This window comes from Novosphingobium sediminis (assembly GCF_007991615.1).
Taxonomy (GTDB): Bacteria; Pseudomonadota; Alphaproteobacteria; order Sphingomonadales; family Sphingomonadaceae; genus Novosphingobium; species Novosphingobium sediminis.
On record NZ_BJYR01000020.1, the window covers coordinates 55,177 to 144,409 of the forward strand.

At 64.7% G+C, this 89,233-nt stretch carries 82 protein-coding genes and 1 tRNA gene (1 of these 83 cut by a window edge); 36 read left to right on the forward strand and 47 right to left on the reverse strand.

The features are described from left to right. Window positions 1–152 carry the 3' portion of a hypothetical protein gene (locus tag NSE01_RS15435; RefSeq protein ID WP_147160545.1) on the forward strand. Its footprint begins 115 nt before the window's first position, so the window shows 152 of its 267 coding nt (coding positions 116–267); its start codon lies off the left edge, out of view; the stop codon is at window positions 150–152. Between the two features lie 64 nt (window positions 153–216). Beyond that, window positions 217–996 (forward strand): enoyl-CoA hydratase, encoded by a 780-nt coding sequence (locus NSE01_RS15440; RefSeq protein ID WP_147160546.1) that lies wholly within the window; start codon window positions 217–219, stop codon window positions 994–996. On the opposite strand, the gene NSE01_RS15445 is transcribed toward NSE01_RS15440, so the two are convergent. From NSE01_RS15445 to NSE01_RS15460, 4 genes are all read right to left on the reverse strand, one after another. Continuing rightward, window positions 997–1,629, reverse strand: a complete 633-nt coding sequence (locus NSE01_RS15445; protein WP_147160547.1) for a hypothetical protein — start codon at window positions 1,627–1,629, stop codon at window positions 997–999. Between the two features lie 260 nt (window positions 1,630–1,889). After that, window positions 1,890–3,920 carry an NADPH-dependent 2,4-dienoyl-CoA reductase gene (locus NSE01_RS15450; protein ID WP_147160548.1) on the reverse strand — a complete coding sequence of 677 codons (2,031 nt, stop codon included), beginning with the start codon at window positions 3,918–3,920 and terminating at the stop codon, window positions 1,890–1,892. Between the two features lie 38 nt (window positions 3,921–3,958). Further along, window positions 3,959–4,756: an enoyl-CoA hydratase/isomerase family protein gene (locus tag NSE01_RS15455; protein WP_147160549.1), complete on the reverse strand. Its 798-nt coding sequence runs from the start codon at window positions 4,754–4,756 to the stop codon at window positions 3,959–3,961. A 76-nt stretch (window positions 4,757–4,832) separates the two neighbouring features. Further along, window positions 4,833–5,444 carry a TetR/AcrR family transcriptional regulator gene (locus NSE01_RS15460; protein ID WP_147160550.1) on the reverse strand — a complete coding sequence of 204 codons (612 nt, stop codon included), beginning with the start codon at window positions 5,442–5,444 and terminating at the stop codon, window positions 4,833–4,835. Window positions 5,445–5,505: 61 nt separating this feature from the next. Between NSE01_RS15460 and NSE01_RS15465 the strand changes: the two genes are divergently transcribed. The 4 genes from NSE01_RS15465 (at window position 5,506) to NSE01_RS15480 (ending at window position 11,029) form a co-directional block, all read left to right on the forward strand. Further along, on the forward strand, window positions 5,506–7,809 hold the full coding sequence (locus tag NSE01_RS15465) for a CoA transferase (protein ID WP_147160551.1): 2,304 nt from the start codon (window positions 5,506–5,508) through the stop codon (window positions 7,807–7,809). Beyond that, a complete protein-coding gene (locus NSE01_RS15470; protein ID WP_147160552.1) occupies window positions 7,806–8,621 on the forward strand; it encodes a crotonase/enoyl-CoA hydratase family protein in 816 nt (271 codons plus the stop codon). Before NSE01_RS15465 ends, NSE01_RS15470 begins: the two co-directional genes overlap by 4 nt. A 14-nt stretch (window positions 8,622–8,635) precedes the next feature. After that, window positions 8,636–10,150, forward strand: a complete 1,515-nt coding sequence (locus NSE01_RS15475; protein WP_307725991.1) for an acetyl-CoA acetyltransferase — start codon at window positions 8,636–8,638, stop codon at window positions 10,148–10,150. A 96-nt stretch (window positions 10,151–10,246) separates the two neighbouring features. After that, window positions 10,247–11,029: an SDR family NAD(P)-dependent oxidoreductase gene (locus tag NSE01_RS15480; RefSeq protein WP_147160553.1), complete on the forward strand. Its 783-nt coding sequence runs from the start codon at window positions 10,247–10,249 to the stop codon at window positions 11,027–11,029. A 122-nt stretch (window positions 11,030–11,151) separates the two neighbouring features. On the opposite strand, the gene NSE01_RS15485 is transcribed toward NSE01_RS15480, so the two are convergent. From NSE01_RS15485 to NSE01_RS15525, 9 genes are all read right to left on the reverse strand, one after another. Next, the gene (locus NSE01_RS15485) at window positions 11,152–11,922 is read right to left on the reverse strand and encodes a helix-turn-helix transcriptional regulator (protein WP_147160554.1); all 771 of its coding nucleotides are present in this window, start codon (window positions 11,920–11,922) and stop codon (window positions 11,152–11,154) included. A 272-nt stretch (window positions 11,923–12,194) separates the two neighbouring features. Beyond that, entirely contained in the window at window positions 12,195–13,403 is a 1,209-nt protein-coding gene (locus NSE01_RS15490) for an acyl-CoA dehydrogenase family protein (RefSeq protein WP_147160555.1), read from the reverse strand. 26 nt (window positions 13,404–13,429) lie between these two features. Beyond that, complete coding sequence (locus tag NSE01_RS15495; RefSeq protein ID WP_174812058.1) at window positions 13,430–14,170, reverse strand: ThuA domain-containing protein; 741 nt, start codon at window positions 14,168–14,170, stop codon at window positions 13,430–13,432. Between the two features lie 27 nt (window positions 14,171–14,197). Beyond that, window positions 14,198–15,229: an acyl-CoA dehydrogenase family protein gene (locus tag NSE01_RS15500; protein ID WP_147160556.1), complete on the reverse strand. Its 1,032-nt coding sequence runs from the start codon at window positions 15,227–15,229 to the stop codon at window positions 14,198–14,200. Continuing rightward, on the reverse strand, window positions 15,226–16,461 hold the full coding sequence (locus NSE01_RS15505) for a cytochrome P450 (protein WP_147160557.1): 1,236 nt from the start codon (window positions 16,459–16,461) through the stop codon (window positions 15,226–15,228). Before NSE01_RS15505 ends, NSE01_RS15500 begins: the two co-directional genes overlap by 4 nt. A 110-nt stretch (window positions 16,462–16,571) precedes the next feature. Beyond that, window positions 16,572–17,312, reverse strand: a complete 741-nt coding sequence (locus NSE01_RS15510; RefSeq protein WP_147160558.1) for an SDR family NAD(P)-dependent oxidoreductase — start codon at window positions 17,310–17,312, stop codon at window positions 16,572–16,574. Continuing rightward, window positions 17,313–17,678, reverse strand: a complete 366-nt coding sequence (locus tag NSE01_RS15515; protein WP_170233864.1) for a limonene-1,2-epoxide hydrolase family protein — start codon at window positions 17,676–17,678, stop codon at window positions 17,313–17,315. Window positions 17,679–17,688: 10 nt separating this feature from the next. Then, window positions 17,689–18,474 (reverse strand): ThuA domain-containing protein, encoded by a 786-nt coding sequence (locus NSE01_RS15520; protein ID WP_147160560.1) that lies wholly within the window; start codon window positions 18,472–18,474, stop codon window positions 17,689–17,691. Window positions 18,475–18,477: 3 nt separating this feature from the next. Beyond that, window positions 18,478–19,497: an NADP-dependent oxidoreductase gene (locus tag NSE01_RS15525; protein WP_147160561.1), complete on the reverse strand. Its 1,020-nt coding sequence runs from the start codon at window positions 19,495–19,497 to the stop codon at window positions 18,478–18,480. Between the two features lie 213 nt (window positions 19,498–19,710). Here NSE01_RS15525 and NSE01_RS15530 point away from each other — a divergent pair, with 213 nt between their 5' ends. Both NSE01_RS15530 and NSE01_RS15535 read left to right on the forward strand, forming a co-directional pair. After that, window positions 19,711–21,159 (forward strand): carotenoid oxygenase family protein, encoded by a 1,449-nt coding sequence (locus NSE01_RS15530; RefSeq protein WP_147160562.1) that lies wholly within the window; start codon window positions 19,711–19,713, stop codon window positions 21,157–21,159. Window positions 21,160–21,183: 24 nt separating this feature from the next. Then, window positions 21,184–22,797, forward strand: coding sequence for an AMP-binding protein (locus tag NSE01_RS15535; RefSeq protein WP_147160563.1), 1,614 nt, complete (start codon window positions 21,184–21,186; stop codon window positions 22,795–22,797). Between the two features lie 156 nt (window positions 22,798–22,953). Here NSE01_RS15535 and NSE01_RS15540 read toward each other — a convergent pair whose 3' ends face one another. From NSE01_RS15540 to NSE01_RS15550, 3 genes are read right to left on the reverse strand one after another with little or no spacing between them, the layout of a single operon-like run. Beyond that, entirely contained in the window at window positions 22,954–23,760 is an 807-nt protein-coding gene (locus NSE01_RS15540) for an SDR family NAD(P)-dependent oxidoreductase (RefSeq protein ID WP_147160564.1), read from the reverse strand. 19 nt (window positions 23,761–23,779) lie between these two features. Next, window positions 23,780–24,130, reverse strand: a complete 351-nt coding sequence (locus tag NSE01_RS15545; RefSeq protein WP_147160565.1) for a putative quinol monooxygenase — start codon at window positions 24,128–24,130, stop codon at window positions 23,780–23,782. Continuing rightward, window positions 24,130–24,534 carry a nuclear transport factor 2 family protein gene (locus tag NSE01_RS15550; protein ID WP_147160566.1) on the reverse strand — a complete coding sequence of 135 codons (405 nt, stop codon included), beginning with the start codon at window positions 24,532–24,534 and terminating at the stop codon, window positions 24,130–24,132. The genes NSE01_RS15545 and NSE01_RS15550 overlap by 1 nt, the downstream gene beginning before the upstream one ends. Before the next feature lie 145 nt (window positions 24,535–24,679). Between NSE01_RS15550 and NSE01_RS15555 the strand changes: the two genes are divergently transcribed. The 8 genes from NSE01_RS15555 to NSE01_RS15590 all read left to right on the forward strand — a co-directional run bounded on the left by NSE01_RS15555 (window position 24,680) and on the right by NSE01_RS15590 (window position 32,172). Continuing rightward, window positions 24,680–25,441, forward strand: coding sequence for an SDR family NAD(P)-dependent oxidoreductase (locus NSE01_RS15555; protein ID WP_147160567.1), 762 nt, complete (start codon window positions 24,680–24,682; stop codon window positions 25,439–25,441). 4 nt (window positions 25,442–25,445) lie between these two features. Next, complete coding sequence (locus NSE01_RS15560; RefSeq protein WP_054122912.1) at window positions 25,446–25,871, forward strand: nuclear transport factor 2 family protein; 426 nt, start codon at window positions 25,446–25,448, stop codon at window positions 25,869–25,871. A 139-nt stretch (window positions 25,872–26,010) separates the two neighbouring features. Then, the gene (locus NSE01_RS15565; protein ID WP_147160568.1) at window positions 26,011–26,802 is read left to right on the forward strand and encodes an SDR family oxidoreductase; all 792 of its coding nucleotides are present in this window, start codon (window positions 26,011–26,013) and stop codon (window positions 26,800–26,802) included. A 140-nt stretch (window positions 26,803–26,942) separates the two neighbouring features. After that, window positions 26,943–27,917 (forward strand): thiamine pyrophosphate-dependent dehydrogenase E1 component subunit alpha, encoded by a 975-nt coding sequence (locus tag NSE01_RS15570; RefSeq protein ID WP_147160569.1) that lies wholly within the window; start codon window positions 26,943–26,945, stop codon window positions 27,915–27,917. Window positions 27,918–27,937: 20 nt separating this feature from the next. Further along, window positions 27,938–28,951 carry an alpha-ketoacid dehydrogenase subunit beta gene (locus NSE01_RS15575; protein WP_147160570.1) on the forward strand — a complete coding sequence of 338 codons (1,014 nt, stop codon included), beginning with the start codon at window positions 27,938–27,940 and terminating at the stop codon, window positions 28,949–28,951. A gap of 10 nt (window positions 28,952–28,961) precedes the next feature. Continuing rightward, on the forward strand, window positions 28,962–30,407 hold the full coding sequence (locus NSE01_RS15580; RefSeq protein ID WP_147160571.1) for a dihydrolipoamide acetyltransferase family protein: 1,446 nt from the start codon (window positions 28,962–28,964) through the stop codon (window positions 30,405–30,407). Further along, window positions 30,407–30,940 (forward strand): VOC family protein, encoded by a 534-nt coding sequence (locus NSE01_RS15585; RefSeq protein WP_147160572.1) that lies wholly within the window; start codon window positions 30,407–30,409, stop codon window positions 30,938–30,940. The genes NSE01_RS15580 and NSE01_RS15585 overlap by 1 nt, the downstream gene beginning before the upstream one ends. 221 nt (window positions 30,941–31,161) lie before the next feature. After that, window positions 31,162–32,172, forward strand: a complete 1,011-nt coding sequence (locus NSE01_RS15590; RefSeq protein WP_147160573.1) for an NADP-dependent oxidoreductase — start codon at window positions 31,162–31,164, stop codon at window positions 32,170–32,172. A 51-nt stretch (window positions 32,173–32,223) separates the two neighbouring features. Here NSE01_RS15590 and NSE01_RS15595 read toward each other — a convergent pair whose 3' ends face one another. The 7 genes from NSE01_RS15595 to NSE01_RS15625 form a co-directional block, all read right to left on the reverse strand. Further along, window positions 32,224–33,567: an aromatic ring-hydroxylating oxygenase subunit alpha gene (locus tag NSE01_RS15595; RefSeq protein WP_147160574.1), complete on the reverse strand. Its 1,344-nt coding sequence runs from the start codon at window positions 33,565–33,567 to the stop codon at window positions 32,224–32,226. A 15-nt stretch (window positions 33,568–33,582) separates the two neighbouring features. Beyond that, a complete protein-coding gene (locus NSE01_RS15600; protein WP_147160575.1) occupies window positions 33,583–34,107 on the reverse strand; it encodes a nuclear transport factor 2 family protein in 525 nt (174 codons plus the stop codon). Window positions 34,108–34,111: 4 nt separating this feature from the next. Next, window positions 34,112–34,621, reverse strand: a complete 510-nt coding sequence (locus NSE01_RS15605; protein WP_147160576.1) for a nuclear transport factor 2 family protein — start codon at window positions 34,619–34,621, stop codon at window positions 34,112–34,114. Next, window positions 34,618–35,136: a nuclear transport factor 2 family protein gene (locus NSE01_RS15610; RefSeq protein WP_147160577.1), complete on the reverse strand. Its 519-nt coding sequence runs from the start codon at window positions 35,134–35,136 to the stop codon at window positions 34,618–34,620. Before NSE01_RS15610 ends, NSE01_RS15605 begins: the two co-directional genes overlap by 4 nt. 2 nt (window positions 35,137–35,138) lie before the next feature. After that, the gene (locus NSE01_RS15615) at window positions 35,139–36,530 is read right to left on the reverse strand and encodes an aromatic ring-hydroxylating oxygenase subunit alpha (protein WP_147160578.1); all 1,392 of its coding nucleotides are present in this window, start codon (window positions 36,528–36,530) and stop codon (window positions 35,139–35,141) included. 35 nt (window positions 36,531–36,565) lie between these two features. Next, the gene (locus NSE01_RS15620) at window positions 36,566–39,070 is read right to left on the reverse strand and encodes a TonB-dependent receptor (protein WP_147160579.1); all 2,505 of its coding nucleotides are present in this window, start codon (window positions 39,068–39,070) and stop codon (window positions 36,566–36,568) included. Window positions 39,071–39,315: 245 nt separating this feature from the next. Continuing rightward, on the reverse strand, window positions 39,316–39,996 hold the full coding sequence (locus NSE01_RS15625; protein WP_147160580.1) for an SDR family NAD(P)-dependent oxidoreductase: 681 nt from the start codon (window positions 39,994–39,996) through the stop codon (window positions 39,316–39,318). A 131-nt stretch (window positions 39,997–40,127) separates the two neighbouring features. Here NSE01_RS15625 and NSE01_RS21890 point away from each other — a divergent pair, with 131 nt between their 5' ends. Continuing rightward, window positions 40,128–41,273: a M23 family metallopeptidase gene (locus NSE01_RS21890; RefSeq protein ID WP_147160581.1), complete on the forward strand. Its 1,146-nt coding sequence runs from the start codon at window positions 40,128–40,130 to the stop codon at window positions 41,271–41,273. Between the two features lie 24 nt (window positions 41,274–41,297). Here NSE01_RS21890 and NSE01_RS15635 read toward each other — a convergent pair whose 3' ends face one another. The 6 genes from NSE01_RS15635 to NSE01_RS15660 form a co-directional block, all read right to left on the reverse strand. Then, window positions 41,298–42,296 carry an NADP-dependent oxidoreductase gene (locus tag NSE01_RS15635; RefSeq protein WP_147160582.1) on the reverse strand — a complete coding sequence of 333 codons (999 nt, stop codon included), beginning with the start codon at window positions 42,294–42,296 and terminating at the stop codon, window positions 41,298–41,300. A gap of 153 nt (window positions 42,297–42,449) precedes the next feature. Continuing rightward, window positions 42,450–43,400: an SDR family oxidoreductase gene (locus NSE01_RS15640; RefSeq protein ID WP_147160583.1), complete on the reverse strand. Its 951-nt coding sequence runs from the start codon at window positions 43,398–43,400 to the stop codon at window positions 42,450–42,452. A 12-nt stretch (window positions 43,401–43,412) separates the two neighbouring features. Next, a complete protein-coding gene (locus tag NSE01_RS15645; RefSeq protein ID WP_218033284.1) occupies window positions 43,413–45,029 on the reverse strand; it encodes an FAD-dependent oxidoreductase in 1,617 nt (538 codons plus the stop codon). A 1-nt stretch (window position 45,030) separates the two neighbouring features. After that, window positions 45,031–45,804 carry an SDR family NAD(P)-dependent oxidoreductase gene (locus NSE01_RS15650; protein ID WP_147160584.1) on the reverse strand — a complete coding sequence of 258 codons (774 nt, stop codon included), beginning with the start codon at window positions 45,802–45,804 and terminating at the stop codon, window positions 45,031–45,033. After that, entirely contained in the window at window positions 45,801–47,111 is a 1,311-nt protein-coding gene (locus NSE01_RS15655) for an aromatic ring-hydroxylating oxygenase subunit alpha (RefSeq protein ID WP_246135238.1), read from the reverse strand. Before NSE01_RS15655 ends, NSE01_RS15650 begins: the two co-directional genes overlap by 4 nt. Before the next feature lie 30 nt (window positions 47,112–47,141). Further along, entirely contained in the window at window positions 47,142–47,912 is a 771-nt protein-coding gene (locus NSE01_RS15660) for an SDR family oxidoreductase (protein ID WP_147160585.1), read from the reverse strand. Window positions 47,913–48,001: 89 nt separating this feature from the next. On the opposite strand from NSE01_RS15660, the gene NSE01_RS15665 reads away from it, so the two are divergent. The 3 genes from NSE01_RS15665 (at window position 48,002) to NSE01_RS15675 (ending at window position 50,128) form a co-directional block, all read left to right on the forward strand. Next, complete coding sequence (locus NSE01_RS15665) at window positions 48,002–48,466, forward strand: nuclear transport factor 2 family protein (protein WP_147160586.1); 465 nt, start codon at window positions 48,002–48,004, stop codon at window positions 48,464–48,466. Between the two features lie 130 nt (window positions 48,467–48,596). Next, window positions 48,597–49,337: a glucose 1-dehydrogenase gene (locus NSE01_RS15670; protein WP_147160587.1), complete on the forward strand. Its 741-nt coding sequence runs from the start codon at window positions 48,597–48,599 to the stop codon at window positions 49,335–49,337. Then, window positions 49,337–50,128: a sugar phosphate isomerase/epimerase family protein gene (locus tag NSE01_RS15675; RefSeq protein WP_147160588.1), complete on the forward strand. Its 792-nt coding sequence runs from the start codon at window positions 49,337–49,339 to the stop codon at window positions 50,126–50,128. The genes NSE01_RS15670 and NSE01_RS15675 overlap by 1 nt, the downstream gene beginning before the upstream one ends. A 127-nt stretch (window positions 50,129–50,255) precedes the next feature. Here NSE01_RS15675 and NSE01_RS15680 read toward each other — a convergent pair whose 3' ends face one another. From NSE01_RS15680 to NSE01_RS15700, 5 genes are all read right to left on the reverse strand, one after another. Further along, complete coding sequence (locus NSE01_RS15680; RefSeq protein ID WP_147160589.1) at window positions 50,256–51,848, reverse strand: S10 family peptidase; 1,593 nt, start codon at window positions 51,846–51,848, stop codon at window positions 50,256–50,258. Between the two features lie 274 nt (window positions 51,849–52,122). Continuing rightward, window positions 52,123–53,055 (reverse strand): SDR family oxidoreductase, encoded by a 933-nt coding sequence (locus NSE01_RS15685; RefSeq protein ID WP_147160590.1) that lies wholly within the window; start codon window positions 53,053–53,055, stop codon window positions 52,123–52,125. Window positions 53,056–53,118: 63 nt separating this feature from the next. Then, window positions 53,119–53,889, reverse strand: coding sequence for an SDR family NAD(P)-dependent oxidoreductase (locus tag NSE01_RS15690; protein ID WP_147160591.1), 771 nt, complete (start codon window positions 53,887–53,889; stop codon window positions 53,119–53,121). Between the two features lie 3 nt (window positions 53,890–53,892). Continuing rightward, window positions 53,893–55,041 (reverse strand): thiolase family protein, encoded by a 1,149-nt coding sequence (locus NSE01_RS15695; protein WP_147160592.1) that lies wholly within the window; start codon window positions 55,039–55,041, stop codon window positions 53,893–53,895. Then, the gene (locus NSE01_RS15700) at window positions 55,038–55,430 is read right to left on the reverse strand and encodes a Zn-ribbon domain-containing OB-fold protein (protein ID WP_147160593.1); all 393 of its coding nucleotides are present in this window, start codon (window positions 55,428–55,430) and stop codon (window positions 55,038–55,040) included. The genes NSE01_RS15695 and NSE01_RS15700 overlap by 4 nt, the downstream gene beginning before the upstream one ends. A 185-nt stretch (window positions 55,431–55,615) precedes the next feature. Between NSE01_RS15700 and NSE01_RS15705 the strand changes: the two genes are divergently transcribed. The 3 genes from NSE01_RS15705 (at window position 55,616) to NSE01_RS15715 (ending at window position 61,332) form a co-directional block, all read left to right on the forward strand. After that, window positions 55,616–56,905 (forward strand): spinster family MFS transporter, encoded by a 1,290-nt coding sequence (locus NSE01_RS15705; RefSeq protein WP_147160594.1) that lies wholly within the window; start codon window positions 55,616–55,618, stop codon window positions 56,903–56,905. A 31-nt stretch (window positions 56,906–56,936) separates the two neighbouring features. After that, window positions 56,937–58,511, forward strand: coding sequence for an aromatic ring-hydroxylating oxygenase subunit alpha (locus NSE01_RS15710; RefSeq protein ID WP_147160595.1), 1,575 nt, complete (start codon window positions 56,937–56,939; stop codon window positions 58,509–58,511). Window positions 58,512–58,794: 283 nt separating this feature from the next. Next, complete coding sequence (locus NSE01_RS15715; RefSeq protein ID WP_170233866.1) at window positions 58,795–61,332, forward strand: TonB-dependent receptor; 2,538 nt, start codon at window positions 58,795–58,797, stop codon at window positions 61,330–61,332. Between the two features lie 194 nt (window positions 61,333–61,526). Here the strand turns inward: NSE01_RS15715 and NSE01_RS15720 are convergent, their stop codons facing one another. Next, complete coding sequence (locus NSE01_RS15720) at window positions 61,527–63,680, reverse strand: molybdopterin-containing oxidoreductase family protein (RefSeq protein ID WP_246135239.1); 2,154 nt, start codon at window positions 63,678–63,680, stop codon at window positions 61,527–61,529. Window positions 63,681–63,836: 156 nt separating this feature from the next. On the opposite strand from NSE01_RS15720, the gene NSE01_RS15725 reads away from it, so the two are divergent. Continuing rightward, complete coding sequence (locus tag NSE01_RS15725) at window positions 63,837–64,859, forward strand: NADP-dependent oxidoreductase (protein WP_246135240.1); 1,023 nt, start codon at window positions 63,837–63,839, stop codon at window positions 64,857–64,859. Between the two features lie 3 nt (window positions 64,860–64,862). Here NSE01_RS15725 and NSE01_RS15730 read toward each other — a convergent pair whose 3' ends face one another. The 4 genes from NSE01_RS15730 to NSE01_RS15745 all read right to left on the reverse strand — a co-directional run bounded on the left by NSE01_RS15730 (window position 64,863) and on the right by NSE01_RS15745 (window position 69,449). Beyond that, on the reverse strand, window positions 64,863–65,666 hold the full coding sequence (locus NSE01_RS15730) for an SDR family NAD(P)-dependent oxidoreductase (protein WP_147160597.1): 804 nt from the start codon (window positions 65,664–65,666) through the stop codon (window positions 64,863–64,865). Next, the gene (locus NSE01_RS15735; RefSeq protein WP_147160598.1) at window positions 65,666–67,093 is read right to left on the reverse strand and encodes an aromatic ring-hydroxylating oxygenase subunit alpha; all 1,428 of its coding nucleotides are present in this window, start codon (window positions 67,091–67,093) and stop codon (window positions 65,666–65,668) included. The genes NSE01_RS15730 and NSE01_RS15735 overlap by 1 nt, the downstream gene beginning before the upstream one ends. Before the next feature lie 139 nt (window positions 67,094–67,232). After that, window positions 67,233–67,661, reverse strand: a complete 429-nt coding sequence (locus NSE01_RS15740; RefSeq protein ID WP_147160599.1) for a GFA family protein — start codon at window positions 67,659–67,661, stop codon at window positions 67,233–67,235. 57 nt (window positions 67,662–67,718) lie between these two features. Continuing rightward, window positions 67,719–69,449 carry a class I adenylate-forming enzyme family protein gene (locus NSE01_RS15745; protein ID WP_147160600.1) on the reverse strand — a complete coding sequence of 577 codons (1,731 nt, stop codon included), beginning with the start codon at window positions 69,447–69,449 and terminating at the stop codon, window positions 67,719–67,721. Window positions 69,450–69,693: 244 nt separating this feature from the next. Between NSE01_RS15745 and NSE01_RS15750 the strand changes: the two genes are divergently transcribed. The 7 genes from NSE01_RS15750 to NSE01_RS15780 all read left to right on the forward strand — a co-directional run bounded on the left by NSE01_RS15750 (window position 69,694) and on the right by NSE01_RS15780 (window position 76,940). Beyond that, a complete protein-coding gene (locus NSE01_RS15750) occupies window positions 69,694–70,527 on the forward strand; it encodes an acyl-CoA thioesterase (protein WP_246135241.1) in 834 nt (277 codons plus the stop codon). Beyond that, window positions 70,527–71,750: a serine hydrolase domain-containing protein gene (locus NSE01_RS15755; RefSeq protein WP_147160629.1), complete on the forward strand. Its 1,224-nt coding sequence runs from the start codon at window positions 70,527–70,529 to the stop codon at window positions 71,748–71,750. Before NSE01_RS15750 ends, NSE01_RS15755 begins: the two co-directional genes overlap by 1 nt. A gap of 22 nt (window positions 71,751–71,772) precedes the next feature. Beyond that, entirely contained in the window at window positions 71,773–73,029 is a 1,257-nt protein-coding gene (locus tag NSE01_RS15760; RefSeq protein WP_147160601.1) for a 3-hydroxyacyl-CoA dehydrogenase, read from the forward strand. Between the two features lie 14 nt (window positions 73,030–73,043). Beyond that, window positions 73,044–74,636 (forward strand): class I adenylate-forming enzyme family protein, encoded by a 1,593-nt coding sequence (locus NSE01_RS15765; protein ID WP_147160602.1) that lies wholly within the window; start codon window positions 73,044–73,046, stop codon window positions 74,634–74,636. After that, complete coding sequence (locus tag NSE01_RS15770) at window positions 74,629–75,804, forward strand: acetyl-CoA C-acyltransferase (RefSeq protein WP_147160603.1); 1,176 nt, start codon at window positions 74,629–74,631, stop codon at window positions 75,802–75,804. The genes NSE01_RS15765 and NSE01_RS15770 overlap by 8 nt, the downstream gene beginning before the upstream one ends. A gap of 164 nt (window positions 75,805–75,968) precedes the next feature. Next, window positions 75,969–76,703 carry a hypothetical protein gene (locus NSE01_RS15775; RefSeq protein ID WP_147160604.1) on the forward strand — a complete coding sequence of 245 codons (735 nt, stop codon included), beginning with the start codon at window positions 75,969–75,971 and terminating at the stop codon, window positions 76,701–76,703. A gap of 18 nt (window positions 76,704–76,721) precedes the next feature. After that, complete coding sequence (locus NSE01_RS15780; protein WP_147160605.1) at window positions 76,722–76,940, forward strand: hypothetical protein; 219 nt, start codon at window positions 76,722–76,724, stop codon at window positions 76,938–76,940. A 174-nt stretch (window positions 76,941–77,114) separates the two neighbouring features. Here NSE01_RS15780 and NSE01_RS15785 read toward each other — a convergent pair whose 3' ends face one another. Next, window positions 77,115–77,540, reverse strand: coding sequence for a DUF983 domain-containing protein (locus tag NSE01_RS15785; RefSeq protein WP_147160606.1), 426 nt, complete (start codon window positions 77,538–77,540; stop codon window positions 77,115–77,117). 7 nt (window positions 77,541–77,547) lie between these two features. Beyond that, window positions 77,548–78,942, reverse strand: coding sequence for a ribosome biogenesis GTPase Der (gene der, locus NSE01_RS15790; protein WP_147160607.1), 1,395 nt, complete (start codon window positions 78,940–78,942; stop codon window positions 77,548–77,550). A gap of 134 nt (window positions 78,943–79,076) precedes the next feature. Between der and NSE01_RS15795 the strand changes: the two genes are divergently transcribed. Continuing rightward, window positions 79,077–79,859: a CHAP domain-containing protein gene (locus NSE01_RS15795; protein ID WP_147160608.1), complete on the forward strand. Its 783-nt coding sequence runs from the start codon at window positions 79,077–79,079 to the stop codon at window positions 79,857–79,859. A gap of 97 nt (window positions 79,860–79,956) precedes the next feature. Here the strand turns inward: NSE01_RS15795 and mmsB are convergent, their stop codons facing one another. The 4 genes from mmsB to NSE01_RS15815 all read right to left on the reverse strand — a co-directional run bounded on the left by mmsB (window position 79,957) and on the right by NSE01_RS15815 (window position 83,948). Next, a complete protein-coding gene (mmsB, locus tag NSE01_RS15800; protein ID WP_147160609.1) occupies window positions 79,957–80,826 on the reverse strand; it encodes a 3-hydroxyisobutyrate dehydrogenase in 870 nt (289 codons plus the stop codon). Window positions 80,827–80,939: 113 nt separating this feature from the next. Next, on the reverse strand, window positions 80,940–81,722 hold the full coding sequence (locus NSE01_RS15805; protein WP_147160610.1) for an enoyl-CoA hydratase-related protein: 783 nt from the start codon (window positions 81,720–81,722) through the stop codon (window positions 80,940–80,942). Then, window positions 81,719–82,765 carry an enoyl-CoA hydratase/isomerase family protein gene (locus NSE01_RS15810; protein ID WP_147160611.1) on the reverse strand — a complete coding sequence of 349 codons (1,047 nt, stop codon included), beginning with the start codon at window positions 82,763–82,765 and terminating at the stop codon, window positions 81,719–81,721. Before NSE01_RS15810 ends, NSE01_RS15805 begins: the two co-directional genes overlap by 4 nt. A gap of 37 nt (window positions 82,766–82,802) precedes the next feature. Beyond that, entirely contained in the window at window positions 82,803–83,948 is a 1,146-nt protein-coding gene (locus NSE01_RS15815) for an acyl-CoA dehydrogenase family protein (RefSeq protein ID WP_147160612.1), read from the reverse strand. Window positions 83,949–84,016: 68 nt separating this feature from the next. On the opposite strand from NSE01_RS15815, the gene NSE01_RS15820 reads away from it, so the two are divergent. Together NSE01_RS15820 and NSE01_RS15825 are read left to right on the forward strand one after the other, a co-directional pair. Beyond that, a complete protein-coding gene (locus NSE01_RS15820; protein WP_246135244.1) occupies window positions 84,017–85,102 on the forward strand; it encodes an AraC family transcriptional regulator in 1,086 nt (361 codons plus the stop codon). Window positions 85,103–85,195: 93 nt separating this feature from the next. Then, window positions 85,196–86,017, forward strand: a complete 822-nt coding sequence (locus tag NSE01_RS15825) for a sterol desaturase family protein (protein ID WP_170233868.1) — start codon at window positions 85,196–85,198, stop codon at window positions 86,015–86,017. Between the two features lie 9 nt (window positions 86,018–86,026). On the opposite strand, the gene NSE01_RS15830 is transcribed toward NSE01_RS15825, so the two are convergent. Beyond that, window positions 86,027–87,523, reverse strand: a complete 1,497-nt coding sequence (locus tag NSE01_RS15830; protein ID WP_147160615.1) for a CoA-acylating methylmalonate-semialdehyde dehydrogenase — start codon at window positions 87,521–87,523, stop codon at window positions 86,027–86,029. 92 nt (window positions 87,524–87,615) lie between these two features. Here NSE01_RS15830 and NSE01_RS15835 point away from each other — a divergent pair, with 92 nt between their 5' ends. Beyond that, window positions 87,616–88,506, forward strand: a complete 891-nt coding sequence (locus NSE01_RS15835; RefSeq protein WP_147160630.1) for a LysR family transcriptional regulator — start codon at window positions 87,616–87,618, stop codon at window positions 88,504–88,506. Window positions 88,507–88,574: 68 nt separating this feature from the next. On the opposite strand, the gene NSE01_RS15840 is transcribed toward NSE01_RS15835, so the two are convergent. Next, entirely contained in the window at window positions 88,575–88,892 is a 318-nt protein-coding gene (locus NSE01_RS15840; RefSeq protein WP_147160616.1) for a DUF3297 family protein, read from the reverse strand. Window positions 88,893–88,995: 103 nt separating this feature from the next. Between NSE01_RS15840 and NSE01_RS15845 the strand changes: the two genes are divergently transcribed. Then, window positions 88,996–89,070 (forward strand) — tRNA-Val (locus tag NSE01_RS15845). Window positions 89,071–89,233: the final 163 nt, after the last annotated feature.

Sequence of the window (89,233 nt, forward strand, 5' to 3'; positions counted from 1 at the left end):
CCGATCCGTCCCGCCGCTTTGCGCTCTGGGCGCTCATGCACATTCTGGGCAGCGCGCCCGATCTCGATGTCGCCTTCAAGGATCCTGCCGAGCGCGATGCCGCACGCAATTTCATGGATCTGTGCGCCGGGGTTTCAGGCCCCCCGCAATAAGCAGAGGTGCATGGCCCGGCACGCCGTGGTCAAACCGCGTCAAACTCCCTTGAGGACCAGCCCCATGACCGATCTCATTCTCGTCGATATTGCCGAAGGCGTCGCCACCGTCACGCTCAACCGGCCCGACGCGATGAACGCCCTCTCCAAGGCTCTGCGCGCGCGTCTCGCCGAAGTCATGACCGCGCTCGATGCAGATGACGCCGTACGTGCCGTCGTGCTGACCGGTGCGGGCACGCGCGCCTTCACGGCCGGGCTCGATCTCAAGGAACTCGGCTCGACCGAAGGCGCACTAGGTGCGGCCAATGCCGAAGGCGCTTCGGAAAACCCGGTCAAGGCGATCGAGATTTGCCGCAAGCCGGTGGTCGGCGCGATCAACGGTGTCGCCATCACCGGCGGCTTCGAAGTCGCGCTTGCCTGCGATGTCCTCATCGCCTCCACCAACGCGCGCTTTGCAGATACCCATGCGCGCGTCGGCGTCTATCCCGGCTGGGGCCTTTCACAGAAGCTTCCCCGCCTGATCGGCATCAGCCGCGCCAAGGAACTGTCGTTCACCGGCAACTTCCTCGATGCCGCGACAGCCGAACGCTGGGGCCTTGTAAACCGGGTTGTCTCGATCGAGGAATTGCTCCCCACTGCGCAGCAACTGGCGCGCGACATGGCCTCGATCGATCCCACCTTCCTGCGCAATTACAAGGCGCTGATCGACGATGGCTACGCGCTCCCGTTCGGCGAAGGCATGGCACTCGAAGCCCAGCGCTCGTCCGCTGCAAACTCCGCTGTCCGGCCCGAGGAAGTCGAAGCGCGCCGCCTCGCTGTGCAGGAACGCGGTCGCAATCAATAGCTAGCCGCGCAGCGCCTCTGCTGCGGCACAGGCTACAGTTGCGGCATCGGGGGCGAATGCCTGCGCGCCGCCAAGAAGAAATGCCCGGTGGCGCGCAACGGCGGCTTGCTCGGCCGCACCGGGCTGGCCGCCGATCCAGCCTTGCACCAGAACGATCAGCGCCAGAGCCTGCAGATAGAGCGGCAGCGCAAGCGGTGTGCCGCGCGTGGGCCACAGACCTTCCCCACCCCCGTCGGGAAGCAGGCTATCTGCAAAGCTGAGCAGCGCGGCAAGAAATTCGGCCTGCTGCACGCTGGACATTGCCGGCAGGTCCCTCGCCGCAGTCTGGCGATTGCGCCTGAGCACGCCGAGCAGCCCTGCCTTGCCATCGAGACCGAACAGTCGGTCCATGCGCTGCTTGTCCGCATCCTCGGCAACGGTCAGAGGTTTGCGCGCCAGATCCTGCCACAGCGGAGCAACCGCCGCATCGAGCGCCGCGCAGCATGTCTCCAGCCGAAGCAGCCCCTCGATCAGCATAGCCGCATTGCCGCCCGCCCCGATGCCATAGGCGAAGAAGGCCGAATACGGCTCGATCAGCGCTACAAGGTCGACAGCCTTGCCTACCTTGCCGGACGGATCGCCTACATTGGCCAAACGATAGTTTGCATCCCACACGGGCACATCAAAATCCCGGCGAGGCAGGGTATGCCATACCATACAATATGTTCCTGACGGTCCAACACGATCCGACTAACGGAATCCTGCTATGGAAACCAGTGCAGAAAACTATCTTTGGTTATGTTTTTGCCATATAGAGAGTCAGGAGTGACCTGGCTCGCTCGCGCCTGATTGCTTGCGCCCCACAGCACGATGTCACCCCGGAACATCTCCAGGGTGACATCGGAGGGGTACAACTAAACCGCAACCGCCAGTTCGGTTGCCTGCTTGATAGCCCGCTTTGCATCGAGTTCGGACGCCTCATAGGCCCCGCCGACCAACTGCGGGTTGAGCCCGCGCGCCACGAGTTCGTCGAAAAGCCCGCGTGCCGGTTCCTGCCCCGCGCAGACGATCACGGTATCGACATCGAGCAGACGCAGCTCGCCTTCCACGCGGATGTGGAGGCCGGCATCGTCGATGCGGTCATACTCCACCCCTCCCAGCATCTGCACGCCGCGGCGCTGAAGGGTAATGCGATGTGTCCATCCGGTTGTGCGGCCGAGGCCCTTGCCGACTGCGCTCGCCTTGCGCTGGAGCAGCCACACCTCGCGTCCGCTGGTGGCGACTTCGGGCACCACGCCGGTCACGCCGCCGCGCGGGTGGTTCTTGAAATCGATACCCCATTCCTTCGCGAAAACCTCGACATCGAGAGAGCCCGGAGTTCCGGCATGGGTAATCAGTTCGGCCACGTCGAAGCCGATGCCGCCCGCGCCCATGATCGCAACCTTCTTGCCAACCTCGGCCTTGCCGGTGATCACGTCGACATAGCGCACGGCCTTGGGGTGATCGATGCCGTCAATATCCGGCTTGCGCGGGGTGATCCCCGTGGCGATCACGATCTCGTCAAAACCGCCCGCCGCCAGCATGTCTGCATTAACCCGCGTAGCGAGCTTCAGTTCGATGCCGTTCACTTCGATCATGCGGCCGAAGTAGCGGATCGTCTCGTCGAACTCCTCCTTGCCGGGGATTTTGCGCGCCAGATTGAACTGCCCGCCGATTTCATCCGCCGCATCGAACAGCGTGACCTTGTGCCCGCGCCCGGAAGCGATGGTTGCGTAGGCAAGGCCAGCGGGCCCGGCGCCAACCACAGCGATGCGCCGTGCGGTCGCCGCAGGTTGCACCTTGATCTCCGTCTCGCGGCAGGCGCGCGCGTTGACGAGGCAGCTTGTCAACTGGCCGGTAAAGGTGTGATCGAGGCAGGCCTGGTTGCAGGCAATACAGGTGTTGATCTCGTCCTCGCGGCCTTCCCACGCCTTCTTCACGATCTCGGCGTCCGCCAGCATCGGCCGCGCCATCGAGATGAGATCGGCATCCCCGCGCGCGAGGACTTCCTCGGCCACATGCGGCATGTTGATGCGGTTGCTGGTGATGAGCGGGATCGAGACGACATCGCGCAGCTTGCCCGTCACTTGCGCAAAGGCGGCGCGCGGCACCATCGTGGCGATTGTCGGCACCTGGCTTTCGTGCCAGCAGAAGTGGGTGCTGATGACATCTGCACCGGCGGCTTCCAGCGCCTTGGCAAGGCTCGCCACTTCCTCCCAGGCGAGGCCGCCCTCCAGCATGTCCATCGCGGAAATGCGGAAGATCAGCATCTTGTCGTCACCCAGCGCGATACGCGCGCGCTTCACCACTTCGACCGCAAAGCGCATGCGGTTTTCCCACGTGCCGCCCCAGCGATCAGTGCGCTGGTTGGTCCGCTCGACGAGGAAAGTGGAAATCAGATAGCCTGCCGAGCCGATGATCTCGACCCCGTCATACCCCGCCTCGACCGCCAGCGCGGCGCAATTGGCGAAGGCCGCGATCTGCTCCTCGATGCCGGCTTCATCCAGCTCTACCGGCGCCACGCGCGCCAGCCTTGAGCGTACCGGCGAAGGACCGACCGGCTCGCGCACATTGGCGATCGAACCCGAATGCAGGATCTGCATGCAGATCTTCACGTCCGGATCGGCGGCATGAACCGCATCGGTCACCGCGCGGTGCATCGGCACCTCGCTCGGCTCGCTCAGCTTCGCGCCGCGCCCGCCGCTTTCGTGCGGCGTGATCCCGCCGGTGATGATCATGCCGACGCCGCCCTTCACGCGTTCGACGAAATAGGCAGAGAGCCGTTCTGCCGCATCGGGCAGGTCTTCGAGCCCCGAATGCATCGAGCCCATGATGATGCGGTTCTTGAGCCGGTTCCCCCGGATCGTGAGCGGGGAGAACACCAGCGGATATTTGGAATGCGTCATCGGTTCGTTCCGTTCAATCTGGCCGTTCAATTGGCCGTTCAGTCTGGAATATAGTTGGGCGCGCGTTTCTCGAGGAAAGCGCGCATACCTTCCGCAAAATTCGGGCTGGCGGCTGTCATCAGCTGGTTGCGGTTCTCGATCGCCATCGCCGCTTCGAGGCTGGGCGCATCCACCGCGAGGCTGAGGCCTTCCTTGGTCATGCGCAGCCCGCGCGGCGAGGCGGCGAGCATTTCCGCAGCATAGCCCTCGCCTACCACTTCAAGCTGGTCATCGGGCACCACTTCGCTGACAAGCCCCGTCGCCAGCGCACGCAGGGCATGGATGAAGCGCCCGGTCAGCATCAGCTCCGATGCAATCGAGGTGCCAACCAGCCGCGGCAGGAAATAGCTCACTCCCATATCGCACGAGGACAGGCCGAGCTTGATGAAAGCCGCATTCATCTTCGCGCTCTCACCCGCGATGCGGATGTCCGCCGCCAGCGCAAAGGCAAAGCCGCCGCCGCAGGCCGCCCCGTGCACCAGCGCGACGATCGGCTGCGGGCAGCGCCGCATCTTCACATAGACCTCAGCCAGATGACCCTGAAAACCGAAGCCGCCGCCGAAGGGATCGGGACGGTCACTTTCCTGCCGATCCTTGATATCAAGCCCGGCGCAGAAGGCGCGGCCCGCGCCGCGCATCACCACCACGCGCGTTTCCCGGTCGTGGTAGAGCTTGCCGAAGTAGTCGCTCAGTTCGTCAACCATCTCCAGCGAGATCGCATTGAGCGCATGTGGGCGGTTCAGCGTCAGCCAGTCTGCCGCGCCGCGCTTCTCAATCGTGATCGTGCGATAGCTCATGCTCCGCTCTCCCCTCCAGTTCCCAATTCTTCCACGAGCAGGCCCGCCGCAAACCTGCCCATATTGACAGCGCCGCTCATGTCCCGATCCCGCCGATCAGCAAATCGGCCACCCGCGCCGCATATGCGGCGATGGCCTCCTCGCTCATCGTTTCGCCCGGACCGATGCGGCCGGCGTGGGTCTCCATCGCGGAAAGCAGCATATCGGAGGCAAGCGCCGTGCTGACACCCTCGCGCAGTTCGCCCCGCGTGCGGCCCCTGCGCAGGATCGCGATGGCCTGCTCCGTCAGCGCGCCAAGCACCGGGCCAATTCGAGCGGCGAGTTCCGGATGGCCCGCCAGATCGCGCCGCATATGCCGCGCGACGCCGCCGCCGGTTTCCAGATAGCGGGTCAGCACGAGCGCCCCGAATGCCGTGAGATCGCCGCGCAGGCTCCCGGTGTCGATCTTCGCCACCCCTTGCCAGCGCTCCTCGACCATCGCGCACAGCAGGTCCTCCCCGCTTGTCCAGCGAGCATAGAGCGTCGATTTTCCAATCCCCGCCGCGCGCGCCACGGCATCGAGGCTGAAGCCAGCCCAGCCGCCCGCGCCATAGACTTGCGCCGCCGCAGCAAGGATGCGCGCCTCGACATCCGGATTGCGCGGACGCCCCCGGGGACGCGGTTCAGCTTCGGCGGATGCGCGTTGCATGGTGCCATTCTATCCTTTATGGACACCTTCCGTCCAATAATATTGCAAGGGGGCTCCGCGAGTGCAGCAAGAGGCCATCGACCGCCCGCTTTCCGGCATCGTGGTGATCGATCTCGTCGCCAGCCCGCTTGCCGGAATCGCACGAACCTTGCGCGAACTGGGTGCCGAGGTGATCCGCCTCGAACCAGCCGGCAGAGGTGCCTGCCCGGTCGGCGATCCCCGCGCCGAACTGGCATACTGGACCGCCAATCTCGGCAAGCGAATCGAGACGATCGCGGCAACCGAACTCCCCGCGCGCCTCACCGGCGCAGATCTTGTCATCGAGGACCTGCCCGAGGGCAGCTTGGACTGGGATGCCCTGCGCGCCGCCAATCCCGCGCTGGTGCACATGACCGCGACCGGCTTCGGCCGCGGCAACGCATACGCGCACTGGCAGTGGACCGACGGCGTGCTCCACGCGCTGACCACCGAACTGTCGCGCTCGGGCATCAAGGGCCGCGCGCCGCTGTTGCCGCCCGGCGAAATCGCACTGCAATGCGCCATCGCGCAGGGAACCTACGTTGCGATGGCCGCGCTCACGCAGGCGCTGGTCAGCGGCATCGGCGGTCCTGTCGATTACGCTGCCCTCGATGGCGCGATGCAAGCGCTCGATCCCGCGTTCGGCATTTCCGGCAGCGCCACGAATGGCCGCCCCGCTGCCTCGCTGCCCCCGGGCCGCCCGCCCAAGGGAGTGCAGTATCCGATCATCCCGGTGGCGGATGGCTACGTCCGCCTCTGCGTCCTCGCCCCGCGCCAGTGGCAGGGCATGCACCGGATGATGGGCTCGCCGACCGAATTCGCCGGTCCGGAATTCAACGACATCATGGTCCGCTTCAAAAGCAGGGAACTGCTTGCCGCGATGCAGGCCTTCCTCGCGGACAAGACCCGCGCGGAGATCGAGGCGCTGGGCCAGCAGCACGGCGTTCCCCTGGCGGGCCTCAACACGCTGCCCGATTGCCTTGCTGCAGATCACATCAAGGCACGCGGCACGTTTACCGAGGCCGAGCTTCCCGGCGGCCGCCGCGTCCCGGTGCCGAACGGCATGATCGTGCTCGACGGCGAGCGGATGGGGCCAATCCACTCAAGCGCCCCCGCGCCGCGTCCCGCACCTGCCCCCGCCCCCGTCACCGTCACCGTCACCACCGAACCCGGTCGTCCGCTCCGCAGGCCGCTTGAGGGCCTCAAGGTTCTCGATCTCGGCGTGATCGTCGTCGGTGCCGAGACCGGGCGTCTTCTCGCCGATCTTGGCGCGGATGTCGTGAAGATCGAATCAGCCGCCTTCCCCGATGGCTCACGGCAGACGTGGCTCAAGATCGGCCTGTCGAGCAGCTTCGGCGCCGGGCACCGCAACAAGCGCAGCCTCGGGCTCAACCTGAAGTCCGACGAAGGCAAGGCCCTGCTGCGCCGCATGGTGGCCGACGCAGATGTGATGCTCTCCAACTTCAAGCCCGGCACGCTGGAATCGCTCGGCCTGGGCTACGAAGACCTCGTCCAGATAAACCCGCGTCTGATCGCCGTCGAATCGAGCGCCTTCGGCCGCACCGGGCCGTGGTCGAAGCGCATGGGCTATGGCCCTCTAGTGCGCGCAGCCGCCGGTCTCACCGCGATGTGGCGCTATCCGGATGATCCAGAGAGCCTTTCGGACTCGGTGACGATCTACCCCGATCACGTCTGCGCGCGGATCGGTGCAAGTGCGGTCATGGCGCTGCTGGCTCGCCGCAGGCGCACCGGGCGCGGCGGCCATGTCGATGTAAGCCAGGCCGAGGTCATGCTCGCCCATCTCGCCACCGAAATCGCAGCAACCGCGCTCGGCCTCGACGCCGCAGATGGCCCGGCGCAGGTCCATGCCGCCAAGGGCGAGGATGAATGGTGCGTCGTTTCCTTGCGCGATGAGACGGATCGCCAGCGCCTTGCCGGTGTGATCGGCACCCAGCCGCTCGCCGACTGGCTGGCCGAACGGGACCCGCGCGAAGCGGCCGAGGTGCTGCAGGCTGCCGGCGTGCCCGCCGCGCCGATGCTGCGTGCGGCCGAACTTGAAGATCACCCCTACTACGCCGCGCGAGGCCTGTTCCGCAGCGATCCGCACGATCTGCTGCCCGAGCCGATGACCGCCGAACGCCGCCCCGCAATCTGGCCCGCAGTCCCCGATGCCGATGCCTGCCCGGCCCCGCTCATGTGTCAGGATACCTACGCGGTGATGCAGGACTGGCTCGGCCTGAGCGAAGCCGAATGCGCTTCCCTCGAAGCCGCAGGGGTGCTCGAAACAACGCCTGCGAAGATCCGCGAGATGGTCGCCACCAAGTCCTACCTGGAGACTGCCCGATGAACGCTGCTCCCCAACCTGCCAGCGCACCCGCCGTGCTCACCGAACGCCGCGGCAATGTCCTCCTCATCACGATCAATCGCCCCGAAGCGCGCAATGCGGTCAACGCGGCCGTCCACATCGGCATCGGTGAGGCGCTGGAACTGGCCGAACATGATCCGGAGATCCGCGTCGTCGTGCTGACCGGCGCGGGCGAGAAGGCGTTCTGCGCCGGCGCCGATCTCGTCGCCCTCTCGCGCGGTGAACGCATTGCGCCCGAAGACAAGGCCAAGGCCGCGTGGGGCTTTGCCGGGTTCGTGCAGCACCCGATTTCCAAGCCGGTGATCGCGGCGGTCAACGGCTTTGCCCTGGGCGGCGGCACCGAGCTTGCGCTTGCCAGCGATATGGTGATCGCGGCGGAACATGCGCAGTTCGGCCTTCCCGAAGTGAAGCGTGGGCTGATCGCCGCCGCGGGCGGCGCCTTCCGCCTCGTCCAGCAACTGCCGCCCAAGGTCGCGATGGAATACATGATGACCGGCGAGCCCTTCACCGCCGCCCGAGCCGCCGAACTTGGCCTCGTCAACAAGGTGGTGCCGGCGGACAAACTGCTCGACGAAGCCTTCGCGCTTGCCGAACGCATCGCGGTCAACGCACCGCTTTCAGTGCAGGCCTCGAAGCGCATCGCACTGCAGATCATCGATCATCACCGTGCGGCGGAAGACGGCTTCTGGGCGCAGAACGCCGCCGAGACCAAGGTTATCATGCGCAGCGAAGATGCCCGCGAGGGCCCGCGCGCTTTCGCGGAAAAGCGCGCACCCGTGTGGAAGGCCCAGTAGGAAAGGAACCGGCAATGATGAACGATCCCGAACGCATCCCCGTCATCATTGGCGTCGGCCAGATCAACGACCGACCGGAAAGCCCCGAGCTTGGCCTTGATCCGCCGGGGCTGATGGCGGCTGCGCTGCGACTGGCGGAGGCGGATGCCCGCACCGACAAGAGCGGCAATCTGCTCGCCGATCTCGACAGCCTCGCCATCGTCGACCAGATCAGCTTCCGCCATCTCGGCAACCTGTGCGACAGCGTGGCGCGCAAGATCGGGGCCAATCCGCCGATCAATTACCAATCCGAAGCCCCGCACGGCGATACCCCGATCCGCCTGCTCAACGAAGCTGCCAACCGCATCGGCGAAGGCAAGGTGAGCATGGCTGCGGTGGTCGGCGCCGAGGCGCTGCGCACGGCTGCGGGCCTCGCCGCGCTGGCGGCGAAGGGTGAGGACAAGAGCTACAACGCCGTCCGCAATGTCTCCACCCGCCGCGATCCGACTTACGCGCAGGCGCATGGCCTGACCGCGCCCGTCGACGTCTACCCGATCTACGAGAACGCGGGCCGCGCGGCCTATGGCCAGACGTTCGCCGAAGCGCAGGCCGAAAGCGGCGCGATCTGGGCGGGCATGAGCCGGGTCGCTGCCGCCAACGACGGCGCATGGATCCGGAAGGCGGTGACAGCGGAAGAGATCCTGACACCCGGCCCTTCGAACCGCCCGCTGGCGTTTCCCTATACCAAGCTCACCGTGGCCAATTCCTCGGTCAACCAAGGCGCGGGCTTCCTCATCGCCAGCCTTGCCGAAGCGCGGCGGCGCGGGATTCCCGAGGAGCGGCTGATCTATGTCGGCATGGGCGCGGCGGCCAAGGAAGACCCCAGCATCCTGCGCCGCGACCGCTATGATCGCTCCTCCAGCATGGACACCGCGATCCGCCGCACGCTGGAACTGAACCACATGACCGGCGCGGATTTCGATCATGTCGAGCTCTACAGCTGCTTCCCCTGCGTGCCCAAGATGGCCCGGCGGGTGCTCGGCTGGCCGCTGGAAAAGCCCGCCACGGTGTTTGGCGGACTGACCTTCGGCGGCGGCCCCATCGCGAATTACATGAGTCACGCGGTTGTCTCGATGGTGGAGCGCCTGCGCGGCGGCGATGGGAAGACCGGGTTCCTGTTTGCCAATGGCGGCTATGCGACCGACAACCACTGCATCGTCGTCTCGCGCCAGCCCATCGCCGCTGCGCAGTTCCCGCAAGACTTCGACTATCAGGCCGAGGCGGACGCGGCGCGTGGACCGATCCCCGAGTTGGAGAAGGACTACGCCGGGCCGGCGACGGTCGAGAGCTATACCGTGTTCCACAACCGTGAAGGCGTGCCTTCCGCCGGCGTGGTGATCGCGCGGACACCCGAGGGCAAGCGCACGCTGTGCCATATCGATGTGGCGGACGCGGGGGTGCTGGCCTTCTTCATGGACGGCGCGGTGGAGCCTGTGGGCACCAGCGGGGCGGTTGCCGTGGACGGCGAACGGCGGATCTGGCGGCGCTGACCTGCCCGCGCAATGGGGTGTGAGTTAGATCAAAATGCCAGTAGGTCCTCGTCCAAGCGAGCTCTAGGATCGCCCCCTGACTTCAGGGAGAGAGCAATGAGCGGACGGTTTCACGGCAAGGTGGCGCTGATCACCGGGGGCACCTCGGGCATTGGTGCGGGCACCGTGCGGCGGCTGGCCAGCGAGGGCGCGAAGGTGGTGTTCACCGGCTCCAAGGCCGAAGCTGCTGCTGCGCTCTGTGCTGAAACCGGCGCACAGTTCGTCGCCCACCGCGTGGAGGATGCCGCCGCGTGGGACAGCCTGATGGCGCAGATCAAGGCCGAGCACGGCCGGCTCGACATTGCCTTCGCCAACGCCGGGATCGAGACGGGGGACAGCAGCGTCGAGGACATCACCATGGAGGCGTGGCAGCGTGTCATGGGGGTCAACCTCACCGGCGTGATGCTGACGATCCAGCATGCGATCCGCGCCATGCGCGCCAATCCGGATGGGCCGGCGGGTTCGATCATCGTCAACTCGTCGATGAGCGCTTACCGCCCTCTCGCCAACTACGTCGCCTATTCGGCGAGCAAGGGCGCCCTCATCGCGCTGATGAAATCCTCGGCCCTTCACTGCGCCAATCTCAAGACGCAGATCCGCGTGAACTCGATCCACCCCGGCGTGGTCGAGACCGAATTGATCCGCGGCGTGATCGACCGCAGCCCCGACAGCGCCGCAGCCCGCGCGCAGTTCAACGCCATGTCCGCCATCGGCCGCATGGGCCGGGTGGAGGAAATTGCCGCGCTCGTCGCGTTCCTTGCCTCGGACGAGGCGGGCTTCATCAGCGGGTCGGAATACGGGATCGACGGCGCCAGCACCGCGGGGATGGTGGGGGTTTAGAGCCGCCACCACCGCTTCAACCTATCTCTTCATTGCGAGCGTAGCGAAGCAATCCAGAGCGTCACGCATTACGCTCTGGATTGCTTCGCTACGCTCGCAATGACGATGGAATGGGGGGCGGCTTACGCAGCCGCGCCGAGATACCCCAGCTGCCCCGCCTTGAAGACCGCCTGGCTGCGGTTCACCGCGTTCAGCTTTTCGCCCGCGCGCTGGATATGATAGCGCACGGTGGCGTGGCTGAGCGCGAGGATCAGGCTGATTTCCTTGTCCGTCTTGCCGATCGCGGCCCAGCGCAGGCATTCGACTTCGCGCTTGGAGAGGCGGCAGTCGCTCGGGATCCACTGCTGCGTGCGCATCGTGCTGACGTAGCTGGCCACGAAACGGCGAGTGAGCGCGCCGAGAAAATCGCCGTGCTCTGCAAAGACGTTCGATAGGTCATCGAGCGTCTTGTCGACCGGCACGAAGCTCGTCGCGGCGATCTGGCCGAACGAAAGGTGCGAGGGGATGACGATCATCGCCCGCGCCTTGCTGAACTTGTGGAACTCCGAGAAGTTCAGATCTTCAAGGTAGTTGTTGCGGCTGACGGTGAAGGCGCCGTGGGCGTTGCACCAGAAGGGCTCGCTTTCGTAGCGCGTCGCGCGCGGAAACGGCGAGGACAGCGCCAGCGTGCCGTTTTCCCACCAGCGCTCACCATCGGCGGTCCAGCCGAAAATGTCGGCGTTGATGATCTTCCCGTCCGCATCGAGCATCTGTTCCTTCGACGAAATGTCGGGGCAGACGGCAATGCGCAGGTCAAGCTTCAAGGCAACATCGCGTATCGCAATTGCGGCGGGCCGCACGTCTTCAACGGCCCGAATCGTCACCTGCTCGAAGGTGGTGTTCGCCCAGTCCATGCTGCATCCTCTCGACGGTGCCAGTTCCTCCGGCATCCGGTTCGATTCGCATGCTAACCTACTGCGTGCCGTAGCGGAAGCCCCATCCGGAATGGTTCGAATGTGGGGCTTCCGGGTAACAGTCCCCTGCTGTTTCGGCCCAATCGAAACAAGGTGGGCCGAAACAGAGCGGCGCCAGCCCGCTCCCCCGCCCGGCCACCCATTCAGGATACTTGCGTGGGTGGCCGGGCGGGGGAGCGGGCTGGCGCCGCAATCCGCGTGAGCGGATCAGATCACAACCCAAGCACTTGCTTCGCGATGATCGTCTTCTGCACTTCGTCCGAACCGCCGAAGATCGTGTAGGCACGGCCATTGAGATAGGCCGGCATCGAGAGTTGTGCCGCGCGGCTGCCCACGAATTCAGGCGCCTCGTTGCCATAGAGCGGGCGGGTGACAGGGAGCTGCAAGCCGTCATAGCCAAACAGGTCCACCGCCAGCTCGTCGATCTGCTGGCGCAGGTTCGAGCTCGTCAGCTTGACCAGCGAAGTCTGCGGGCCAGCCGGGCGGCCCTTGGCGAGTTCGGCAAGGATGCGCAGCTCGGTCACCTCGAAGGCCTGCGCTTCCAGCCGCAGGCGGGCGAGGCGCTGCGAGATGTTGGGATCATGGATCATCGCGCCGTTGGTGCCCGAGGCTTCCTCGCGCGCCCAGCGTTCGATGCGGTCGAGCTTGGCCAAGAGCGCGGGGGCCGCGCACGAACCGCCGCGCTCGTTCTCGAGCAGGAACTTGGCAATGGTCCAGCCCTGCCCTTCTTCGCCGATCAGATTGTCGGCAGGGGTTTCGGCATTGTCGAAGAACGTGGCGTTGACTTCGTGGTCGTTCGCCATCGTGACGATGGGCGAGACGCTGACGCCCGGCTGTTCCATCGGGATGAGCAGGAAGCTGATCCCGCGCTGCTTCTGCACGGTGGGATCGGTGCGCACGAGCGCAAAGATCCAGTTGGCGTGGTGCGCGTGGGTGGTCCAGATCTTGGAGCCATTGACCACATACTTGTCACCGACGCGTTCGGCCCGGGTTTTCACCGCAGCAAGGTCTGAGCCCGCGCCCGGTTCCGAATAACCCTGGCACCAGTAGTCTTCGCCCGAGATGATGCGCGGCAGGAAGCGCGCCTTCTGCTCGGGCGTGCCGAAGTGGCAGATCACCGGGCCGACAAGGCGCAGGCCAAGGATCGGCAGCGACGGTGCGCCGGCAATCGCGCATTCCTTCTCGAAGATGTACTTCTGCGTCGGCGTCCAGCCCGGACCGCCATCCTCGACCGGCCAGGAAGTGGCGAGCCAGCCCTTTTCGGCAAGGATCGCCTGCCATTCGCGGGTGATGTCCGGCTCGGTGAACACGCTTGGCGTGTTGGCCGCGCCTTCGCGCAGGCGGGCATTGAGCTTGTCGTCGAGGAACGCGCGCACTTCCTTCTGGAAGGCAAGGTCCTCAGGGGAGAAATCCATATCCATAGCCGGTATCCTAGCCTTTTTGGCCTTCAGGCGATCTCACTCATGGCCCAGCGGATGCCGCGGCGCAGGGTTTCGTAATAAACGGGATAGTTCCAGCTGCAGCGTTCGGGATGTGTCCAAAAGGGCAGCAATTCAATAACATCGAAGTGGCTGCGGCAATGGCCGAGCGTGTTGTAGAGTACACCGCCCTTGCCATGATCGCGCAGGTACAGGATCGGGACGACGACGTTCTCGTAATTCGCCTCGATGAAGCCGGTCGCCTCGCCGTCGAAACGCGTCTGCATCAGGATCTTGATCGGCGCCTTTTCCTTCATGATGTAAAGCTCGTCGATCACGTCGAAGTCTTCGAGGCCCTGCGTCAACGGGTGCGTCTTGTCGGTCACTTCGACACGGAACGGGCCGATCGGCGGGTGCGCCTTGAACTGGGTGCCGAGCACTTCCATCACGTCGTCGCGCTCTTCCGGGCAATCAACCCCGCCTTCGACGAACTTCAGGATCGAGTTGGTGCCGTGGAGCGCCAGCCAGCGCCCGCCGCGATCGAGGAATTCCTTGATCTTCACCGTCTCTTCCGGAGTCGGCAGCACGGTGCAGGTATAGGTCACGAGGAACTGGCACTGCTCCAGACGCTCGGTGTTGGAGAAATCCATCGCCACCGTGGTGCGGATCTCGGGGTGCTCGCCCAGCAGCTTGAGCACTTCGAGCCGAGCGAAGTCGATATCGTGGTATTTGCCGGCGGCCACGAAGTGGGCATCGATCCGCTTGGTCATTACAGGCACTCCAAAGTCCCGGCGCCCTCAGGCTGCGCGGGCATAATCCAGAATATCGCTGGCGGGATCGCCAAACAGCTTCGAAAGCAGCACGATCCGCTTGAGACCATGACCGATGCCGAGTTCGTCGCTCATGCCCATGCCGCCGTGAAGCTGCACGGCCTGATGGCCAACCCAGATCGCGTTTTCGGCCACATGCGCCTTGATCGCGGCCATCGGCGCGCCCGGCTTGAGCAGCGCGCGCAGGATCGCGGACTGCACGCTTTCGACCCGCGCATAAGCATCGACCATGCGGTGCTGCAACACCTGAAACCGGCCAATGGGCTGGCCGAACTGTTCGCGCGTCTTGATGTATTCCAGCGTGTCGGCAAACAGGCGCTGGGCAATGCCGACCATCTCGGCCGCCGCCATCAGCCGCGCCTCGTCGATCACCGCACCGAGATCGACGGTCAGCGGGCCTTCCGCCACCGCATCGTGGAAGGTGACAATTGCCGCGACGCCGCCGTCAGCCACCGGATAGGGCCGCACTTCGACTTCCGGCGCCTTGGCATCGACGACATAGAGCGCAGTCTTGCCGTCTTCCTCTGCCGTTACGACGAAGATGTCCGCCGCGCCGCCAGCCAGCACGAACTGCTTGGTGCCGGAGAGCTTGCCGCCCCGCGCTTTCACTCCGCTCGCTTCGAGCACAAAGCGCCGACCCGGTTCGGCAAAGGCGAACGCTGCGATGGTCTCGCCCGCAATCACGCCTTCGAGATGGGCGGAACCGGCCAGCAGCCGCGCGGGGATGAACCCGCATTCGAGCCACGGCTCCACCGCCTGCGCATGACCAAGCGCCTGAGCCACGACCGCGAGGTCGCCGTGCGAGCCGCCCATGCCGCCATCATCTTCACCGGCAGCAAGACCGATCAGGCCGAGCTCCGCCAGTTCCTTCCAGCGCGCCCGGTCGATACCGCCCGGCAGCGCACGTGCCGCGCGCCGCGCTGCCACGTCCTGCCCCTGGCAGAAGCGCTCGACCGCTGCCTTGAACAGTTCCTGGTTCTCGTCGAGATCGAAGTTCACGCGCCAGCTTTCTTGAAGGTGATGGGGACAGAGACGAACCCGCGCAGCAGCAGGTTGGGCGAGACGCGCAGTTCTGCATCATCCTTGATGCGGATATCATCGAGCCGGCGCAGCAGTTCGGTGAACGCCACCGTCATTTCCTTGCGGCTCAGCATGTTGCCCACGCACATGTGGATGCCCTTGCCGAAGGCGAGGTGCGTGCGCGCATTGGTGCGCTCGACGTCGAACTTGTCGGGATCGGGATACTTCGCCGGATCGCGGTTCGCCGCGGCATAGCGCAGCATGACCATCTCGCCCTTCTTGTAGGGACGGCCACCGAGCTCGGTATCCTTGGTTACCAGCCGCCACATGCCGGCGGTCGGCGTATCGAGCCGCAGCACTTCCTCGATCATGTTGCCGACGAGCGCGGGATTGGCGCGGACCTTTGCCTGCTGATCGGGGTTCTGCGCAAGATGTACGATGCCGCCAGCGAGCGCGTGCGTCGTCGTTTCGTTGCCAGCCACCATCAGTTGCTGCGCGATCGAGAGGATCTCGGCATCATTGAGCGGCGTTTCGCCATCGAGGCGGGCATTGACGACGTCTGAAAGCAGGTCGTCGGTCGGCTTCTCGCGGCGGGCGTCGATCTTGACCTTGAGCTTGCGCTGGAAGTCCACGATCTCGTGCGCGCACTCGATCTCACGCTCGCGCGGGATCATGTGGCCGAGCCGGTCGGCAAAAGCATCGGACCAGCGCTTCACATCGGCGCGTTCGCTTTCGGAAAATCCCAGCTGCTCGCAGATCACCTGCACCGGCAGGCCGACGCTGAACGCCTCGACGAAATCGCACTCGCCGTCTTCGATGAAGCCGTCGATCAGCTTGGTCACCTTGTCACGGATGCCGGCTTCCAGCGCGTTCACGCGCGGCATCGAGAAGGCGAGATTGACGAGCTTGCGAAAGCGGGTGTGAACTGGCGGATCGGCCGTCAGCAGCGTGTTCATCTGCGGCCAGCCTTCGGCAAGAATGCCGCTGACTTCCGGATCTTCGGCCAATGCGCCCGAAAGGACTGCGCTGAAGTCGTTCGAGAAGTCTTCCGGACGGCCCGCGGCTTCCGAGCACATCTCGTAATTCATGACGATCTTCATGCCCGTTTCGGGCAGCTCGATCACAGGCGCATTCGCGTGGGCCCACTGATACAGCGGGAACGGGTTCTGCATTACCTCGGGATCAAGCAGGCTCTTGGTCATCTCATTCATGGCGATCCCTACACCTCTGTCCCAAATTCGTTTCACATGGGTTTGGCACCGTCAAATACCCCGTGCCACGCGCGAAAATGCTAGGTCAGATTGCCCGCTTGGGCACGCGTTCATGAGTGGACCATGACCCCGCCATCGACCATGATGCCCTGGCCGGTGATGAAGCGCGCATCATCGGTGGCGAGAAACACCATGACGTCGGCAACGTCCTCCGGCTGACCAACGCGGCCAAGCGCGGAACGGCCAGCGAAATAGTCCTTCGCCCCCGGCGTATCCTCGAACAGGCTGCGGGTCATGCCGGTGGCAATGGCGCCGGGCTGGACGCAATTCACGGTGATGCCCTGCGGCCCGAGCTCCATCGCCAGCGCACGAGTAAGGCCGAGCACCGCGTGTTTGGACGTGGTGTAGGCCACGAGCCCCGCATCGCCAAACCGCGACATGATCGAGCCGACGTTAACGACGCGGCCGCGCCCGGAGGCGCCGAGCAGCGGCATGAGCGCGCGGGTGAGCTTCATCACCGCGGTGACGTTGATGCCGAGCGCGGAATGCCACTGCTCCTCGGTCATTTCGGCAAACGGACCATTCGGGCACACGCCCGCGTTGTTGATGAGGATGTCGCAGCCGCCGAGCAGGCATTCTGCCGCCCCGGCGATGGCGGCGATGGAATCGGCATCGCCGACGTCTGCCACCAGCGTGTGCGTGCCGACGATCCCTTCGCCAACCCGGTCGACGCCGAGCACGGCCACGCCTTCTGCCATAAGCCGCGTCGCCGCTGCCGCACCCATGCCGGACGCCGCGCCCGTGACGACCGCGCGCCTGCCGGTGAGGTCTTTGCCGCGTGCGATGTTCATTCAGGCAAACTCCCGCTGGAATTCCGCCATGTCGAAATAGTCGCGCCACCTCGCGACCTTGCCCTCTTCATTGATCTCGAACGTGCCCGAGACGCGGATCGCGCGCCAGCGCCCGCCGACGAGGAACTTGTCCGTCCGTTCGGTCAGCACGACATTGCCGCTGGCGGCGATGTGGTGCGTGATCCATTCCGTGCCCTCGATAGGCGGAAACTGCCCCATCAGCGCCTGCACGCCCGCAAGGCCCACGGCAGGCTCCATCGGAATGTTATGCCAGACGATATCGTCCGCCATCATGGCGAAGGCGGCTGGCGCATCGCCCCGGTTCCATGCGGCGATGAACGCTTCGACCACTTCCTGCGGGGTCATGCTGCTCTCCCTAGCTGTGCGCTGTCCATTGCAGCGCATTGGCGATGATCTGGCGGACGACGGGGTTGGCATATGTGTGCGGCCCGTCGCCGAATTGGCAGTAGACGATCTGCGCCGCACCGACCGGCTTGGTCCAGGCCACCAGATTGCTGCCCGGAGGGTGCGGCCAATCCGAATTGTCGAACATGCGGCCCGCGACAGCGTGGGCGGCGGAGTAGAAGTTCTCGGCGACATAGTCATGCCGCGCGCGGATCAGCGGGGTGACGCTGTCTTCGAACACTTCGCCGAGATAGAGTTCGTCGTTGACTTCGAACGTTGCGGGCACGCCTTCGAGCACGGGATGTTCGGCCACCAGTTCGGCGGTGTAGTCCACATCATGCCGATAGCCGGAATCGAGCTTTGCTTCGCCGCGCACCATGCCCGGCTGGTAGAGGAAGCGGCCGCCGACCCATTCGCTCCACTGCGGCCATTCCGCCCAACCGGCGATGGCGTGGTGCATCATCACCGCGCCGCGCCCGCTGGCAAAGCGCCGCTCCAGCGCGGCCTTGAAGGCATCGGACGGCGCTGCCGTCTTCACCGTGCCATCCGCGAAGGTGTAGCCTGGCATGTCGTAGAACAGCGCCGCGTCCGCGCTGTCCGCAGCACCCGCCGCGACGCGCTCCTCGGCCTCGGGGTGGACATAGTGGACCACCTGCCATTCCCCCGGCAGCTTGTCCGCCACGGCCGCGAGGAAGGCCTCCCAAGGCCCTTCCTCGTAAGGGTGCCCACCCGAAAGGACGAGAAGCGTGTGCGTCATGGCTCAGCTCAGCTTGAGGATCATCTTGCCGTCGTTCGAGCCGCTGAACAGCCGCAGGAACGCCGGAAGCGCGTTGTCGATACCGTCGTCGACATGCTCGTCGAACACCAGCTTGCCTTCGGTGATCCAGCCCGCCATCGCGGCAATGCCTTCGCCGAAGCGCGGCACGTAGTCCGCCACGAGCAGGCCGGTCATCGAGGCACGCTTGACGATGAGCTGCCACACGTTGCGCGCGCCGGTCTTCTCGCCCGCGTTGTTGTATTCGCTGATGAGACCGCACACACCGATGCGCGCGTACATCGCGAGGTTGTTGAGCCCGGCGTCGAGGATGTCACCGCCAACGTTCTCGAAGATCACGTTGACGCCCTGCGGCGCGGCCTCGGCGATCTCGGCCGAAAGCTGGTCCACGTTCTTGCCGCGGTAATCGATGGCGACATCGAAGCCGTAGCGCTCCACCAGACGCTTGCACTTCTCCGGCCCACCGGCGATGCCGATGACCTTGCTGGCGCCCTTGATCTTGGCGATCTGGCCGACGAGCGAGCCGACCGCACCCGCCGCGCCCGTTACCAGCACGACATCGCCCGGCTGCGGGCGGCACACCTCAAGGTAGCCGAAATAGGCGGTCATCCCCACCGCGCCGAGCACCGAGAGGAAGTTCGTCGGCGAAGGCACGATGGTCGGATCGATCGGGGCGCTGAAGCCGCCTGCTTGCGAGACCGAGTATTCCTCGATCGCGTTCAGGCCCGAAACCCACTGACCAACGGGGAAATCGGCGGTCTTGCTCGCCACCACTTCACCCACGGTCGATGCACGCACCGGCGTGCCCAGCGGGATCGGCGGCATGTAGCTCGGCGCATCGTCCATCCAGCCGCGCATCGCGGGATCGAGCGAGGCATAATGGTTGCGGATCAGGAACTGGCCGTCAGAAAGCTCGGGCAGAGCTTCCGAAACGAGGCTGAAGTCTTCGGCCACGGGCGCGCCATTGGGGCGGCGGACCAGCAGGAAACGGCGATTTTGCGTCACAGAAGGGCTCCTTGGCGGGTTTGACCCGAAGGGCGTAGAGCCTAGACCCAGCCAGCGCCAAGACGACTGTCATTTTTGCCCATCAGGGCTGGGCCATGCGGCGGCCTCACTCCCCATTTTGGCAGGTGTGTGCGCCCCCCATCGCACCCACATTGCAGTGCAGGCCGCCACCCAGCGCGGCGATATGGGAACTTCAAAAGGATTCCGGGGGCCATGGCTGAACCGTTCTTCGATCACCCCTACCTCTCCGGCCACCACGCGCCGATCCGCTTCGAGGCGGATGCGCCCGACCTGATCGTCCAAGGCCAGCTGCCGGATGACCTTGCCGGCCTCTTCTACCGCAACGGTCCTGATCCGCTCTACCCGCCGCGCGAGGGCGACTATCACTGGTTCGACGGCGACGGCATGGTCTTCGCGTTCGAGTTTGCCGATGGCCGCGTCTCGATGCGCAACCGCTGGGTGAAGACGGAGAAGTTCGAGCTTGAGAAAGCCGCGGGCCGCCGGCTGTTCGGCATCTTCGGCAATCCGATGACATCCGACCCCAGCGTGCAGGGCAAGCGCTACAACACCGGCAACACCAACATCATCCTCCACGGCGGGCAGCTCCTTGCACTGATGGAAGGCGCGCCGCCAGTGGCGCTCGATCCGCGCAAACTGGATACGCTGCACGAGGAGACCTACGGCGGCCTCGTCACCTCCAGTTTCTCGGCGCACCCCAAGATCGATTACGCCACGCGTGAGATGATCAACACCGGCGCTGCCATCCACGGCATGATGGGCCCGGCGGAAATGCGCTATGATGTGGTCGCGGCGGACGGGACGATCCGCAAGACCGAGATCATTCCGATGCCGCACTTCAGCCTGATGCACACCTTCCTGCTGACGGAAAACTGGGCGATCTTCCCGTTCATCCCGATCGACACCGACCTCAAGCGCTTCGCCGCCGGTGGGCCGATGACGGCGTGGGTCAACGACCGCCCGACCAAGTTCGCCGTCATGCCGCGCGAGGGCACGGCGGATCAGATCAAGTGGTTCGAGTTCGAACCGCGCCACATGTTCCACGAACTCAACGTGTGGGAAGAGGACGGCAAGATCCTGGCGGACGTCGCCGCCGCGAATGGCACCGCGCTGTTTCCGGACGAAACCGGCGCGCGCCGGACGCACCTCGATACCCAGCAAAGCCTGCGCCGCTGGACCATCGACCCCAACGGCAACACCGGCTGGATCAAGGAAGAAGTGCTCAACGGGCGCGACATCCAGTTCCCCCGCCCCGACGACCGCCTGATGACGCGCAAGAGCCGCCACAGCTTTGCCAACATCAACCTGAAATCACGCGATGGCCGCGTCGAGGGCATGGACGCCGTCCTGCGCTACGACACGCAGACCGGCGAAGAAGACATCTGGCACTTCGGCGCAGGCGCGGCCGCGGGCGAACTCGTGTTCGCACCGCGCCTTGGCAGCACCGACGAAGCTGACGGCTATGCCATGACGCTCGTCCACCCCGCGAACAGCGGCACCAGCGAACTGGCGATCTTTGCCGCCAAGGACATTGCTGCCGGGCCGATTGCCCGCGTGATGATCCCGTTCCGCGTGCCCAGCGGCTTCCACTGCAACTTCTACGCCGAGGACAATCCGCTCTACCAGCAGACCCTGTCCAACTAAGGCACGAGCTAACGAAAGCGTCCCATGACCACTATCCCTGCGCATCTTGCGCAATACGCCGCCGACGGCAGTTGGACCAACATGACCATCGGCGACTATGCGCGCCGCTGGGCTGAAACCGATCCGGACAAAGTCGTCTATCTCGGCGATCCCGCCGCCCCGACTTACGCAAGCCTCTTGGCGGATGGCGAGGCGCTCGCCCGCGCTCTGCATGATCTCGGCCTGCGCACGGGTGATGTGATCGGCTTCCAGGTGCCCAACTGGGTCGAGGCGTCGGTGATCAACCTGGCCGCCAATCTCGGCGGCTTCGTGGTCGCGCCGATCGTGCCGATCTACCGCGATGCCGAAGTGATCCAGATGCTGGGTGATTGCGGGGCCAAGGCCTATTTCGTGGCGGAAAGCTTCAGGGGCTACGACTTTGCCGGGATGATGGACCGGGTGCGCCCGCACCTGCCCGAACTGAAGCACGTCATCTACGTGCGCCCCACCGAGCGCACGCCCGATTATGCCGCGTTGGTCGAGCATGGGCGGGGCCTCAATACCCCGCTCGAAAAGGTCGACCCGAATGCGCTGAAGCTCGTTCTCTATACCTCGGGCACCACCGGCCGGGCCAAGGCCGTGCTCCACTCGCACAACACGCTGGACCGCGTCGCGCAGTTCGGCCGCAAGTACAGCGGCGTGCCGAACGACGTGACGCTGATGCCCTCGCCTGTCACGCATATCTCAGGGTTCTCGGGCGGGCTGGAAAAGCCCTTTGCTTCGGGCAGCCAAGTGGTTCTGATGGAAGTGTGGAAGGCCAAGGAAGCGGTCGAACTGATCGACCGCTACGGCGTGACCTCCACCGTCGCCGCCACGCCCTTCCTGCAGGAACTGTGTGACGCGGCAGATGCTGCCGGTTCCTCGCTTCCCACCTTCCGCCGGTTCGCCTGCGGCGGTGCGGCGATCCCTTCGGAGCTGGTCTACACCGCCAACAAGCGCCTTGCGCACGCCTGCGCCTACCGCGTTTACGGCAGCAGCGAAGTGCCGCTGGCAACGCCCGGTGTCCTACCCGAAGAGAGCCTTGAACTGGCCGCCGAAACCGATGGCCGCCCGCTCGATTATGAACTGCGGCTTGTGGACGATGACGGCAACGAAGTGCCCCACGGCACCGACGGCGAAATCCTCGTGCGCGGCCCGGCGATGTTCCTTGGCTATGCGGACGAAGCGCAGACCCGCGAGGCGCTGACCGACGACGGCTTCTTCAAGACCGGCGACATCGGCCGCATCACGCCTTCGGGCTCGCTCGTGATCACCGGTCGCAAGAAGGACCTCATCATCCGCGGCGGCGAGAACATCAGCGCCAAGGAAATCGAGGATGTGCTGCACCTTCACCCGGCGATCAAGGAAGCCGCAGTGGTCTCGATGCCGCACCCGCGCCTCGGAGAAGGCATCTGCGCCTATCTCATTCCGGAAGGCGCAGACCAGCCGGATCTTCCGACGCTGTCCGCCTTCGTCAGCGAGGCAGGCCTCGCCAAGCAGAAGTGTCCCGAGCGGATCGAATGGGTGGACACCTTCCCGCGCACCGCATCAGGCAAGATACGCAAGGACGTGCTGCGCACGATGATCAAGGAAAAGGTGGCCGCGGAAAAGGCGGGGTAAAGAACAGCCCCAATCCCCTCAGTCGTCATTGCGAGCCCTTCGGCTGTCTGCTTGCAGCAGCCGCTCAGGGTAAACCAAGCGAAGCAATCCAGAGCGGTAGCGCGTGCCGCTCTGGATTGCTTCGCTACGCTCGCAATGACGAATTATGGTTGGTGCTTAGTTCCCCGAAGCCTGCATCGCCGCCATCGCGGCGCCGACCGCCGCCTGGATCTCGCCCGGACGGGGGTTGCGGCGCAGGGTAAGGCCACCGTTGATCTGCAGGTTCTGGCCCGACATGAAGCAATCGTCGCTCACCACCCACAGCGCGGCCTTGGCGATATCCTCCGAAGTGCCGACGCGGCCGAGCGGGTATTCCTTGACGAACGCATCGGCGAGGCCGGGGACCGCGAACGACTGCTCTGTCATCGGGCTTAGCGTGAAGCCCGGCGAAAGCACGTTGGCGCGGATGCCCTGCGAACCATATTGATTAGCAACACAGCGGATCAGCGCCTCGGAGCCCGCCTTGGTGGCGATGTAGGCCGCGTGATCGTCGATGATGCACTGCGTGGTCGCCGAAGAGATCTGCACCAGCGACCCGCCATGCGGCATCGCGCGGACGAAGGCGCTGAGGAAGTAATGCACGCCCTTCAATTGCAGCGCGATGATCTGGTCGAGCTCTTCCTCGGTGATCTCATGCAGGCCCTTGAGCAGGCCCCAGCCGGTGGCGTTGATGGCAATATCGACCTTGCCGTGGCGCTCAAGAACCGTGCTGGCGAGCGCCTCGACATCGGCCTTCTTCGCAAGGTCGCACAGCGCCCAATCGCCTGCGATGCCGCCGGCAAAGGTCTTGAGCGGCTCAGCCTTGCGGCCCGCGACGACGACCTTCGCGCCAGCATCCGCCAAAGTGCGGGCGATGTGCTGGCCCATGTTATTCTCGCCCGCCGCACCGATGACGACGGCAACCTTGCCCGAGAGATTGGTCATGACCTTGTTTCCTTTGCTCTTAGGCGTTCGCAGTGAGGAACTTCGCTGTAGCGACACCGTCCGGGCCATAGACCGGCTCGGAGATATCGCAGCGATACTTGCGCGTGTTGGCGCCAAGGATGGTGAAGCCGGCGAGGTGCGCGCCCATCTTGAAGTACGGTTCCGCGACCAGATGTGCAGCAAGATCCTCTGCGGTCTCCCACTCCTCGAACACGTGGATCCGGCCCGGATTGTGCGGATCGAGGCTCCACGCGTAGTGGCGGCAGCCCTTCTCGGCGAGTGCCAGTTCGATCAACGGCAGGGCATCCTTGAGCACTTCATCGCGCACTTCCGGCGCAAAATCGATTTCGCCTGCGACAACAACGATCATCACGAATACCCCTTCAGAACTGAAAAGCTGCGGCTCTGGTAGAGCCAGACACCGTCGCGCTTGACGTACGTATCCTCGTAGCGGCCGATGCTGCGGCGCAGGTTGCCTTCAAGGTCCTCCAGCGTCTCGTTGGTATAGACGCGGCCGGTCGCCGTATTGCCGTCAATGTGGAGCGCGCCGGTCTGGTAGAAGAAGCCAACGAATGCGAACGTCGACATCGCACCGGTCCACAGGCCGACGATCGATTCCTTGCCGTTCACGGTGGTGCCCGCCAGATCCCAGACGGCATCGTTCGCCCAGAGCGCGCCCCAATCGGCGGCATCGCGCCGGAACACGGCGTCGGCATAGTTGTCGTGCAGCGCGCGGATAGCGAGCTGGTCCTCGATTGGTCCGGTGATAGCCATATTCTCTCCCAGTTGGGCTGAGCCTAAGGCGATTCCAAAGCGCCAGAAACTATCATTTCCGCGCGCTGCGAGGCCCCTCGTTTTGGCTATTCTGGCACCACAAAGGCCCGGGTCTGCCGGGCGCAAATCATGGATGGAGAGCGCGATGGATCTGGGTCTCAAGGGCAAGAAAGTCATCATGAACGGCGGTGCCCGTGGCATCGGCCTCGAAATCCTCAAGATCCTCACCAGCGAGGGCGCCGACGTCGCCTTCTTCTCGCGCGATCAGGCCAAGATCGATGCAGCGCTTGCCGAACTCGCGGGCAATCCCGGCAAGGCACACGGCGATGCATTCGACATGACGAACAACATCGACGGCTATGTGGCATGGCTCAGCGGCGCTGTTGAAAAGCTTGGCGGCTGCGACATCTTCATCAACATGGCGAGCGTCTCGGGCGCTGGCGCGACGCAGGACTGGCAGAAGTGCCTCGACGTGGACATCATGGCCGCGGTGAAGGGCATCGAGACGCTGACTCCGGCGCTCGAAGCCTCGGGCGCAGGCTCGATCATCGTGATGTCGTCGACCGCCGCGGTCGAGACCTTCATCATGCCGCAGGCCTACAACGCGATCAAAGCCGCGCTCATCACCTATGCCTCGCAGCTTTCGCAGGCGCTGGCGCCCAAGGGCATCCGCGTCAACACCGTCTCGCCCGGCCCGATCGAATTCAAGGGCGGCAGCTGGGACATGATCCAGGGCGCGATGCCGGACTTCTACAACGGCATCAAGGCGCAGATCCCGATGGGCCGCCTCGGTGCGCCGGACGAAGTGGCGCGGGCGGTGGTGTTCATCGCCAGCCCCGCTTCCTGCTACACCACCGGCGTCAATCTCGTGATCGACGGCGGCTTCACCAAGCGCGTGCAGTTCTGATCTCATGACCAAAACCCCGCGCGAACTCGCCGAGACCATGCTCGGCTGCATCGACAAGGGCGACTGGGCCGGCGTGATGGCGATCACCTCGCCCGACTACGTCGTCCATGAGCCGCCGGAGCTGCCCTTCGGGGGCGACTGGAAGGGGCAGGACGCGCTGATCCGCCTGTTCCCGCACGTTTGGAGCTATTGGGACGACGTGGTGGTCGACCGGCTGGGCATCCTGACCGACGAGAACTACTTCTGCCTGCAACTGCGCATGACGATGACCTCGAAGCTGACGGGCAACCGCATCAGCACCTCGCTGGCGGAGACCACGCGCTGCGTCGACGGGCTGATGGTGGAATACACCATCCACTATCACGATTGCGCACTGGTCGCCCGCGAAGCCGGCCCGCCGCGCCCCGGCGCGGTGAAGCTGGAAGGGTGAGTTTCCCCCCGGCTTCGTCATTGCGAGCGTAGCGAAGCAATCCAGAGCGGAAGCGCACAACCGCTCTGGATTGCTTCGTCGCTCCGCTCCTCGCAATGACGAGGTTTGGGTGTTTTATCTGCAGATTGGATAAGCTGAAATGGACCGTCTGAAGGGCAAGGTCGCGATCATCACTGGCGCGGCCAAGGGGCTAGGCGCGGCGGATGCGCGGCTTTTCGTGGCCGAAGGCGCGCGCGTGATCCTCACCGACGTCGATGATGCAGCGGGCAGCGCGCTGGCCGCCGAACTCGGTGCGAACGCTGAATACCACCACCTCGACGTGACGAGCGAAGCCGCATGGGAAGCGCTCGTCGCCGATATCGTGGCGCGCCATGGCCGGCTCGATGTGCTGGTCAACAACGCGGGCGTGGTCGAATTCGGCGATCCGGAAACGCTGACCGAGGCCAACTATCGCAAGATCATGGCCGTCAGCATCGATGGCGTGGTCTTCGGCACCAAGCATGCGATCCCGGCAATGGCCGCGAATGGCGGCGGCTCTATCGTCAACATGGCCTCGATCGCCGCGATTCAAGGCGAACCGACATTTGCCGCCTATAGCGCGGCCAAGGGCGCGATCGACGCCTACACGCGGGCGACAGCGGCCTATTCGATCAAGAACGGGCGCGGCGTGCGGGCGAATTCGGTGCTTCCCGCCGGGATCGACACGCCGATGGTGCGCAGCCTCGGCGGCAAGCTTGCCGATCTCGGCGCAGCAGCTCCGGTGCATGACAACGCCACCGCGATGAACCGCCTTGGCGAGCCGGTCGACGTCGCAAACCTTGTCCTGTTCCTCGCTTCCGACGAAAGCCGGTTCATCAACGGGCAGAGCCATGTGATCGACGACGGCGCTTCGATCATTGCCGGCACCACAGTGCCCAGAACGGATCGCTGACAGATCGCCGATTGCGCGGAGTTCTGCGCATACCTATCACTTTTATGGCTTCTCAACCCATGCGCTGGGTGGCCATGTCATTTGCATGATCCGCGCGCGGCACTGCTCGCCCGCGCGGCCTCGCTACCGGGAGATTGAAGGTGCAACTCAGCCGAGATCAATTGCTCAAGGCCTATCGCCAGATGAAGATCATCCGCGAGTTCGAGGAGCGTCTTCACATCGATATCCAGACCGGCGAGATCGCTGGCTTCACGCACCTCTACTGCGGGCAGGAAGCCGTCGCGGTCGGCGTGTGCGAGCACCTCTCGACCGATGACAAGATCGTCTCGACCCATCGCGGCCATGGCCACTGCCTTGCCAAGGGCTGCGACGTGGACGGCATGATGGCCGAGATCTGGGGCAGCCGTGATGGGCTGTGCAAGGGCAAGGGCGGCTCGATGCATATTGCCGATGTCGACAAGGGCATGCTCGGCGCGAACGGCATCGTCGGCGCGGGCGCCCCGATTGCGGTGGGCGCGGGCATCGCCGCCAAGATCGACGCCAAGGGCCATGTCGCCATCGCGTTTTCGGGCGACGGGGCGTGCAACCAGGGCACCACGTTCGAAGCGATGAACATGGCGGTGGTCACCAAGGCCGCCTGCATCTTCGTGTTCGAGAACAACCACTATTCCGAGCACACCGGCTTCGAATACGCAGTCGGCACCAACAAGGACATCGCCAGCCGCGCCGAAGCTTTCGGCATGAAGGTGTGGCGCGGGGATGGCACCGACTTCTTCTCGGTCTTCGAGACGATGCGCGAAGTGCTCGAATACGTGCGCGTGCCCGGCAATGGCCCGGCGGCAGTCGAGTTCGATACCGAGCGCTTTTTCGGCCACTTCGAAGGCGACCCGCAGCGCTATCGCGGCCCGGGTGAACTTGATCGCATCCGCGAGACGCGCGACTGCATCAAGAAGTTCCGCGCCAGTGTGACGGGTGCAGGACTCCTGACCGACGCCGACATCGACGCCGTCGATGCCGACGTGATGGACGCCATCGAAAACGCCGTGGCCAAGGCCAAGGCCGCCCCGCGGCCCACCCCCGAAGACGTTCTCGAAGACGTCTACATCTCGTACTGATCCTCCGAGGAGCGCGACCAATGGCAAGAATGATGTATCGCGAGGCGGTCCTCTCCACGATCGCCGAGGAAATGGAGCGCGACCCGAACGTCGTCGTGCTGGGCGAGGACGTGGTGGGCGGCAACGGCACTGCGGGCGGCCCCGAAGCAATCGGCGGCATCTGGTCGACCTCGGCTGGCCTTTACGGCAAGTTCGGCGGCGACCGCGTGATCGACACCCCGATTTCTGAAAGCGCCATCGTCGGTGCGGCGGCGGGCCTTGCGCTTTCGGGCAAGCGCCCGGTGGCCGAACTGATGTTTGCCGACTTCATCGGCGTGTCGCTCGACCAGATCTGGAACCAGATCGCCAAGTTCCGCTACATGTTCGGCGGCAAGACCAAGTGCCCGGCGGTGATCCGCATGGCCTGGGGCGCAGGCTACAACGCCGCCGCGCAGCACAGCCAGGCCGCGCACCAGATCCTGACGGGCATGCCCGGCCTCAAGGTCGTGATGCCCAGCACTCCCGCCGACGTGAAGGGCCTGCTGCGCACCGCCATCCGCGACGACGATCCAGTGATCTTCCTTGAGCACAAGGCGCTCTACGGCGTGAAGGGCGAGGTGCCCGACGACAAGGACTTCATGATCCCCTTCGGCCACGCGCGCCTCAGCCGCGCGGGCAATGACGTGACCATCGTCTCGACCGGCCTGCTGCTCGGCTTCTGCGAGGCAGTGGCTGACAAGCTCGCTGCCGAAGGCATCGGCTGCGACGTGATCGACCTGCGCACCACCAGCCCGATCGACGAGGAAGCGATCCTCGATTCGGTCGAGGTGACGGGCCGTCTCGTCGTTGTCGACGAAGCCCCGCCACGCTGCAGCCTTGCGAACGACATTTGCGCGATGGTCGCCGAAAAGGCTTTCGCCAGCCTCAAGGCCCCGCCGCTCGGCGTCAACCCGCCGCACACGCCTGTCCCGTTCGCGCGCGAGCTGGAAACCGCGTACCTGCCCTCGATCCCCAAGATCGAAGCGGCGGTGCGCAAGGTCCTCTCCTACCGCTAAGGAAGCCACCATGGCTGATATCCGCCCGTTCTGCATGCCCAAGTGGGGCATCGAAATGACCGAGGGCACGGTTGCCGAATGGATGGTCAAGGAAGGCGAGGCCTTCTCGCGCGGTCAGGTGATCTGCCTGATCGAGACCGACAAGATCACCAACGAAGTCGAAGCCGAGTACGACGCCGTGCTGAAGCGCGTGCTCGTGCCCGCCAGCGATCAGCCCCAGCCGGTTGGCGCGCTGCTCGGCGTGTTCACCGATGCCGCCACGACCGATGCCGAAGTCGATGCCTTCGTGGCCGCGTTCAAGCCGGCTGAAACCGGGGTTGCCGCAAAGGCCGGTGCAGAAGCTGCGCCCGCTGCTGCCGCGCCTGAACCGGCACCTGCCGCCGCTGCGCCGGAACCGACGAAGATCGTCACCAACCGGTCGATCAGCCCGGAAGCCTTGAAGCTTGCTGAAGCCAACGGCGTCGACATCGAGCCGATCCAGGGTTCGGGCCGGGGCGGCCGCATCACCTATCAGGACGTGGTGCAGGCAATGCTGCCCGAACGCGCCCTTTCACCCAAGGGCCCCGCCGAACTTCCGACGGAAAGCCGCGCGGTGTTTGCCTCGCCGCTCGCCGCACGGCTGGCCGCGCAGTACGGCATCGACCTTGCGACCCTCAAAGGCACCGGCCCGCGCGGCCGTATCTCGAAGGCCGACGTGCTCGGTGCGGTGAAGCCCGCCGTACCGGAAGCGGCCCCCGCTCCGGCCTTCGGCGCGCCATTCGTGGCGGTGGCCAATACGCCGGTGGTCCAGCCGTTCGACAAGGTTCGCAAGGTCGTCGCCCGCCGTCTGACCGAGGCGAAGCAGACGATCCCGCACTTCTACCTGCGCGTCTCCGCTCGGGTCGATGAACTCGTCGCGCTGCGCAAGACGGCGAACATCGTGATGGGGACGAAAGCCTCGATCAACGACTACCTCGTCAAGGCAGTCGGCATGGCGCTGGCCCGCCATCCTGACGTCAATGTGCAGGTTGGCGCCGATGCGGTGCACAGCTTCCCGCATGCCGATGTGGCGATTGCGGTCGCGAGCCCCAAGGGCCTCGTCACCCCGATCGTGCGGCAGGCTGACCGGATGCACATTGCGCAGATCGCGGCGACCACCCGCGCGCTGATCGACAAGGCGCAGGCCGGCCGCCTCAGCTTCGAGGACATGGACGGCGGCACCTTCAGCATCTCGAACCTCGGCATGTTCGGGATCGAGGAGTTCGACGCGATCATCAATCCGCCGCAGGGCGCGATCCTTGCCGTCGGCGGGATCAATCGCGTTGCGGTGGAGACGGCGGATGGTGACATGACGTTCGAGAGCCAGATCAAGCTCTCGCTCTCGGTCGATCACCGCGCCATCGATGGTGCGGCGGGCGCAGGCTTCCTGCAGACCTTGAAGGCGCTGATCGAGGCTCCGGAATCGCTGTTCAGCTGATGGGCCACCTGCCCATCCGGCAGGTCGCCTATTTCTGCGCCGACGTGCGCGCGGCAGCCCGCGCGCACCATGCGCTCTATGGGTCTGGCCCGTTCTTCGTGGCGGCCAACATTCCCGTCGCACGCGCGGTTCATCGCGGTGTCGAGCGACTGCACGATCATTCCTCTGCCTACGGGCAGTGGGGGGACGTGATGGTCGAGTTCGTCCAGCAGAACAATCCCGGCCCCTCCCCCTTCCATGATATGTATCCGGAGGGCTCGGGCCGCTACGGCCTGCACCACGTTGCGGTGTTCGTGGACGATGTGGACACCGCGCTGGCCGAGTTCGCAGCACAAGGCGCGCCAACGGCCATGCGCGCGGAAATGGCCGATGGCTTCGTCTATGCCTTTGCTGACACCACGGCCACGCTGGGCCATATGACCGAACTCTACAGCCCTCGGCCCAGCCTCCTGGGCTTCTACGCGATGATCGCGGATGCCGCCAGGGAAGGCGCGCCCGAGCGCGATCTCATCACCACCATTCGCCTGCGCTGATCGTGCCGGGCCACACATTCACTCCCCACCCAAGGCCCGTCACCCTGAACTTGTTTCAGGGTCCATCGCGCCGTGTGACCGATGGCTTCGGGAAAACACTGCGCTGCGGCCTTGGGGTTGATCCTGACACCTCGGGGCAAACCGATGGATGGACCCTGAAACAAGTTCAGGGTGACGGTTTGGTTTGACGCCGACGTCTAACTGCAAAAGGCCCCCTCCCCATGACCACCAACCGCTTCTGGCAGCTTGATGCCCATCCCAAGGGCGACGACTTTGCCAGCGCCCTCTCCTTCCGCGAGGAAGCGCTGCAGCCGCTGGCCGAGGGGCAGGTCCGGATCGCCGCGCAGTGGCTCTCCATGGATGCCGGCACGCGCATGTGGATGAGCCCGCGCACCGATGGCTACCAACCGCCGCTACCGCTCGGCTCCAAGATGTCCGGCCTCGTGATGGGCCGCGTGGTGGAAACGCGCGATCCCGCATTTCCCGAGGGCACGCTGGTGCGCTGTTTTGGCCAGTGGGCGGACTACTCCGTCGTCACGCCCGCAGAATCTGGCATGATGGCGCTCGATGAAAGCCTGCCCGACCTGCGCGAGCATTTCGGGGCGCTTGGCATGAATGGATGGACGGCGCTGCTCGGCGTGCGTGACACGGCACGCATCCAGCCCGGCCAGTGGATCGCTGTCTCCGCCGCGGCAGGGGCCACCGGGAGCCTTGCCGTGCAGGTCGCTCGCAATCTCGGCGCGCATGTCGTTGGCATCGCAGGCGGTCCGGCCAAGTGCGCGTACCTCACCGAGGAACTCGGTGCGGACATCGCCATCGACTACAAGGCAGACGACATCGCCGCGCGCCTTGCCGCCGAAGTGCCGGGTGGGCTCAATGGCTATTTCGACAACGTCGGCGGGCCGATCCTCGATGCGATCCTGCCCAACATGGCGCTGTTCGGCTGCGTGGCGGTCTGCGGACTTGTCGCCGCCTATGATGCGGACAAGCCACTTCCCGGCCCGGCACGCTACGATCAGGTGCTGATGAAGCGTCTGCGGATCGAGGGCTTCTTCGTGCCTGATCACTTCCACCGCGCTGAGGAATTCATTCCGCCGCTGCGCCAGTGGCACGATGAAGGTCGCCTCGTTTCCCGCTTCGATGAAACGCCGGGCCTCGAAAACACGCTCGCCGCCTATGCACGGATGCTAGGCGGCGGCGCTATCGGCAAAGTGCTGGTCAAGGTTGCCTGACCTACTACCCCTCCCGCAAGCGGGAGGGGCCGGGGGTGGGCCTTCCAGCCCTTAGTCCGCCATCCACTTTTCCAGGTTCTCGTGGAAGTAGCGCACCCGGCGCTCCTGCCACGCAAGGTAATCGCGCTTGTAGCCGCGCGAGTGCAGGCCGCGCTGCTGGGCTTCCCAAACCGAAACGTCCTGATCGATGCCGGGTCCGGCCGAAACCTCGCCCCACTTGCCCTGCACGTGCGGCGCGGGGACTGAAACGTCGACCCATTCGGACATCGACTGCGAGTAATAGCGCGTCGTCCCGGCCGGGAAGAGCGTCATGTACCACATGTCGAAGTAGCACTTCTCGGGATCGGTCTCGTGCGGCCGCGCGCGCAGCCAGATGTTGCCATCGGGCTTGAGGCTGAACGAGAGGTTCGGGAAGATCGTGTAGTGCCAGTGATCGGTCAGCTGGTCGTCGTGATAGGTCGAGAAATCAAAGCCCTTGGAAGCGCCCTTCTCGCGCTTGGCCTGCTGCAGCGCCTTGCGGATCTCGCCGGTCTTGCCGCCGCGGAACTGTTCGGGATCGAGCTCCCAGAACACCAGTTCCTCGCGCAGCATTTCGAGCGTTTCGGCCTCGCCGCCGCGTAGCTGCTTGGTCGGGCCGGCACCCGGCATGAACATGCGCGCGTGGCCTTCGGGGTAGAGATCGAACTGGCAGTGGCTGTATCCGTATTCCATTACGAACTTCGTCTGCGGATGGACGAAGGGCACATGATAGCTCTCGTTGAAGTTGTCCTGCACCAGCTTCCAGTTGAAGTTGCCCTCGATCGTCACCCAGTGCGTGCGGACCATCGCGTCCATCGGGTAGGTATCGATCTGATCGGCGATCGGCCCCATGAACTGGCGCAGCGGGGCGGCGTCCTTGTCCATGTTGATCCACACGAACCCGGCCCAGGTCTCGCACTTCACTTCGACGAGGTTGAGCTTGCCGCAGGGCGAGCCCTGCACAAAATCGGCCTCGTCCGGCACGACCTTGAGCTTGCCGGTAAGGTCGTAGGACCAGCCGTGATAGGGGCAGACGAGGCGCTTGGAATGGCCCTGTTCGCCCGAGACGACCGGCATCGCGCGGTGCTGGCAGACGTTGTAGAACGCGCGGACCTGCCCATCATCGCCGCGCACGCAGACGATGGTTTCCGGGCCGAAATCGGCGGTCAGCCAATCACCCGCATTGGGGATCTGCGCCTGTGTCCCGGCGATCTGCCAGGTCTTGGTCCAGACCTTGTCCCACTCACGGTCCGCCCATTCCTTTGAGAAATAGCGGTCCGGCGTGATCGGCGCGTTGCCGAGCGGCGGATCGGCCAGCGGGGAGATATCGGCCAGCGAGGTGGCGCGGGCGCGGGCGAGTTGGGCTTCAGTGGTCATGTCATGGCTCCTTGTTCAGGCACCTGCGAAGTGGGGGTAGGATGGATCGGCGTGGCCGCGCGTGCCGAAAGCAAAGCCCGGCATGTTGGCGCGGTCCCACATGTCAGTCGAAGCGCCGACCGTGCTCCAATCGTAGACGGCGTGGCGGTGGGAAATCTTCCATGTTCCGTCGCGGCATTCGAACCGGTCGAGGTAGCGGCCAGCGGCGACCATGAAATTGTCGCCGCTTTCGCCGGGAACGTGGTGGTGCGCGATGAAATAGGCCTCGCCCTTGGCCTTGTCGCCATCAACTTCGACGAGAACATTGCCGATCACATGCTGCGTGCGGCGCATCCCGGCGAGCACTTCCATCACCCATGGCACGAAGTCCGCTGCGGTCCCCTGATACATGCCGTGATCGTCGGTCGCATCGGGGTGGAACACCGCGTTGACCAGATCCGCATCGCAGCGATCAATCCCCCGCGCGAGGCGGTGGACCAGTTCGGTGCAGGCCATCTTGTCGAGCAGCAGCGCTACGCGCGGGTCAAGGTCAGCGGCCATCGGTTCAGTCTCCGGTATACAAGGGATCTTCGGGCAGCCGCTTGCCGTGGCGGGTCAGCGTCCCGTAAAGCGGGCCATCCCACTGCGCGGTGGATGCGCCGTTGCGGCTCCAGTCGAGCACATAGCGGCGGTGAAGCAAGCGCCAGCCGCCGTCCCGTTTCTCAAGCCGGTCGAGATAGCGCCCGCCGACTTCCATTTCATAGGGACCATCGGGCGAATCGACTTCGTGATAGGCCCGGCAATAGGTCTCCGCAGTGGCCGTCATGCCGTCGATATCGATCAGCATGTTGCCAAGGAAATGCTGCGTGCGGCGCATTGCAGCAAGCGCGGGAACGACACCGTCCGACCATGCCAGCGCATCGATCTCGCCGGTCCCGTAATCGGCCTTGGCTTCAGGCCACCAGACGCTGCGCAACACCATAAGGTCGCACCTGTCGATCCCGCGCGCATAGCGGTTCAGCACATCCATGATCGCCAACCGGTCGGCGACATCTTCTGCACGCACCATGCTCATCGGACCCGCATCTCCTCCCTGCGGCAGCTGAGATCGTGGGGCGCACGGGCACCCCACGGAAACATCGCCTCACCACCCGGCAGATCGGCGGCAGGCTCATCGCGCACCCAGTCGACCAGTTCGCTGCGGTGCGCGATCTTCCACACGCCTTCGCGCCGCTCGTAGCGATCGACGTAGCGCCCGGCGACGAACATGTCCCGCTCGCCACCATCCTCGCCGACAACCCGATGGTGCGCCTGGAAGTAGACTTCGCCGAACGCGAGATCGCCACTCTCGAAATCGATACGGACCTGCCCGATCATGTGGTGGTTGGCCTTGTGCGGCGTCAGCACCTTCTGCGCGAAGGCGACAAACCCCGCCGCGTCGCCTTTCCAGCCCGCGCCGTAGTCGGTCGTCGCATCATCGTGGAACACCGAGATGTGCAGCGCCGGATCGAGCCGGTCCTGCGCGCGCATGTAGTCGCAGCTGAGATCGTAGATGGCCTGCCACGAGGTGAGCCGATCGAGCGCGTCCATGGTCACGGCCTCGCCAGATATTGATCGATGGTCTGGTGGAACTGCCGGATGCGCGCTTCCTGATAGTTGCCCAGCGTCTGCCCGCGCTTCGCGGAGCCGAGGAAGCCCTGGTACTGCAACGCGAGGTTGTCGGTGTCCTGATCATAGACCCCGCCCAGCCCCGGATTCATCCCCGGTGCTTCGGCATAGGACTGCTCGACCGTCAGCCGCACCGGCTCGGGCGGATGCTCGATGGGCGTTCCCGGCGGCACCAGCTTGAGGAACATCAGGTCGAACAGAGAACGCGAGGGATCGCTCCCGATCGGCCTGAAACGGTAGATCATCGGCAACGAAACGCCCGGGAACAGGCACATGTTCGGAAACAGATGATACTCGATGGAATCGAGCATCTCGCTGTCCGAATACATGTCGAGCGGCACGCCGAGATCGGCGGACATCTGCTCGCGCAGCTTCTCGGCGGCGTAGGAGCGCGCAGTGCGCCCTTCCGGCAGCGTTCCCGGCGAGACGCGCAGGCGGTCGAACAGTTCCTGCTCGGTCTGCGTACCGCTGAAATGCGGGCTTGGCTTGCCGATGACATGAACGAAGCGCGTCACGTGATCGCTGAAGATGTCATACTGCGCATTGGCATCGCCCGCCGTCGGCAAGGCCTGCGAATGCGTCTCGTAAACGTGATAAGCCTCGAGGAAAGCCTCTTGCGCCGCCTTCCAGTTCGTCGGCAGTTCCTTCTGGATATGCAGCGCAATGCGCCGATCGGCGAGATCCCAGCGGCCGGAGAAATGCTCTGCGAGCGGCCCGAGCTGGTCCTTCAGCGGGCGCGCCTCGGGATCGAGGTTGATGAAGATGAACCCGCCCCAGGTCTCCATCCGCACTTGCGGCAGGCTGAATTCCTCGTCCTTCACATGCGGGAAGTCCCACCGGCACGGCAGATGCGAAAGTTCGCCTTCCAGCGACCAGCGCCAGCCGTGGAAGGGGCAGCGCAGTTCCACCGCATTGCCGCTGGTGTCCGAGCGTTTGAGCTGCGTGCCGCGATGGAGGCAGACGTTGCGATAGGCGCGGATTTCCATGTCATCGCCGCGCACGATCAGGATCGACCACGGGCCGATATCGTAAGTGATATAGTCGCCCGCTTCGGGGATGTGCTCCTCGCGCGCGGCCCATTGCCATGTGCGCGCCCACATGTGCGTGAACTCGCGCGCCATGAAATCAGGCGAGGTATAGCGGTCGTAGTCGATATCGGCATCGCCCGCGAAGCTGTAGGCCTCGGCAATCAGCGCGGGCGGAACCTCCTGCCCATCAGCGATGATGATGTCTCGCGTGCTCGGCCCGGGGCAGCGCGCCGCACCGGGCTCCGGCAGAGGCTCAGGGGGGAGAGGCAGGCTGGTTTCAAGGTTCATCCCTCAAGCTCCTTCATGCCTCTCTCCGCCCTCAATCAGTACCGGATCGTGGCCTGCAACCGCACCGTGCGCGGCATCGAACCATATCCGATAATGTCACCAAGCGTAGCGTTGTTGGTGCCGGTGCCCGCACCCGTCAGCGGCGCAGTACCGCCGCCGATGAAGTAGAACTTGTTGCCAAGGTTCTTGCCGATCACCGCAAGCTGCCAGCGATCATCCCGCGCGCCGATGCGCAGGCCCGCATCGACCACGGCATAGGCGTCCTGCCGGGTATAGGGATCGCCGAAGCTCGAGCCGAGGTACGAACTCGAGGTACGCGTATCGATGTTGCCGCCGATCTTGAGGTTCGAGCCAATCTCGGTTTCATACGAGACGCCTGCCGTCGCCGTCCATTCCGGCGCGGACGAGGTCGGCGCACCCGAAAGGTCCTGCCGCGGCTGTCCGGCCACGACCAGCGAGCAGCCTGCTGCGATGCTCTGGCCAGACCAGCACGGCGAGATGAAGTCGATGTAGCGCGCCTTGTTGTAGTTCAGCGTGCCATGGAGCGAGAGACCCGGAACGGCGCGCGGCGCATACTCCAGCTCGAATTCCACGCCCTTCGACCGCGCCGCACCGGCGTTGTAGGTCACGTAGGCGAAGACCTGCGAGTTGAAGTAGTCGATCTGCAAATCGGTGTACTTGTAGCTGTAGAGCGTGATGTTCGCGCGCAACTGGCGGTTGAACAGGGTCGACTTGATGCCCGCCTCGAAGCCGCGTCCGCGTTCCGGATTGAACGCGAGGTCGGCGGAGGGGTTGTTCGTCACCAGCGAGGAGTTGATCGCGCTGTTGGAGAAGCCGCCCGACTTGTAGGCGGTCTTGTACGCGCCATAGACCATCACGTCGGACGTCGGCTTCCAGCTCAGCGTCACATCCGGCGACCAATCGTTGAACGTCTGATCACCGGTGAGCGTGCCGTTCGTTGCCGCACTTTGCGGGCGGAAAATACCGGTGACGGCCGGGTTCACATAGGGCTGGGTGAAATAGCTCTTCTTGGTCTCGTGGGTGTAGCGCACGCCAGCGGTCGCCTCGAAGGTTGGCAGGATCTTCCAGATCGCCTGGCCATAGGCCGACCACGTCTCGCCATCAGTGGCCGATTCCTTGGAATAGGCGACATAGCGCATGCCGGTGGGGGCAGCCGAGTTCTCGAGATTGGCGAAGAGCACCGCCTGGAAGAAGTTGCGCTTGGTCTTTTGATAAAGCCCGCCGACCATCAGGTTGACCGGGCTGTCGAACTTGGTCAGCGCGCGCAGTTCCTGGCTGAAGGCGTGGTAGCTGGCGTTTTCCGTCGCCCACACGCCGCCGCCGAGGAAGTCGCAGTCGCAGCCGAATTTGTTGTTGTTCCAGTTGTAGTTGGTGACCGAGTTGAGGGTCACGTTCTGCATGTCGTAGTTGACCGTGCCCGTCACCTGCCACGACTTGTAGGTGTTGTAGAGATCGCCGTTGCTGCGGGCATAGGGCGTCGCCTGCGCAATGTCGGTCGGGAAATTGTTCTGGTAGAGCTTGAACCCGCCGTCGCACTTGTAGGCGGGGTTGAGCGCGGTCGCGCCAGTCGGGCAGCGCACCGCCGAATAGTTCCAGCCGTTGCCGATCGTGTCGTTCCACGAACCCGAAGCCTTGAGCGTGGCGGTAAGCCCGCTGCCGCCGTCATACTTCAGCGTGGCGCGGCCGATGACTTCACGTTCCTGCGGCTGGTCTGCCGCAGCTGCCGCCGCGGTGTGGCTGGTCGCCGTGAAGCCATTGGCGACATCGAAGGTCGGGTAGGACTGCGAACCTGCAGCATTGCGGTAGTAGCCGCCGAACATTTTCGATCCGCGCACGGCAAGGCGCAGGCCCCAGTTTTCGCCAAGCGGGGTTGAATAGACGGCTTCGCCGAAGAGCTGGCGGGCATTCGTCTCATAGCCGACCCGCGCCATGATCTCGCGGTCCTTGCCGGGATCTGCGGTGGTGAGGGCGATCACGCCGGCAGTCGCGTTCTTGCCGAAGAACAGCGCCTGCGGACCCTTGAGGATTTCCACGCGGGCCAGATCGAAGAAGCCCTCGTTGATGACACGGCCCTGACCGTAATAGACGTTGTCGACCACGATCGCGACCGACTGTTCGATGCCGATCGAGGTGGCGTTCGAACCGATACCGCGCATGGTGAGCTGCGCGCCCGCACCGTTCGAGGCGCGTGCAACCGTGAACTGCGGCGTTGCAGCAGCAATCTTTTCGAGGCTGGTGAGGTCGCGCGCCTGAACCGTTGCGGCGCTGATCGCCTGCACCGCAACCGGGATGCTCTGCACGCTTTCACTGCGGCGACGGGCGGTCACGATGATGTCTTCGACACCGCTTGCGGCAGGGGTTTCAGCCGAAGCACCCGACTGCGGCGGCACTGCCGATTCGTCAGCCGCAAGGGCCGGGCTTGCTGCCAGCAGCGCGCCGGGCACCATCACCGCGAGCAAGGCGACGCGCGCCGTGCCCGAAAGGAATTCCAGTCGCACCGAATCAGTATGCCGCCCCATGTGCTGCATTTTGCCTCTCCCGCTTCATTGCATCACCGCCCGGATTCTTTTGGGGTCGGCGAACTGGAGCAAGGGTAACAATCCACACAATCGGCTCAACCATTTATCCGCAAACTGACCACTTTTGATAGGGAAACCGGCAGAGCTGCCGGATCAGCGCAATCACCTCCAAGAGCAGGAAAACCGGCCCCTTGCAGAGCCGGCTCCCGGTATTCGCAGTGCTTTCGGGCTTGCCCGAAATCGCCCTACCATTCGTGCGTTTCGCCGTTCCAATTGCGGAACGCGCCGGTGTCGTCGAGGGTCCACTCGGCACCCAGCTTGCGGATGCCGCTGGCGCTTTCTTCTGCTGAGATCAGCGCACGCGGGCCGCCCATGTCGGTCTGCACCCAACCCGGATGGATGAGGCCGATCACGATGCCCCTGCCCTTGAGGTCGACCGCCACGGAGCGCATCAGGCGGTTGAGCGCCGCCTTGGCCGAGCCATAGGCGTAGTTCCCGCCCATCGGCCAAGCCATCGCGCCGAGTTGGCTGGTGATGTTCATCACCTTCGATCCCTCACCGAGGCGCGGCAGGAAGGCCTGCAAAACACGCAGCGGCCCCTGCACCATGATCGCGAACGCTTCATTCCAAGCGTCCCAGTCCGCGACTTCCAGTTCGTTCGCCTGCGGATTGTTGACCCCGGCCACGTTGTAAAGGACATCGATCGCGCCATCGCCGCTGGCTGCCGCAGCCGCGCGTACCGAAGTCTCGCTCGCCACATCGCAAGGAACGATGGTCAGCCTGCCGTTCGACGCGGCGGCGAGGTCTTGCAGCGCTGCGCCTGCGTTGCGCGCCAGGGCGATCACGGTATCTCCCGCTGCAACATGCTGCGCAGCAAGCGTGAGGCCGATGCCGCGCGCGGCCCCGGTTATCGCGACGGTTGCCATGGTTTTCCTTCTTTGCCTTGGGGTTGGTCTCAAATATTCCGGTTCTGCGGCAGGCATATCACGCTGCGGCAGGAAAGAGCCTCTCGCTTGTGCTGGCCTTGACCCGCAGCGCAATCACGCGACTATACCGCATGATCCGCGCTAGCTCCATGATCGCCCTCGCCGCAATGCTCTTGACGGCGCCAGCCCTCGCGCAGCCGCATTCGGGCTTTCCGATCAACGTCGTGGTACCCAAGGCACCTGCCCCAGTCGAAGCGGATGGCCGGGCGCGGCTGGTCTATGAACTCGCGCTCACCAGCTTTGCGCCAAGCCCGGTCGAACTCGCAGCCATCGACGTGCTGGCCGGCGATGCGGTCGTGGCAAGTTGGCGCGGCGCCGAGCTTGGCGCTTTGCTCATGCCGGTCGGACCCGCTCCGGAAGCTGGCAAGGAACGCCTGATCGAGAGCGGGCGCAGCGTGATCGCGTTCATTGATCTCACACTCGCGCCCGGCGCCGCCGCGCCTGATGCGCTGCGCCACCGCCTTACATTCACCGCGAAGCTGGGCGACGGCACCGTGATCGAGCGCAAGGTCGAAGGCGTCGCCATCTCCGTTCGGCCGGCTGCGCCGGTTATCGGACCGCCCCTGCGCGGCGGGCGTTGGGTTGCCGCCAACGGCCTGTTTGCAGCCGACCACCGCCGCTCTTTCAACGCCGTAGACGCGCGCGAGCATCTGGCGCAGCGCTTTGCCATCGATTGGGTCAAGCTCGGCCCGGACGGACGGTTCTTCAAGGGCGATGCCGGACAGAACACCAGCTATCCGGGCTATGGCACCGAAGTGATCGCGGTCGCAGACGGCACCGTGGCCGATGTGACGAGCGGCTATCCCGACAATCCCGGTAGCAACCCACCCTCCTCGCGCGTTGTCACGCTGGAAAGCATCACCGGCAATGCCGTGGTACAAGATCTCGGCGGCGGCACTTTCGCGCTTTACGCCCACCTCCAGCCCGGCAGCATCGCAGTCAAACCCGGCGATCATGTGAAAGCGGGGCAGGTCATCGCGCGGCTCGGAAATTCGGGCAATTCCGATGCACCGCACTTGCATTTCCAGTTGATGGACGGCCCTTCGCCGCTCGGCGCAGAAGGTCTGCCGCACGCGATCACGGCATTCAGCCAGCAGGGCGTGGTCGCCGATCTCGCCGCGCTCGAAAGTGGTCAACCTGTTACAATCACGCCCGCAGCAAACGCGCAGCATGCCGCAGAGTTTCCCGTTGACCAGGCCGTCGTCAGCTTTCCCTGACCACGGCCCGGCGGCACGGATAGGCTACAGTTTGAGCAGCTGCTTGCCCTTGTTCGAACCCGAGAACAGCCGCTGCAGCGTGTTGGGCGCGTTCTCGAAGCCGTGCTGCACGTCCTCACGGTACGCCAGCCGGCCCTCGTTGACCCACTTGACCAGTCGGCGCCGGATATCCGGGAATTCGCTGGCCCAATCGAGCACGATGAAGCCCTGCATCCGCGCGCGGCGGAACACGAGGTTGAAGTAGTTTTCGGGGCCCGCCGGCAAGTTGCCCGTCTCGTAGCGGCTGATGCCACCGCAGATCACCACGCGCGCATTCGTCGCGATGCAGGCCAGCATGTCGTTGAGGATCTTTCCGCCGACGTTGTCGAAGATCACGTTGATCCCGTTCGGCGCCAATTCCTTGAGCTGCGTGCGGATCGGCCCGGCCTTGTAATCGATAGCGTGATCGTAGCCGGCTTCCTTGACCAGCCATTCGCACTTTTCCGGGCCGCCCGCGATACCGATCACGGTGCAGCCGGCAATCTTCGCCAGCTGGCCGACGATGGAGCCCGTCGCGCCCGCAGCGCCCGAGACGACGACGACATCGCCCGCCACCGGCTCGCCCACCTTGAACAGGCCGCAATAGGCCGTGACGCCCGTCGTGCCGAGGATCGAGAGCATCGCCGTGGGCGGCAGTTCGTGCATGCAAGGGATGAGGCCCTCGCCGTCATGGATCAGATATTCGCTCCACACGATCGAACCCGCAAGCATCGTGCCGACCGGGAACTTGCCGCCGTTGCTGGCAACGACTTCGGTGATGCCCGAACCGCGCATAACATCCCCGATCGCCATCGGCGCGACGTAATCGGCGATGTTCTCCATCCAGCCTTTCTGCGCCGGATCGAAGCCGAGGAAGTGCGTCTTGAGGAGCATCTGGCCCGGGCCCGGCTCGGGCAGGGACGTCGTCACCAGCTTGAGGTCGTCATCGTTGATGGGGCGGCCGCGCGGGTGTCCGTTGAGCAGCCATTGGCGGGTTTCAGTCACGCGGAATCTCCCAGAAGCGTTGTTTCGGAAGCGAGACTAGCGGCAGTGCCGCGCATCCGGACCTACCGAATTGAATGAGCCCTAGAGGGCTCGGGGCCGAATTGAATGAGCCCTAGAGGGCTCGGGGCCGAATTGAATGAGCCCCAAAGGGCATCAGCCAGCCATGCCGGCAAGCCGCGTGGGCAGAGCCGGATCGCGCGGATCGTTCCAGTCCTGCCGCGCCGCCCATTCTGCGAGGCTGGCAGGTTTGTGCTTGAAATGCTTCGCCATTTCCTCTGGCGCAACAATCAGGGGGGAGACGGGCTGCGCGTTGTACCAGCGGTAGAACTGGGCCATCCCGTCGTAGATCGAAGCCGGCTTCACTTCTGCCGAGCCCGTCACCAGAAGGCTCATTGCCGAGGCGAAGTCGTCGGGCGTCAGGCTCTTGAACACGATATTCTTGCCCGAGACCTTGCTCAGGATCGCCGCCACCTCATCGCCCACCAGCGCTTCGGGGCCGCCCACCTTATAGCGTCCGCTGGGCAAGTCGGCATTGGTCAGCGCCTCGACCATGAAAGCCGCCACGTCATCGAGGCAGATCCACGAGATCTTGAGGTCGGGCTTGGCCGGATAGGCGAAGATGCCCTTGTTCACGATGCCGGGCTTGTTCCAGCTGCGGATCATGTTGTCCATGAACACGCGCGATTCGATGATCGCCCACTCGCAGCCGCTCTCAGCGATCGCCGCGATGATGGCGCGCCGACCGTCCATCGCCGGGCTGCCGATATCCTCTTCGGCGATGTGGCAACTGGTGTGGAAGACGATGCGCTTCACCCCGTTCGCCTTGCCCGCCGCCGCAATGTTGGCGCCCATCTTTTGCGCAAGATCGCGGTCAAACACGAACGGCAGGTGCGCGGCAATCGCGTCCATCCCCTTGGCCGCCGCGATCATCGAGGCTTCGTCGTAGATATCCGCGGCCACCGTTTCGACGTGGGCAAACTCGGTGCCTGCCAGCGCATTCGGATTGCGCAGTGCTGCCACCGGCGTCAGCCCGGCCGCGATCAGCCGCGTCAGCAGCGGATGCCCCTGGTCGCCCGTCGCGCCCAGCACCAGAATGCGGTTCATCGAAATACCTTCCTATTGATTGGCGAGCCGCGCGGCCGTCCGCCCGGCGATACATCCAAAGGTCAGGGCCGGGCCGAGAGTACCGCCCGCGCCCGCGTAAACACTGCCGGTCGGACACGCGATCACATTGCCCGCGCCATAGAGCCCGGGGATCGGCTCGCCGTCCACGTCAAGCACTTGCGCCGCTGCGTTGGTTTTCGCCCCGCCATTGGTGCCGAGCGCGCCCAGCTTCAGCTGCACCGCATGGAACGGCCCCTGCACCAGCGGCCCCAGCGTCGCCGCCGCACCAGGCCGCGAACGATCGCCATAAAAGTGATCGTAGGCGCTGACGCCGCGCCCGAAATCGGGATCCTCGGCATTGGCAGCATATGCATTGAAGCGTTCGACCGTCTGCAGCATTTGCGCAGCATCGACGCCGATCCTGCCCGCCAGTTCTTCCAGCGTGTCAGCAGTGAAAACCCAGTCCGGCAGCGCATCGAAGGGCATCACCGGGCCGATGGGATAACGCCCACGGTACTGCGCATCGAATACCAGCCACGCCGGGTTGTTTGGATAATCATAGGTTGCGGGATCGAAGAGGTGGAAGGCCCCCGCCAGCGAGGAATAGTTGTTCGCCTCGTTGCAGAAGCGCTTCCCAGCGCGGTTCACAAGCAGGCTGTGCGGCAAGGTCCGCTCGATGAGCACGGGCGAGGCGCGCTGTTCGCCCCCCGGCCAATGTGCACCTCCGATGGAAAGCGTCGGCACCCACCACGCCGAAGTCATGTTCCCCAGCCCCGCGCCGACCGACATGGCGAGCTTGAGCCCATCGCCCGTGTTTCCTGGCGGCGAGGCCGGCATATCAAGCGGGCCGCGCAAGAAAGTCTTCTTGAGGTTCTCGTTCCACTCGAACCCGCCGGTCGCGAGAATGACCCCGCGCTCCGCACGAATGCAGCGCCCGCCGGCAAACTCGACGCCAACAACGCGGCCTGCTTCCACGATCAGTCGCTCGGCCTTGAGGCCAAGTTGCGGCTCGATCCCGCGCGCGAGACACGCCGCCAGCAGCCGCCCGACCATCGCCTGCCCAAACCCGCGCAAGTCCGCATCGGCGCGGCGCTTGAGTTCAGCCGGATCGACAAACCCGCTGCTTCCGCCAAGCGGCGTTTCGCGCAGCATCATCCGCTGGATAACGCCGTCGCTGAACACCTTCTCCGCCCATGGGCCGAGCGTGGTGAAATCGAACAGTTCGTTATCGAGCGCGCGCCCGCCTTCGGGCTTTGCTCCCGGGCGGTCGAGATAATAGTCCGGATAACTCGGCAGGATACTCACCGCGAGCGCGTCTGCTTCCTCCAGAAACGCCAGCGCATTCGGCGCTTCGCGCACGAAAGCGCCAAGCACGTCGGCATCCATTTCGCCGTGATCGAGGCTGCCAAAATAGGCGAGCGCGTCTTCCTCGCTATCGGCCATGCCGGCGGCCTGCATGCGCGGGTTGTTCGCGGCCCAGATAATCCCGCCCGAAACGGCAGCCGTGCCGCCCAGCCGGTCGCCCTTTTCGGCCAGCGTGACCTGCGCCCCCGCCGCATGGGCCGCCAGCGCCGCAGCCATCCCTGCCGCGCCCGCGCCGATAATCAGAACGTCAGTCGTCTCGCTCACCTTACAGCCCCCCGGCGACGTAGAGGCACTGCCCCGTCACCCAACCTGAGGCCGGCGAGCACAGGTAGACTGCCGCCGCCGCGATATCCTCCTCGCGGCCATAGCGTTGCAGTGGAATGCGGATCATCTCGCGCAGCGCCTCGCGCGCTGCTTCATCGCCAGTGCGCATGCACTCGTTGAAGTTCTGCGTCGGGATCGGCCCCGGCGCGACGGCATTGATGCGGATCCTGGGCGCGAGTTCGCGCGAAAGCGTCTCGGTCAGGCTGTTAACCCCGGCCTTGGCCGCGGCATAAGGCCCGTTCTTGACCTGCGGCCCGAACGCCGCGCGCGATGAGGTGTTGAGGATTGTGCCGCCAGCCTCGCCCATGGCCTTGGCCGCAACCACTGCCCCCATCCATACGGCCTTGAGGTTGAGATCGACTTGCGCGTCCCAGCTTTCCTCGGTTGTCTTCGTCAGATAACGCGGATTGCCATCAGGAATGCCGCCAGCATTGCTCACCCAGATGCTGACCGACCCGAGTTCCTCGGCTGCCCGCGCTGCCAAGTTCTCAAGCGCCGCCATGGACGTCGCATCGGTGGGCACGGCAATCGCCCGCCGCCCCCGCGCGCGGATTTCCTCAGCCACCGCCTCGATATCCGCCGCCGTGCGCGCGCCAAGCGCCACGTCAGCGCCCGCTTCGGCCAGCGCTATGGCAATCGCGCGGCCAATCCCCTTGCCCGCGCCGGTGACCACGGCCACCCGCCCATCGATGCGGAAGCTGTCGAGAATGCTCATGCGGGTTCTGCCTCGCGTTCCATCAGGTTCACGCGCGGATCGTTCGGCCAGACCCATTCCTTGCCGATCACCTGCTGCGCCGCGAGGTGCGGCGGCACGTTCTCCAGCCCGATCATCTTGTCGCAGGTCTGGTGGAAGCTGTAGATGCGCGCTTCCTGATAGCTCAGCGGGACGGACTTGAAGCCGTCGCTTTCCATCGACTTCTGGATCGCCTCGCCGAACTGCGTGTCCTCCTGAATGATCGGGCTCATCTCGCGCTCACCCTTGCCGTCGGGCCCAATCTTCCTATTTGGAACCGTCCACAGATCCGGCACCGGGCCATCGCCCCAATCGAGCGCCATGGTGATGAGTTCCAGCCGCGTGGTGTTCAGCGAAGTGGGCCAGAATATCAGCGGCGGGATGAAGAAGTTCGAGAGCGGCGAGACCCAGTTGGGGAACATCGTGTAGCTCTGGGTCGTGGTTCGCCCCAGTTCGCCCACCGTCTCGATCGACTGCCATTCGGGCGGGTTATCGATTGCCCGCACGTGTTCGCGGTTGGTGTTGCGCGGCGGCGGCGCAATCATGCGGGCATGACCGCCGGGGAACATCGTGTTCACATTGCGCTTGGAATCGACCAGCGGGGCTACCGTATCGGGGTGGATGAACGGCACATGGTAGACCTCCATGTTGGCCTCCATCGCCACCTTCCAGTTGCATTTCAGATCGAACGACTGGCGCGCCGCGAGCCGCACCTTGTCGAAGGCGAATTCCTCCCACTCGTCCCACAGCGGACCCATCCAATCCCGCAGCGACATCGCGCCTTCATCGAGGTTCACGAAGATCAGCTTGCCGTACATCTCGCAGCGCACAGAAATCAGGCTGCGGCACGATTTGTCGAAGTTGCTGCCGAAATCCTGCGATTCCGGCACGCCGACGAGCTCGCCATCCGTCTTGTAAGTCCAGTTGTGATAGCCGCACATCAGGCGCGGGGTGCGCCCGCGCTGCGCGGTGACGACCGGCGCGCCGCGATGCCGGCAGGTGTTGTAGAAGGCTCGGACCACCCCATCCATGCCGTGGACGATAATCAGCGGTTGCCCCACGTTGTCCCACTGCATGAAGCTGCCCGGCTCGGGCACTTCATCGAGATGCGCGGCAAACAGCCAGCTCTTCTTCCAGATATGCTGCTGCTCGAGGTCGTAATATTCCTGGCTGGTGTAGCGCCCGGCGGGAAGGTCCGGCAGATGCGGGAAGCCCTCGGGCGGGCGACTGCGCGCCGCTTCCCATTCCATCAGCCGCTTGATCGTGTCGACCGTCTGCTGATCCATCATCTGCCGCACTCCTGTTCCGGGCGAACGCGCTCAGGCGTTGCCAGCAATCACCGATTTCGCATCATCCACGCGGATCGCCGCGCCGTTGATGAACTTGCTTTCGTCCGAGGCGAGGAACACCACGGTGTAGGCAATGTCGTCAGGCTCACCGAGCTTGGTGATCGGCCCGCCATTGAGCGCCTCTTCCGCACCGCGCATCAATGCAGCCTGCCGCCCCACTTCGATCACCATCGGCGTCAGGATACCGGCGGGGTGGATCGAGTTGCAGCGAATGTTGTAGCCCTGCCGCGCGCAATGGACGGCTACGGCGCGAGTAAGCCCTTCTACCGCACCCTTTGCTGCGCAATATGCCGCAACAGCACTCTCGCCCTGCACTGAAGCAATCGAGGCCATGTTGACGATCGAGCCGCCGCCGGTTTCCTTCATCACGCGCACTGCGTGCTGGCAGCCAAACCACGTGCCATCCGCGCTGACGGCCATGATGAAGCGGTAGTCCTTCTCGGTCTGCGTTTCGATATCGCCAAGTTCGACCACGCCCGCGTTGTTGACGAGAATATCGAGCTTGCCGTGCCGCGCGACAACGTCATCGACCAGCACGCGCCATTCCGCATCGTGCCGCACATCGAGATGGCGATACTCGGCCATATCGCCCAGTTCGGCGGCGACACGCTCACCGTTCGCGCTGTCCACATCGGTGAGGATCACGCGTGCACCTTCACGCACGAACATGCGTGCGTCCGCCTCGCCGAGGCCCTTGGCCGCGCCGGTGATGATCGCAACTTTCCCCTGAAGTCTGCCCATTTTCCGGCCTTCCTCTCAATTATGCAAGTTCCCACCAATTCACCCCGGATGCTAGGCAGACGTTACTAGCAAAAGAGAGGGGAAGCGCCGTGGCACTGACGATGGACGAGCTCTCGGCGCGCGAGGAAATCCGCGATCTGCTCCACCGCTATTGCAAGGGAATCGACCGGAAAGACTGGGCTTTGGTGCGTTCGTGCTTTGCCGACGACCATGTCCACCGGCACTCCACCTTCGTCGGTTCGCCGGACGAATTTATCGGTTTTGCCAGTGCCGTGCTGGGCACGATCCCCGCGACGCATCACACCATCGGCAACGTCCACTTTGCATTCGCCGAAGACGGCCTCAGCGTGGCGACCGAGGCCAACTTCGTTGCCTACCACTTCATCGAAGCGGGCCACCTGGAAGGCACGCCTGTGCCGACGCATGGCAAGGCAACCGACTGGATCGTTGCTGGCCGCTACTGCGACCGCATGGAAAAGCGCGATGGGCGCTGGATCATCGTGGCGCGACAAGCGTACCATGACTGGGAACGCGTGGACGCTGCCAACACATAGGAAATCTCCCCCACGCCCGCTCGTGCTGAGCTTGTCGAAGCATCATGCACGGTGGTCGCGCCAACACCCTTCGACAAGCTCAGGGTGAGCGGGAGTGGGCTGGAGGATGTTGATAGAGAAGGGAAATAGGATGCGACTGAACGGCAAGACAGCCCTGATCACCGGCGGTTCCTCGGGGCTGGGTGCCGCCATGTCGCGGCGCTTCGTCGCCGAAGGCGCGAGCGTTGTGATCGCAGACATTGATGATGCGAACGGCGAAGCCCTCGCCGCTGAACTCGGTGACAAGGCCAGCTACATCCACCTCGACGTGACCAAGGAAGCCGATTGGGCCGCCGCCTTCGCCGGGATCGAGACCGTCGACTGCGTCATCAACAACGCCGGGATCACCACGGCAGGCAATATCGAGCAAGTGACGCTCGAGCAGTTCCGCCACGAATTCGAGATCGACGTCGTAGGCGTGTTCCTCGGCTGCAAGTACGCGGTTGCCGCCATGAAGGAACGCGGCGGTTCGATCATCAACATGTCGTCGCTCGCGGGCATCAAGGCGACCGCCGATCTAGTGGCCTACAACGGCGCGAAGGCGGCAGTGGCGATCATGACGAAGTCGATCGCGGCGCACTGCGGCAAGAGCGGCTACGGCATTCGCTGCAACTCGATCCACCCCGGCGTGATCCGCACCCCGATCCTCGACAAGGTGCTGGCACAAGTACCCAATCCGGACGAAGTCTACGCCGGCTGGGTCGCCGTGCATCCCATCGGCCGCATCGGCACGCCGGAGGAAATCGCCGCCATCGCGGTCTACCTCGCCTCGGACGAATCCGGCTTCACCACCGGCGCCGAGTTTCGCATCGACGGGGGAAGCTCGATCTGATGAACCCGATCAGCCTCGCCTCGGGCATCGTCCCCGAATTCGGCCCGGTGGAGACCATCCGCGCCGCACGCTTCGGCGGGTTCGATGCGGTCGGCCTCTGGGTCGTGCCCGAGACATGGACTGACACTACAACCCGTGAGGCCCGCGCCGCACTCGCGGATACTGGCCTGCCGGTGGTGGATGTCGAGGTCATCTGGCTCCAGCCAGGCAGCGATATGGCGGCGCACAAGAAGGTGATCGACGTCGGCGCGGAGTTGGGCGCGCAGAACGTGCTGTGCGTGTCGTCTGAACCCGACGTGGGCGTGACGGCAGCGCGGCTGCACGAGCTTTGCGTCCATGCCGAAGGGACGGGGCTGCGCGTCGCGCTGGAGTTCGGGATCTTCACCGAGGTCAAAAACCTGACGATGGCGCTGGGCGTGCTCGATCACGTCGGCCATCCCTTGCGCGCGCTGCTGATCGATCCGATCCATGTCGACCGCTCGCAGAGCTCGATTGCCGATATCGCAAAGGTTCCGCGCGAACTGCTGCCCTATGCGCAGTTTTGCGACGCACCCGCCAAGCGCCCTGACCCTGCGAATTTCGCCGCGATCATCGAAGACGCCATCGACCTTCGCGAACAATGCGGCGAAGGCGCGCTGGCGCTGGCGGATATCTACAAGGGCTTGCCGCCGGGCATCCCCCTCAGCATCGAGTTGCGTTCAAAGGCTTTGCGCGACGGGTTCCCCGATCCAGGCGAACGCGCGCGGGCGGTGGCTGAGGCGACGCGGCGCTGGTTGGGGGCGCAGGCATAGACCTTACCCCACCAACCTAACTTCGTCATTGCGAGCGTAGCGAAGCAATCCAGAGCGTGCGTGCTCATCCGCTCTGGATTGCTTCGTCGCTACGCTCCTCGCGGGTGACGAGGTGGGGTGCGTAAACTCACCGCGCCTTCACAAACGCCGCCACATCATCATGCAGCGCCTTGAGCGAATCCTCGTGCGCATAGACCATGTGGCCGCTGGGGTAATACTTGTACGAGATGTTGCCGCGCAGGTTCTCGGGGACCGGCAGGTGGCGCATCTGGAACCGCCCCTCGAAATAGGGCGTCGCGGTGTCGTAATAACCGCCGAGCACCATCACCCGCAGCGTCGGGTTGGTCTTCAGCGTAAAGGCCAGATCGGGCAGCAGGTTTGCCGCACCGTCCACGGCGTAACCGGCGCCCGGCGGGGTGTGCTTGAGATCCCAGTCACCCACGTTGGCGAAGAGCTTGAACGCCTTGCCCGCGCCATAGCCAAGCTTGCCGCGCGCATAATCGTTGAACGCCGAGACATAGGCTGAGCTGATCGCGGTGGACTGCGGATCGTAGTCCGCCTCCTTGCTCAGCACGTCGAGGCTCGGCCCGGCAAAGCGCGTATCGAGCCGGCCCACGGTCTGCCCGGTCTCGTCCATCAGGTTGCGGTTGAACTGACCGAGATTGACCCGGAGGTTGGAGCGCAGGATGTAGGCCGGGGTCAGGCCGGTATAGCGCGCCAGCTTTTCGGCAATCGCCTGCTTGCGGTCCGCCGGAAGGTCGTTCCCCTCGATCAGTGCGGCGGCATATTCGCCGGTCGCGAAGCGCTCTGCCTCTGCAAGGAACGGCTCCAGCTCAGCCGGGCGGCCACCGGGCACGCGGTTGTGATACCATGCGGTCGCCGCATAAGTCGGCAGCGTAATGATATAGGGCAGGTCGTTGCCGGGGTTCCACTGCGGCGCATCGGCCCAGAAATCGAACGCCAGCGTCGTCGAGAGCAGCATGATGCCGTTGAGATCGACCGCATCCGTCCCCTGCAGCCGCGCCGCCAGCGCAACCGCGCGCGGCGTGCCATAGCTTTCGCCGAAGAGGTAGCGCGGCGAATTCCAGCGCTGGTACTTGCTGAGGAACTGCTTGATGAAATCGGCGAAGGCGTAGACGTCCTGGTCGATGCCGTAGAACGCCTTCTCCTTGTCCTTCCCCGCAATCCGGCTGAAGCCCGCCCCCGGCGCATCGATGAACACGAGGTCCGCCACATCGAGCGGGCTCTCGCCATTATCGACCACCTTGTAGGGCGCCGGGGCGGTGTGGCTGCCGTCTGCCGTTACCACGCGGCGCGGGCCGAACGCGCCCATGTGGAGCCACACGGTGGAGGAACCCGGCCCGCCGTTGAACACGAACAGGATCGGGCGGTCCGCGGCGGGCGCGCCTTTCTTGAAATAGGCGGTGTAGAACATCGAGGCTTCGGCAGGAGCCTCGTCATCGGCCTTGGGCTTCGCTGCATCATCCCAGCCCTTGGCATGCACGACGAGCGTGCCCGCCATCGCCTTGTAGTCGATCCGCTGCCCACGCACCGTAACCGAGCCCTCGCTCGCCACTTCCTCAGGCTGGAACAGCGCAGCGGGTGCCGCCTTGGCCGCTTCGGCAGGCTTGGCTGCATCGGTAGCCTTGTCTGCCGCCAGTGCCGCCGTGCTCAGCCCGAATGCCAGAGCCAATGCCGAAATACCCCGAAGCAACCGCATGAAACGCCTCATCCGCAAACAGGAAACCGGCGCGGGTGGTTGCACCGCGCCGGTCGATTGTCCAGCGATTGCAAGGGCAAGGGCGTGCAAAAGCGCACTGCCCTAGCCGTTATCAGCCTCCCCCAACCGCTCATGCTGAGCTTGTCGAAGCATCATACCCGACGGCCGCGCCAGCACCCCCTTCGGCTGGCTGCTTGCAGCAGCCGCTCAGGACATGCTTCGACAAGCTCAGGGTGAGCGAGGTTGGGAGGAGGTCCGAAAGTTGGCCAGTCAATTACCCCGCCGAAGGCCGGTGCGCGGTGTCGGACCAGTCCTGCCGCGCCACCCACTGCGCCAGCGTTTCCAGTTCGATCCCCGGCAGGCGCTCCATCATCGCCTCGGTGTTGACTTCAAACGGCTTGGTCGGCGCATTGTTGTTGTAGTTGTAGAACGCTGCAATCCCCGCCGCGAAGGGCTTGCGCTCCGCCTCGGCCATCGAATCGCCCAGCGCGCCGACCAGCAGATCGCCGAATTCTTCCGGCGTGCAGGGATCGTACTTGATGGTGTGGCCAAAGTGATCGGACAGGATCTGCGCGACCTGCGGCGGCAGCAGGCGCTCCGGTCCGCCGATGTTCATCCACGTGCCTTCCATGTCCGGCCGGTCCATCGCATGGATCATGATCTTGGCGACGTCGTCGAGGCTGATCCAGTTAGCGCCCAGCGTCGGCTTGTGCGGATAGACGTAGCGCTTTTCGTGGACGATGAACGGACGCGCCCAGTTCGTCAGCAGGTTGTCCATGAACAGCACCGAGCCGAACACGGTGGCCGGTACGCCCGAGCGGAACAGCGCGTTGATGCCCGCGGTGTTGCCGGCATAGGTGAAGGCATCGCCCGGCTTGTCCGGGATCCAGCTTGAGGTGTTCCACACGAAGCGCTTGGCATCGACTTCCTTCGCCGCCTCGCCGATCCAGCCGGCGAGTTCGGCGCGGGAATCGCGCAGCTGGAGCGGGTGATTGTAGAATACCGCGTCCGAGCCCTCGAGCGCCTTGGTGTAGGTCTTGCGGTCGTAAAGATCGATCACGCGGGTTTCGATGTCAGCGTTAGTCGGCCCGAGATCGGGCTTTTCATTGCGCGACAGCGCGCGGACCTGATGCCCTGCGGCGACCAACTGACGCACTTGTGCCAGCCCTTGCCGACCGGTTGCGCCCACGACGGATACCAGTGCCATTTCGCATCTCTCCTTGGATGGGGCCGCCCGGCTCTGTGGCCGGTGCAGCCGGAATGATTGGGCCTAGCTGCGGATCGCGCTGGCTCCGTCGACATTGAGATCGGTCCCGCTGGTGAAGCTCGAATCCTCGCAGCTCAAAAACAGGATTGCCCGCGCGACTTCGTCGGGCTCGCCCACGCGGCCCATCGGGTGCGCGGAGGCCATCACCGCCTCGATCTGCTCTGGCGTGGCGCCGCCCGCATTGAGGTAGCGGCCATACATCGGCGTGCGGATCGCGCCCGGATGCACGGTGTTGGCGCGGATCTTCAGTCCCCGTTCGGCGCAATCGAGAGCCACGGTCTTGGTGAGGTGCGTGACGCCAGCCTTGGATGCGCAATAGGCCGCCATGTTGCCCGAAGCGCGGTGAGCCAGCATCGAGCCGACATTGACGATCGTCGCGTTCTCGCCCGAGGCGGCAAGTGCCGGGATCGCCGCGCGGCAACCGTAGAACGAGCCGGTCAGGTTGATATCGATATGGCGGTGCCAGCTATCGAGATCGACATCGACGGTGTTCCCCGGTTCCGAAATGCCGGCGATATTGCACAGCGTCGTCAGCTTGCCGAAGCGCGCCAGCGTGGCCGCAACCGCCGCTTCCCACTGTTCCAGATTGCGCACATCGAGCTGCACGGCATCGGCATTGGGTCCGAGCTTTGCGGCATGGGCCTTGGCCTTTTCGAGCTGAAGATCGCCCAGCATGACGCTGCCGCCCTCTGCCACGAACAGCTCAGCAACCGTTCCGCCGATCCCTTCCGCACCGCCCGAAATGAGCGCGACCTTGCCGGTCATCTTCCCCATCAATCAGCGCTCCAGAATGCAGACGCCGGAAAGGCCCGGTGCGCCATAGACGTGGCTGTAGGCGGTCTTGGGTGAGCCCGGGACCTGCCGCCCGCCGCCGCGTCCGCGCAGCTGCACGGTGTTTTCGTAGACCTGACGCAGGCCCGAGGCGCCGATGGGTTCGCCGCAGGCGAGGCAGCCGCCATCTGTGTTGACCGGGAGCTTGCCGGTCACTTCGGTGCGGCCTTCGCGGAGCCACTGCTCCTGATCGCCATCCTTGCAGAAGCCGTTCTCGGCCATGTGCATGATCTCGGCGCCGGATTCGGTATCCTGCAACTGAGCGACGGAGATGTCCTCCGGCCCGATCCCGGCCTGCTCGAACGCAGCCTTCGAGGCGAGGATCGTCGGCTTGCCGCCGTTGTCGATATCAACCGAAGGCGCGAACACCTCGAACGAGCCCGGCGGGCGGGTGCGCACGGCGACGCTGGCGATCCGGACCGCATCGGCGCCCAATTCGCGCACCTTCTTGCCGCTGGCGAGGATCAGCGCGACAGCACCCTCAGCCGGGGCGCAGAACATGTACTTGGTCAGCGGATCGTTCACCATCGGCGAGTTCAGGATCGTTTCCAGATCGACCGGCGAACGCCGCCAGGCGTGATCGGCATGGACACCGTTGCGGAACGCCTTCTCGGCAACGCGGCCCAACGTTTCGCGGCTGATGCCGTGGAGCTGCATGTAGCGCTGGATCTTGAGCGCGAAGAACTGCGTCGTCAGCATCATGCCGGTCTGGCCGTACCATTCGGGCAGGCCATACTCGCGGGGCTTCGCGTTGAACGCGCCGCGCGGGTGCTTGTCGAAGCCGACCGCCAGCGCCACGTCGAACTCACCCGCCGCGATGGCGTTGCGCGCCGAAGCCAGCGCAGAGCCGCCAGTGGCGCAGCCGTTGGCGACATTGATGAACGGCAGGCCGGTCAGGCCAAGCTCGTTGACCATGATGTCCGCACTGCCCGCTGCCGCCGAACCGCCATAGGCGCAGCCGACATCGGTCCAGTCGATCCCGGCATCGGCCATCGCCTGCCGCACCGCATAAACGCCCTGATCGCGGCCCGAGCGCCCGTCAGTGCGGCCGAAGGGGTGGATGCCCGCCCCGATGATATAGACGTCTTCCATCACGCTTTCTCCGGACGAAACGCATAAGTGGCGCGCGTCGCATCGAACGGTGCGACGACGAATTCCATCGGCATGCCGAGCTTGAGATCCTCCAGCACGCAATCAACGATGCGCGTCTCGACGATCACTTCGCCGGGCAGCTCGACATAGCCGAGGAGGTAGGGCTGGAACGGCTCCGGCCCCTCGAAGGGTTCCTTGGGCTGGAAATCCTGCCGGGTCCACGACCACAGCGTGCCCTTGCGCGACAAGCGGTAGGGCTCGACGCCTTCGGCCGCATCGCCGCTGGGATAGGGGAACACGATCTTGCCATTGGGCAGCCGTCCGCCGAGCAGCGCCGGCTCGGCCTCGTTGGTCCACAAGTTCTCGGCAATGGGCTGGAGCAGCTGCGTCATAGGGCCTTTCCCGTGGGTCGGTCCGGCAGGGCCGGATCCTCTTATTGGCAGGCATCGTGGCACCAAAGGCTGGGAGCGACGACAATTGAAAATGCTAGGCGGACTGCAAGCTGCCCTCCCCCTTTGTGTTAGTCGCCCCCGCCGCACGGAATGCCTAGCCCTTGGCAAAAGAAGGAGCGGGCGTCTTGGGAGAGCATCGCCGTTACCGACAGTTCGTGCTCGCCGTGATCACCTTCGGCGGCATGCTGAACATCGCCGATCGGCTGATCCTTTCGATCATGCTGGAGGACATCAAGCACGCCTTCACGCTGAGCGACACCGAGATCGGGCTCATCACCGGCTTCGCCTTCACGCTGCTCTATGTCGTCTGCGGCCTGCCGCTTGCATGGCTGGCAGACCGCATGAGCCGCCCGCTCATCATCGCGGTTTCCATCGCCACGTGGAGCCTGATGACCGCGCTCTGCGGCATGGCGACGGGGTTCTGGACGTTCTTCCTCGCCCGCATGGGCGTGGGCATCGGCGAATCGGGCAGCGGCCCGGCGGGCACGTCGCTCCTCACCCAGACCTTCAAGGGCCACGAACTTGGCCGCGCAATGGGCATCTACTTCCTCGGCCCCACGCTGGGCACGGCGGCGGGCCTGATCCTTGGCGGGGTGCTGGCCCATACGGTCGGCTGGCGGATGACGTTCCTGCTGCTCGGCATTCCAGGCATTCTCTTCGCGCTGTTCGTTTTCATGACGGTGAAGGAGCCCGGCGGCCGCCCGATCCCGCCCAAGGTGAGCCTTGCCGAAGGCCTCACAGCTTGGTTCACCGGCATTCGCGCCCTCCTTGCCAACCGCGTGTTCCTTGCCGCGTCGGCCGCGTTCGGCTGCATGATCGTGACGGGCTACGGCTTTGCGACGTGGCTGGCGGCGATCATGCTGCGCGGATTTCATGTCTCGACCGCAGATGTCGGGTTCTATCTCGGCCTTGCCTTCGTCCTTGGCGGCATCCCGGGGCCCTTGCTGGGCGGCTACCTCACCGACTGGCTGGTCCGGCGCGACGCGCGCTGGCGCGCCTGGCTCCCCGCGATCGCCACACTGGGCTGCCTGCCGATCTACCTCGCCGCGCTGCTCAGCACCAATTTCTGGACTTTCCTCGGCCTGTTTTCCTGTGGCTACCTCGTGTTCCTCACCGCGCAGGCGCCCACAGTTTCGCTGATCCAGCTCGCAGTGCGTCCGGACGAGCGCGCGATGGCGATGGCGGTCGCGATGATCTTCAACAACCTGATCGGACAGGCGCTCGGGCTGTTCTTGATCGGCCTTGCCAGCACCAGCCTGACGCCCACGTTCGGCCCGCAGGCGCTCACCTGGGCGCTGATCGGCGTGAGCGCCGCCTTCGCCGTGCCCGCCGCCTTCTTTTATCTCTACGCGGCGGGCGGCATGGCCAAGGGTCCCCTCAAAATGATGAATAGCCCCGACTCTTCGCAGGCGTAGACTGCCCCCAAGTCCAAGGGAGAGCGGACAAATGGTGGAAACCAAGACCGGGCACGACCGCACAGCAGGCGTGACCTACCTCGATGTGATCAAGGCCGACAAGGTTGCACCGCCGCCGGTCTATCTGGAGGAATCGCCCTATCCCGGCGGCGTCACCAAGGTCGCCACGCACCGCTACTGGAGCAAGGAAGAGCACGAGCGCGAAGTCGAGCGGCTGTGGAAGCGTGTGTGGCAGATGGCCTGCCATGAGGACGACATCCCCAACGTCGGCGACACTTACGTTTACGAAATCGCCAGCCTCTCCTTCATCATCGTCCGCAATGCCCCCGGCGATGGCCCCGGCGCGGTCAAGGCTTTCCCGAACGCCTGCCTCCACCGCGGCCGCCAGCTCTGCGAAGCGCACCGCAAGGGCCAGAAGGTGCTGCGCTGCCCGTTCCACGGCTGGTCGTGGCACCTCGATGGCAAGCTCAAGGAAGTGCCCAGCCATTGGGATTTCCCCAGCGTAACCGAAGAAGAATATTCGCTCCCCGCGATTTCGGTCGGCCACTGGGGTGGGTTCGTGTTCATCAATCCGGATCCGAACGCAGAGCCGCTCGCGGACTTCCTCGGCGATATCGACCGCCACTTCTCGCTGCCATTCAAGCGCCGCTACAAGGCCGCGCATATGGTGAAGCGCCTGCCGTGCAACTGGAAGGTGGCGCAGGAAGCATTCATGGAATCCTACCATGTCGTCGGCACGCACCCTGAACTGCTGCCGATGTTCCTCGATACCGGTTCGAAGTACGATGTCTGGCCCAACATCAGCCGCGCCATGTCCGCCTCCGGCCCGCCGAGCGCGCACACCGATCTCGATGGTCCCGATCCCAGCGCATTTCCCGAAGGCCAGGCCTTCACCAGCTTCCGTCACCCGCTTTCGCGCCACGTCTATCGACGGATCGCCGAGAACCGGGTCGAAGTGACACGTCAGGACGGCAAGACCGGCCTGTTCGACATGAGCGGCGCGCACATCGAAGGCGAAGTCGTCAGCGCCGACGCGCACATGTGCAACTGGATCGGCGGCAAGATTGCGCCGGGTGAGGAAAACATGCCCACCCGCTTCGCCGGCGCCTCGACCGAGGATTTCCGCGCCGACGCGGCGCGCGACCGGCGCGAGATGCTGCGCCCGCAGTGGGGCGATTCGATCGACCAGTTCAGTGATGCCGACATGATCGACGCGATCTTCTATTCGGTGTTCCCGAACCTTCATCCCTGGGCGGATTTCAACCCGATTTTCTACCGCTTCCGGCCTGACGGGGACAACCCCGAGCAGTCGCTCCACGAGGTGATGTACATGGTGCAGGTGCCCGAGGGCGAGGAGCGCCCGGCACCGGCCAAGTGCACCTTCCTCGATCTGGAGGATGATTACACCAAGGCGACCGAGTTCGGCAGCTATCTCAACAAGATCTTCAACCAGGACGGGCTCAACCACGCCGCTGTGCAAAAAGGTCTGCACAACCACCCCAAGGGCGAGGTGATTTTCGCGAGCTATCAGGAAAGCAAGATCCGCGACTTCCACAACAAGCTCAATCTCTGGCTCGATAGCGAGGCCCCGCCCAAGAGCCGGTAAGACCTCGACGTCAAATGCCCCCTCCCGGTGCGTGGGAGGGGGCTTTTGTGCAGGGCTATCCGGCACGCCTGCCCGCACTGCCTTTGGCGCTGAAACCCCCATATCGGACCCTACGGAATCCTTGCGTTTTTGCGGCCACACTGCGCACAAAAACCAGCACCTTGTCACTAATTCTGATAGTTGCTGTTAGCCCCCCGCGCCCTAGCTTAGCGTCTGGGATTGTGGGCGCAAAATCACGCAAAAACAGCACGATATGCGCCGACAGAAAGTTGGGAGGATTGCTATGGGGTTGAGGACACTCGCGTCGCCGTTTCGCGCCGCACTTTTCGCGGGCGTAGCGGCCACGTCGCTGGCGGTGCCGGGTCTGGCACATGCCGCCGATGCTGCAGCCGCCGAGGCAGGCGGCGCGACCGTCGATGATGGCAACGCGATCACGGTTATCGCGCGCAAGTCGACTGAAACGCTGCAGAACGTGCCGGTAACGATCACCGCGATCACTGCCGATGCGATCAACCGCGATCAGGCGACCAAGGCCGAAGCGCTCGGGACGCACGTTCCCACGCTCAACATCTACTCGGGCGGTTCGGGTTCGGGCGGCTCGATCGCGCTGCGCGGTGTCGGCTCCTCGGCCATTTCCGCCGCCTTCGACTCCGCCGTCGCGCTCGACATGGACGGCATCCAGCTCTCCTCGATGCGCCTCCTCCAGGCCGGCTTCTTCGACATCAAGCAAGTCGACGTGATGAAGGGCCCGCAGACGCTCTACTTCGGCAAGAGCGCCACCGCGGGCGTGCTCGGTCTGCGTTCGGCCGATCCGACCAAGACCTGGGAAATCGGCGGCAAGGCCAGCTACGAATTCGTCGAGGACGGCTACGTCGTCAACGGCTACATCTCGGGTCCGGTGACCGACACCCTCGGCATCCGCGTCGCCGCGCAGTACAACGACATCAAGAAGTACACCCAGATCCAGCCCGGCATCCCGGCGCTGATCCGCAACCGCGGCATGCGCGATTTCATCGGCCGCGTCACCCTGCAGTGGGATCCCTCGAGCGCGTTCACCGCAAACCTCAAGGTGAACTACATCAGCAACCGCAACGACGGCGCCATCGGCCACCAGGACATCGATTGCGGCGCGAACGGCCGGGCCGACGAAGTCGTGCTGCTCGGCGGTGCGATCGCGGTGCCCTCGGGCGCGAACTGCAACATTGGCGACCGCTACTACGCGATCAGCGATCCTTCGCCGACGCAGAACAGCAACTACCCCACCGGCAGCGCCGCGGGTGACGGCAAGTATCCGGGCCATCCCTTCGGCAAGACCGACATCTGGCTCGCCCGCCTGCGCATGGACCTCGATCTGAGTGACAAGTTCAAGCTCAGCTCGGTGACGGGCTACTTCGACATCAATTCGGTCGACTCCGATACCTACAGCTCGGTCGGTGTCGGCCCGGCGTTCAACCCCAACGGCATTCCGGTCGCGCTGATCGCGCCGCGCCTTGCCGCGGTGAACACCCCCGGCTCGGCGCAGGGCTTCGGTTCGAGCGACCCGCTCAACGCAACCAAGCAGTGGACGCAGGAACTGCGCCTCACCAGCAACTTCGACGGTCCGTTCAATTTCATGGTCGGAGGTTTCTACGAACACCGCAACATCGATTTCAACACGTCGCAGCAGGGCGTGAACATCTCGATCATCGCGGCAGACCCGATCACCGGCAGTGCGTTCGACTGGTACAAGAAGCACCACACCACGACGAATGCCTACTCGCTGTTCGCCAGCGGCAACTACAAGCTGACCGAAAAGCTGGAACTTTCGGGCGGTGTGCGCTGGACCCGGGAAAAGAAGGTCAACACGATCTCGGTGCCCTACGTCCACGCGTTCCTCGCGGCGACGCCGGCCTTCATCAGCAGCGGCTTCTTCTCGGGCCCGATCCCGTTCCGCGACACCAACGTCTCGCCGGAAGTCACGCTGCGCTACAAGGCCTCGGATGATCTCAACATCTATGCGGCCTACAAGACCGGCTACAAGTCGGGCGGTATCGACAACTCGGCGCTGCCGTCGAACAGCCTGCTCGGCTTCAACAATCCGGCCACGCGCGATCAGGTCGCGCAGGGCCTGATCTTCAAGTCCGAACGCGCCAAGGGTGGTGAACTCGGTATCAAGTCGCAGCTTGCCGGGCGCACGCTCACCGTCAATGGATCGCTGTTCTACTACGTGTTCAGCGATATCCAGCTGCAGGTGTTCGATGCGACCAAGGTGCAGTTCCGTACCTTCAACGCATCGGAGCTGACCACCAAGGGCGTCGACATCGACTTCAACTGGCGGACGCCGGTCCCGGGCCTGCGCTTCAACGGCGCTCTGGCCTACACCAGCGCGAAGTTCACCAAGCCGCTGGCCTCCGCGATCGACGGTTCGCCTCTCGAAGGCCGCCGTGCATCGCGCGCGCCGGAATGGGCGGGCAACGTCGGGTTCGACTACACCATGTCGATCAGCGACAAGCTGGAACTCGGCACCCACTCGAACCTCGCGTTCTCGAGCAGCTACTACACCGATACGACCAGCGTGAAGGATCCGATCCAGAAGGGCTGGGCCACCGTCGACGGCAGCATCTCGATCGGCGCTCCCAACGGCGCATGGAAGCTGGCGCTCGTCGGCATCAACATCACCGATAAGCGCTTCGTCCAGTCGAGCGGCGCACGTCCCTTCCTCGCCGGCCCCGGCGGGCTCGGCACCCCGGGCACGCCCACTTACGTGCCGCAGGGCGACGACCGCAACGTGCTGCTCAACCGCGGCCGCCAGGTCTTCGTGGAAGCCAGCTTCAAGTTCTGATTGTCAGGACAAGGGCCAGGGAAAGGCCGCTCCGGGGAACCGGGGCGGCCTTTCCCGTTTGGACGGTCGAGGATGGTGCTGAGCGGTTCTCGATACCCACTTGCGCGGGAATGACGAGGCCGTGCGTTATGCGCGCTTCGCCGTCCCCCCGCAGGCGGGGTTCCAGCGGGGCCGGGCGCTCGGCTAGCGGTTAGTCAGGCAGCGACCACCCGCACCGGGATCGCGCTCTGCAGCGGCAGGCCGGTAATCGGGTCCATGTCCTGCGTGTCGTCGATCAGGCGGTTGGTCGAGCCGCCAAGGGTCATCACGTCGTCCTTGCCGGCATCGTCGTTGCCCCAGGCATGCGACATCGAGATCACCCCTCGCCGCACCTTGTCGCTGGCGCTTGCCACCGCATGGATCGAGGCGACGCGCGAGGCGATCTCGATCACTGCGCCATCTTCCACGCCAAGAGCCGCCAGATCCTCCGGATTGATGAAGGCCGGGTTGGTCGGCATCTTCTTCTTGAGGAACTCCGAAATGTGCCCGTTGCTGTTGTAGCGGTGCTTTGACCGGCGCGAGATCAAGCGGAAGTCGAAGCCGTCCGCCTCGGGCCGCTGCGCGGCATAGCCGGCGAAAGCCGCAGGCATATCCCCCGCACCGAGCTGGAACTTGTTGTCGGCATCAGGATCCGCCGGTGCGATCACCGCATGCGCCTCGGGATAGAATATCGCCCCGCCCGGCGTATCGCTTGCCTGCGAATCCGCGCGCGCCTTGCTCGGCGCAACAAGGCAGCCGTGCGAGATGAGATCGAGCATCGTCATCTTCTCCGGCACCGTGTCCATCGAGCACGGACCGCCCGGCAACTGGAGTTGCAAGCCAAGGTGCTTGGCAAGCCACCACAGCATCTCGTACTCATCCATCGTGTCGCCCGGCGGCGGCACCATCGCCTCGGCATAATGCGCGTAAGGTTCCTCGCAGAACGGCTGCGAGACGTTGTTGATGTCCTCGCGTTCAAGGCACATCGAAGGCGCAAGGATCACGTCCGCGCGCTTCGCACTGGCCGACATGTAGGGATCGACCTGCACGAACATTTCGAGCGTTTCGAGCGCCTTGCGCACCTTGCGCTGGTTGGGGAAGGCGATCTCCGGGTTGCCGCCGATCGAGATCAGCACCTTGATCTGGCCCTCGCCGGGGGTGAGGATCTCGTCCGCCAGCACCGGGCAGGGCATTTCCTGCCCCAGCTTGCCGATGCCCCGGATGCGCGATTTGGTGAAGCCTTCGCCGAACATCGGCATCGGCGGAGCGACCTGCGCTTTCTTCGGTCCTGCGGCAAACGGCATGAACACCATCGGGTTCGCCACCTTGTCCCCCGCCTGGTTGAACCGCGCGCAGACCACGTTGAGTGCGGTCACCATATATTCGGTGAGCACGCCCCGGCCCGCCATTTCCGGCCCGGTCCCCGTCACCACGCGGCCCTTGGCGGCGCGGGCGAACATGCGGGCGGCAGCGACGATCTGTTCTGCCGGCACCCCGGCCCGCTCCCCGGCGATCTCCGGCGTGAAGTCCTTCACCGCATCCGATAGCGCATCGAAGCCATCGACATGCGCGGCGACGAAATTGCGGTCGTAGAGCCCTTCCTTGATGATGACGTGCAGCATCCCGCCCAGCAGCGCCGGGTCTTCGCCCGGCTTCACTTGCAGGTAGAGATCGGCAAGGTTGCCGGTGTCGCTCTGGCGCGGATCGGCGACGATCACCTTCATGCCCCGCGCCTTGGCATCGCGCAGGCGGCGCGAGGGTGAGAACGGCGGAACGCCGCCGCTCGGCGTGTAGTGCGAGACGAGCGGATTGTTGCCGACGAACATGACGACGTCGGATTCCTCGAAGTTGTTCGGGCCGCCCATCCACTGGCCGTAGCGCGCCGTGGTGAACACCTTCGCGGGCTGATCGACCGTGACGCTGGTATAGTAGTTGCGCGTGCCGATCGCCTCCGCGAGCGCATAGGACGTGCCGAGCACCGCGCTGTTCTGGAAGGCATTTGTGCCGCAATAGAGCGCGACCGCATGCGGCCCATGCTCGGCAATCACCGCCCTGATCTTGTCCGCCACCAGCTTAAGCGCCTCGGCGGTCGAGGTCTCGACGAATTCAGCCCCCTTAACGCCGCCCTTGCGCACCAGCGGGCGTAGGTGCCGCTCTGGCAGGTTGTGCATTTCGGGCATCTGGCGGCCCTTCACGCAGGTATAGCCATTGAACAGCGCGTTCTCGGGATCGCCCCGCACAGCCTTGACCTTGTCGCCCTCCACATCAACCAGCATCGCGCAGCTGGCATGGCAGAAGCGGCAGAAGGTACGCAGGGTCTTATCGGCCAAGACACATCTCCCAATACTTTTTTGAACGCGAAGGCTATCGGCAATCGTGCGCACCTCCCACTGATGAAAGAGAGGGTAGGCCGCTCAATTCCGCCAGTGGCCATGGGGGCCAAACGCAGGCTTGATGCGCCGAATGCCCGCGCCGGAGATTGCAGCATGAGCCCAGTGATGAACACCGCAAACCGCCACTGGATTCTCGCCCGGCGTCCGGTCGGCAATGCCTATGCCGAAGCCTTCGAGCTGAAGAGCGAAACGCTGCCTGCGCTTTCCGATGGCCAGATCCTCGTGCGCAACAAGGTGCTCTCGATGGACAGCGGCACGCGCATGTACATGACCGACCGCGAGGACAGCTATCAACCGGGCACGCCGCTGGGCGCCAAGCTGATCGGCACGGTGCTGGGCGTGGTCGAGGAGAGCCGCCATCCGGCCTACAAAGCGGGGATGCGCGTGCGCTGCTACGGCCAGTGGGCGGACTTTTCGCTGGTCGAGCCCGATACCACCTACTGCACCGTGCTCGACGGGGCCCATGCGGACCTGAAGGAATACGTGGGCATCTATGGCGCGAATGGCTGGACGGCCTGGGTCGGCGTCGTCGAAACGTGCGCTGCCAAGGCTGGCGAAACGTTCGTGGTTTCCGCCGCGGCCGGCTGCACCGGGCTGATGGCAGGCCAGATCGCCAAGGCGCGGGGGTGCAGGGTGATCGGCATCGCGGGCGGGGCAGCCAAGTGCGACCTTCTGACCGGGGAATACGGGTTCGACGGCGCGATCGACTACAAGTCTGCCGATGTCGAAGCCGCACTCGCGCTGCTGTGCCCCGATGGCATCGACGTCTATTTCGACAATGTCGGCGGCGCAATCCTCGATGCGGCTCTCGCCAATATGGCGCTGTTCGGGCGTGTCGCCGTGTGCGGCCTCATCACCAACTACATCGCGCAAGGGCCGGTGCCCGGTCCCTACCGCTTCGATCAGGTGCTGATGAAGCGCCTGCGCATCGAAGGCTTCTTCTCGCCGGACTTCTACGCGCGGGAGCCGCAGTTCAATCCGGAGCTGGCCAAGCTCGCGGCGGCAGGCCAGCTGCGCCTGCCCTTCGAGGTGAGCACAGGGCTCGAGGCGACGCCGGCCGCCTTCACCAAGCTCTTTACCGGCGCGAACATCGGCAAGGTGGTGGTGGAGCTTTAGCGCTTACTGTGCTGTCCAGCCGCCATCGACGACGAGTTCGGCGCCGGTGATGTAGCTCGCATCGTCAGAAGCCAGGAACGCCACGGCCGGCGCGATTTCGCTCGGATCGGCGATGCGGCCCATGGGCGTGCTCGCGCCCAAACCCGCCATCAGCGCCTCAACCGATTCGCCCATGCCCTTCTTGACCCAGCCGGCCATGCCCTGCTCAAGGAGGTGCGTGCGAACGAAGCCGGGGTGCACGGAATTGACGCGGATCGGCATGCGCTTCTGCGCAAACTCGACCGCCACGGCCTTGCAGAACAGCCGCACCGCGCCCTTCGAGGTGTTGTAGGCCGAGGCATCGGCAATGCCGACGATCCCCATGATCGAACTGATCGCGATGACCGAGGAGCCACCGCGCGTTGTCTTGCCCGTCTCTTCCATCAGCGGCGCACAGTGCTTCACGCCGAGGAACAGGCCATCGACATTGACCGCCATCACGCGGTGCCAATCGGCAAGAGCGATTTCCTCGACGCGCGAAGTGCAATCGGTGCCGGCATTGGCAACGAGCACATCGAGCCGCCCGTGTTCCGCGCGCACGGACGCTGCCGCCGCCTGCCAATCAGCTTCCTGCGCAACGTTGACCCGGAGGTAATGGGCCGCTGGCCCCAGTCTCCCCAACACATCGGAAACTTCCGCCGCAGCCGGATCGGCAAGGTCCGTAAGCACCACGCTCGCGCCTTCGGCCAGCAGCCGCTCCACGGCCGAAAGGCCAATGCCGCGCAGCGCGCCGGTGACCAGCGCGACGCGCCCTTCGAGCCGCTGCATCAGGCGGTCTTCGGCAGCTCGCCGGAGATGTACTTGTCCATCGTGCGGTGGAACTGGCGGATGCGCGTTTCCTGATAGTGGCCGAGTTCGAGCCGCTTGTTCTTGCTGGCCTTCATGCCCGCCTGCACGTGCGGCAGGTTTTCCATGTCCTGATCGAACACACCCGCGAGCGCCGCGCCGATGAGGTGCCCGGCATAGGCGAACGGCTCGCCATCGGGGATCATGAACATCTCGGGGCCGCGCGCGGGCTTTTCACCCTTTTGCGCGCGCATCAGGATGCGCACTTCCATCAGGCAGTGGTCGGCATCCTTCCACGGCCGCCAGCGGTAGACGATGTTCGGCACGAAGCCGCCCCACGGCGACCAGTTGGGGAAGATGTTGTAGGTCAGGTTGTCGAGCATCTCGCTGTCCGAAGCCTGCGAGTAATCATGCCCGTTCATCGCCGCGAAGCCTTCGCGGTTGGCCTGCGCCAAGACCTTGCGTGCCAGCAGCGGATCTTCCGGATCGAAGCCCTTGAGGTCGGTCGGTTCGGCCGCATTGCGGCGGCCGCGCCCATCGCCCGCGCCGAGGAATTCGGCCAGCTTGTTGATCACATACATCTGGTCCTTGCCCTTGAGATGGGGCGAGAGCGTGCCGTTGGGCGTGATCGCCCGGTTCATGTGATCGCCGTAGAGATCGTAGCGCGTGTTGGCGTCTGCCGTGAAGGGCAGGATCTGCGGGTGCGTGACGATCGAGTGCCACGCTTCCATGAACGCCTCGGACACCGCCTTCCAGTTCGCCGGAACCACCTTCGCAACCCAAGCGCCGGTGCTGCATTCGTCGAGCCGCCAGTTGTCGTAGTGCTCGACACCGGGGCCGATCCATTCGCGGAAGCTGGGCAGATCATGGTTCTCGGTAATCAGGATGAAGCCCTGCCAGCTCTCGACCTTGAGTTCGGGGAGCGAAAGATCCTTGTCTTCCAGATGCTTGAAATCCCACGAGCAGGGGATTTCCTTCAGGCTGCCATCGTTGTTCCAGGTGAAGCCGTGGAACGGGCAGCGCAAATTGATCGCGCGCCCGCCTTCGAGGCGCAGCTTGCGCCCGCGGTGGAGGCACACGTTGTAGAACGCGCGGACGCTGCCATCCTGCTGGCGCACCAGCAGGAACGACTTGTCGCCCAACTCGTAGACCACCGTGTCGCCGGGATCGGGCATATCCTCTTCACGCGCGGCGAACTGCCACACGTTGGGCCACATCTTTTCGTCCTCCAGCGCCTTGAAGGCGGGGCTGGTATAGCGATCCGGGTCCAGCGGCTCGTCACCCAGTTCCTGCGTCGATTCCATCACGAGGTAATCGGGCGCGGGGCGGGTATCGACTGCCAGCATGTCGGTATAGGTGATCCCCGGGCAGCGGTCGGAACGGTCGATCTGGGGGTCAATGTCAGCCATGGCGGATCCTGATTGTGGGCGGCGCCGGGACGGCCGGACGGCCCTCACCAAGCGCGCAGGTCTTGCACGCCAAGCATAATGCCATTGCGCCGCCTGCCAACAAGCTGGCGCATTGGATAGGAACGGGCTTTGGTGCGGCTTACTGCTTTTCCAGCAGCACCGCGCCCTGCGGGATGGTCACCCAGTTCTGCTTGCTCTGAGTCCAGAAATGGACGGTCGGTTCGAGCTCGTCGGGATTGTCGAGCGTACCGGCCTTGATGAAGATCATGCCCTGCGCCATCCCGTCCGGCGTCTCGCTGAACACGGGCGAACCGCACTTGCCGCAGAACTTGCGCATGACCGGGTTGCCGGATTCGCTGCCGTCCTCATAGACGGTGAGGTCACCCGAGCGTTCCAGCGCGGCGAACGGAACGGCCACGAGCACGGAAAACGCCGTGCCCGCCTGCTTCTGGCAATGGCGGCAATGGCACACGCCGGTCAGCAGCGGCGGCCACGAGGTTTCATAACGCACCGAACCACAGAGGCATCCGCCCGACCGCCGCTCGCCTGCTGCTTCCGCTTCGCTCATTTGTCCCTCTCCCTGATCCTTGATCCATTCATCGCACAGGCCTTCGCCCGTGCCATCTCACATTTCTGCCAGCATCGCCTTGAGTTCGCCCTTTAGGATCTTGCCGTTGGCGTTGCGCGGCAGGGTCTGCGTGCTGAAGGCGATGCGCACCGGCACCTTGAAGCCTGCCAGCCGCGCGGCGACGAAGGCGCGCAGTTCCTCTTCGGTGGCCTCCGCTCCGGGCGCGAGGTAGACGACTGCCGCCGGTTCCTCGCCCAAAGTGCGGTGGGGAATGCCGACCAACGCCGCATCGGTTACCGCCGGATGCTCGTAGAGTACATTTTCCACCTCGATCGAATAGATGTTCTCGCCGCCCCGAATGATCACATCCTTGGCGCGGTCGACGATCGTGCAGAAGCCTTCGTCATCGACCTTCGCCAGATCGCCGGTGCGAACCCAGCCGTTGACGAAGGTCTGCGCCGTCGCCTCGGGGCGGTTCCAATAACCCGCAACGATCATCGGCCCGTTCGCCCAGAGTTCGCCCACCGTGTTTGGCGGCAGCACCGTCACACCATCCTCGGCGCGAATTTCAAGGCTGGCGACCGGCGCTGCAGGGCCGCAACTGGAAGGCCGGTTGAGATAATCCTCGGCCATGTGGTGCGTCACCGTCGCGCTGGTCTCGGTCATGCCCCAGCCATTGCCGGGGAGCGCGCCGAAAGTTTGCCAGATCGCCGAGACCAGTTCGGGCGCAGAGGGAGCGCCGCCATAGGAAACGGCTTCGAGGCTGGAGAGATCGTACTTGTGCCGGTCGGGATGCTCGATCAGCTGCCACGCGATGAACGGCACGCCGCCGGTCATCGAGACGCGTTCCTTCTCGATCAGGCGCATGGCCTCGATCGTATCCCACTTGTGCAGCAGCACGAGGCAGCTACCGCCGGCGAGCGTACCCATCAGCGTCGCCGAATAGGCCGTCGCATGGAACAGCGGGACGGCCAGCAGGATCACGCGCCGCTTCGCCTCAGGCAGGCCCTCGCCGCGCCGCCGCGCGGTCTGCGCGCCGCTCCACGCGCTGGTCATGATATTGGTCGCAAGGTTGCGGTGCGTGCCGAGCGCGCCCTTGGGCCGGCCAGTGGTGCCGCTGGTGTAGAAGATGCCGGCGGGATCATCACTGTCGATCTCGGCTGCGGGCAGTTCGGCATCCGGCAACGAAACCCAGCTTGTCGGCGCACCGATCAGGTCTTCCAGCCGCTCGGCACCTTCGGCACTCCCGCGCGATACGATCACAGACTTTAGCGGCAGGCCTTCCGCATGGGGCGCAATCCGGTTCCAGCGATCGACGTCGGCAATCAGCAGCTTGGTGCCGCTGTCTTCCAGCGCAAAGGCCAGTTCCTCACCCGTCCACCATGCGTTGAGCGGCACGATGATCGCGCCGAGTGCGGTGACGGCCATGAACACCGCCGGCCATTCCGGCAGGTTGCGCATCGCCAGCGCCACCCGATCACCCTTGCCCACCCCGCGCGCAACCAGTGCTGCCATCAGCGCCGCAACCGCGCGGTGGAACGCATCGAAAGACACGCGCTCCTCGCCATAGACGACGAAGTCCGCCGCGCCATGCGTACGGGCCGCTGCCATGACACCGCGCAAGCTGGGCAATGCGTTCTTCCAAACCCGCGTCGGGACACCCCGAATGGTGACCGTTTCCATCTCGAACGGCATGCCCGGCGCGCAGAGTTCCTCGCGGATTTCGGCCAATGTGTGCACGGGCCAGCCGGCGGGAATCGTGGGAAGCGCGCTACTCGGTTCAGTCATGACATCCTCGCGGGCCCGGCTCGTTGCGGCCTTGCCTCATTGGGGCGAGAGACTAGTGCCGCCCCGGCGTTGCAGCAAGGGGCCGAAAGCCCCGCTTGCCGTAGCGGAAGGCAGCAAATCCGGCAGAATTGCGTGATTTTTTCGACTCTTCGGACTGCGCGGACGCTTCCCTGATCCCTCCCGATGACCTAATCCCAGACCCCAACAAGACTTGCATAACAAGATTCGTGGGAAGGACGCTGATTTGCCGGAAGCCGAGCACCCGGAGACCGCCACCCTTGCACCTGCCGAGGCCGATATGGGCTTTGGCGCACTCGCCGCGCGGCTGGAACCGCTGGGAGGGGGCCGCTTCAGGCTCGATGGCGCGGCAGGCTGGATGCAGGGCCGAACGATGTATGGCGGCACGGCAGCCTTCATCGCCTACTCGGCCGCCAAGCTCGCGTTCCCTGATCTGCCCCCCTTGCGCGCCGCGCAGGTCGGCTTTGTCGCACCGGTGGGTGAACATCTCGAAGTCGAGGTCGTCATGCTCCGGCAGGGCCGCAGCGTCGCGCAAGTCGAAACCTCGCTCATGTGCGACGGGGCGGTGGCCCAGCGCACACTCTGGCTGTTCGGCGCGGGGCGGGAAAGCAACGGGACGGTTCCTGCGGCCATCCTGCCGGGTCTGATCCAGCCCGAGGACTCGCCGTTCCTCGGCGCCAACGACATGGCCCCCGCCTTTACCGCACGGATGGACATGCGCCGCGCCGATCCGCCCGGCGGCTCGCCCCCGGGCACAATCCGCCGCTGGGTCCGTCTGAGGGACCGCTCCGGCCTCGATTCAGCCGGCGAACTCGTTGGTATCGGTGATGCACTCCCGCCGGGTTCGGCCCGCGCGATGGAGCGCAAGGGGCCGATCAGTTCGATCACCTGGGCGCTGACGATCCTCGGCGAAGTGCCGCCCACCCGCGAAGGCTGGTGGCTGCTCGAGACCAGTTCGAACCACATGGCAAACGGGTTCAGCAGCGAAACCTTGCGGCTGTGGAACAGTGAAGGCGTGGAAGTGATGCACGGCCTGCAATCGGTGGCGGTGTTCGGATGATCGATCTGGCCGATCCCGCCGCCCACGGCTTCGACGCCGCCCGCCTCGCCCGCATTGGCGCCTTCCTTGAGGAGCGCTACGTCGGTCCCGGCCTGCTCCCACATGCGGACATCCTGATCGCGCGCGATGGCGAGCCGCTCCACCGCTTCACCTGCGGCAAGGCCCGCGCCGATGGCACGCCGCTCAGCAACGACGCGATCTTCCGCATCGCCTCGATGACCAAGCCGCTCACCAGCGTGGCCTTCATGCTGCTGCTGGAGGAAGGCAAGGTCGCGCTCGACGATCCCGTCACCAAGGTGATCCCGGAATTCGCCGGGCTCGGCATCTACAACGGCGGGGGCGGTGATGCGCCGTTCTTCCCGACCCGCGCGGCCGCGAACCCGATGCGGATGGTGGACCTGCTCACCCACATGTCGGGCCTGACCTACGGCATCCAGAACCGCACCAATGTCGATGCCGCCTATCGCAAGAACCGGCTCGACGGACATGCCTCGCTGCCCGGCAACGATCACTTCATCGCCGAACTCGCCAAGCTCCCGCTGGAGTTCGACCCGGGCACGGCGTGGAACTATTCGGTCAGCACCGACGTGCTCGGCGTAGTGGTTTCGCGGCTCTCCGGCATGAGCCTAGGCGCTTTCTTCGCGAGCCGCATCTTCGCGCCGCTCGGCATGGTCGATACCGGCTTCCATTGCCCGCCCGAGAAGGCCCATCGCCTGACCGATAGCTGGGCCTGGAACCCGCTCGGCGCGCCCACGCTGATCGACCATGCGGCGGAATCGAACACCCTGCGCGAACCCCGCTTCGAAAGCGGCGGGGGCGGGCTGCTCTCAACGACCGCAGATTACCACCGTTTCTGTGCTGCGCTCGCCAAAGGCGGCGCGCCGTTGATCTCGCCCAAGACGCTGGCGCTGATGGCCACCAACCACCTCCCCGGCGGCGCGGACCTCACCACCCTCTCGCGCGCGCTGTTCAGCGAGGCGGGTAACGCGGGGATCGGGTTCGGGCTCGGCTTTGGCGTCGTGGTCGATCCGGCAAAGACGCTCATTCCCGGCACGCGCGGGGAATTCCACTGGGGCGGAATCCATTCCACCTCCTTCTTCATCGATCCGGTCGAAAAGCTGCACATGGTCTTCATGACCCAGCTCTTCCCCTCGTCCAGCTATCCCATCCGCCGCCAGCTCAAGACGCTGGTCTATTCGGCGATGACGCACAGTCACGCCTGAAGCCTTCTAAGGAGACACCGCAATGTCCGATCCCATTTCCGGCGCCAAGGACCATATCGACGCCGCGCGCAAGCTTGCCGCGACCATTGACGATATCCCGGCAGATACCGCGCTGCTCCCCGTGAACAAGGTCGGCGTGATCGGCGCAGGCACGATGGGCGGCGGCATCACGATGAATTTCCTCACCGCCGGCATCCCCGTCACCATCGTGGAGATGACGCAGGAGGCGCTGGACCGCGGCGTTGCCACGATGCGCCGCAACTACGAAAACACGGTGAAGCGCGGCAAGATGGACGCGGCGCTGGCCGAAGCCGCGATGGGCCGCCTCACGCCCTCGCTTGATTTCAATGCGCTCGCCGACGCCGACCTCGTAATCGAGGCGGTCTACGAGAGCATGGACGTCAAGAAGGAGGTCTTTGGCAAGCTCGACGGCATCGTGAAGCAGGGTGCGATCCTTGCCAGCAACACCAGCTACCTTGACGTAAACGAGATCGGCGCCTCCACCAAGCGCCCCGAAGCCGTGCTCGGCATGCACTTCTTCTCGCCCGCCAACGTCATGAAGCTGCTCGAAGTCGTGCGCGGCTCGGCCACCGCCAAGGACGTGCTGGCCACCGTGATGGCGCTCGCGGTCAAGATCGGCAAGGTGCCGGTCGTCTCGGGCGTGTGCCACGGCTTCATCGGCAACCGTATGCTGAGCAAGCGGCAGGAACAGGCCAACGCGCTCATCATGGAAGGCGCCGACTTCGCCGACGTCGACAACGCGCTCCTTGAATTCGGTTTCCCGATGGGTCCGTTCCAGATGGCAGACCTCGCGGGTCTCGACATCGGCTGGCACCGCGATCCCAACCGCATCGAAACCCTGCGCGAAGCGCTCTGCGCTCTGGGCCGCTGGGGCCAGAAGACCGGCAAGGGCTTCTACGACTACGACGAGAACCGCCAGCGCACCCCGTCCGAAGTGACGCGCGGCCTGATCGCCGAATGGGCCGCCAAGGCGGGCAAGCCCCAGCGCAAGATCGACGCGGCAGAAATCCTCGAACGCCTGCTCTACCCGATGATCAGCGAAGGTGCGCTTATCCTCGAGGAAGGCATTTCGCAGCGCGGGTCTGACATCGATACCGTCTGGCTCAACGGCTATGGCTGGCCCGCATGGACCGGCGGCCCGATGTTCTGGGCGAGCCACATCGGCCTCGCCACCGTCGTCGCCGGGCTTGAGAAGCACGGCCTCCCCGTCGCCCCGCTGCTCGCCCGCAAGGCAGCAGCCGGCGAAGCCTTCGACTGAGCAGGGCGAGCGCCATGCGGATCGAGGAGATCATCGCAGCCCCGTTCATTCCGCTCAGCGTGATCCTGCACGCACACGCGGAACGGCGGGGCGAAGCCATCGCCATTGCGGACGAGACTTCGCGGATTTCGTGGGCAGACCTCGACGCGATGCTCGACCGCGTGGCCGCGGCACTCCAGCGCGAGGGGGTCGAGGCAAACGAGCCGGTCGCCATCGCGGCGAGCAATTCGGTGCGCACCGCGCTTGCCTTCCTTGGCGCGCTGCGCGCCGGGGCAGTAGCCGCCCCCCTCACTTCGACTGCTGCGCCGCCGACAGTGCTGGCCATGCTGGCAGACAGCACCAGCCGCGTGCTGCTGCTCGACAAGACAATGGCCGAGGGGCTGGCAGGCCTGCCGTTCCCCGACCACGTCAAGCGCATCGCGCTCGATGACAGCGATGCCGGCGTTCCCTTCTCCGAGTGGATTGCTCCCGCAGGCGCGAAGCCCGAAGAGCGCCTTCCGCGCCCGGAAGATCCATTCAACATCATCTACTCCTCGGGCACCACGGGCATGCCCAAGGGTATCGTCCAGAGCCACCAGATGCGCCACGAATATGTGCGGCGCGGGCTCGGCTCGGGCTTTGACGACGATACCGCGACGATCTGCTCGACCCCGCTTTATTCGAACACCACGCTGGTCAGCTTCCTCCCCACGCTGACGGCGGCGGGCAAGGTCGTGCTGATGAAGAAGTTCGATGCGCGCGGCTTCCTTGAACTCAGCGAACGCGAGCGCGTGACCAACGCCATGCTCGTGCCGGTCCAGTATCGCCGGATCATGGAGCACCCGGATTTCGATAGCTTCGACCTGTCCTCCTACCGCCTCAAGACCTGCACTTCGGCTCCCTTCCCGGCATGGCTCAAGGCGGACGTGCTGAAGCGCTGGCCCGGCGGACTTGTCGAAGGCTATGGCCTGACCGAAGGCGGCGCGACGACCAACCTTGTCGCGCACGAGTATCCGAACAAGCTTCATACCGTGGGCCGGCCCTCACCTGGCCACGTCATCAAAATCATCGACGAGGACGGCAACGAACTGCCGCTGGGCGAAGTTGGCGAGATCGTCGGCAGATCGCCGATCATGATGAACGGCTACCACGGCCAGCCCGACAAGACGCGTGAGATGGAGTGGTACGACAAGGACGGGAACCGCTACCTGCGCCACGGCGATGTCGGCAAGTTCGACGAGGACGGCTTCCTCATCCTGATGGACCGCGCCAAGGACATGATCATCTCCGGCGGGTTCAACATCTTTCCGACCGACCTCGAAGCCGAACTGACCCGCCAGCCCGCCGTGAAGGAAGCCGCCGTCGTCGGCATCCCCTCCGATCAGTGGGGCGAGACGCCGCTTGCCGTGATCGTGCTCGCGGATCCTGCCGCCGATCCCGAAGCGATCCGGCAGGAAGCCAACCGCGCGCTGGGCAAGACACAGCGCATCGCCCGGATCGAAGTTGTCGATGAATTGCCGCGCAGCCCCATCGGCAAAGTGTTGAAGCGCGAACTGCGCGATCACTTCGGCGGAAATCCCATTGCCCAAGCCCCCATCACAGATTCCAAGGAGAGCAACCATGCGTGATGCCGTAATCGTCGCCGCCGCCCGCACCCCCATCGGGCGCGCCTACAAGGGCGCTTTCAACGCCACCGCCGGCGCCACGCTCGGCGCGCTTTCGCTTGAGGCCGCCGTGGCGCGCGCCGGGATCGAAGGCGGCGAGATTGACGACGTGCTGTGGGGCTCGGCCCTCCAGCAGGGCGCGCAGGCCGGCAATATCGCCCGCCAGGTCGCGCTCCGTGCGGGGCTCCCGGTCACCGTCTCGGGCATGAGCATGGACCGCCAGTGCTCCTCGGGCCTGATGACCATCGCCACCGCCGCCAAGCAGATCATCGTCGATCGCATGGATGTGGTCGCCGCAGGCGGTCAGGAATCGATCAGCCTTGTCCAGACCAAGGACATGCGCGTTGCGCCCGATCGCAGCCTCGTCGCCATGCACAACGCGGTCTACATGCCGATGCTGCAGACCGCCGAGACGGTCGGCAAGCGCTACAACATCAGCCGCGAAGCCTGCGACGAATATGCTCTGCAATCGCAGCAGCGCACCGCCGCTGCGCAGGCTGCGGGCAAGTTCGATGACGAGATCGTGGCGACCACCAGCTCGATGGGCGTGCAGAACAAGGAAACCGGCGAAATCACGATGCAGGACGTGACGCTCACCAAGGATGAGGGCAACCGCCCCTCGACCACCTTGGAGAACCTGCAGGCGCTGAAGCCCGTGATCGAAGGCGGCATCGTGACTGCGGGCAATGCCAGCCAGCTTTCGGATGGTTCGGCAGCCGTTGTTCTGATGGAAGCTGCCGTCGCCGCCAAAAAGAGCCTCGCGCCGCTGGGCCGCTATGTCGGCATGGCCGCCGCTGGCACCGAGCCCGATGAAATGGGCATCGGCCCGGTCTTTGCGGTCCCCGCGCTCCTCAAGCGTTTCGGCCTCAAGATGGACGACATCGGGCTGTGGGAGCTCAACGAAGCTTTCGCGGTGCAGGTGCTCTATTGCCGCGACAAGCTCGGCATTCCGAACGAACTGCTCAACGTCAACGGCGGCGCGATCTCCATCGGCCACCCCTATGGCATGACCGGCGCGCGCGGCGTGATGCACGCACTGATCGAAGGCAAGCGCCGGGGCGCTAAGTATGTCGTCGTCACGATGTGCGTCGGCGGCGGCATGGGCGCGGCGGGGCTGTTCGAGGTTCTCTAAGGCCTAGGGCCCACCCCCGACCCCTCCCGCAAGCGGGAGGGGAGTAAAAATGCTTGAGTGTGCCCTCCCGCTTGCGGGAGGGCCGCGAGGCTTGGCGAACGCAGAGAGCCTAGCCGCAGCGGGGTGGGTTGCTCGCGGCAACCGCACAGCCTACCCTCTGCGACATGACCGAAGACACCCGCCCCTGGCCACAGGACGGCCGCGAACGCCTGATCTACCCTTCCCCGGTCGGCTGGAAGGGCACCGATTTCGTCGACAACGAGGGCGAGCTCCTCAAGCTCCTGAACCCCAAGACGGTGTTCATGATGGGCGACAACCCCGCCCTGCCCCGGATGCCCGAACGCCCGCGCCTGCTCGATTTCTTCCGCTGCCGCTTCGGCGATATCACCGTGCGGCACCTCCTGATCAGCGCCAAGCGCGCGCTGGATGACGGCCTCCCGGAAAAGGTCGTCATGGCCTGCCTGCTGCACGACATTTCCAACGGCTGCCTGATCCGCTGCGACCACGGCTACTGGAGCGCGCAGCTGGTGGGGCCCTACGTCGATCCGGAAGTTGCCTTCGCGGTGAAGTACCATCAGGCGCTGCGCTATGTGCCCGATGAGAGCGTCGGCTACGCCTACCCCGAAAGCTACCACGCCTTCTTCGGGCCGGACTATGAAGTTCCCGAGTACCTCTTGCGCGACGCCGAGTACGCGAAGAACCACAAGTGGTACATGACCGCGCGGCAGATGACGCTCTACGACACCTACTTCTTCGATGATTTCCCGGTGGTTCAGCCCGAAGAACTGGAGGACGTGATCGGGCGGAACTTCAAGGAGCCGGAAGAAGGGCTCGGCTTCGACGGATCACCCACCGCGCATATGTGGCGCACAATGATCTGGCCGAACAATTTCTTGTGAGGCAGTTATTGAGGGAGCTTGAAGGTTACGTTTCGAAATACGACCACGTTTCTGCCGCTTCTTATGGGCTTTCCCATGCCCGGCATAGGTTGTAGTCTCGCCGCTATGATTGATGGCCTGAACAGGAATTTTGATGAAATTCTTCTGGCTCGTGCTGGCGATATCAGCATTTATTGCGCTTTTCTGGTGGGATCAGCTGCTTATGATGACCCTAAAGCGGCGATTTCTTCGTCGTGAAGACGACAAGCCCGCTCGGCGGCGGGGCTTAAAAGACAGATAATCAGGATTGCTTGCAAACCGGGCTATCCGGCCTATCCGCCCCATTCGTACCTCTACGGCCGACAGTTGCGAACTCGAAGCGCGCCGTCACAGGATGCCGACCGGGCGACTAGGAAATGGCTTCGCACCCGCTCAAGCTACTCCGGCCTCGGCCTTGCCCGAATGCCCGGCAAAACCCTGCATCCCCAGCCACCACTGCAGCGCGATCACGCCGCCCTTTGCGGGGCGCAGGATCGCGGCGATGAGGGCGGCGGCGATTGTAACCACGATCAGCATCATCGCCCATTCCGGCAGGTTTTCCATCTTGCCGATACCAATGATCACCGGCGCCATCAGGTGGCCCGTCAGCAGGATCGCGATGTAGGGCGGGAAATCGTCCGCCGCGTGCAGCGTCCAGTTCTGGCCGCACATCCGGCAGCGCTCGATGGGCTTCAGCCCACCCGCGAACAGGTGCGTGCCGCCGCAGCGCGGGCACTTGCCGGAAGCGCCACGGCCAATCGCATTCCAAACACTATGCGGCAGGATCGCAGGGTCAAGCGGGAGGGCGGCATTTGGCATGGCGGGCCTACTTCTTCGCAAACGGGTTGGTCGGGCTGCGCAAGGTCAGCCGGATCGGCACCGCATCGAAACCGAGTTCGCGGCGGATGCCGTTGATCAGATAGCGGCGATAGCTTTCGGGAAGCTGATCGAGCCGCGTGCCGAACATCACGAAGCTCGGCGGGCGGGTGCGCGCCTGCGTGATATAGCGCAACTTGATGCGCTTGCCGCCCGGTGCCGGGGGCGGGTTGGCGGAAAGCGCATCATCGAACCAGCGATTGAGCGCCGAGGTCGGCACACGCTTCGACCATGCCGCGCGGATATCAAAGGCGGCGGTCAGAATCTGGTCGAGCCCCTTGCCCGTCCGCGCCGAAACCGCGAGCAGCGGCACGCCGCGCACTTGCGCAAGGCCATCATCCAGCGCGGCGCGGATCCCGTTGAACAGGCCCGAAGGGTCCTCCGCAATGTCCCACTTGTTCACCGCGATCATCAGCGCGCGACCTTCTTCGAGCACCATCGAGGCGATCTTGAGGTCCTGATGCTCCAGCCCACGCGTCGCATCGAGCAGCAGCACGACGACTTCGGCAAAATCGATGGCATGGCGCGCATCTGCGACGGCCATCTTTTCCAGCTTCTCGGTGATTTGCGCCTTCTTGCGCATGCCGGCGGTGTCAATCAGGCGCACCGGGCGATAGCCATCGCGCGCGGCATCGAACCACTGCCAATCAATCGCAATCGAATCGCGCGTGATCCCGGCTTCCGGCCCCGTCAGCAGCCGGTTCTCGCCGAGCAGCTTGTTGATGAGGGTGGACTTGCCCGCATTCGGGCGCCCGACAATAGCGAGCTTCAGGACCGATTCGGGATCGAACTCTTCCTCCTCCTCGCCTTCGGCAGGCGGAGCGGCATCGTCATGATCGTCCTTGCCATCGCCCTCGATATGCGGGCGCAGCGCCTCGAACAGATCGGCAAGGCCCTGGCCATGTTCGGCTGAAAACGCCACCGGCTCGCCGAAGCCAAGCGCAAAGGCATCGTAAAGGCCCGGATCACCCGCGCGGCCTTCGGCCTTGTTGGCAAGGAGCACGATCGGCACCCGGCTGGAGCGCAGATAGCGTGCAATTTCCTCGTCGAGTGGGGTCACCCCGGCCCGCGCATCGATCACGAACAAGGCGACATCAGCACCGATCAGCGATGCTTCGGTCTGCTGGCGCATGCGGCCTGGCAGCGTTTCGGGGTCGAGGTCTTCCCAGCCCGCCGTGTCGACAATGGTGAACTTCATGCCGAGCAGATCCGCATCGCCAAAACGGCGGTCACGCGTCACGCCCGGCTGGTCGTCGACGAGCGCGAGCTTCTTGCCGACCAGCCGATTGAACAGCGTCGATTTCCCGACATTGGGCCGACCGATGATAATAACCTGAGGCAGCATGGCCCTCCCGTGGCCCCATCGCGCCCGGAACGCAAGCGCAGCGTGGCATGGCCGTTCATCCGGGCGAGGTGATTAAGAGGCATTAACCAGCTTCGCTTTAGCAGCTTTAACCACGCGGCGGCAAAGGTGCCGGCATGAGCCCGGCCCCCCTGCGACTCGCATCCCTCCTTCTGCTCGCCGCGATTCCCTCGCTGGCTGAAGCGCGTCCGATAGCCCCCGATCCGGCAGGCGCGAGCGATGACGGCACGGAAGAGAGCACCCGCGATTTCGCGCTGCCCTATATTCAATGCGTGCCCTATGCCCGCAAGGTCAGCGGTATTCAGCTCTATGGCGATGCCCATACCTGGTGGGATCAGGCCGCTGGCCGCTATGCCCGCGGCACCCGGCCCAAAGTGGGCGCGGTTATCGCGTTTCGCCCTTACGGGGCGATGCGTCTTGGCCACGTTGCCGCTGTCAGCCGCGTCATCGATTCGCGCACCGTGCTGCTGCGCCACGCCAACTGGTCCCCCATCGATGGGCGGCGCGGGCAGATGGAAGACAATGTCCGCGCGGTGGACGTCTCGCCCGACAATGACTGGAGCGAGGTGCGCGTGTGGTATGCCCCGCTTGGCGGGCTTGGCACCACGCACTGGCCGGTGGAAGGCTTCATCTACAACCAGAAGCCGCTGCGCAATGAGCGACTGGCCGTACTCGCTTCCGCTGACGCGCCAAAGGCGACCTACACCTCGCGGATCGGGCCCGACTTCTTGAAGGGTATCGTGCCGGAGCCGAGCCGCACGGCGACGCGCCGTACGCTGGCTGCGCGCGTTACCGTGAAGGCCGAAGCCAAGCCGCATGAGGAAGACCGCACCCTCACGGTTTCCCCAAGCCTTGCCCGCGATCCGATTGGCCGGATCATCGCCAGCCGCGTGCGCTGAGCCAGGTTCCAGAAGAACACGCGCGAGCACCAGCCCCGCTCACCCTTCGACATGCTCAGGGTAAGCGGGACTTGGGTAGTTTCGAGACGTCTTCGCTTCAAAGCGTCTTGATGATCGCCGAGAAGTCCATCCCGCCGTTTCCGGCTGCATCAAACGCGGCGTAAAGTTCAGCCGCCCGCGAGCCCATCGGCACGTCAGCGCCCGCCGTTTTGGCCGCTTCCATCGCCAGCTTGAGGTCCTTGAGCATCAGCGCGGTGGCAAAGCCGCCCTGATAGCCGTTGTCCGCAGGCGTCGTCGGGCCGACACCCGGGACCGGGCAGTAGCTCGTCATCGACCAGCACTGGCCCGAGGCCTTAGACGAGATGTCGAAGAAGGTCTGGAGATCGAGCCCCAGCTTCTCGGCCATCGCAAAGGTCTCGCAGGTCGCGATCATCGAGGCGCCGAGCAGCATGTTGTTGCAGATCTTGGCCGCCTGACCCGCGCCGCTGTCACCGGCGTGAATCACCGCCTTGCCCATCGCGGCAAGGATCGGCTCGCCCCGCGCGAAGGCATCCGCGCTGCCGCCGACCATGAACGTCAGCGTGCCGCCATTGGCCGCCGCGATGCCGCCCGAAACAGGCGCATCGACCATGGCATAGCCCGCGTCCGCCGCCAGCGTGGCGACTTCGCGCGCGGTGGCGACGTCGATGGTCGAGCAATCGAGCAGCAGCGCCGAGGTCGGAGCGTGGCCGATCACATCAGCGGTGTAGACCGCCTTCACGATGGCGCCGTTGGGCAGCATCGAGACGACAGCATCCGCACCCTGCACCGCTTCCTTCACCGAAGTGTAGGTGGTGCAGCCGTTTTCCTTCGCGCGCGCCAGCGCCGCTTCGGCAAGATCGAAGGCGTGGACGTCATGCCCCGCCTTGACCAGATTCGCGGCCATGCCGCCGCCCATGTTGCCCAGGCCGATAAATGCAATTTTCATAAAATCTCCCCTCCCGCTTGCGGGAGGGGCCGGGGGTGGGCCTCCTCCCAGAAATGTCGTGGGCCAACCGGCCCACCCCTACCCCCTCCCGCATGCGGGAGGGGAACTGAAGGTTATTTCCCCTTCCACACGCCGGGGCGCTTTTCGATGAAGGCGGCCATGCCTTCGGCCTTGTCCTCGGTCGCGGTGAGGATCTGGAATACGCGGCGTTCGAACAGGATACCCTGATCGAGGGTCATCTCGAACGCGGCGTTGACCATTTCCTTGTTGGCGATGGCGGCTACCGGAGGCATCCCGGCGATCACTTCGGCCGTCTTGAGCGCCTCGTCCAGCAGATCAGCCAGCGGCACGACCCGTGTGACAAGCCCCGAACGCTCGGCCTCGACTGCATCCATCATCCGGCTGGTAAGGCACATGTCCATCGCCTTGGCCTTGCCCACCGCGCGGGTCAGGCGCTGCGAACCGCCCATGCCGGGTGCTACGCCGAGCTTGATCTCGGGCTGGCCGAACTTGGCGTTTTCCGAAGCGATGATGAAGTCCGCCATCATGGCGAGTTCGCACCCTCCGCCAAGCGCGAAGCCGTTGACCGCCGCGATCCACGGCTTGCGCGTGGTCTTCACGAGGTGGCTGGTCCAGCGCGAGAAGAAGTCGCCGGTGTAGAATTCGGTCGCGGCCTTGTCGGCCATTTCCTTGATGTCGGCACCTGCAGCAAAGGCCTTCTCGCCCGAACCGGTCAGTACCGCGCAGCGCTGCGATGCGTCGGCCTCATAGGCACCGAAGGCCACGATCAGCTCTTCGAGCACCTGCGAATTAAGCGCATTCAGCGACTTCGGGCGGTTGAGCGTGATGAGCGTGACTGCGCCGCGCTGTTCAACCAGGATCGTCTCATAGGTCATAGGGGGCTCCATTCCTCGTTCTCAGGCAGGGGCGCGAAGATCGCGTCCAGCAGTTCGTCAGTCACGCCTTCGGGCGTTGCCGGGTCCCACTTGGGGGCATTGTCCTTGTCCACGATCACCGCGCGCACGCCTTCGGCAAAATCGGGGCGCAGCAGCACGCGGCTGCAGATCCGGTATTCCATCGCCATGTTCGCGGCGAAATCAGGGAGCGTGAGGCTCGTCGCCAATTGGCGCAGCGCGACCTTGCAGGTCTGCGGGCTCTTGGCGTGGAGGGCCTTGAGCGTCGCGGCCGCAAACTCGCTGCCATCGGCTTCGAGGGCAGCGAGGATATCCTCGTAGCGGTCCGATGCGAACATGCGGGCGATATCGTCCGCCTGCGCCGCGATCTTGGGCTCGGGCGGGACGGCGGCGGCTTCATGCAGGATTGCCGGGATATTGCCCGGGTTTGCTGCGATCTTGGCCTTCACTTCAGCAATGGCAGCCGAGGGCAGGTAATGCGTGGCGGAACCGGCCCAAAGGCATTCGGACCCGTCCATCCGCGCGCCGGTCAGCGCGAGATACTGGCCGAGCCGCCCCTTCATGCGCGAAAGGAACCAGCCGCCGCCGACATCAGGGAACAGGCCGATGCCGGTCTCGGGCATGGCAAGGCGCGTGTTCTCGGTCGCGACGCGGTAGCGCGCCGGATCGGCAATGCCGACACCGCCGCCCATCGTGATCCCGTCCATGAAAGCCACGATGGGCTTTTCGTAGGTCATGATCAGATGGTTGAGGCGGTACTCGTCGAAGAAGAACTTGCGGCCTGAAACGCCGTCGTCATTCAGCGCCGAATTGCGCAGGAAGGCGATATCGCCGCCCGCGCAGAAGCCGCGGCCTTCCGAATGGTCGATAATCACTGCGCCGACCGCAGGATCATCGCGCCACCTCAGCAGCGCTTCGGTCATGCCGTCCACCATCGCCCGATTGAGCGCATGGATCGCCTTGGGCCGGTTGAGCGAGAGCACGCCCATCCCGCCCTCGACGCGCACCAGAATCTCTTCGGTCATTGCTTGGCCCTCTCCCTCAATACTTTACTGGCCCCGATCATTGCCGCAGCAGATCGCGCCCGACGATCAGCTTCATCACCTCGTTGGTGCCTTCGAGGATGCGGTGGACGCGCAGGTCGCGCCAGAAACGCTCGATCGGATAGTCCTTGAGGTAGCCGTAGCCGCCGAAGATCTGCAGCGCGCGGTCAACCACCGAAGAGCCGGTGTCGGTCGCCAGCTTTTTGGCCATCGCGGAAAAGCGCGTCTTGTCGGGCGCATTGCTCGTCACCTTGGCCGCTGCAAGATAGAGTAGCGCGCGCGCGGCTTCGAGGTCGGTCGCCATGTCAGCCAACTGGAACTGCGTGTTCTGGAACTCGGCGATGGGCTGGCCGAACTGGCTGCGTTCCTTGGCGTACTTGATCGCTTCATCGAGGCAGCGCTGCGCGCCGCCGAGCGAGCACGCGCCGATGTTGAGGCGCCCGCCGTCGAGCCCCGCCATGGCAAAGCGGAAGCCATCGCCTTCCGCGCCGACGCGATTGGCTACGGGCACCTTGACGTTCTCGAGAATGACCTGCGCGGTGGGCGAGGAATTCCAGCCCAGCTTCCGCTCGGGCGCGCCGAAGTTGACGCCCGGCATGTCCTTCTCGATGACGAGGCACGAAATGCCCTTCGGACCCGCTTCGCCGGTGCGCACCATCGTCACGTAGATGTCGCTCACGCCGCCGCCCGAGATGAACTGCTTGGTGCCGTTCACCACATAGTGATCGCCTTCAAGCTTCGCCGTCGTGCGCAGTGCCGCCGCGTCCGAGCCCGAACCCGGCTCGGTCAGGCAGTAGCTGGCGATCTTGTCCATCGTGATGAGCTCGGGGAGGTAGCGCGCTTTGATCTCCGCGCCGCCGAACCGGTCGATCATCCACGAGGCCATATTGTGGATCGAGATGAACGCGCTCGTGCTGGGGCAGCCATAGGCCATGGCTTCCATGATCAGTGCTGAATCGAGCCGGCCAAGCCCGATGCCGCCGCTCTCCTCGCTGACGTAGATCGAGGCGAAGCCCAGTTCGGCCGCCGCCTTGATCGTTTCGCGCGGGAACATGTGCTCCTCGTCCCACTGCGCCGCATAGGGCGTGATCGCGTCGGCGGTGAAGCGCCGCGCCATCTCCTGAATGGCGATCTGGTCGTCGGTAAGGGCGAACTGGTCGGTCATGCTCTGGCCTTGGCTTGCAGTGAGGGGGAATAGCCGCGTCCTAGCCGAAGCGCCGGACGTGGCAAGTGATGGACCTTGGGGCGAGCGCGCGCCATAACCGGGCGCGCATGGAAAGTCTCGATACCGCGCTTCGCTTGATCGCCATCGGCCAGCTCATGCTGATCGCGCTGGTCGTCTGGCGCAGTGCGGCCTCGCCGCCGCTGCGACGCATAACCGTGCTGCTGCTGGTTTCGGTGATCGGCTACCTGATCAATTCGGGGCCAGCGTTTCCGGAACTGCCGCCGCCGATGCGGCTTGTCGTGGTGCTCGCCAGCAATCTCGCCGCGCTGTTCCTGTGGCTGTTCGCCCACGCGATGTTCGATCGCAGCCCGGACCGCCGCATCACGCTGGCCGCAAGCGTGCTCATCGTAGGCAGCGTGCTCGTCTTTGTCTTCAAGCGCTGGACGGGCGCGCTGATCCCGGTAGCCGATCTGATCGGCCATGCCGTCTCCGCTCTGCTGGCCATTCACGCCGTGGTGATTGCCGTGACCGAGCGCGACGACGATCTTGTCGAAGCGCGCCGCCGCTTCAGGCTCGCCTTCGTGCTGATCGTCGCGGGCCTTGCCATGTTCGTCCTCGCCAGCGAAGCGTGGTTCGGCTTCGGCTATGAGCCGGTGTGGATGCTCACCGCGCAGACCCTGCTTATTGCGGTTGCGGTCATGGTGATCGGCACGGCCATGCTGGAGGCCGATCCCGCACTCCTCGCCCCGCCACGCTTGCCCGGCGAACAGCCGCTTGCGGATGACTGGAGCCCTGCCGAGCGCGTCCTCAATGGCAAGCTGGATGCCGCGATGGCGGGCCGCGTCTGGCTCGAACCCGGCCTCACCATCGGCCTGCTCGCGGGCAAGCTCGATGTGCCCGAGCACCGGTTGCGTGCGCTGATCAACCGCCGCCTTGGCCACCGCAACTTCTCGGCCTTCCTCAATGCGCACCGCATCGCGGAAGCAAGGGCCGTGCTCGCCGATCCGAAGCGAGTCGACCTGCCCGTGCTCACCATCGCGATGGACCTCGGCTACGGCTCGCTCGCACCGTTCAACCGCGCCTTCCGCGAGGCCGTGGGGCAGACACCCACGGAATTCCGCCGAGCAGCCTTCGCCGAACCTGAAAAACACTGATCGATTCCGAAAAGCATCAGCATTTTCGGCCAGCGCGGAGCCGCCATGCCGCCGCCATGCGACAAGCCGGGCATCCCCTTCCCGGAGTGCCCCATGCCAATCACGTTCCTGTTCCTCGCCGCCCGCATGCTCGATGGCATCTGGATCGAAAGCATCCGATACTTTGCGGGCGCCGCCGGTGTCGCGCTGCTGTGCTGGCTGCTGGCCAGCCGGATCGCTCACCGCCGCATCCAGACGCGCCGCGCCACCACTGCAGACCGCCTGCGCGAAGTGCGCCAGTCGCTGTGGTCGATGACCGTCTTCGCTTTCGTCGATCTGATTACCGTGGTGCTGATCGCAATCGGCGCGATCGCCTTCAATCAGGGGCCGCCAGTGCTCACCACCATCCTGTGGCAGACCGCCCTGCTGATCGTGATGCACGATGCCTATTTCTACTGGATGCACCGCTGGATGCACCACAAGACGATGTTCCGCGTGCTCCACTCGGTCCACCACCTCAGCCGCACGCCAACGAGTTGGGCCGCCTATAGCTTCGCCACCGGCGAGGCCGCATTCGAGGCGGTGATCGTGCCGCTGATGATCGCCGTCGTCAGCGTGGTTGCCCCTGCCGAACCGTGGGCCGTGTTCATCTTCCTCGGCCACCAGATTGCTCGCAACGCGTTTGGCCATGCCGGGTTCGAACTGGCATGGCCGGGCTTCACCCGCTCGCCGTGGACGGGCTGGCTGACGACCACGACCCACCACGATCTCCACCACAGTGAGGGCCGCTACAACTTCGGCCTCTACTTCACCTGGTGGGACCGCTGGCTGGGCACCGAGCACCCGCGCTACCACGAACGGTTCGCGGCGGTGGTGAACCGCCACCGCGAAACCGCCGCGGAAAGTGTGTCGGTGCATGGTGCCGTCAGCCCGTAAGCTTCAGGCTCAGCTCATCGTCGGGATAACGAAGGCATTGCCGCCCGAGGGCAGGCCTTCCGGCCAGCGCTGCGTCACGGTCTTCACCTTGGTCCAGAACTTCACGCCTTCCACGCCGTGCTGGTTGGTGTCACCGAAGGCCGACCGCTTCCAGCCGCCGAAGGTGTGATAGGCGACCGGCACCGGGATCGGCACGTTGATGCCGACCATGCCGACATTGACCCGCGCCGCGAATTCGCGCGCCGCATTGCCGCTGCGGGTGAACAGCGCCACGCCGTTACCGTACTGGTGCTTCGAAGCGAGCGAGAGCGCTTCCTCGAAATCCTTGGCACGCACGATCTGCAGCACCGGGCCGAAGATCTCGTTGTGATAGCTCTCCATGTCCGGCGTCACGTGGTCGATCAGCGTCGGGCCGACGAAGAAGCCGTTCTCGTGGCCCTGCAAGGAGAATCCGCGGCCATCGATCACGATCTCGCCGCCCTCTTGCTCGCACTTGGTGATCCAGCGCTCGATGTTCGCCTTGTGCGCCGCCGTCACGACCGGGCCGTAGTGGCAGTCGTTATCGGTCGAAATGCCGACGCGCAGCTTCTCGATCGCAGGGATCAGCTTGGCCTTAAGCGCCTCGGCAGTTTCTTCACCGACCGGCACGACGACCGGAAGAGCCATGCAGCGCTCGCCTGCCGAACCAAACGCGGCACCGGCAAGGTCGTTCACCACCTGATCGAGATCGGCATCGGGCATCACCACGCCGTGGTTCTTGGCACCGCCCATGGCCTGCACGCGCTTGCCCGCAGCAACGCCGCGATTGTAAACATAGTGCGCGATATCGGACGAGCCGACGAAGCTGACCGCGCCGATCGCCGGGTGATCGAGGATCGCGTCGACCATTTCCTTGTCGCCGTGCACGACCTGGCAAATGCCCTCGGGCAGACCCGCTTCGAGGAACAGCTCGGCAAGGCGCACCGGCACCGAAGGATCGCGCTCGGAAGGCTTGATGATGAAGGCATTGCCCGTGGCGATAGCAACGCCGGCCATCCACAGCGGGATCATGCCGGGGAAGTTGAACGGCGTGATGCCCGCGCCGATGCCGATGGGCTGGCGCATCGAGTAGATGTCGATGCCCGGGCCGGCGCCCTGCGTGTATTCGCCCTTGAGCACGTGCGGGATGCCGCAGCAGAACTCGATCACTTCGAGCCCGCGCTGAATGTCACCCTTCGAATCCGCGATCACCTTGCCGTGCTCACTCGAAAGCAGGTGCGCCAGTTCGTCGAGGTTCGCTTCGACGAGGCGCTTGAATTCGAACATCACGCGGGCGCGGCGCTGCGGGTTGACCGCCGCCCACGCCGGCTGTGCAGCCTTGGCAGCTGCAACCGCGCGCTCCAGCGTCTCGGCCGTGCCCAGCGCCACTTCGGCCTGCACCGCGCCGGTGTTGGGATCGAACACCTGACCCTTGCGCGCCGGCGCTCCGCCCGAACCGCCGACAATGAAATGATCGATCTGGCGCATGTAGGGAATCCTTTCCTCTCGAATTTGAGGAGCCTCCTGCACCCCGGATCATTTGCAAGCAAGGTGAGAAAATGCGAGGGATACCTGCAATGATGCAGGTTCCTGACTGGAGCGATTTCCAGACCTTTCTCGCCATTGCCCGCGCCGGACAGCTCGCCCGCGCCGCGCAGGCCATCGGCGTTGATGCCACCACCATGGGCCGCCGCCTGCGCCGCCTCGAAACGCGCATCGGCGCCACCTTGTTCGAGCAGACGCGTGAGGGGCAGGTGCTGACCGAAGCGGGCGAAGCCATGCTCGTGGAAGTCGAAGCCATGGAGCGCGCCGCCAGCCGCATTGCCGAGCATGGCGGCGGCGGCCCGGCCGGCCTCCTGCGCGTCAGCCTCTCGGAAGGCTTCGCCAGCTGGATCGTTGCGCCCGCGCTCGGCACCTTCACTGCAGCGCACCCGCGGCTGGTAATCGATCTTGTTGCGAACTCGGGCTTCCTCAGCCCCTCGAAGCGCGAGGCGGATCTTGCCGTCACGCTATCTCGTCCCCGGGCTGGGCCGGTAATTGCCGGCAAGCTGTCGGACTATCACCTGAGGCTCTACGCCTGCCCCGACTACCTTGCGGGCCACGCACCCCTGCGCCGCCCGACGGATCTCGCCAGGGGCCACGCCCTCGTCGGCTACGTCCCCGATTTGCTCTACGCGCCGGAGCTCAGATATCTGGCGGAAATCGAACCCGGCCTTGCCGCAACGGTCCGCTCCTCGTCGATCAACGCGCAGCACCGCCTGATTGCAGCGGGCGCGGGTATTGGCGTGCTGCCCTGCTTTATCGGAGATGCAGATCCGAGTCTTGTGCCAGTGCTGCCCGAACGGCGCATCACGCGCTCATTCTGGCTGGTCATGCACAAGGACACGCACAGCCTTGCACGCGTGCAGGCGTTCAAGACGTGGCTGACCACACTCGTCGAGCGGGAGCGGGGCAGGCTGCTGCCCCACTAGATCCTCCCCATTTTCAAGAAGTGCAAATGGGGAGGTGGCAGCCCGAAAGGCTGACGGAGGGGTGAACCTTAGATCTTCGCCACCGGCGCGTCGTCACCAAGGTCTTCGTACCACGCCTCAACCGGCCCGGAGAGCTTCAGCGTGAGCGGATTGCCCTTGCGGTCCATGGTCTTGCCGGCCTGCACGCGCACCCAGCCCTCTGAAATCGAGTATTCCTCGACATTGCGGCGCACGGTGCCCTTGAAGCGGATGCCGATACCCCGGCGCAGCTTCTCCGCATCGAAATACGGGCTGCGCGGATTGATCGCGAGGCGATCGGGGGGAACGTCCGGCCCGGCCGTGGTGGCGGGAGCGGCAGATTCGGGCGCTGAAGCTTCTTCGGTCATGGGGGGAGCCAAATATCTTGATCCCCCCACTTGTCAATCAAGCCCCGTCATGGCAGAGGCGCGCCCCTGTCTGGCCCAAGGTTGTCTGCCTTGGAGACCACACGGGCGCGTAGCTCAGTGGTAGAGCACACCCTTCACACGGGTGGGGTCGCAGGTTCAATCCCTGCCGCGCCCACCATAAATCCCTTTGAAATATAGGGAATTTATGGATGGCCATTTTTCTCCCTCGCAGATTTTGACCCCGTTTCGCACCCGAAAAGGGCCGGAATCGACCTCCGCTCGTACAAAACCCGTACAGCATCAGGGCTCCTTTCTCAGCTTGAGCCGCGTCTTGCGCTCGA

Excerpts from the sequence above, each read along its gene's own strand:
- NSE01_RS15680 (WP_147160589.1), bottom strand. The coding sequence starts at position 51,848 with ATGCGGTTGCTTCGGGGTATTTCGGCATTGGCTCTGGCATTCGGGCTG.
- NSE01_RS15840 (WP_147160616.1), bottom strand. The coding sequence starts at position 88,892 with ATGACCGAAGAAGCTTCAGCGCCCGAATCTGCCGCTCCCGCCACCACG.
- NSE01_RS15620 (WP_147160579.1), bottom strand. The coding sequence starts at position 39,070 with ATGGGGCGGCATACTGATTCGGTGCGACTGGAATTCCTTTCGGGCACG.
- NSE01_RS15835 (WP_147160630.1), top strand. The coding sequence starts at position 87,616 with ATGCAGGTTCCTGACTGGAGCGATTTCCAGACCTTTCTCGCCATTGCC.
- NSE01_RS15610 (WP_147160577.1), bottom strand. The coding sequence starts at position 35,136 with ATGGACGCGCTCGATCGGCTCACCTCGTGGCAGGCCATCTACGATCTC.
- NSE01_RS15740 (WP_147160599.1), bottom strand. The coding sequence starts at position 67,661 with ATGAGCGAAGCGGAAGCAGCAGGCGAGCGGCGGTCGGGCGGATGCCTC.
- NSE01_RS15830 (WP_147160615.1), bottom strand. The coding sequence starts at position 87,523 with ATGCGCCAGATCGATCATTTCATTGTCGGCGGTTCGGGCGGAGCGCCG.
- NSE01_RS15685 (WP_147160590.1), bottom strand. The coding sequence starts at position 53,055 with ATGGCACTGGTATCCGTCGTGGGCGCAACCGGTCGGCAAGGGCTGGCA.
- NSE01_RS15605 (WP_147160576.1), bottom strand. The coding sequence starts at position 34,621 with ATGAGCATGGTGCGTGCAGAAGATGTCGCCGACCGGTTGGCGATCATG.
- NSE01_RS15825 (WP_170233868.1), top strand. The coding sequence starts at position 85,196 with ATGCCAATCACGTTCCTGTTCCTCGCCGCCCGCATGCTCGATGGCATC.
- NSE01_RS15735 (WP_147160598.1), bottom strand. The coding sequence starts at position 67,093 with ATGGCTGACATTGACCCCCAGATCGACCGTTCCGACCGCTGCCCGGGG.
- NSE01_RS15650 (WP_147160584.1), bottom strand. The coding sequence starts at position 45,804 with ATGAGCATTCTCGACAGCTTCCGCATCGATGGGCGGGTGGCCGTGGTC.
- NSE01_RS15550 (WP_147160566.1), bottom strand. The coding sequence starts at position 24,534 with ATGGCTATCACCGGACCAATCGAGGACCAGCTCGCTATCCGCGCGCTG.
- NSE01_RS15655 (WP_246135238.1), bottom strand. The coding sequence starts at position 47,111 with ATGATGGATCAGCAGACGGTCGACACGATCAAGCGGCTGATGGAATGG.
- NSE01_RS15810 (WP_147160611.1), bottom strand. The coding sequence starts at position 82,765 with ATGACCGAAGAGATTCTGGTGCGCGTCGAGGGCGGGATGGGCGTGCTC.
- NSE01_RS15600 (WP_147160575.1), bottom strand. The coding sequence starts at position 34,107 with ATGGCCGCTGACCTTGACCCGCGCGTAGCGCTGCTGCTCGACAAGATG.
- NSE01_RS15490 (WP_147160555.1), bottom strand. The coding sequence starts at position 13,403 with ATGGATATGGATTTCTCCCCTGAGGACCTTGCCTTCCAGAAGGAAGTG.
- NSE01_RS15460 (WP_147160550.1), bottom strand. The coding sequence starts at position 5,444 with ATGCAACGCGCATCCGCCGAAGCTGAACCGCGTCCCCGGGGGCGTCCG.
- NSE01_RS15585 (WP_147160572.1), top strand. The coding sequence starts at position 30,407 with ATGGGCCACCTGCCCATCCGGCAGGTCGCCTATTTCTGCGCCGACGTG.
- NSE01_RS15545 (WP_147160565.1), bottom strand. The coding sequence starts at position 24,130 with ATGATCGTTGTTGTCGCAGGCGAAATCGATTTTGCGCCGGAAGTGCGC.
- NSE01_RS15775 (WP_147160604.1), top strand. The coding sequence starts at position 75,969 with ATGACCGAAGACACCCGCCCCTGGCCACAGGACGGCCGCGAACGCCTG.
- NSE01_RS21890 (WP_147160581.1), top strand. The coding sequence starts at position 40,128 with ATGATCCGCGCTAGCTCCATGATCGCCCTCGCCGCAATGCTCTTGACG.
- der (WP_147160607.1), bottom strand. The coding sequence starts at position 78,942 with ATGCTGCCTCAGGTTATTATCATCGGTCGGCCCAATGTCGGGAAATCG.
- NSE01_RS15535 (WP_147160563.1), top strand. The coding sequence starts at position 21,184 with ATGACCACTATCCCTGCGCATCTTGCGCAATACGCCGCCGACGGCAGT.
- NSE01_RS15725 (WP_246135240.1), top strand. The coding sequence starts at position 63,837 with ATGAGCCCAGTGATGAACACCGCAAACCGCCACTGGATTCTCGCCCGG.
- NSE01_RS15615 (WP_147160578.1), bottom strand. The coding sequence starts at position 36,530 with ATGAACCTTGAAACCAGCCTGCCTCTCCCCCCTGAGCCTCTGCCGGAG.
- NSE01_RS15730 (WP_147160597.1), bottom strand. The coding sequence starts at position 65,666 with ATGCAGCGGCTCGAAGGGCGCGTCGCGCTGGTCACCGGCGCGCTGCGC.
- NSE01_RS15565 (WP_147160568.1), top strand. The coding sequence starts at position 26,011 with ATGGACCGTCTGAAGGGCAAGGTCGCGATCATCACTGGCGCGGCCAAG.
- NSE01_RS15675 (WP_147160588.1), top strand. The coding sequence starts at position 49,337 with ATGAACCCGATCAGCCTCGCCTCGGGCATCGTCCCCGAATTCGGCCCG.
- mmsB (WP_147160609.1), bottom strand. The coding sequence starts at position 80,826 with ATGAAAATTGCATTTATCGGCCTGGGCAACATGGGCGGCGGCATGGCC.
- NSE01_RS15475 (WP_307725991.1), top strand. The coding sequence starts at position 8,636 with ATGATGAACGATCCCGAACGCATCCCCGTCATCATTGGCGTCGGCCAG.
- NSE01_RS15470 (WP_147160552.1), top strand. The coding sequence starts at position 7,806 with ATGAACGCTGCTCCCCAACCTGCCAGCGCACCCGCCGTGCTCACCGAA.
- NSE01_RS15715 (WP_170233866.1), top strand. The coding sequence starts at position 58,795 with ATGGGGTTGAGGACACTCGCGTCGCCGTTTCGCGCCGCACTTTTCGCG.
- NSE01_RS15760 (WP_147160601.1), top strand. The coding sequence starts at position 71,773 with ATGTCCGATCCCATTTCCGGCGCCAAGGACCATATCGACGCCGCGCGC.
- NSE01_RS15700 (WP_147160593.1), bottom strand. The coding sequence starts at position 55,430 with ATGACGCAGCTGCTCCAGCCCATTGCCGAGAACTTGTGGACCAACGAG.
- NSE01_RS15590 (WP_147160573.1), top strand. The coding sequence starts at position 31,162 with ATGACCACCAACCGCTTCTGGCAGCTTGATGCCCATCCCAAGGGCGAC.
- NSE01_RS15575 (WP_147160570.1), top strand. The coding sequence starts at position 27,938 with ATGGCAAGAATGATGTATCGCGAGGCGGTCCTCTCCACGATCGCCGAG.
- NSE01_RS15455 (WP_147160549.1), bottom strand. The coding sequence starts at position 4,756 with ATGAGCTATCGCACGATCACGATTGAGAAGCGCGGCGCGGCAGACTGG.
- NSE01_RS15670 (WP_147160587.1), top strand. The coding sequence starts at position 48,597 with ATGCGACTGAACGGCAAGACAGCCCTGATCACCGGCGGTTCCTCGGGG.
- NSE01_RS15580 (WP_147160571.1), top strand. The coding sequence starts at position 28,962 with ATGGCTGATATCCGCCCGTTCTGCATGCCCAAGTGGGGCATCGAAATG.
- NSE01_RS15560 (WP_054122912.1), top strand. The coding sequence starts at position 25,446 with ATGACCAAAACCCCGCGCGAACTCGCCGAGACCATGCTCGGCTGCATC.
- NSE01_RS15820 (WP_246135244.1), top strand. The coding sequence starts at position 84,017 with ATGGACCTTGGGGCGAGCGCGCGCCATAACCGGGCGCGCATGGAAAGT.
- NSE01_RS15805 (WP_147160610.1), bottom strand. The coding sequence starts at position 81,722 with ATGACCTATGAGACGATCCTGGTTGAACAGCGCGGCGCAGTCACGCTC.
- NSE01_RS15450 (WP_147160548.1), bottom strand. The coding sequence starts at position 3,920 with ATGACGCATTCCAAATATCCGCTGGTGTTCTCCCCGCTCACGATCCGG.
- NSE01_RS15495 (WP_174812058.1), bottom strand. The coding sequence starts at position 14,170 with ATGACCAAGCGGATCGATGCCCACTTCGTGGCCGCCGGCAAATACCAC.
- NSE01_RS15640 (WP_147160583.1), bottom strand. The coding sequence starts at position 43,400 with ATGAACCGCATTCTGGTGCTGGGCGCGACGGGCGACCAGGGGCATCCG.
- NSE01_RS15745 (WP_147160600.1), bottom strand. The coding sequence starts at position 69,449 with ATGACTGAACCGAGTAGCGCGCTTCCCACGATTCCCGCCGGCTGGCCC.
- NSE01_RS15530 (WP_147160562.1), top strand. The coding sequence starts at position 19,711 with ATGGCTGAACCGTTCTTCGATCACCCCTACCTCTCCGGCCACCACGCG.
- NSE01_RS15785 (WP_147160606.1), bottom strand. The coding sequence starts at position 77,540 with ATGCCAAATGCCGCCCTCCCGCTTGACCCTGCGATCCTGCCGCATAGT.
- NSE01_RS15505 (WP_147160557.1), bottom strand. The coding sequence starts at position 16,461 with ATGAATGAGATGACCAAGAGCCTGCTTGATCCCGAGGTAATGCAGAAC.
- NSE01_RS15795 (WP_147160608.1), top strand. The coding sequence starts at position 79,077 with ATGAGCCCGGCCCCCCTGCGACTCGCATCCCTCCTTCTGCTCGCCGCG.
- NSE01_RS15510 (WP_147160558.1), bottom strand. The coding sequence starts at position 17,312 with ATGAACATCGCACGCGGCAAAGACCTCACCGGCAGGCGCGCGGTCGTC.
- NSE01_RS15440 (WP_147160546.1), top strand. The coding sequence starts at position 217 with ATGACCGATCTCATTCTCGTCGATATTGCCGAAGGCGTCGCCACCGTC.
- NSE01_RS15515 (WP_170233864.1), bottom strand. The coding sequence starts at position 17,678 with ATGACCCCGCAGGAAGTGGTCGAAGCGTTCATCGCCGCATGGAACCGG.
- NSE01_RS15485 (WP_147160554.1), bottom strand. The coding sequence starts at position 11,922 with ATGGACTGGGCGAACACCACCTTCGAGCAGGTGACGATTCGGGCCGTT.
- NSE01_RS15765 (WP_147160602.1), top strand. The coding sequence starts at position 73,044 with ATGCGGATCGAGGAGATCATCGCAGCCCCGTTCATTCCGCTCAGCGTG.
- NSE01_RS15710 (WP_147160595.1), top strand. The coding sequence starts at position 56,937 with ATGGTGGAAACCAAGACCGGGCACGACCGCACAGCAGGCGTGACCTAC.
- NSE01_RS15520 (WP_147160560.1), bottom strand. The coding sequence starts at position 18,474 with ATGACGCACACGCTTCTCGTCCTTTCGGGTGGGCACCCTTACGAGGAA.
- NSE01_RS15770 (WP_147160603.1), top strand. The coding sequence starts at position 74,629 with ATGCGTGATGCCGTAATCGTCGCCGCCGCCCGCACCCCCATCGGGCGC.
- NSE01_RS15690 (WP_147160591.1), bottom strand. The coding sequence starts at position 53,889 with ATGGGGAAGATGACCGGCAAGGTCGCGCTCATTTCGGGCGGTGCGGAA.
- NSE01_RS15625 (WP_147160580.1), bottom strand. The coding sequence starts at position 39,996 with ATGGCAACCGTCGCGATAACCGGGGCCGCGCGCGGCATCGGCCTCACG.
- NSE01_RS15540 (WP_147160564.1), bottom strand. The coding sequence starts at position 23,760 with ATGACCAATCTCTCGGGCAAGGTTGCCGTCGTCATCGGTGCGGCGGGC.
- NSE01_RS15595 (WP_147160574.1), bottom strand. The coding sequence starts at position 33,567 with ATGACCACTGAAGCCCAACTCGCCCGCGCCCGCGCCACCTCGCTGGCC.
- NSE01_RS15660 (WP_147160585.1), bottom strand. The coding sequence starts at position 47,912 with ATGGGCAGACTTCAGGGGAAAGTTGCGATCATCACCGGCGCGGCCAAG.
- NSE01_RS15555 (WP_147160567.1), top strand. The coding sequence starts at position 24,680 with ATGGATCTGGGTCTCAAGGGCAAGAAAGTCATCATGAACGGCGGTGCC.
- NSE01_RS15480 (WP_147160553.1), top strand. The coding sequence starts at position 10,247 with ATGAGCGGACGGTTTCACGGCAAGGTGGCGCTGATCACCGGGGGCACC.
- NSE01_RS15815 (WP_147160612.1), bottom strand. The coding sequence starts at position 83,948 with ATGACCGACCAGTTCGCCCTTACCGACGACCAGATCGCCATTCAGGAG.